Annotated in this window: 100 protein-coding genes and 1 tRNA gene (2 of these 101 cut by a window edge); 32 read left to right on the top strand and 69 right to left on the bottom strand. The window is 73.1% G+C overall.

The features are described 5' to 3' along the window. Positions 1-429 carry the end of an ATP-binding cassette domain-containing protein gene (locus HFV08_RS20515; RefSeq protein WP_168541190.1) on the top strand. Its footprint begins 1,968 nt before the window's first position, so only the last 429 of its 2,397 coding nucleotides appear in the window; its start codon lies off the left edge, out of view; the stop codon is at positions 427-429. Positions 430-613: 184 nt separating this feature from the next. Here HFV08_RS20515 and HFV08_RS20510 read toward each other — a convergent pair whose 3' ends face one another. Then, positions 614-2,413, bottom strand: coding sequence for an MFS transporter (locus HFV08_RS20510; RefSeq protein ID WP_168541189.1), 1,800 nt, complete (start codon positions 2,411-2,413; stop codon positions 614-616). 56 nt (positions 2,414-2,469) lie between these two features. Between HFV08_RS20510 and HFV08_RS20505 the strand changes: the two genes are divergently transcribed. Further along, positions 2,470-3,021, top strand: a complete 552-nt coding sequence (locus tag HFV08_RS20505) for a CGNR zinc finger domain-containing protein (protein ID WP_312885757.1) — start codon at positions 2,470-2,472, stop codon at positions 3,019-3,021. 287 nt (positions 3,022-3,308) lie between these two features. On the opposite strand, the gene HFV08_RS20500 is transcribed toward HFV08_RS20505, so the two are convergent. The 9 genes from HFV08_RS20500 to HFV08_RS20460 all read right to left on the bottom strand — a co-directional run bounded on the left by HFV08_RS20500 (position 3,309) and on the right by HFV08_RS20460 (position 13,645). Then, entirely contained in the window at positions 3,309-4,097 is a 789-nt protein-coding gene (locus tag HFV08_RS20500) for a class I SAM-dependent methyltransferase (RefSeq protein WP_168541188.1), read from the bottom strand. A gap of 64 nt (positions 4,098-4,161) precedes the next feature. After that, positions 4,162-5,907, bottom strand: a complete 1,746-nt coding sequence (locus HFV08_RS20495; protein ID WP_312885756.1) for an ABC transporter ATP-binding protein — start codon at positions 5,905-5,907, stop codon at positions 4,162-4,164. Beyond that, complete coding sequence (locus tag HFV08_RS20490; RefSeq protein ID WP_168541187.1) at positions 5,904-6,776, bottom strand: ABC transporter permease; 873 nt, start codon at positions 6,774-6,776, stop codon at positions 5,904-5,906. Before HFV08_RS20490 ends, HFV08_RS20495 begins: the two co-directional genes overlap by 4 nt. Next, positions 6,773-7,720, bottom strand: coding sequence for an ABC transporter permease (locus HFV08_RS20485; RefSeq protein ID WP_168541186.1), 948 nt, complete (start codon positions 7,718-7,720; stop codon positions 6,773-6,775). Before HFV08_RS20485 ends, HFV08_RS20490 begins: the two co-directional genes overlap by 4 nt. A gap of 72 nt (positions 7,721-7,792) precedes the next feature. Continuing rightward, positions 7,793-9,331 (bottom strand): ABC transporter substrate-binding protein, encoded by a 1,539-nt coding sequence (locus HFV08_RS20480; protein WP_168541185.1) that lies wholly within the window; start codon positions 9,329-9,331, stop codon positions 7,793-7,795. A gap of 146 nt (positions 9,332-9,477) precedes the next feature. Then, positions 9,478-9,987 (bottom strand): MerR family transcriptional regulator, encoded by a 510-nt coding sequence (locus HFV08_RS20475; protein WP_312885755.1) that lies wholly within the window; start codon positions 9,985-9,987, stop codon positions 9,478-9,480. Positions 9,988-10,075: 88 nt separating this feature from the next. Beyond that, on the bottom strand, positions 10,076-11,113 hold the full coding sequence (locus tag HFV08_RS20470) for an MDR family NADP-dependent oxidoreductase (protein ID WP_168541184.1): 1,038 nt from the start codon (positions 11,111-11,113) through the stop codon (positions 10,076-10,078). A gap of 381 nt (positions 11,114-11,494) precedes the next feature. After that, a complete protein-coding gene (locus HFV08_RS20465) occupies positions 11,495-12,079 on the bottom strand; it encodes a histidine phosphatase family protein (RefSeq protein ID WP_168541183.1) in 585 nt (194 codons plus the stop codon). A gap of 123 nt (positions 12,080-12,202) precedes the next feature. Next, positions 12,203-13,645 (bottom strand): aminotransferase-like domain-containing protein, encoded by a 1,443-nt coding sequence (locus HFV08_RS20460; RefSeq protein ID WP_168541182.1) that lies wholly within the window; start codon positions 13,643-13,645, stop codon positions 12,203-12,205. Between HFV08_RS20460 and HFV08_RS20455 the strand changes: the two genes are divergently transcribed. Both HFV08_RS20455 and HFV08_RS20450 read left to right on the top strand, forming a co-directional pair. After that, positions 13,644-14,621 (top strand): DMT family transporter, encoded by a 978-nt coding sequence (locus HFV08_RS20455; protein WP_168541181.1) that lies wholly within the window; start codon positions 13,644-13,646, stop codon positions 14,619-14,621. The genes HFV08_RS20460 and HFV08_RS20455 overlap by 2 nt on opposite strands. Before the next feature lie 93 nt (positions 14,622-14,714). Further along, positions 14,715-14,924 (top strand): DUF1918 domain-containing protein, encoded by a 210-nt coding sequence (locus HFV08_RS20450; protein WP_168541180.1) that lies wholly within the window; start codon positions 14,715-14,717, stop codon positions 14,922-14,924. Positions 14,925-14,977: 53 nt separating this feature from the next. On the opposite strand, the gene HFV08_RS20445 is transcribed toward HFV08_RS20450, so the two are convergent. Then, on the bottom strand, positions 14,978-16,195 hold the full coding sequence (locus HFV08_RS20445) for a glycoside hydrolase family 10-like protein (RefSeq protein WP_168541179.1): 1,218 nt from the start codon (positions 16,193-16,195) through the stop codon (positions 14,978-14,980). A 163-nt stretch (positions 16,196-16,358) separates the two neighbouring features. Between HFV08_RS20445 and HFV08_RS20440 the strand changes: the two genes are divergently transcribed. Both HFV08_RS20440 and HFV08_RS20435 read left to right on the top strand, forming a co-directional pair. Next, complete coding sequence (locus tag HFV08_RS20440) at positions 16,359-17,219, top strand: 3-hydroxybutyryl-CoA dehydrogenase (RefSeq protein WP_040254998.1); 861 nt, start codon at positions 16,359-16,361, stop codon at positions 17,217-17,219. Positions 17,220-17,514: 295 nt separating this feature from the next. Further along, entirely contained in the window at positions 17,515-17,772 is a 258-nt protein-coding gene (locus HFV08_RS20435; RefSeq protein WP_376770675.1) for a hypothetical protein, read from the top strand. A 41-nt stretch (positions 17,773-17,813) separates the two neighbouring features. On the opposite strand, the gene HFV08_RS20430 is transcribed toward HFV08_RS20435, so the two are convergent. The 9 genes from HFV08_RS20430 to infC all read right to left on the bottom strand — a co-directional run bounded on the left by HFV08_RS20430 (position 17,814) and on the right by infC (position 27,664). Beyond that, complete coding sequence (locus tag HFV08_RS20430) at positions 17,814-18,344, bottom strand: NUDIX hydrolase (RefSeq protein WP_168541177.1); 531 nt, start codon at positions 18,342-18,344, stop codon at positions 17,814-17,816. Positions 18,345-18,422: 78 nt separating this feature from the next. Beyond that, the gene (locus tag HFV08_RS20425; RefSeq protein ID WP_168541176.1) at positions 18,423-19,763 is read right to left on the bottom strand and encodes an NsdA family TPR-like regulatory protein; all 1,341 of its coding nucleotides are present in this window, start codon (positions 19,761-19,763) and stop codon (positions 18,423-18,425) included. Positions 19,764-20,203: 440 nt separating this feature from the next. Beyond that, entirely contained in the window at positions 20,204-22,732 is a 2,529-nt protein-coding gene (gene pheT, locus HFV08_RS20420; protein ID WP_168541175.1) for a phenylalanine--tRNA ligase subunit beta, read from the bottom strand. After that, the gene (gene pheS / locus HFV08_RS20415) at positions 22,732-23,871 is read right to left on the bottom strand and encodes a phenylalanine--tRNA ligase subunit alpha (RefSeq protein ID WP_168541174.1); all 1,140 of its coding nucleotides are present in this window, start codon (positions 23,869-23,871) and stop codon (positions 22,732-22,734) included. Before pheS ends, pheT begins: the two co-directional genes overlap by 1 nt. 154 nt (positions 23,872-24,025) lie before the next feature. Then, the gene (locus tag HFV08_RS20410; RefSeq protein ID WP_168541173.1) at positions 24,026-25,225 is read right to left on the bottom strand and encodes a sensor histidine kinase; all 1,200 of its coding nucleotides are present in this window, start codon (positions 25,223-25,225) and stop codon (positions 24,026-24,028) included. Positions 25,226-25,290: 65 nt separating this feature from the next. Further along, complete coding sequence (locus HFV08_RS20405; protein ID WP_168541172.1) at positions 25,291-26,112, bottom strand: TrmH family RNA methyltransferase; 822 nt, start codon at positions 26,110-26,112, stop codon at positions 25,291-25,293. A gap of 122 nt (positions 26,113-26,234) precedes the next feature. Continuing rightward, entirely contained in the window at positions 26,235-26,618 is a 384-nt protein-coding gene (rplT, locus tag HFV08_RS20400) for a 50S ribosomal protein L20 (protein WP_040254990.1), read from the bottom strand. 98 nt (positions 26,619-26,716) lie between these two features. Beyond that, the gene (gene rpmI / locus HFV08_RS20395) at positions 26,717-26,911 is read right to left on the bottom strand and encodes a 50S ribosomal protein L35 (protein WP_040254989.1); all 195 of its coding nucleotides are present in this window, start codon (positions 26,909-26,911) and stop codon (positions 26,717-26,719) included. A gap of 108 nt (positions 26,912-27,019) precedes the next feature. Further along, a complete protein-coding gene (gene infC, locus HFV08_RS20390; RefSeq protein ID WP_168541239.1) occupies positions 27,020-27,664 on the bottom strand; it encodes a translation initiation factor IF-3 in 645 nt (214 codons plus the stop codon). A 455-nt stretch (positions 27,665-28,119) separates the two neighbouring features. On the opposite strand from infC, the gene HFV08_RS20385 reads away from it, so the two are divergent. After that, positions 28,120-28,506 carry a DUF1844 domain-containing protein gene (locus tag HFV08_RS20385; protein WP_168541171.1) on the top strand — a complete coding sequence of 129 codons (387 nt, stop codon included), beginning with the start codon at positions 28,120-28,122 and terminating at the stop codon, positions 28,504-28,506. Positions 28,507-28,669: 163 nt separating this feature from the next. Here HFV08_RS20385 and HFV08_RS20380 read toward each other — a convergent pair whose 3' ends face one another. The 3 genes from HFV08_RS20380 to HFV08_RS20370 all read right to left on the bottom strand — a co-directional run bounded on the left by HFV08_RS20380 (position 28,670) and on the right by HFV08_RS20370 (position 31,593). Further along, entirely contained in the window at positions 28,670-29,401 is a 732-nt protein-coding gene (locus HFV08_RS20380) for an SseB family protein (protein ID WP_168541170.1), read from the bottom strand. A gap of 198 nt (positions 29,402-29,599) precedes the next feature. Further along, complete coding sequence (mycP, locus tag HFV08_RS20375; RefSeq protein ID WP_168541169.1) at positions 29,600-30,766, bottom strand: type VII secretion-associated serine protease mycosin; 1,167 nt, start codon at positions 30,764-30,766, stop codon at positions 29,600-29,602. Continuing rightward, on the bottom strand, positions 30,766-31,593 hold the full coding sequence (locus tag HFV08_RS20370; protein WP_210430548.1) for a hypothetical protein: 828 nt from the start codon (positions 31,591-31,593) through the stop codon (positions 30,766-30,768). Before HFV08_RS20370 ends, mycP begins: the two co-directional genes overlap by 1 nt. Before the next feature lie 1,365 nt (positions 31,594-32,958). On the opposite strand from HFV08_RS20370, the gene HFV08_RS20365 reads away from it, so the two are divergent. Next, positions 32,959-34,161, top strand: coding sequence for an amino acid deaminase/aldolase (locus HFV08_RS20365; RefSeq protein ID WP_168541167.1), 1,203 nt, complete (start codon positions 32,959-32,961; stop codon positions 34,159-34,161). 126 nt (positions 34,162-34,287) lie between these two features. Here the strand turns inward: HFV08_RS20365 and HFV08_RS20360 are convergent, their stop codons facing one another. Both HFV08_RS20360 and HFV08_RS20355 read right to left on the bottom strand, forming a co-directional pair. Then, positions 34,288-35,265, bottom strand: a complete 978-nt coding sequence (locus HFV08_RS20360) for a DUF2510 domain-containing protein (RefSeq protein WP_246341898.1) — start codon at positions 35,263-35,265, stop codon at positions 34,288-34,290. Between the two features lie 86 nt (positions 35,266-35,351). After that, on the bottom strand, positions 35,352-36,083 hold the full coding sequence (locus HFV08_RS20355; protein ID WP_168541166.1) for a helical backbone metal receptor: 732 nt from the start codon (positions 36,081-36,083) through the stop codon (positions 35,352-35,354). Positions 36,084-36,373: 290 nt separating this feature from the next. Between HFV08_RS20355 and HFV08_RS20350 the strand changes: the two genes are divergently transcribed. Further along, positions 36,374-36,886, top strand: a complete 513-nt coding sequence (locus tag HFV08_RS20350) for a potassium channel family protein (RefSeq protein ID WP_168541165.1) — start codon at positions 36,374-36,376, stop codon at positions 36,884-36,886. A gap of 246 nt (positions 36,887-37,132) precedes the next feature. Here HFV08_RS20350 and HFV08_RS20345 read toward each other — a convergent pair whose 3' ends face one another. The 3 genes from HFV08_RS20345 to HFV08_RS20335 all read right to left on the bottom strand — a co-directional run bounded on the left by HFV08_RS20345 (position 37,133) and on the right by HFV08_RS20335 (position 41,802). Next, on the bottom strand, positions 37,133-37,699 hold the full coding sequence (locus HFV08_RS20345) for a helix-turn-helix domain-containing protein (protein WP_168541164.1): 567 nt from the start codon (positions 37,697-37,699) through the stop codon (positions 37,133-37,135). A gap of 352 nt (positions 37,700-38,051) precedes the next feature. After that, the gene (locus tag HFV08_RS20340; protein WP_168541163.1) at positions 38,052-40,658 is read right to left on the bottom strand and encodes an ABC transporter permease/substrate binding protein; all 2,607 of its coding nucleotides are present in this window, start codon (positions 40,656-40,658) and stop codon (positions 38,052-38,054) included. Further along, positions 40,651-41,802, bottom strand: a complete 1,152-nt coding sequence (locus tag HFV08_RS20335; RefSeq protein ID WP_312885754.1) for a quaternary amine ABC transporter ATP-binding protein — start codon at positions 41,800-41,802, stop codon at positions 40,651-40,653. The genes HFV08_RS20340 and HFV08_RS20335 overlap by 8 nt, the downstream gene beginning before the upstream one ends. Positions 41,803-42,079: 277 nt before the next feature. Here HFV08_RS20335 and HFV08_RS20330 point away from each other — a divergent pair, with 277 nt between their 5' ends. From HFV08_RS20330 to HFV08_RS20315, 4 genes are all read left to right on the top strand, one after another. Next, positions 42,080-42,988 carry a 5'-3' exonuclease gene (locus HFV08_RS20330; protein ID WP_168541236.1) on the top strand — a complete coding sequence of 303 codons (909 nt, stop codon included), beginning with the start codon at positions 42,080-42,082 and terminating at the stop codon, positions 42,986-42,988. Positions 42,989-43,104: 116 nt separating this feature from the next. Continuing rightward, complete coding sequence (locus HFV08_RS20325) at positions 43,105-43,941, top strand: siderophore-interacting protein (RefSeq protein ID WP_210430547.1); 837 nt, start codon at positions 43,105-43,107, stop codon at positions 43,939-43,941. A 154-nt stretch (positions 43,942-44,095) separates the two neighbouring features. After that, the gene (locus tag HFV08_RS20320) at positions 44,096-45,073 is read left to right on the top strand and encodes an RluA family pseudouridine synthase (RefSeq protein WP_168541162.1); all 978 of its coding nucleotides are present in this window, start codon (positions 44,096-44,098) and stop codon (positions 45,071-45,073) included. Positions 45,074-45,176: 103 nt separating this feature from the next. Beyond that, on the top strand, positions 45,177-46,046 hold the full coding sequence (locus HFV08_RS20315; RefSeq protein WP_168541161.1) for an oxygenase MpaB family protein: 870 nt from the start codon (positions 45,177-45,179) through the stop codon (positions 46,044-46,046). A gap of 130 nt (positions 46,047-46,176) precedes the next feature. On the opposite strand, the gene HFV08_RS20310 is transcribed toward HFV08_RS20315, so the two are convergent. The 5 genes from HFV08_RS20310 to HFV08_RS20290 form a co-directional block, all read right to left on the bottom strand. After that, entirely contained in the window at positions 46,177-47,712 is a 1,536-nt protein-coding gene (locus HFV08_RS20310) for a cytochrome P450 (RefSeq protein WP_168541160.1), read from the bottom strand. A 122-nt stretch (positions 47,713-47,834) separates the two neighbouring features. Further along, a complete protein-coding gene (locus tag HFV08_RS20305) occupies positions 47,835-48,449 on the bottom strand; it encodes a GTP-binding protein (protein WP_168541159.1) in 615 nt (204 codons plus the stop codon). Beyond that, positions 48,430-48,801, bottom strand: coding sequence for a DUF742 domain-containing protein (locus HFV08_RS20300; RefSeq protein WP_168541158.1), 372 nt, complete (start codon positions 48,799-48,801; stop codon positions 48,430-48,432). Before HFV08_RS20300 ends, HFV08_RS20305 begins: the two co-directional genes overlap by 20 nt. Next, positions 48,798-49,205: a roadblock/LC7 domain-containing protein gene (locus HFV08_RS20295; RefSeq protein WP_168541157.1), complete on the bottom strand. Its 408-nt coding sequence runs from the start codon at positions 49,203-49,205 to the stop codon at positions 48,798-48,800. Before HFV08_RS20295 ends, HFV08_RS20300 begins: the two co-directional genes overlap by 4 nt. Next, a complete protein-coding gene (locus tag HFV08_RS20290) occupies positions 49,202-50,758 on the bottom strand; it encodes a sensor histidine kinase (RefSeq protein WP_168541156.1) in 1,557 nt (518 codons plus the stop codon). Before HFV08_RS20290 ends, HFV08_RS20295 begins: the two co-directional genes overlap by 4 nt. A gap of 417 nt (positions 50,759-51,175) precedes the next feature. Between HFV08_RS20290 and HFV08_RS20285 the strand changes: the two genes are divergently transcribed. Then, positions 51,176-51,466, top strand: a complete 291-nt coding sequence (locus HFV08_RS20285; protein WP_168541155.1) for a hypothetical protein — start codon at positions 51,176-51,178, stop codon at positions 51,464-51,466. 58 nt (positions 51,467-51,524) lie between these two features. On the opposite strand, the gene HFV08_RS20280 is transcribed toward HFV08_RS20285, so the two are convergent. The 12 genes from HFV08_RS20280 to HFV08_RS20225 form a co-directional block, all read right to left on the bottom strand. Beyond that, positions 51,525-54,335 carry a DEAD/DEAH box helicase gene (locus HFV08_RS20280; RefSeq protein ID WP_168541154.1) on the bottom strand — a complete coding sequence of 937 codons (2,811 nt, stop codon included), beginning with the start codon at positions 54,333-54,335 and terminating at the stop codon, positions 51,525-51,527. A gap of 43 nt (positions 54,336-54,378) precedes the next feature. Beyond that, on the bottom strand, positions 54,379-55,431 hold the full coding sequence (locus HFV08_RS20275) for a diacylglycerol kinase family protein (protein ID WP_168541153.1): 1,053 nt from the start codon (positions 55,429-55,431) through the stop codon (positions 54,379-54,381). Between the two features lie 216 nt (positions 55,432-55,647). Then, positions 55,648-56,595, bottom strand: a complete 948-nt coding sequence (gene tatC / locus HFV08_RS20270) for a twin-arginine translocase subunit TatC (RefSeq protein WP_168541152.1) — start codon at positions 56,593-56,595, stop codon at positions 55,648-55,650. Between the two features lie 47 nt (positions 56,596-56,642). Beyond that, positions 56,643-56,927 (bottom strand): Sec-independent protein translocase subunit TatA, encoded by a 285-nt coding sequence (gene tatA, locus HFV08_RS20265; RefSeq protein WP_168541151.1) that lies wholly within the window; start codon positions 56,925-56,927, stop codon positions 56,643-56,645. Between the two features lie 237 nt (positions 56,928-57,164). Continuing rightward, positions 57,165-57,377, bottom strand: coding sequence for a hypothetical protein (locus HFV08_RS20260; protein WP_040254958.1), 213 nt, complete (start codon positions 57,375-57,377; stop codon positions 57,165-57,167). Positions 57,378-57,451: 74 nt separating this feature from the next. After that, positions 57,452-57,826, bottom strand: coding sequence for a hypothetical protein (locus HFV08_RS32575; protein WP_376770674.1), 375 nt, complete (start codon positions 57,824-57,826; stop codon positions 57,452-57,454). Then, complete coding sequence (locus tag HFV08_RS20250) at positions 57,823-58,764, bottom strand: helix-turn-helix transcriptional regulator (protein ID WP_168541233.1); 942 nt, start codon at positions 58,762-58,764, stop codon at positions 57,823-57,825. The genes HFV08_RS32575 and HFV08_RS20250 overlap by 4 nt, the downstream gene beginning before the upstream one ends. A gap of 71 nt (positions 58,765-58,835) precedes the next feature. Then, positions 58,836-59,807 carry a helix-turn-helix transcriptional regulator gene (locus HFV08_RS20245; RefSeq protein WP_168541150.1) on the bottom strand — a complete coding sequence of 324 codons (972 nt, stop codon included), beginning with the start codon at positions 59,805-59,807 and terminating at the stop codon, positions 58,836-58,838. A gap of 148 nt (positions 59,808-59,955) precedes the next feature. Further along, the gene (locus HFV08_RS20240; protein WP_040254955.1) at positions 59,956-60,330 is read right to left on the bottom strand and encodes an FKBP-type peptidyl-prolyl cis-trans isomerase; all 375 of its coding nucleotides are present in this window, start codon (positions 60,328-60,330) and stop codon (positions 59,956-59,958) included. A 55-nt stretch (positions 60,331-60,385) separates the two neighbouring features. Beyond that, entirely contained in the window at positions 60,386-61,381 is a 996-nt protein-coding gene (locus tag HFV08_RS20235) for an FKBP-type peptidyl-prolyl cis-trans isomerase (protein ID WP_168541149.1), read from the bottom strand. Positions 61,382-61,597: 216 nt separating this feature from the next. Further along, positions 61,598-62,959 (bottom strand): Pup--protein ligase, encoded by a 1,362-nt coding sequence (gene pafA / locus HFV08_RS20230; protein WP_040254953.1) that lies wholly within the window; start codon positions 62,957-62,959, stop codon positions 61,598-61,600. 9 nt (positions 62,960-62,968) lie between these two features. Further along, positions 62,969-64,228: an MFS transporter gene (locus HFV08_RS20225; protein ID WP_168541148.1), complete on the bottom strand. Its 1,260-nt coding sequence runs from the start codon at positions 64,226-64,228 to the stop codon at positions 62,969-62,971. A 181-nt stretch (positions 64,229-64,409) separates the two neighbouring features. On the opposite strand from HFV08_RS20225, the gene HFV08_RS20220 reads away from it, so the two are divergent. Then, positions 64,410-65,459, top strand: coding sequence for a LacI family DNA-binding transcriptional regulator (locus tag HFV08_RS20220; protein ID WP_312885752.1), 1,050 nt, complete (start codon positions 64,410-64,412; stop codon positions 65,457-65,459). A gap of 109 nt (positions 65,460-65,568) precedes the next feature. Here the strand turns inward: HFV08_RS20220 and prcA are convergent, their stop codons facing one another. The 5 genes from prcA to arc all read right to left on the bottom strand — a co-directional run bounded on the left by prcA (position 65,569) and on the right by arc (position 71,529). Then, positions 65,569-66,342 (bottom strand): proteasome subunit alpha, encoded by a 774-nt coding sequence (prcA, locus tag HFV08_RS20215; protein ID WP_168541146.1) that lies wholly within the window; start codon positions 66,340-66,342, stop codon positions 65,569-65,571. Positions 66,343-66,404: 62 nt separating this feature from the next. After that, positions 66,405-67,250: a proteasome subunit beta gene (gene prcB, locus HFV08_RS20210; protein ID WP_168541145.1), complete on the bottom strand. Its 846-nt coding sequence runs from the start codon at positions 67,248-67,250 to the stop codon at positions 66,405-66,407. Between the two features lie 359 nt (positions 67,251-67,609). Next, positions 67,610-67,828 carry a ubiquitin-like protein Pup gene (locus HFV08_RS20205; RefSeq protein WP_168541144.1) on the bottom strand — a complete coding sequence of 73 codons (219 nt, stop codon included), beginning with the start codon at positions 67,826-67,828 and terminating at the stop codon, positions 67,610-67,612. Positions 67,829-67,992: 164 nt separating this feature from the next. After that, positions 67,993-69,504, bottom strand: a complete 1,512-nt coding sequence (gene dop, locus HFV08_RS20200) for a depupylase/deamidase Dop (protein WP_168541143.1) — start codon at positions 69,502-69,504, stop codon at positions 67,993-67,995. Between the two features lie 252 nt (positions 69,505-69,756). Next, positions 69,757-71,529, bottom strand: a complete 1,773-nt coding sequence (gene arc / locus HFV08_RS20195; protein ID WP_040254947.1) for a proteasome ATPase — start codon at positions 71,527-71,529, stop codon at positions 69,757-69,759. 261 nt (positions 71,530-71,790) lie between these two features. Here arc and HFV08_RS20190 point away from each other — a divergent pair, with 261 nt between their 5' ends. After that, complete coding sequence (locus HFV08_RS20190; RefSeq protein WP_168541142.1) at positions 71,791-72,099, top strand: ferredoxin; 309 nt, start codon at positions 71,791-71,793, stop codon at positions 72,097-72,099. A 126-nt stretch (positions 72,100-72,225) separates the two neighbouring features. Here HFV08_RS20190 and HFV08_RS20185 read toward each other — a convergent pair whose 3' ends face one another. The 3 genes from HFV08_RS20185 to HFV08_RS20175 form a co-directional block, all read right to left on the bottom strand. Beyond that, a complete protein-coding gene (locus tag HFV08_RS20185; protein ID WP_168541141.1) occupies positions 72,226-72,804 on the bottom strand; it encodes a hypothetical protein in 579 nt (192 codons plus the stop codon). Between the two features lie 205 nt (positions 72,805-73,009). After that, on the bottom strand, positions 73,010-73,912 hold the full coding sequence (locus tag HFV08_RS20180; RefSeq protein WP_040254944.1) for a tRNA (adenine-N1)-methyltransferase: 903 nt from the start codon (positions 73,910-73,912) through the stop codon (positions 73,010-73,012). 120 nt (positions 73,913-74,032) lie between these two features. Then, entirely contained in the window at positions 74,033-75,733 is a 1,701-nt protein-coding gene (locus HFV08_RS20175) for a site-2 protease family protein (RefSeq protein ID WP_168541140.1), read from the bottom strand. A 189-nt stretch (positions 75,734-75,922) separates the two neighbouring features. On the opposite strand from HFV08_RS20175, the gene HFV08_RS20170 reads away from it, so the two are divergent. Next, entirely contained in the window at positions 75,923-76,840 is a 918-nt protein-coding gene (locus tag HFV08_RS20170) for a RecB family exonuclease (RefSeq protein WP_210430540.1), read from the top strand. A 41-nt stretch (positions 76,841-76,881) separates the two neighbouring features. Further along, positions 76,882-77,553: a response regulator gene (locus HFV08_RS20165; protein ID WP_168541139.1), complete on the top strand. Its 672-nt coding sequence runs from the start codon at positions 76,882-76,884 to the stop codon at positions 77,551-77,553. A gap of 104 nt (positions 77,554-77,657) precedes the next feature. Here HFV08_RS20165 and HFV08_RS20160 read toward each other — a convergent pair whose 3' ends face one another. The 3 genes from HFV08_RS20160 to metH all read right to left on the bottom strand — a co-directional run bounded on the left by HFV08_RS20160 (position 77,658) and on the right by metH (position 84,047). Further along, positions 77,658-79,262 (bottom strand): ABC transporter substrate-binding protein, encoded by a 1,605-nt coding sequence (locus HFV08_RS20160; RefSeq protein ID WP_168541138.1) that lies wholly within the window; start codon positions 79,260-79,262, stop codon positions 77,658-77,660. A gap of 409 nt (positions 79,263-79,671) precedes the next feature. After that, entirely contained in the window at positions 79,672-80,367 is a 696-nt protein-coding gene (locus tag HFV08_RS20155) for an HAD family hydrolase (protein WP_168541137.1), read from the bottom strand. A 164-nt stretch (positions 80,368-80,531) separates the two neighbouring features. Then, positions 80,532-84,047 carry a methionine synthase gene (metH, locus tag HFV08_RS20150; RefSeq protein WP_168541136.1) on the bottom strand — a complete coding sequence of 1,172 codons (3,516 nt, stop codon included), beginning with the start codon at positions 84,045-84,047 and terminating at the stop codon, positions 80,532-80,534. Positions 84,048-84,478: 431 nt separating this feature from the next. Between metH and HFV08_RS20145 the strand changes: the two genes are divergently transcribed. From HFV08_RS20145 to HFV08_RS20120, 6 genes are all read left to right on the top strand, one after another. Further along, complete coding sequence (locus tag HFV08_RS20145; RefSeq protein WP_040254940.1) at positions 84,479-85,243, top strand: IclR family transcriptional regulator; 765 nt, start codon at positions 84,479-84,481, stop codon at positions 85,241-85,243. 450 nt (positions 85,244-85,693) lie between these two features. Continuing rightward, entirely contained in the window at positions 85,694-86,482 is a 789-nt protein-coding gene (locus HFV08_RS20140) for an MIP/aquaporin family protein (RefSeq protein ID WP_168541135.1), read from the top strand. Positions 86,483-86,521: 39 nt separating this feature from the next. After that, positions 86,522-88,075, top strand: coding sequence for a glycerol kinase GlpK (glpK, locus tag HFV08_RS20135; RefSeq protein WP_168541134.1), 1,554 nt, complete (start codon positions 86,522-86,524; stop codon positions 88,073-88,075). Positions 88,076-88,118: 43 nt separating this feature from the next. Beyond that, positions 88,119-89,723, top strand: a complete 1,605-nt coding sequence (locus tag HFV08_RS20130; RefSeq protein ID WP_168541133.1) for a glycerol-3-phosphate dehydrogenase/oxidase — start codon at positions 88,119-88,121, stop codon at positions 89,721-89,723. Between the two features lie 258 nt (positions 89,724-89,981). Beyond that, positions 89,982-91,040, top strand: coding sequence for an LLM class flavin-dependent oxidoreductase (locus HFV08_RS20125; protein WP_168541132.1), 1,059 nt, complete (start codon positions 89,982-89,984; stop codon positions 91,038-91,040). A gap of 123 nt (positions 91,041-91,163) precedes the next feature. Further along, a complete protein-coding gene (locus tag HFV08_RS20120; protein WP_168541131.1) occupies positions 91,164-92,198 on the top strand; it encodes a PAC2 family protein in 1,035 nt (344 codons plus the stop codon). A 94-nt stretch (positions 92,199-92,292) separates the two neighbouring features. Here HFV08_RS20120 and HFV08_RS20115 read toward each other — a convergent pair whose 3' ends face one another. From HFV08_RS20115 to HFV08_RS20095, 5 genes are all read right to left on the bottom strand, one after another. Beyond that, positions 92,293-95,349 (bottom strand): NPCBM/NEW2 domain-containing protein, encoded by a 3,057-nt coding sequence (locus HFV08_RS20115; RefSeq protein ID WP_168541130.1) that lies wholly within the window; start codon positions 95,347-95,349, stop codon positions 92,293-92,295. A gap of 184 nt (positions 95,350-95,533) precedes the next feature. Then, complete coding sequence (gene mshC / locus HFV08_RS20110; protein WP_168541129.1) at positions 95,534-96,763, bottom strand: cysteine--1-D-myo-inosityl 2-amino-2-deoxy-alpha-D-glucopyranoside ligase; 1,230 nt, start codon at positions 96,761-96,763, stop codon at positions 95,534-95,536. 221 nt (positions 96,764-96,984) lie between these two features. Beyond that, positions 96,985-97,803 (bottom strand): Rv2133c family protein, encoded by an 819-nt coding sequence (locus HFV08_RS20105; protein ID WP_168541128.1) that lies wholly within the window; start codon positions 97,801-97,803, stop codon positions 96,985-96,987. Then, a complete protein-coding gene (locus HFV08_RS20100; RefSeq protein ID WP_168541127.1) occupies positions 97,767-98,357 on the bottom strand; it encodes an Rv2134c family protein in 591 nt (196 codons plus the stop codon). The genes HFV08_RS20105 and HFV08_RS20100 overlap by 37 nt, the downstream gene beginning before the upstream one ends. A gap of 66 nt (positions 98,358-98,423) precedes the next feature. Further along, complete coding sequence (locus HFV08_RS20095) at positions 98,424-99,125, bottom strand: histidine phosphatase family protein (RefSeq protein ID WP_168541126.1); 702 nt, start codon at positions 99,123-99,125, stop codon at positions 98,424-98,426. A gap of 72 nt (positions 99,126-99,197) precedes the next feature. Here HFV08_RS20095 and corA point away from each other — a divergent pair, with 72 nt between their 5' ends. Further along, complete coding sequence (gene corA / locus HFV08_RS20090) at positions 99,198-100,193, top strand: magnesium/cobalt transporter CorA (RefSeq protein WP_168541125.1); 996 nt, start codon at positions 99,198-99,200, stop codon at positions 100,191-100,193. A 58-nt stretch (positions 100,194-100,251) separates the two neighbouring features. On the opposite strand, the gene HFV08_RS20085 is transcribed toward corA, so the two are convergent. Together HFV08_RS20085 and HFV08_RS20080 are read right to left on the bottom strand one after the other, a co-directional pair. Beyond that, positions 100,252-101,040, bottom strand: coding sequence for a ferritin-like domain-containing protein (locus HFV08_RS20085; RefSeq protein WP_168541124.1), 789 nt, complete (start codon positions 101,038-101,040; stop codon positions 100,252-100,254). A 220-nt stretch (positions 101,041-101,260) separates the two neighbouring features. Beyond that, entirely contained in the window at positions 101,261-102,316 is a 1,056-nt protein-coding gene (locus tag HFV08_RS20080) for an LLM class F420-dependent oxidoreductase (protein WP_168541231.1), read from the bottom strand. A gap of 145 nt (positions 102,317-102,461) precedes the next feature. On the opposite strand from HFV08_RS20080, the gene HFV08_RS20075 reads away from it, so the two are divergent. Further along, a complete protein-coding gene (locus HFV08_RS20075; RefSeq protein WP_168541123.1) occupies positions 102,462-103,445 on the top strand; it encodes an aldo/keto reductase in 984 nt (327 codons plus the stop codon). Further along, a complete protein-coding gene (locus tag HFV08_RS20070) occupies positions 103,442-105,982 on the top strand; it encodes a helix-hairpin-helix domain-containing protein (protein ID WP_376770673.1) in 2,541 nt (846 codons plus the stop codon). The genes HFV08_RS20075 and HFV08_RS20070 overlap by 4 nt, the downstream gene beginning before the upstream one ends. On the opposite strand, the gene HFV08_RS20065 is transcribed toward HFV08_RS20070, so the two are convergent. Continuing rightward, positions 105,979-106,674 (bottom strand): hypothetical protein, encoded by a 696-nt coding sequence (locus HFV08_RS20065; RefSeq protein ID WP_168541122.1) that lies wholly within the window; start codon positions 106,672-106,674, stop codon positions 105,979-105,981. The two genes, HFV08_RS20070 and HFV08_RS20065, sit on opposite strands and share 4 nt — an antisense overlap. Positions 106,675-106,722: 48 nt before the next feature. Here HFV08_RS20065 and HFV08_RS20060 point away from each other — a divergent pair, with 48 nt between their 5' ends. Further along, on the top strand, positions 106,723-106,911 hold the full coding sequence (locus HFV08_RS20060) for a DUF5703 family protein (RefSeq protein WP_040258433.1): 189 nt from the start codon (positions 106,723-106,725) through the stop codon (positions 106,909-106,911). A 112-nt stretch (positions 106,912-107,023) separates the two neighbouring features. Here HFV08_RS20060 and HFV08_RS20055 read toward each other — a convergent pair whose 3' ends face one another. The 3 genes from HFV08_RS20055 to HFV08_RS20045 all read right to left on the bottom strand — a co-directional run bounded on the left by HFV08_RS20055 (position 107,024) and on the right by HFV08_RS20045 (position 109,728). Then, on the bottom strand, positions 107,024-107,770 hold the full coding sequence (locus HFV08_RS20055; protein ID WP_168541121.1) for a chaplin: 747 nt from the start codon (positions 107,768-107,770) through the stop codon (positions 107,024-107,026). Positions 107,771-107,902: 132 nt separating this feature from the next. Beyond that, positions 107,903-108,136: a chaplin gene (locus tag HFV08_RS20050; RefSeq protein ID WP_040254923.1), complete on the bottom strand. Its 234-nt coding sequence runs from the start codon at positions 108,134-108,136 to the stop codon at positions 107,903-107,905. Positions 108,137-108,399: 263 nt separating this feature from the next. Then, positions 108,400-109,728 carry a M20/M25/M40 family metallo-hydrolase gene (locus HFV08_RS20045; RefSeq protein ID WP_168541120.1) on the bottom strand — a complete coding sequence of 443 codons (1,329 nt, stop codon included), beginning with the start codon at positions 109,726-109,728 and terminating at the stop codon, positions 108,400-108,402. 183 nt (positions 109,729-109,911) lie between these two features. On the opposite strand from HFV08_RS20045, the gene HFV08_RS20040 reads away from it, so the two are divergent. Then, positions 109,912-109,999: transfer RNA gene (locus HFV08_RS20040), tRNA-Leu, on the top strand. 398 nt (positions 110,000-110,397) lie between these two features. On the opposite strand, the gene HFV08_RS20035 is transcribed toward HFV08_RS20040, so the two are convergent. After that, the gene (locus HFV08_RS20035) at positions 110,398-110,925 is read right to left on the bottom strand and encodes a glycine-rich domain-containing protein (protein ID WP_246341897.1); all 528 of its coding nucleotides are present in this window, start codon (positions 110,923-110,925) and stop codon (positions 110,398-110,400) included. Positions 110,926-111,113: 188 nt separating this feature from the next. Here HFV08_RS20035 and HFV08_RS20030 point away from each other — a divergent pair, with 188 nt between their 5' ends. Genes HFV08_RS20030 through HFV08_RS20020 form a run of 3 tightly spaced genes read left to right on the top strand, consistent with a single transcriptional unit; the run spans position 111,114 to position 112,715 of the window. Then, positions 111,114-111,368 carry a hypothetical protein gene (locus tag HFV08_RS20030; RefSeq protein ID WP_168541119.1) on the top strand — a complete coding sequence of 85 codons (255 nt, stop codon included), beginning with the start codon at positions 111,114-111,116 and terminating at the stop codon, positions 111,366-111,368. Next, entirely contained in the window at positions 111,340-111,855 is a 516-nt protein-coding gene (locus HFV08_RS20025; protein ID WP_168541118.1) for a DUF6879 family protein, read from the top strand. The genes HFV08_RS20030 and HFV08_RS20025 overlap by 29 nt, the downstream gene beginning before the upstream one ends. 11 nt (positions 111,856-111,866) lie before the next feature. Beyond that, positions 111,867-112,715: a helix-turn-helix domain-containing protein gene (locus HFV08_RS20020; RefSeq protein ID WP_168541117.1), complete on the top strand. Its 849-nt coding sequence runs from the start codon at positions 111,867-111,869 to the stop codon at positions 112,713-112,715. A 58-nt stretch (positions 112,716-112,773) separates the two neighbouring features. Here the strand turns inward: HFV08_RS20020 and HFV08_RS20015 are convergent, their stop codons facing one another. Further along, positions 112,774-113,005, bottom strand: the final stretch of a protein-coding gene (locus HFV08_RS20015; RefSeq protein WP_168541116.1) for an NCS1 family nucleobase:cation symporter-1. 1,265 nt of this gene lie beyond the right edge of the window; the window shows 232 of its 1,497 coding nt (coding positions 1,266-1,497); the start codon falls outside the window, past its right edge; it ends in the stop codon at positions 112,774-112,776.

The raw sequence follows: 113,005 nt of genomic DNA, 5'->3' as shown, positions 1-113,005 counted from the left end.
TCCGGCGAGGCGCACACCCCGGCCGCCCACCGGATCCTGGAGCGGCTCGCGGACGTCGGGCTCGGCTACCTCACCCTCGGCCAGCCGCTCACCACCCTCTCCGGCGGCGAACGGCAGCGGCTGAAGCTGGCGACCCATATGGCCGAGAAGGGCGGCGTCTACGTCCTCGACGAGCCGACCACCGGACTGCACCTCGCCGATGTCGAGCAACTGCTGGGCCTGCTCGACCGGTTGGTGGACTCCGGCAAGTCGGTCATCGTCGTCGAGCACCACCAGGCGGTGATGGCCCACGCCGACTGGATCATCGACCTCGGCCCCGGCGCGGGCCACGACGGCGGCAAGATCGTCTTCGAGGGCACTCCGGCGGACCTGGTCGCGGCCCGGTCCACCCTCACCGGTGAGCATCTGGCGGAGTACGTGGGCGGGTGAGGCCGAGCGCCGGGGCGGTCGCCCGGGCGGGCCGGCGACGGGTTCGGTCACCCGGGCGGACCGACCGCGGGTTCGGGCGCCCGGGCGGACCGACGGCAGGTTCGGTCGCTCGGGCAAGTTGAGGTCCGATCCCCTCAACTGCCGTGCGCGGGGCCGGACTCGGGGGCGCGGGCGGCTCGCTTGGTTACGTCGGGGGTACGCCCGCTCCCCCCAGGAGCGGCAGGCACACCAGCGCGCCGAGAGCGTGGAGCGCGGCGGCGGCGCACAGTGCCGCGGGGACCGAGAACGTGGCGAGCAGCCCGGCGAGTCCGGTGCCTGCGGCGAAGCCGGTGATCTTCAGGCTGGCCCCGGTGGTGAAGACCTGCGCGTGCAGGGAGCCGGGCGCGTCCCGGTGGCGTACCGCGAACAGGGCGGTGAGCTGTGGACCCCCGGCCGCCCCGAGCGGCAGGACGGCCGCCAGGAGCAGCAGCGGCACCCCCGTGGCCGCGAGCAGGCAGGCCGCGGCCAGTGCCAAAGCCGTCCAGAACAGCAGGAGTTCGGGCCGGACGAGGTGTGCGCGGCGGGCGAGCAGCGCATTGCTCAGCAGGGAGACGAGCGCCGCGGCGGTCAGCAGATAGGCGCCCCGCCCCGGCGCGCCGAAGGCCGCCGCGCCCAGCAGGGGGACACAGGCGAGAAACGCGCCCTCGCCCGCACACCCGCATACCGAGGCGGCGGTGGCCCGTGCCAGGGCGCGCGTTGCCCCCAAGGCGCGGACACCCGCGCGGAGTTCGGCCACCAGATCGCGCAGCGCCCAGGCGGACGACTTCGCGCGGGCGCTTGCGCGGAAGCGGGCGACCAGATGCGGCAGCCTGCGGAGCGCCACCAAGGCGCGCACATACAGGGAGAGTTGAGCCACGGGGCCCGGCTGCCTACGGATGGGCGCCAAGAGGCGGAAGACGGCGCGGAGTTGAGCCGCGCGGCTGGGCGGCATACTGCTGGCCGCCAAGACACCTACGTCTTCGGGAAGTTGGGACCCAAGGCCCGGCAACGCACGGCTGGGCGCCATGTCGCCTACGTCTTCGGGGAGTTGGGGCCCACGGTTCGGCAACGCGGGGCGGGGCGTCAAGTCGTCGGAGTCTTCGGGAAGTTGGAGTCCAAGGCCCGGCAAGGCAGGGCTGGGCGCCAAGTCTTGTGATGCGGCCGGGAGTCGGGCGGCGGTGCCCGGCGAGCAGACGGCCGTCCCGTCCGGGGTGCGGCCCTCGGTGGTGGTCCGGCTCCGATCCCCTGGACGACCGCCCGGCGCCCCGCCTCGCGGGGGCAGGCGCAGGGCCACCGGTGCGGCCGCCCCGATGAGCAGGGCGGCGAGGAGGACGCCGTACGGTGCCCCGGCGAGTGCCGCCGCGGTACCGGCGAGGGCGGGGCCCGCGAGCGCGGCGAACTGGAAGGTCATGGCATCCCTGGCGTTGGCGCGCGCCAGGTCCTCGGGGCTTACCAGGCGCGGCAGTTGGGAGGTCCAGCCGCCGGAGAGGGCGGGGCCGAGCAGTCCCGCGCAGCCCGCCAGCCCGGCGCTCAGCGCGAAGGGGGCGCGGCCGAGGCTCGCGAGCAGCAGGAGCAGTGCCGCCGCGTGGCCGCCGAGCGCGAGGGCGAGCAGTCGGCCCGGCCGCGCCGAGCGGTCGAGAAGGGCGCCGAGCAGCGGCCCGCCGAGCGCCGACGCCGCGGTCAGGGCGGCGAGCAGCCCCGAGGCCCGCGCGGCGGAGCCGGTGACGGCGAGCACGGTCAACAGCAGCGCGGGGCCGCAGAGTTCGTCTCCGGTACGGGCGCTGGCGGCACCGCCGAGGTAGGCGCGCGGGGTGCGCCCGGGCGGGACGCCCGCAGCGCGCCCGGGTCTGGTGCCCGAATTGCGCTCACGCCGCGTGCCCGCAGCGCGCCCGGGCCGGGCGCGGGGAAGGCGGTGGGACCGGGTGCGGGGTGGGTGCCCGGGGCCGCCGGGGGGACGGATTCGCATGGGCGGCACGGTAGGGAGGTAACGCAAAAGTTGACCAGGGGCGTTACATTGGGCGGGTGACGTCCTCCGCGTACGAGTGGTCCACGCGCCACTCGGTCCTGACCAACGCCCGCCGGACCGCGGCTCTGGTGAACGTCCTCTCCGAGGAGGACACCGGCCCCGAGGCGGTGGCCGAGGTGCTGCGCGCCTACGGGGAGCGCGGCCCGCTCACGCTCACCGAAGCCGAGGTGAGCGCCCTGCGCGAGGTGGCGCGAGAGCTGCGTACCGTCTTCGCGGCGGACGGCACCGACGCCGCGGCCGAGGCGCTGAACCAGCTGCTCGCGCGGACTCCGGGCGCGCTGCGGCTCAGCGCCCACCAGGGCGGCACGCCCTGGCACCCGCACCTGGACAGCAGCGACGAGGCCCCCTGGGGCGAGTGGTTCCTCGCCTCCTCCTGCCTCGCCCTGATGGTGCTGGTCTGGGACCAGCAGCGGCCCCCGGGCGGAGTCTGCGCCGCGGACCGCTGTACGCGCGTCTACCTCGCCCAGGGCAGCGGAATGGCCCGCCGGTACTGCTCACGCCGGTGCGCGACACGGTCCAGAGTGGCGGCGCACCGGGCACGTTCCTGAGCGGGGGCGGACAGAGCCAGGCGGATGCGGATAGGGCCAAGCGGACGGGGCCGGGCGGGCGGGGCCGGGCGGGCGGGGAGCCAGGCGCGAGCGAACCGGACGGACGCGGGGGTCGAGTGAGCCCGGACAAGGCAGACGCGGACCCGGCGAACGCGGGCTAGACGAACGCGGGCCAGGCGGACGGGGGCCGGGCGAGCGCGGACAGGCGAATGCGAGCCACCCGAACCCGGACCCGGCGAACGGGGCCGAATGAACGCGGCAGAGCCACGCTCACCCCAGCGCCGCCCTCACCGCACCGCCACCATCACCGCGTCCGTGGTCGAGCACCAGGCCTGGCGGGCCTCGGCGAAGCCCTGGGCGCGGAGGGTGTCGGCGTGCCACTGGACCGTGGTGGGCCGGTCGGGGCGGGGTGCCGCGTGGTCGGCCGGGGTGCGGGGATCGCCGAGCAGGGCGAAGCGGCGGGCGGCGGGTTCGGCGAGGGTCTCGTCCTCGGCGAGGCGGCGCCACCAGTGGGACCAGTCCACGGCGCCCTCGGCCAGGGCGCGTTCCTTGCGCGCGGTGTGGAAGGCGGCGACGGCGGCGTTGATGCGCGGGGCGGACTCGTCGGTCATGTGGTCGGCGTTGAGGAAGGCGCCGCCCTCCCGGACCACCTCGGCCAGCTCCCCGTACAGCCTCCGCAGCGGGGCCTCGTCCAGCCAGTGCAGGGCGGTCGCGGTGAGGACGACGTCGTAGGTGCGGTGCGGCAGGGCGGACCGCCAGTCGGGGGCGGTGAGGTCGGCGGTGACGAATGCGGCGCGGGGCTCGTCCGCGAAGTGGCCGCGGGCGATGGTCAGCAGGGCCGGGTCGAGGTCGACGCCGGTGCTGCGCGCGCCGGGGAAGCGGCGGAGCAGCCGGTCGGTGATGCTGCCGGTGCCGCAGGCCAGGTCGAGGACGCGCGGTTCGGTGCCCACCAGGGCCTCGACCAGGTCCAGCATGACCCGGAACCGCTCCTCGCGGTCGGGCAGGTACCACTCCTGCTGGCGGTCCCAACTCTCCTGCCAGGCATCCCAGTTCGTACCGCTCGCGGTCACGGTCATGCGTCCTGCCTCCTTGCTCCGGCCCCGGTGGCGGGTCCGCGGCGCTCCTCGTCACGGGCCCCCGTCAGCGCGGGACGGCCTTTCCTGATCCCTGGCTTGATCCCCGGTGCGGTCTCTGGCTTGGTCTCTGGCTTGATTCCTGTGCTGATCCCCGTCCTGCTCCCTGCTCCCGCGGTCGCGGGCCCGGTCCGGGGACCGCCGCCGGGCCCCGGTCTTCCGCCGGTTCCTGTCCGCCCGGCGCCGCCTCGACCAGCTCCCGGCCGACCGCCGAGCGGGGTGCCGCGAGCAGCGCCGCGCACTCCCCCGCCTCGGCCACCCGGCCCGCGTCGAGGATCATCAGATGCTCGGCCAACTCCCGTACGAGGCCCAGCTCATGGCTGATCCAGAGCAGGGCGGTGCCCTCGGAGCGCAGCCGGTCGGCCACCGCGAGCAGCCGGGCGGTGGCCACCGGGTCCAGGGCACTGGTCACCTCGTCGCAGATCAGCACCCGGGGCCGGGCCAGGGCGGCGCGCGCGAAGGCGGCCCGCTGGAGTTCGCCGCCGGAGAGCCCGCCGGGGCCGCGCCGGGCCGTCTCCTCGGGCACGCCCAGCTCGTCGAGCAGGGCGGCGGCCTCCGCGCGGGCGGCGGCGGGGCTCAGCGCCCGCAGTCGTACGGCGGTGCGGGCCACCTGGTCGAGCACCGGGCGGCGCGGGTCGAAGGAGCCCTTCGCCTCCTGCCAGACGTACTGGAGCCGGCGGATCTGTGCCGTGCTCCGGCGGCGCAGGACGTCCAACTCGACGCCGTCCAGGCGGACTCGGCCGCTGCGGCGCTCGTGGAGTCCGGCCAGGCAGCGGGCCAGGGTGGTCTTGCCGCTGCCGGAGCGCCCGGCGACCGCCAGGCAGCCGCCCGGGGCGAGCCGCAGGCCGATGTCGTGCAGCACCCGGCCGCGGCCCCCGGGGCGCAGCCAGGCGTGCAGCCCGCTGACCTCCAGGCCTTCGGCGGCGGCGACCGGCGGTGGGGATTGCGGGCGTGGGCGCGGCGCGGTCGGGGCGGTGCGGGGCAGCACCTCGGCGGGGCTGCCCTCGGCGGCCACCCTGCCCGCTTCGAGGCGGACGGCGCGGTCGGCCAGCGCGCGGACCAGGCCGTGGTCGTGGCTGAGCAGGAGGAGGGCGAGGCCCTGCCCGGCGAGGGCGGTGAGTTCGCGGGTCAGGTGGAGCCGGGTGACGGCGTCGAGACCGGTGCCCGGTTCGTCGAGGACCAGGACCCGCGGCCCGCAGGCCAGGACCTGCGCCAGCGCGACCCGCTGCCGCTGCCCGCCGGAGAACTGATGCGGGAAGCGGCGCAAGGTCCCCCGGTCGTACGGGAGTTGGGCCCCGGCGAGCGCGGCGGCGGCCGACTCGGCGGGGGTGCGTCCCGGCTCCGGGCGGTGCAGTCGGGCGAGTTCGGTGAGCACGGCGCCGGTGCGCCGGGCCGGGTTGAGCGCGCTGCCGGGGTGCTGCGGCATATAGGCGAGGGTGCCGCCGCGCACCTCGGCGGCGCGGTCCGTGACGCCGCCGGAGCCGAGGACGGGGACGCCCGCGACGGTGATCTCACCGCTCAGGCGCACCCCCGGCTCGTACTCGCCGAGCAGGGCGAGCGCGGTGGTGGTCTTGCCGCTGCCGGAGGGCCCGACCAGTGCGGTGACCCGGCCGGCCGCCAGCCGCAGGTCGACCCCGTCGAGGAGGAGCCGGTCCCCGGCGCGCGCGGTGAGCCCGCGGACCTCGACCAGCGGGTCCCGGCCGGCCGGCTCCCCGGTCGGCTCCCCGGGCAACTCCTCGGTCGGCGCGCTCACTTGGGTGCCTTCTGCGTCCGTACCGCGAGTGCCCTGCCCGCGCGGGCGGCCGTACCCGCCTCGGCGGCGGGGGCGAGGAGGCGGTCGGCGAGGAGGTTGAGGCCGACGGTGAACATCACCAGCATCGCGGCCGGGGCGCAGACCGCCCAGGGCTGGACGAGCAGGGCCTCGCGGCTGCCGGCGACGGTGACACCCCAGTCGGCGGAGGTGGGCTCCATGCCGAGGCCGAGGAAGTTCGCGGCGGCGACGGTGAAGACGGCGGTGGCGATCCGGGTGCCGATGTCGGCGGCGGCCACCGGCAGCACCGCCCTGCCGAGGAGGCCGAAGAGCACCCGGGAGCGGGACTCGCCCTGCATCCGCATCGCCTCGGCCACCGGGCTCCCGGCGGCGTCCAGGGCGGCGGCGCGAACCAGGCGGGCCACGGCGGGGGCGTTGAGCGCCGCCACGGTCAGCGCGATGGCGAGCGGCTGCCCGCGCCAGCCCACTCCGACCACGCTGATGACGAGGAGCGAGGGCAGCGGCAGCAGGATCTCCACCGGCCGCATCAGGATCTCGTCGACCGCCTTGTGCCTGCTCGCCGCGGCGGCGAGGCCGAGGCTGCCGCCGAGGAGGTAGGCGAGGGCGACCGCGCCGGTGGCCACCCCGAGGGCGCTGGGCCCGCCGCGCAGCAGCAGGCCCAGCACATCGCGTCCCATGCCGTCGGTGCCGAGCGGATGTCCGCCGCCCCGGGCGTAGGGGGCGCCGTCCGCGGGGGTGACGAGCGGCGCGAGCAGGGGCCCGAACAGGGCGGCCGTGAGCGGCAGGGCGAGCAGCAGGGCCGCTCCGGTGGCGAGCAGGCGCCGGGGGCGGCGCGGGGCGGGGGCCGTCATCGCAGCACCTCCGTGCGCGGGGCGAGCCGGTGGCAGACCAGGTCGGCGGCGAGGTTGACGAGCAGGGCGAGGGCGGCGAGCAGCAGGGTCAGCGCCTGCACGGTCGGTACGTCGCGGTTCTGCACCGCGTCGACGAGCGCTGTCGCGGTGCCGGGGATCGCGAAGACCGCCTCGACCACCAGGACGCCGCCGAGCAACTGGTCGCCGGTGCGGGCGAGTTCCTGCACCCCGGGCACCGCCGCGCCCGGTAGTACATGCCGCAGCACGAGCCGCCCGCGCGGCACCCCGAGGCGGCGGGCCTGCACCACGTAGCCCGCGGAGAGCGCGGCGAGGGTGCCCGCGCGGATCTGCCGGGAGAGCAGGCAGACGGTACGGGCGAGGAGCACGGCCACCGGCAGCACGAACAGGGCGGGGTGGCGCAGCAGATCGCCGCTGTCCGCGCCCACCCAGGTCGAGGGCAGCCAGCCGAGGCGCAGCGAGAAGACCGCCACCAGGGCGAGGGCGAGTACGAAGTCGGGCAGTGAGGTGAGGGCGAGCAGCACGGCGGACAGGGCCCGGTCCAGGCGGGTGCCGGCGCGCAGCCCCATCAGGAGGCCGAGCACCACGGCGAGCGGCACCACCAGGGCGGCGGTGACCGCGGCGAGCAGCAGGGTGGCCGCCAGGGAGTCCGCGAGGATCCCGGTGACGGGCCGGTGCCCGGCGAGCGAGGTGCCGAGGTCGCCGTGGAGGAGGGCGCCGGACCAGTCGGCGAAGCGCTCCACCAGGGGCCGGTCCAGGCCGAGCCGGGCCCGCAGCTCGTCGACCTGGACGGCCCCGGCCTGCTCGTTGAAGGCGACCTCGGCGGCGTCCCCGGGCAGCATCGAGGTGAGCAGGAAGACGACGACGGCGAGCACGGCGAGCTGGACGAGGGTGAGCAGGCCGCGGCGCAGCGCGTAGCGCAGCATGCTCAGCGGTCCCCTCGCCCGGTCCGGCGCGCGGCCCGGTCCCCGGCGGGCGGGGCTTCGTACGCGCTCATCTCAGGTGAGCCAGACCTTGTCGAAGCGGGCCCAGTCCACGGTGTTGGGCGGGGCGGCGCGGACGCCGTGCAGCCGGTGCGAGACCGCGTTCAGCCAGTCCGGGTGGCCCCACAGGAGCAGTCCGCCGCGCTCGCGCACGGTGCGCTGGAGGCGGCCGTAGCGCGCTCCGCGGTCCCGCTCGTCCACCACGGCCTGGGCGGCGGCGAAGTCCGCGTCGAAGTCCTTGTGCCGCCAGGCGGTGGCGTTCTGCGGGGAGTCGCGCAGCAGCCGCTGGCTGAGGTAGGTGGGGATGGGCATGGCGCCGCAGCGGTGGCTGCCGAGGGTGCCCTTGGTCAGCATGTCGGTGAAGTAGCTCTCCGGCGGGCCGCTGCGCACCTCGACGCGCAGCCCGGCCTCCCCGGCCTGCTCGGCGAAGAGATGGGCCGCGTCCACGAATCCGTCCGCGGCGGTCGAGGTGTAGAAGTCGATCTTCTTGTTGAGCAGTCCGGTACGGCGCAGCAGCCGCCGCGCCTCGTCCACGTCCCGCTCGCGCTGCGGCACGCCCTGCGGGTAGTACGTGAACCCCTTGCCGTACATGTCGTTGCCGAGTCCGCCGCGCCCGCCGAGGACCACCTCGACGAGGCGTTCGCGGTCGGCGAGGAGCTTGAGCGCCATGGCGGCGTCCGGGTCGTCGAAGGGCGGCCGGTCGGTCTTGAGCGCGATGCCCTCGGCGCCGCTGCTGGGCGCGGAGACGATCCGCACCCGCGGGTTGCCGTCGACCACGCGCGCGAAGGTCGGCGTCATCTCGTGCGCGTAGTCGACCTCGCCCGCCTGGACGGCGCTGCCGCGGGCCTCGGTGGCGGCGGAGTGGATGCGGATCTCGTCGAGGTAGGGCGCCCCGTCCCAGTGGTCGTCGAAGCGGACGGCGGTGAAGGAGCGGCCCGTGGTGAAGGAGCGGAAGCGGAAGGGGCCGGTGCCGACGGGCTCGCGGGGGTCGCGGTAGCCGCGGCGCACGACGGGGGTGCCGGTGGTGGCGAGCAGCGAGGGGAGTTCGGCGCCGGGGGCCTTCAGGACGAGTTCGACGGTGCGGGTGCCGATCGCGCGCGAGCGCCGCAGGTCGATCAGGGCGAGCGAGGGCCGGGCGAGGTGGTCGGGGGCCTTCGGGTCGAGGATCCGGGCGAGGCTGTACAGGACGTCCTCGGCCTCCAGCCGGTGCCCGTCGTGGAAGACCGCCTCGCGCAGGGTGAAGCGCCAGACGCGGGCCTCGGCGTCCGGCTCCCACCTGCGGGCGAGCCGGGGCACCGGGCGCAGGTCGGCGTCGAGGTCGACCAACTTGTCGAAGACCGCCTTGTGCCGCGCCATGTCCACGAACTGCCGCTGGGCGTGCGGGTCCATGGTCTCCTTGGCCCCGAAGCCGGGGAAGGCCGCGCGCAGGATGCCGCCGCGACGCGGGGGCCCGCCGCCCTCGCCGCCGCCGTCCGCGGAGCAGGAGGTGAGCAGCGCGGCCCCGGTGACGGTGGCGAGCCGGAGGAAGCCTCGACGGGTGCTGTCGGCCTGCACGCTGTTCCTTTTCGCCGTGATGTGCTCGCGGGGCCGGGGACGCGGAACTCCGCGTGGACCCGTTATTGCGAAGCACTCGCAATAACTTGCCTTCGCCAAGAGGGCATCACGACAGGCCGGGCACCGTCAAGAAGGCGCTCGTCACATCACCGGGCGCCGCCAACTGCCCCTGCGCGCCGCCCCATACGCCCCCTGGGCCCGCCGACGACCGGGCCGACGCGGCTCCCGCCACCACGTACACCGGCCGGAGTCGGCTCGGCGGCGGGCGTGAACTGCCCTGCCACGGCGGCCAGTTGATCGCGGAGCCGGGTGAGCCGGTCGATCTCCGCGTCGAGTGCGGCCACCCGGCCCGCCACCACATGCGCGGTGCCCGGGTGGGGCGTGCCCCCGCAGCGGCGCGGGGCCGGGTCGCCCGCCAGCTCGTCGAGGCGGTCCGCGCAGCGCCGTACGTCCCGGACCGTGAGCCCGAGGCCGAGGAGTTCCCGGACGACCCGGATCCGGGCCAGGTCCGCGGGCCCGTAGACCCGCTGGCCGGAGGCCGAACGGGCGGGCGCGGGCAGCAGCCCGTTCTGCTCGTAGAACCGCAGCGCCCTCGGTGTGGTGCCCGCGGCCGCCGCCGCGTCGCCGATCCGCATGGCCTCCTCGCCGCTCCGCATGACCGCGCCCTTCCTTCCGTACGGGTCGCGCCGGACCCGGTGCCTGCCGTCCCCGGGGCCGGTGCCGCCGCCGGGCTCGCCGGGCGGCTCACCCCTCGCCGGTGAGGTCCACGAGTACGGTGCCGAAATGGGCGCCGCCCAGCATGTCCTGCAACGCCCGCGGCGCCCTTTCCATGCCCGGGATCCGCACATGCGGGAAGCTGATCTCCCCCGCCCGCAGCCAGTCGCCGAACCGGGCCAGCCACTCGGGCCCGGCCTCGGGGTGGTCGCCGCCGTTGAGCCCGTACAGCGTGATGCCCTTGGTGATCACCCGGAAGACGTCGACGGCGGTGGGCGCGCTGCCGCCGCCCCGCGCGGGGTCCAACTGCCCGGAGAGCGCGCCCACCAGGGCGAAACGCGCGCCCTGCCGGGCCGCGAGCACGGCCGCGGCCAGCTGCTCGCCGCCCACGTTGTCCAGGAGGACGTCGATGCCCTCGGGCGCGGCGCGGCGCAGCTGCTCCTCGAAGGACCCGGCACCGCGCACCAGCACCGCGTCGTAGCCGAGTTCCGCCCGCAGCCGCTCGGCCTTCGCCGGGGACCCTGTGGTGCCGATCACCCGGGCGGCGCCGAGCCTGCGCGCGATCTGCCCGGCCAGCGAGCCGACCCCGCCCGCGGCCCCGGTCACCAGGACGGTCTCGCCCTCCCGCAGCCCCGCCAGGCGCACCAGGCCCGCCCAGGCGGCCGAGCCCGAGGACAACCGGGCCGCCGGATCGGGCAGTTCGGCCCCCACCGGCGTGCACCCCTCGACCGGGACGCTCGCGTACGTACGCCAGCCCGCCAGGTGCTCCACCAGCGCGCCCTCGGCAAGTCCGCTGCCCGGCGGCGCGCTGACGACCTCGCCGAGGGCCGGCCCGAAGAGCGTGTCACCGACGCCCAGCGGGGGCAGCGGCAGGCCCTCGGTCTCCCCGCCGAGGAGGGTGCGCAGACCGGCGAAGAGCTGGAAGTACCGGTTGCGTACGAGGACTTCGCCCGGGGCGGGCCGCGGCAGGGGCCGCTCGACCAGCTCGAAGTCGCCCGCGCGGGGCAGCCCTTCGGGCAGGCGCCGCAGACGCACCTCGGTGGCGGAAGCGGGCAGGGCGGGGCTCATGGTTCCTCCTGGCGGGACGGCGGGTGGCGATCGAGCGATCGGTGATCGGTGATCGGTGATCGGGCGGCGAAGCTAACTGCTGACCCGCACGTCAGGGGCAAGGGGGAATTTCGGTTCGGTCGTGATCGCGGTCGCGGTCGCGGTCGCGGTCGCGGTCGCGGTCGCGGCTACGGAACCGGTTTCGGCACCCGTCGCGGCCCACGGTCGCGGTCTCGACCTCAACCCCGGGCCCGGGCCCGCTTCCAGCCCCGGCAGCCCGCCCGCACCCCGGTTCGGGGGGGGAGGCGGCGGCACCCCACCAGGCCTCCTCAAGGAGGCGGCACCCTCGCTCACTTCACAGTTGGGCGCGCCCCCAGCCTCCTGACCGGCGCCCCGGCCCCCTCACCAGGCGGCGCCCCCGCCCTCCAGGCACAGGCTCCACCGGCCCTGGTGCCCGTCGAGGACCACCGTGGAGAGCGGGCGGGCGTCGATGTTCCAGTACGTGCCGGGCGGGGCCTTGAGCGCGTAGACGACGGCGGCGCGTACCACCGAGGCGTCCGCGACGGCGAGGACGCGGCCGTCGGCGGTGACCGGCCGGGTGTCCAGCCAGCGGCCGATGCGGCTGATGAAGCCGAGCAGCGACTCCCCGCCGTGCGGGGCCGAGCGGGGTTCGCCGAGCCAGTGGTCGACCGCGCCCGCCTCGTGGGCGGCGACCTCGGCCAGGGTGTGCCCGCGCCAGCGGCCCATGTCGCAGTCGCTCAGGGCGGGTTGGGGCAGGGCGGCGTAGCCGAGCGCGTGGGAGGTGTCGCGGCAGCGCGGGGAGGGTCCGCAGTAGCGCAGTTCGGCCACGCCCAGGGGCACCAACACCGGTGCGGCGAGCTGTACTTGGTCCCAGCCCAACCGGTCGAGGGGACGGTCGTCACCGAAGCGTTCGGAGAGCAGTGAGGTGCTGCGCGCGGCTGCGAGAAGCGTGACCCGAACAGGCATGCGGCGATCGTGGAGGCGCGCGCCCGGGCGGTCAAGGGCGCATGCCGGGCGCTCGGCCACGCGTGCGCGCCGGTTCGTGCCCGGGGGCCCCGCCGCCCGGGCGGCCGTCCGGGCGGCCGCGCCTCAGCCCCGCACCTCCGACCAGGCCTCACCGAGCCGCTTCACCCCTTCCGCGACCTCCGCGGTGCTCGCCACGGCCGCGTAGGTGAGCCGCAGATGCGGGGCCGGGGGTTCGGCGCTGAAGTAGGGGCGGCCGGGCGCCACGGCGACACCCCGGCGCAGCGCGGCGGCGGCGAGCGCGCCCTCGTCCGCGCCGTCCGGCAGCCGCAGCCACAGGTGGTAGCCGCCCAACGGGAGGTGGGTGAGGGCGAGTTCGGGCAGCACGGCGCGCAGTGCGGTGGCCATGGCCGTCCGCCGCTCGGTCAACTCGGCGGCCACGGCGCGCAGATGGCGCGGCCAGGCGGGGGCGCCGACCAGTTCGAGGGTGGCCTCCTGGAGCGGGCGGGGCACGAAGAAGTGGTCCACCACCTGGATGGCGCGCAGCCGCTCCAGGACCGGGCCGCGGGCGGCGAGGCAGCCGATCCGCAGGCTCGGCGAGGTGGCCTTGGTCAGCGAGCAGACGTGCACCACCACGCCCTCGGTGTCCTCGGCGGCGAGCGGCCCCGGCAGCGGTCCGCTGTCCTGGTGGGCGAGGCGGCGGATGTAGTCGTCCTCGACGACGAAGGCCCCGGCCTCCCGGGCGAGGGCGAGCACCTCCCGGCGGCGCCCGGCGGCGAGCACCGCCCCGGTCGGGTTCTGGAAGAGCGGCTGGCAGACGAAGACCCGGGCCCCGGTCGCGCGGAAGGCCTCCGCGAGGAGTTCGGGCCGCACCCCCTCGGTGTCCACCGGCACCGGCACCGGGCGCAGGCCCGAGGCGCGGGCGATGGCCAGCATGCCGGGGTAGGTCGGCGACTCGACGAGGACGGGGGCGCCGGGGCCCGCCAGCGCCCGCAGTGCGGTGGTCAGGGCGTTCTGGCCGCCGGAGCAGACCAGGACCTCGGCCGCGGTGACCGCGCCGCCGATGCCCCGGGCGAACCAGTCCCGCAGCTCGGCGAGCCCCTCGACCGGCGGCCTGCCCCAGGCGCCGGGCCGCCGTCCGGCCCGGGCGAGGGCGCCGGACATCGCCCGCTCCGGCTGGAGCGAGGGGTGCAGATAGCCGCCGTTGAACTCGATCACCCCGGCGGGCGGCGCGGCGAGGGTGGCGAGCACCCCGGAGGCGTCGACCGTCCGGGGCACCGCCTCCGCCGTCGACTCGGCGCTGAGCGCGACCTCCTGCCAGGAGGTGTCGCCCACCACCGGCCGGGCCCGGCCCCCGGCTCCCGGGGCGCGGAAGGCGCCGGCGCCGGGGCGGGTCACCACCAGCCCCTCGGCGACCAGGACTCCGAGCGCGCGGGAGACGGTCACCGGACTGACCCGGTAGCGCTCGACGAGCTGTCGACTCGACGGCAGCTTCTCACCGTCCGAGTAGCGGTTCAGTTCACCGCGCAGCCTTTCGGCCAGCTCACCCACGCTGCTACGCTCGTTCATGAGGACAGAGAATAGCGCTACCGACGCAAGCCCGGTAGCAGTCGCCCCACCGCCGGCCACCCCGGGACCCACCGGTACGAGGGCCGGGAGCACCCCCTCGAACACCACCGGCACCACCGGCCCCGCCGCCGGAACCGCCCTCGCCGCGCTCGGGGTCCTCGCCTTCTCGCTGACCTTCCCGGCCACCGCCTGGGGCCTGGAGGGCTTCGGCCCCTGGTCGCTGGTGACGGTGCGCTCCGTCCTCGCCGCGCTGCTCGCCGGGGGCTGCCTGCTCGCCCTGCGGGTGCGGCCGCCCGCCCGCCGCCACCGGTGGCCGCTGGCCGTGGTCGCCGCCGGGGTGGTGCTCGGCTTCCCGCTGCTCACCACCCTCGCCCTGGAGACCTCCACCACCTCGCACGCCGCCGTGGTCGTCGGACTGCTGCCGCTGACCACGGCCCTGTGCTCGGCGCTGCGCACCGGGGCCCGGCCCTCGCGGACCTTCTGGACGGCCGCCTGCGCGGGCGCCGCCGCCGTACTCGCCTTCACCCTGACCCAGAGCGGCGGCGCCCTGAGCCGGGCGGACCTCTACCTCTTCGGGGCGCTGCTGATCTGCGCCGCCGGGTACACCGAGGGCGGCCGCCTCGCCCGGGAGATGCCCGGCTGGCAGGTCATCGGCTGGGCACTGGTCCTCGCGCTGCCGCTCACGCTGCCCGGGGCGGCCCTCGCGCTGACCGCCGAGCCCGCGGCGCTGACCGCGCACAGTGTCACCGGGCTGCTCTGGGTGGCCGCCGGTTCGCAGTTCCTCGGCCTGGTGGTCTGGTACCGGGGCATGGCCGTGATCGGCATCCCCAAGGCGAGCCAGCTGCAGCTCGCGCAACCGCTGCTCACCCTCGGCTGGTCGGTGTGGCTGCTCGGCGAACCGCTCGGCTGGGCGGCCCCGGTGACCGCCCTCGCCGTCCTCTTGTGCATCGCGGCCACCCAGCGGGCCCGCGGCTGAGAGTCGCGCGCGGCCCCGCGGTCGTAAACTGGCCGGGCGGACAGGACCGGGCCGGTGAGCGGCTGTCCTGGCAGTACGAGGAGGTGACTCCCGATGCGCGCGACCAAGGGTGACGAGCTGCGGGTGCACGGCAGGGTCGTGGGCCAGCAGGACAAGGTCGCCGAGATCGTCGAGGTGCTGGGCCCGGGCGGGAATCCGCCCTATCGCGTCCAGTTCGAGGACGGGCACCGGGCCATCATGTCGCCGGGGCCGGACAGCGTCGTCCAGCACCGCGGCGAGAGCGGCCGGACCGGGCAGGAGTAGCGACTCCCCGAGGCAGCCCGGCCCGGGGCCGATCCCGCGGGGGCGCCCCGCTCTCAGGCGGGCGGCACGGCCCGGTCGCGGTAGTGGCCGGTGACGATGCGGCGCAGCGCCCCCGAGGGGTCGCGCACCACGTCCTTCGCGGCGAAGTACACATGGCCCCGCACCTCGGGCGTCTTCCCGGCGAGCGCGAGGTGCCGGGAGAGTTCGGCCGGATCCCGCCAGGCCCTTGGCTGCGCCGGGTCGCCCGCCTTGTAGAGCGCCTCGCCGGTGTAGAGCCGGACCCCGGTGCCGCGTACCACCCCCGCCCACCAGGGCAGCAGTTCCGCGTAGTCGGCGCCCTTGTTGCCCAGGTGCCAGTAGAGCTGCGGGCAGACGTAGTCGATCAGACCCTCGCGCACCCAGCCGCGGGTGTCCGCGTACAGCTCGTCGTAGGACTGGAGTCCCGCGCTCTTCGAGCCCCGCGGGTCGGTGGAGGCGTTGCGCCAGATCCCGAAGGGGCTGATGCCGAAGGCGGTGCCCGGGCGGAGCTTCTTCAGGGCGGCACCGGTCTCGCGCACCAGGCGGGTCACGTTGTCCCGCCGCCAGTCGGCCAGGCTCCGCCCGCCGCCGTGCGCCTTGAAGGCCGCGGCGTCGTCGAAGCGCTGTCCGGCCACCGGGTACGGGTAGAAGTAGTCGTCCCAGTGCACCGCGTCCAGCGGGTAGCGGCGGACCGCGTCGAGCATGGCCTCCCGTACGAAGCCGCGGACCTCGGGCAGGCCCGGGTTGTAGTAGAGGGAGCCGCCGTAGCGGACCGTCCAGCCGGGGTGCTTGCGCGCGGGGTGGCTCGCGGCGAGCCGGGCGGGGTCGTCGTGCTGGGCGATGCGGTACGGGTTGAACCAGGCGTGCAGCTGGAGCCCCCGGCTGTGCGCCTCCTTCACCGCGGTGCCCAGCGGGTCCCAGCCGGGGGCCTTGCCCTGGGTGCCGGTGAGCACGGCCGACCAGGGCTCGTGCGGCGAGGGCCACAGGGCGTCGGCGGCGGGGCGGACCTGGAGGACGACGGTGTTGAGGCGGCGGCGGACCGCGGTGTCGAGCAGGGCGAGGAGTTCGTCACGCTGGGCAGTGGCGCTCAGCCCGGGCCGCGAGGGCCAGTCGCGGTTGGCGATGCTCGCCACCCACATCCCCCGCAACTCCCCCTGTTTCGCGGGTGCGGGGCGGGCGGCGCCGGTTGCCGTCAGACCGGCGAGGGTCAGTGCCGCGGCCGTGCTGAAACCGCGTCGGCTCATGCGTTCCATGCGTCGGACCTCACATCAGATACTCGTAGATTTCGGGCATTTCGCCGCTAAGCATGCCCGACCCGGCCCGTGGACCCGTGGATGATCCGGAGTAACGTGCAGGGGCGAGGCGGACGCCGAGACCCGGACGGCCGCCGGCTTGAGGATCAGCGAAAGGTGCCTTGTGACCGACATCGAACGCGTCGGAGTAGTGGGCTGCGGCCAGATGGGAGCGGGCATCGCAGAGGTCTGCGCCCGCGCCGGACTGGACGTCATGGTCGCCGAGACCACCGGCGAAGCCCTGGAGATAGGCCGCACCCGGCTTTACAACTCCCTCTCCCGGGCCGCCCAGCGGGGCAAGATCAGCCAGGAGGAGTTCGACTCCACCCAGGCGCGGCTCAGCTTCACCACCGACCTCGGCGAATTCGCCGACCGCGACCTGGTCATCGAGGCGGTCGTGGAGAACGAGCAGGTGAAGACGGAGATCTTCCAGGTCCTCGACCAGGTGGTGACCCGCCAGGACGCGATCCTCGCCTCCAACACCTCCTCCATCCCGCTGGTCAAGCTCGCGGTGGCGACCTCCCGCCCCGACCACGTCATCGGCATCCACTTCTTCAACCCGGCGCCGGTGCAGAAGCTGGTCGAGCTGATCCCGGCCCTGACCACCTCCGAGGGGACCGTCGCCCGGACGCAGTCCATGGTGGAGAAGGTGCTCGGCAAGCACGCCATCCACGCCCAGGACCGCTCGGGCTTCGTGGTGAACGCCCTGCTCATCCCCTATCTGCTCTCCGCGATACGGATGTTCGAGTCCGGCATCGCGAGCCGCGAGGACATCGACAACGGCATGGAGCTGGGCTGCGCCCACCCGATGGGCCCGCTCAAGCTGAGCGACCTGATCGGCCTGGACACGGTGGCCTCGGTCGCCGACTCGATGTACGCGGAGTACAAGGAGCCGCTCTACGCCGCTCCCCCGCTCCTGCAGCGGATGGTCGACGCGGGCCGCCTCGGCCGCAAGACGGGCTCCGGCTTCTACGCCTACGCCTGAGCCCCCCGCCCGCTCCTTTTCGGACGGACCCGGCACCTCCTTCTGAGCCCTCCACCCGAGCCCCGCGCCTCCGGGTGGAGGGCTCCGGTGCGGGCACCTCCACCCCAGGGCGTCACTTTCCGTAGGCGATTACGCGCCATATCCGGCCCGGAACTGCCCCCTCCGCCTTTCACACGGTGTGTGCGGAGCGCTCACGCATATGCCCCGTCCACACCCTCCCGCCGCGCCCACCAGCGGAGTTGACTCGTATTCGCACACACGAGCGACAGTTTCGAGAGAAATGGGAGGCCGGTACGTGACCGCCGAACACGAGCGTCTCTTCGACCAGGACGAATGCAGGGAGTTACGAAGGGACCTGGACGTGGGGCTCGCGCGGGTGGAGGGCAGGCTCGCCCTGCTCACCCAGCGCGATGAACAGAGCGCCAAGGAGCAGGACGAGCTGAACGCCCGCCTCTCCGCCCTCGAACACACCCGGTGGCCGCTGCCCGCGATCACCGCGCTCACCGCGGCGGGCGCCCTCGCCGTCACCCTGTGGGCGACCTTCGGGCGCTGAACCGGTGAACGCGCGCCGGGGCGGCGGCCGTCGGGCGCGGCTCAGCCCAGGCGCAGATGGTGCAGCAGGAGCAGCGCCGCCGCCATGTTGGCGGCCGGTACCTCACCGCGGGCGATCAGGTCGGGGACCAGCTTGAGCGGGACCCACTCGCGGCGGTCCGACTCGAAGGCGTCCTCGGGCTCGCCGGTGCACCGGGCCTCGTCGGCCCAGTAGATGTGGTGCCGGGCGTCGGTGATGCCGTTGGAGGGCTCGACGCTCATCAGGTGCCTGAGCGGTCCGGGCCGCCAGCCGGTCTCCTCGTGGAGCTCCCTGGCCGCGGCCGCGGCGAGGTCCTCGCCGTCCTCGACCACGCCCGCGGCCAGCTCCCAGCCCCAGCTGTCGGTGATGAACCGGTGCCGCCACAGCAGCAGCACCTCGTTGGCGGCGTTGACCACGGTCGCCGCGGCCACCGGGCGCATCCGTATCAGGAAGTGGTCCAGGTGCCGGCCGTCGGGGAGTTCGACGTCCGCGAGGTTCACCTGGAACCAGGGGTTGCCGTACACGGTCTCTTCGCTCTGCTTCGCCCACTGCACGTGGAGCCACCTCCGGGGGTACGGGGAGTAGTGGCTCCATGGCAGCAGGCTGCGGTGCGCCGGGGCAGGCACCGGACCTCACAAGGGCACGCGCAGCGCCTTCTCGATCACCTCGGCCGCACCCGCCGCCTCGGGCGAACTGCTGCCGAGCAGCGAGGCCCGTACGGTGCGCATCCGGTCCCGCAGCCGCTGCGACTCCATGCCGCGCGCCTCCTCGGCCATCCTGGTCGCGGTCGCGGCGGCCGAGTCGTCGGCGCCCAGGCGCAGTTCGACCTTGCTGAGCATCGCGAGCCGGTGCACCCGGCCCCGGTCGTGGGCGGGCGCGGCCACCGCGGCGACGGCGTTCTCGCGCGCGGCCCGCAGCTCCCCGAGGCCGAGCAGCGCCTCCGCCACCTGGACGTTGACCAGGCCCGGCTGCACATACCCGGTCTCGTCGGGCTCCGTACCGCGGTGGATGCGGCCCGCGGCGGACTCGGCGCGGGAGATGCAGCGGTAGGCGCTCGCGGTGTCGCCGAGCCGGGCGTAGGCCTTGGCCTGCATCGCGTACAGATCGCAGGCGAGGGCCGGGGTGATCTCCCGCCCCGCGGCCCGCAGCGCCGCCTCCGCGAAGGCGACCGACTGCCGGAACTCCCCCATGAACAGGGACTGGTTGACGAGCAGGGCGATGACATAGGCGCCCAGGCCCCGGTCTCCGCTGGCCTTGGCCAGGCGCAGGGCCTGGTGGAAGTAGCGCTGGGCGAGTCCGTGCGCGTTGGAGTCGTAGGCGCAGATCCCGGCGACGGCGACCAGGCCGCCGGTGGCGCGGTGCAGCTGGCGCCCGGTGGCGTCCGGGTAGCTGCCGCGCAGCAGGGCGGCGGTCTCGGAGTTGAGGAAGCCGACGATGCGGGCGCGGGTCGCCACCCCGCCCGCCTTGCGGTACATCTGCTCGTAGTGGGTACGGGCCGCGCGCAGCATCTCGATGTCGGCGCGGTCCACCCGGCGGGCCCCGCCCCGCGAGACGTCGATGTCCTCGGGCGGGTTCTCCCACTCCCAGACCGGCATCACCGCGGGGGTGCCGGTGACCGCCGGGGCGCCGAGCAGATGGGGGCGCTGCTGCTCGTCGCTGCGCCACAGGGCGGTCGCCCGCTCCACGAAGCCGGAGAGCGAGGAGGTCGGCGCGGCGCCCGGCTCCCCCGGCACCCCGAGCCCGATGTCGTCCAGGGTGACCGGGCGGCGCAGCCGGGCCGCGAGCACCTCGCAGATCAGGTCGGGGACCTGGCCCCGGGGGCGCTGGCCCTTCAACCAGCGGGCGACCGCGGTGTGTTCGTAGCGCAGGCCGAGCCCGCGGGCCCGCCCGGCGAGGTTCACATGGGCGGCCAGGCCCGAGTGCGAGATGCCCGCCTCGTCGAGTATCGCGTCGAGCAGTGTGTTGGGCTGCATGGTGCCCTCCGGTGGCTCAGAGCGGAAAGCGTAGACCAGCGGGCGGGAAGTTTCGCCGGTGCGGCGGGAGTTGGCCGGGGCCGGTCCGCCCGCTCCCGGCCGGTCCCGGCGGGGAGCCGGGGGCCCGGTCCGCGAAGGCCCGCCGCCGCGCACACGGGGTGTGAACGCAGTGCCCGCTCCTGCTCGGAACGTGCCCTGTCGCAGACGGTTTCACGCCGCTTGACTGAAATCCCTCGTAAGAGGCCGGAACGGCCACCAGCACTCCCGCATCCGCACGGTGGCCACCGCCGCGCCGTCCGCCCCGCCGAGGCCCGCCCGAACATCCCGGCCGGGCGGGCGGCGCCCTTCCGCCTCCCCGAGCACGGACCCCCGAGAGCACGAAGGGGCGCGCCATCCCGGCGCGCCCCTTCGTGTGCTGTCCGCGTGTGCCGCCCGGTGGCTCAGGCCCCGCGCAGCACCGCCCCGGTGCGCTCGCCCGCGAGCGCGACGGCCGCCTCGCGCGCGGTCGAGGCCTCCTCCACGGTCAGCGTGCGGTCCGGGGCCCGGAAGCGCAGCGCGTACGCCAGGGACTTCTTGCCCGCGCCGATCTGCTCCCCGGTGAAGACGTCGAACAGCCGGATGGACTCCAGAAGTTCGCCCGCGCCCTCGCGCAGCACCCGCTCCACGTCCCCGGCCGGTACCGAGTCGTCCACCACGAGCGCCACGTCCTGGGTCGCCACCGGGAAGGTGGAGATCCGCGGACCCGGCACCACGGGCTCGCCCGCGGCCTCCACCCGGTCCAGGTCGATCTCCATGGCGCTGGTACGGGCGGGCAGGCCGAGGGCCTTGACCACCCGCGGGTGCAGCTCGCCCGCGTGCCCGACGAGGTGCTCGGTGCCGTCGACGACGACCGCGAGCTCCGCGCAGCGGCCGGGGTGCCAGGGTCCGTAGGCGCCCTGGCGGACCAGGAGTTCGGCGCCCGCCTCGCGGGCCACGGTACGGGCGGCCTCGACGGCGTCGGCCCAGTCGGCCGGGCGGCCCCTGCCCCACCAGCCGGACTGCTCGCGGGCGCCCGCGAGGACGACCGCGGCGCGGCGGGGCTGCTCGGGCAGCGCGGCGCCGAGCGCGGCGATCTCCTCCTCGGTGGGGCGCCGGTCCACCGGCAGCCGGGCGGCGAGCCGCCGCTCCTCGCGCGCCAGGAAGACCAGGCCGGTCTCGAAGAGGGCGAGGTCGTGGCTGCCGCGGCCGTCGTTGCGCCGGAGCGCGCCGAGCAGCCCGGGCAGCAGGGTGGTGCGCAGCGCCGGTTCCTCGTCGGAGAGCGGGTTGACCAGCGTGACCAGCCGCCGGTGCGGGTCGTCGGCGGCCAGGCCGAGCTGGTCCAGCGCGTGCGCGGACAGGAAGGGGTAGTTGAGCACCTCGACATAGCCCGCCCCGGCAAGGGCCCGGCCGATGCGGCGGTGCAGCCGCTGCCGCCCGGTGAGCCCGCGGCCCGCGGGGGGCTTGGGCAGCGTGGAAGGCAGGTTCTCGTACCCCTCCAGCCGGATGACCTCTTCGGCGAGGTCGTTCGGGTCGGTCAGGTCGGGGCGCCAGGACGGCACGGTGACGGTCAGCTCGTCCGCTCCCGCGACGTCGCAGCCGATCTCCTGGAGCCGCCGTACGACGGTCTCGCGGCCGTAGGCCACGCCCGCGACCCGGTCCGGGTGGTCGGCCGGGACGGTGACGGTGCGGGGCTCGCCGGGGGCGACGATCTCGGTGACGCCCGCCTCGGCGGTGCCGCCCGCGAGCAGCACCAGCAGGTCGACGGTGCGCTGCGCGGCGGCGGCCGCGGCGAGCGGGTCCACGCCGCGCTCGAAGCGGCGGGAGGCCTCCGAGCCGAGCTTGTGGCGGCGGGCGGTGCGGGCGACGGAGAGCGCGTCGAAGTGCGCCGCCTCGATCACCACGTCCGTGGTGCCGCCGATCCGGCCCGTCTCCGGGTCGGGCACGGCGTCGGCGATCTCGGTGTTGGCGCCGCCCATCACCCCGGCCAGGCCGATCGGACCGCGGTCGTCGGTGATGACCAGGTCCTGGGCGTCGAGCACCCGGGCCGCCCCGTCCAGGGTGGTGAACTTCTCGCCCTGCTCGGCCCGGCGCACCCCGATGGTGCCCTCGATGCGCGCGCGGTCGTAGGCGTGCAGGGGCTGGCCCAGCTCCAGCATCACGTAGTTGGTGACGTCGACGGCGAGCGAGATCGGCCGCATCCCGGCCTTCTGCAGCCTGCGCTGGAGCCAGATCGGGGAGCGGGCCTCGGGGTCGAGGCCGGTGACGGTGCGCGCGGTGAAGCGGTCGCAGCCCTGCGGGTCGTCGATCCGGACCGGGTAGCCGTGGGTGTTCGCCGCCGGGACGTCGAGCAGCGCCGGGTCGCGCAGCGGCAGCCCGTAGGCGGTGGCGGTCTCGCGGGCGACGCCGCGCAGCGAGAGGCAGTAGCCGCGGTCGGGGGTGACCGCGATGTCCAGTACCTCGTCGACGAGTTCGAGCAGCTCGACCGCGTCGGTGCCCGGCTCGTACTCGGGCGGCAGCACGACGATGCCGCCCGAGCCGTCCTCGCCCATGCCCAGCTCGCCGCTGGAGCAGATCATGCCGCGGGAGACCTTGCCGTAGGTCTTGCGCTCGGAGATCGCGAAGCCGCCGGGCAGCACGGCGCCGGGCAGGACCACGACGACCTTGTCGCCGACCGCGAAGTTGCGGGCACCGCAGACGATCTCCTGCGGCTCGCCGGTGCCGTTGGCCTCGCCGACGTCGACGGTGCAGAAGCGGATGGGCTTCTTGAACTCGGTCAGCTCCTCGATGGTCAGCACCCTGCCGACCACCAGCGGACCGGCCAGACCGGCGCCGAGCCGCTCCACGGTCTCCACTTCGAGACCGGCCGAAATGAGCTTGGCCTGTACGTCGCGACCGGTGGCCGTCTCCGGCAGGTCGACGTACTCCCGCAGCCAGGAAAGCGGGACCCGCATCAGATCTCCATCCCGAACGGCCGGGTGAACCGGACGTCGCCCTCGAACATGTCACGCATGTCTTCGACGTTGTGGCGGAACATCAGCATCCGCTCGATGCCGAAGCCGAACGCGAAGCCGCTGTACTTCTCCGGGTCCACCCCGCAGGCCACCAGCACCCGCGGGTTGACCATCCCGCAGCCGCCCAGCTCGATCCAGCCCTCGCTGGAGCAGGTGCGGCAGGGGCGGTCCGGATCGCCCACCGAGGCGCCCTTGCACACGTAGCAGAGCATGTCCATCTCGGCGGACGGCTCGGTGAAGGGGAAGTAGTTGGGGCGCAGCCGGGTCTTCATGTCCGGGCCGAAGAGCGACTGGACCATGTGGTCCAGGGTGCCCTTGAGGTCGGCCATGGTCAGGCCCTCGTCCACGGCGAGCAGTTCGATCTGGTGGAAGACCGGGGAGTGCGTCGCGTCCAGCTCGTCGGTGCGGTAGACCCGGCCGGGGCAGACGATGTAGACCGGCGCCTCGCGCTCCAGGAGGGCGCGCGCCTGCACCGGGGAGGTGTGGGTGCGCAGCACGACCCCGGACTCGTCGCCCTCGGTGGGCTTGCCCTCGGGGGTGGTGCCCTCGACGAAGAAGGTGTCCTGCATCTGCCGGGCCGGGTGGTCGGGCAGGAAGTTCAGGGCGTCGAAGTTGAACCACTCGGCCTCGGCCTCGGGCCCCTCCGCGACCTCGTAGCCCATCGCGACGAAGACGTCCGCGACGCGCTCCATGAAGGTCGTCAGCGGATGGCGGGCGCCCGCGGGCTCGCGGTCGTAGGGCAGCGTGACGTCCACCGCCTCCTCGACGAGGACGCGGGCGTCGCGCTCCTCCTCCAGGGCGCTCTGGCGGGCCGCGAGCGCCTTGTTGACGGCGCCGCGGGCCTGGCCCACGCGCTTGCCCGCCTCGGCCTTGGCCTGCGGCGGCAGGGCGCCGATCTCGCGGTTGGCCAGCGCGAGGGGGGAGCCGCCGCCGGTGTGGGCGACCTTCGCCTCCTGGAGCGCCTCGAGGTCGCCGGCGGCCTCGAAGGCGGCGAGCGCCTCGTCCCGCATGCGCTCGATCTGTTCCGGTTTCAGTGCCTCGACCTCGACAGGGTCGTACGACTTGTTCGGTGCCGACATCTCTTCCCGTGCTTCCGGTTGGGTGGCGGTGGTCCCCGTCGCGGACTCGTCTGCGGATACGTGCGATGAGCGGCCGATACCGCGCTCACAAGGACGCAAAGGTGCCAAAGGCCGAGTCTAGCGGGGTGGAGCGGGGCGAAGGCGCCCGTGGTGGCTAGGCGAGATACGCCGGGGCCGCCACGGGCAGGGTAAATCGGAACTGGGCGCCGCCCCCGGGGCCCCGCCCGACGGTGATGGTCCCGCCGTGCGCCTCGACGATGCCCTTGACGATGTAGAGCCCGAGACCGGTGCCGCCCCGTTTGCTGCCCCGCCAGAAGCGGGTGAAGACGCGGCCCATCGACTCCTCGGGGATGCCGGGGCCTTCGTCGCTCACGGTGACGGCCGTTCCTTCCTCGGCGCCGTCCGCGGACGGGGACGGCTGGGCGGGACTCTCCAGGCGCGCGGGCGCCACCTCGATGGTGACGGTTCCCTCGCCGTGGCGCACCGCGTTTTCCAGCAGGTTGCTCAGCACCTGGTCGATCTTGTCGGGGTCGGCCCACAGGGCGGGCAGCGGCTGCTCCACCCGTACCAGGAAGCGGTCCGGGAGCCGGCCCGCGGCGACCTGCGCCTGGATGTGCCGGCCGACGGCGGCCCCGATGTCGACGGGCTGGCGGCGCACCTCCAGGCGCCCGGAGTCGATCCGGGAGATGTCGAGCAGCTCGGTGATCAGCCGGGTGACGCGGTTGGCGTCGGCGTCCACGGTCTCCAGCATGAGCCGCTTCTGGTCGTCGGTGAACCGCTCCCACTTGGCGAGCAGGGTGGCCGTGAACCCCTTCACGGAGGTGAGCGGGGAGCGCAGTTCGTGGGCGACGGTGGCGATCAGCTCGGCGTGGCTGCGCTCGGTGCGGCGGCGGGCCTCGGTGTCCCGCAGGGCCACCACCACCTTGCGCACCGGCCCGGTCGGGCGGCTGCGGACGTAGCGCGCCGAGACCAGCACCTCCCGCCCGCCGGGCAGCAGCAGATTGCGCTCCGGCTGCGCTACGCGCGTGGAGAGGCCGCCGTACGGATCGGTCAGCTGCCACCAGCGGCGGCCCTTCAGGTCCTCCAGGGGCAGCACGGTCTCCAGCGGGGCGCCGAGCGCCTGCTCGGGGGAGGTGGCGGTGATCCGGGCGGCGGCGGCGTTGAAGCAGACCACCCGCCCGTCCGCGTCGGCGACGACGAGTCCGTCCGGGAGTTCGTCGGGGTCGAGCCCCGGTGCCTCCGGTGCCGCGGGGGCCCGGTCCGCGGGGCAGGCCGCCGGGGAGGCCTCGCCCGGCCCGGGGGCGGCGGCCCGGCGCGGCCCGGGTGTCCTCGGTCCGCCAGCGGCGAGACTCATGCGCCTACCCCGCCCTTCGCCCTCGTTCGGTCCTCGGGCGGGTCACCTTACCCAATGGAGGTCGCTCAGCGGCATCCGCCGGGTGCGCGCTGTGCACGGGCGGAGGCGTACAGGCAGACCGCGGCGGCCGTCGCGAGGTTCAGGCTCTCGGCGCGGCCGTGGATCGGGACGCGCACCACGGCGTCCGCGAGGGCCCGGGTCTCCTCCGGCAGGCCCCAGGCCTCGTTGCCGAAGACCCAGGCGGTCGGCCCGCCCATGGCACCGCGGTCCAGCTCGGCGTCCAGGTCCTCCGCCCCCGCCCCGTCCGCGGCGAGGATCCGCACCCCGGCCTCCCGCAGCCCCGCCACGGCCCGCTCCACCGGGACCCCGACGGCGACCGGCAGATGGAAGAGCGAACCGACCGAGGCCCGTACGCACTTGGGGTTGTACAGGTCCACCGAGGCGTCGGTCAGCACCACCGCCTCGGCCCCGGCGGCGTCCGCGCAGCGCAGCACGGTGCCGGCGTTGCCGGGGTCGCGTACGTGGGCGAGGACGGCGACCAGGCGCGGCCGGGCGGCGAGCACCTCCTCGAAGCGGGTGTCGAGGAAGCGGCAGAGGCCGACGACGCCCTGCGGGGTGACCGTGTCGGACATCTCCGCGACCACCTCGCCGGAGGCGGTCAGTACCGGGATCCCGGCCGCCCGGCAGGCGTCGAGGATGTCCGCGTGCCGTTCGGCGGCCTCGGGCGTGACATAGACCTCGACGAGGTGCGCGAGGGCTTCCCGTACGGCCTGCGGGCCCTCGGCGAGGAAGCGCCGCTCCTTGCCGCGGAAGCTGCGCTTGGCGAGGCGGCGGGCGGCGACCACGCGCGGGGAGCGCAGGGACGTCAGCTCGGGGAGTGCGGCCATCAGGTGGGGGCTGCCTTCGTGTCGGTCGCGTCAGGGTGGTGCGCCTCCCGGGCCGGGACGCGCGCGGACCCGCAGGCCAGGGGCCTGCGGGTCCGGCGTGGGCGGTGGTGTGCGCCCGGGTGTCAGGCGGCCTTCGGCGCGTTGACGTCGCTCGGCAGCGCCTTCTGCGCGACCTCGACGAGCGCCGCGAAGGCGTTCTGGTCGTTGACCGCGAGCTCGGCGAGGATCTTGCGGTCGACCTCGACGTTGGCGGCCTTCAGACCCTGGATGAAGCGGTTGTAGGTCATGCCGTTGGCGCGGGCCGCGGCGTTGATCCGCTGGATCCACAGCTGACGGAAGTCGCCCTTGCGCTTCTTGCGGTCGTTGTAGTTGTAGACGAGGGAGTGGGTGACCTGCTCCTTCGCCTTGCGGTACAGGCGCGAACGCTGACCGCGGTAGCCGCTGGCCTGCTCGAGGATTGCCCGGCGCTTCTTGTGGGCGTTCACTGCCCGCTTGACGCGTGCCACTTGTTGACTCCTTGTAGCGGGGCCGCGGTCATCCTCACGCGGCCCGGTTTCGAATAGGTCCCGGTCCAGTCGTCAGGCCCCCGAGCGGGGGCCTGAGATCACTTGCCGAGAAGCTTCTTGATCTTCGCGGCGTCGCCCGGGGCCATCTCGGCGTTGCCGGTGAGGCGACGCGTCACGCGGGACGACTTGTGCTCAAGCAGGTGGCGCTTGCCGGCGCGCTCGCGGAGCACCTTGCCGGAGCCGGTGATCTTGAAGCGCTTCTTGGAACCGCTGTGCGTCTTGTTCTTCGGCATAGCGCCGTTCTCTCCTCGTCATTGGCGCCCCCTGCCGGGCCGGTGTTCAGCGGACCGGCGCTACGGGAGCGTCAGCTGTTTCGGTGTCGTCCGGGACCGCGCCCCGGATCAGGCCTCGACGTGCTCTTCGGCAGCTTCCTCGGCGGGCTGCTCCGCGGGCTGCTCGGCCGTACGGGCCTGGCCCTGGCGCTCGGCCTTGCGGGCGGCCTGGGCCTCCCGGGCCTCGGCCATGGCCTCGGTCTTCTTCTTGTGCGGGCCGAGAACCATGATCATGTTGCGGCCGTCCTGCTTCGGATTCGACTCCACGAAGCCGAGGTCCTGGACGTCGTCCGCGAGGCGCTGCAGCAGCCGGTAGCCGAGCTCCGGCCGGGACTGCTCGCGACCACGGAACATGATCGTGATCTTGACCTTGTCACCCTGCTTGAGGAACCGGACGACGTGACCCTTTTTGGTGTCGTAATCGTGCGGGTCGATCTTCGGCCGGAGCTTCATCTCCTTGATGACCGTGTGCGCCTGGTTCTTGCGCGCCTCACGGGCCTTCATGGCCGACTCGTACTTGAACTTGCCGTAGTCCATGAGCTTGCAGACGGGCGGACGGGCGTTCGCCGCCACCTCGACCAGGTCGAGGTCGTACTCCTGGGCAAGCTCCAGGGCCTTGGCAAGCGGAACGATCCCGACCTGCTCGCCGCTGGGACCGACAAGACGCACTTCGGGAACGCGAATCCGGTCGTTGATGCGGGGCTCGGCGCTGATGGATCCTCCTAGGTAGCACCACGCGACGGTCTGGCGGACAGCCGCGCAAGTCTGTAGTTCGTGAGACCTAACCGCGCCGGTGCATGAAAAATGCCCCGGACGATCACAGACGGGGCTCCTGTACTACCGGAACACCGCCGCGGATCGCGGGGCTATCGGACGGAGAACACCCCAGGGGCGCTTTCCGTCTGACCGGTGACCCGCCGCCCGGAGGGCGAGAGGGTGGGAGTGCGGAGCCTCCACTTGTGGGCCGGACACATGGATGTCCAGCCGGTCGTCACACAAGGTTAGCAGCTTTCAGGAGTACCGCCAAAGCGGCGGAAGCCCGCCTCCGCCACGGCCGCCGTCCTCCCCCGGGTCGACGGCCGCGCTCCCCCGCGGGCCCTGCGACCCGGCTCGCTCGCGGGCTCCGCCACGGACCGGCCCCGCCCCGGACCCGAACTATCGTGTCCGGCATGAGCGACGCCAGCCAGGACCACCCGGCCGCCGAGGGCAGCGCCCCGGGCGCCCCCGACTTCGACACCATGACCCGCGACATCGCGGACGTCCCCGCGGTCGAGGTGATCACCACCGTCGCGGTGCATCTGCTGAGTGCCGCCGCGGTCGACCTGGGCCTCGCCGAGGGCGGCGAGGCCCACAAGGACCTGGACGAGGCCCGCAAGCTGATCCACTCCCTGGCCGGTCTCCTGGACGCGAGCGCCACCGAGATCAGCTCCTTCCACGCCGCCCCGCTGCGCGACGGGCTCAAGTCCCTCCAACTGGCCTTCCGCGAGGCCTCCGCGGTCCCGGACGAGCCCGGCCAAGGCCCCGGCGAGAAGTACACCGGCCCCGTCTTCGGCTGAGCGGCGGATCCGCGCGGGCGGGCTTCCGCACGCGGACCGGTGCGTCCCTCCGTACCCGGACTGTCGCGCATGTGGATGTGGATCCGTACGCGCGCCCGTGCACGGAACCGCGGGTACACACGTACACATGCCCGTGCGCGGACTCGCGGGAAGCACGCGCCGATCAGGGGCGTACGTACAGGGGCTCGCCCGGAGGTGTCGCCTCGGGCGGCAGCAGGGCGAGGTCGAGGCCGCGGACCAGCCGGGCGCGCAGCGTCTCCTCGGCGGCCAGGCGGGCGGCGAGCGAGCGGAGGGCAGCCGCCGGGTCCGCGCCGCCGTCCAGGACCACGGCGAGGGTGCCGTCCGCCCGACCCGCGCCGAGGTGGGCCCGCAGCACCGCGGGCTCCGCGGCGACCACGCGCCGGACCGCCTCGGCCACCGCGGGGTCGGCCAGCGGATCGGTGCTGGTGCGGCCCTCGGCGAGGGCGAGCAGCGCCGCCCCGGTGAGCGGGTAGGCCACCGGGCCCGCCACGTCGAGCAGGACGGTGTCGGCCTGCTCGTGGGCGGCGGCCTGGAGCGCCTGGTGCAGCGGTACGGCGACGGGGCGCGCCGCCGGGTCCCAGCGGGCGAGGGTCTCGGTGGAGGTGAAGGCGGGCAGGGCGGTGCGCGCCCCGGCCTTCAGGGTGGGCACCGCCATGTCGCTGGTCTTCTCATGGCGCAGCCCCCGCTCGTCGGTCTCCACCTCGCCGAGGACCGCGACGACGGGCACCAGCAGACGGGCTCCCGCGAGGGCGCTCAGCACCTGCCCCTCGGCCGCGGGGTCGGCCGCCCAGGCCGCGAGGGCGGCGGCCAGCCGGGGGTCGGCGGTGCCGTCGTCGTCACCGAAGGCGGAGTCGGGGATGTTCTTGTTCGCCACAGCCGAGGAGCCTACCGAGCGCGGCGGGCCGACCGGGGCGGCGGGGCCCGCGGGGCTCCGGCGGTCGCGGGGCTCAGGGTGGACGGGGCTCAGCCCCTCGCCGATCGCCCGACGTGGAGCAAGTACCCGCCGTGGACGGGGGGTTCGAGCCCGGTCGGCCGCGTGACGTGACCGAAGTGCCGGGTACGGCCCGGGAGTTCAGCGTGCGCCCGGCCGCCGTCCGCGCCACAGGTACACCGCGGCGCCGACCAGGAGCACCCCGGAGCCCGCGGCCAGCGGGCCCGCCCAGCGGGCGATCGGATGGGTGTCGGGGCCGCCGTCGGGGCCCGGGCCGAAGTGCGGCTCCGCGTACCCCTTGGCGGACATGGCCGCAGGCTCCGCCTTGCCGCCCTCGCGCAGCGCGGCCACCGGGTCGAGGAAGCCGAAGCCGCGGGAGTCGTCGTGGCCGCCCTCGGGCGCCGGGTCCGCGGTGCGTTCCAGAAGGCGCTTGACCTGGGCGGGATCCAGGTCCGGGTGGGCGGCGCGGACCAGGGCGACCGCGGCGGAGACGAAGGCCGAGGCGGCGCTGGTGCCCCAGCCCCGGTAGTACTTGTGGTCCGGGTCGGCCATCACGATCTCGTCGCCGGGCGCGCTGACGGTGGCATACCAGCGGCGGGTGGAGAACTTCGAGCGGTTGCCGTAGCGGTCCACGGCGGTGGCCACGATCACCCCGGGATAGGCCGCCGGGTACGAGATGTGGTCGCCCTTCTCGCCGCCGTTGCCCGCGGAGGCGACCAGGACGGCGCCCTTCTTCAGCGCGTACTGCACCGCCGCGTCCTCGCCCGCGTCCGGGTGGGCGGAGGCCGAGTCGTCGCCGAGCGAGAGGTTGATGACGTCGGCGCCCTGGTCGGCGGCCCAGCGGATGCCCTGGGCGAGGGCGCTGCCCCGGCTCTGGCGGGCCTTGCGGCGGGCCGGGTCGCCCTCCTCCAGGATCACCCGTACCGGCAGGATCTTGGCCGCGGGGGCGAGCCCGAGGACGCCGTCGCCGCGGTCGGCGCCGTGGCCGTGCCCGGCGATGATGCTCGCCATGGCGGTGCCGTGCCGGGCCCAGGCGCGGTCGCCGCGGCCCGCGCCGAAACCGACGATGTCCTTGCCGGGCAGGACGTTGCCCTTGAGGTCGGGGTGCTCGGCGTCGACTCCGGTGTCGAGGACGGCGACGGTGATCCCGGCGCCCTTGCCGCTGCGCCAGGCCTCCTCGGCGTCCAGGGCCTCCAGGCCCCACTGGCGGGCGCGTACGGAGTCGGCGTGGGCGGCGGCCGGTGGCAGCAGGGCGAGCAGGGCGGCGGTCGACAGGGCTGCCCCGGCGCGGTACTTGGCGGTGCTCATCAGTCGTCCTCCGGTCCCGAACCGGCCTCGGTCCGCAGGCTGCGCTCCAGGCGGTCGGCGAGCCCCTTCGCGTCGTGGCCGAGACCGGCCTGGGCGGGTGTCGTCTCGGCGCCCTCGGCGACCGCCTCGGCCGCGGACTGCGGGGCGAAGACCTTGCGCCCGTCGGCGAATCCGGAGACCGCGTACACCACCACCGGCGCGTCGGTCAGCACCGACACCGTCCACGAGGCGCGCTGCGCGCTGCCGAACTCCCCCGCCACGGTGCCCTCGACGGGGTAGGTACGCGGCATCAAGTCGGCCCGCCGCCCGAGCCCCTCCTCGGTGAACCGGCCGCGCAGCGCCCGCATCGCCTCGGCGTCGCCCTTGGTGAACAGCAGCCCCACGGTGGTGACCTGACTGCGGGTGGCGTCGGTGTACGTGGCGCGCAGCAGCCGCAGGCAGCCGACCGGGGCCAGCGCCTTGGCGAGCAGCGGGTCGAAGGCCTCCGCGCAGCCGGAGTCCGGGGCCACTCCGATCCGGGTCCAGGTCCGGTCGGCGCCGCCCGGCCCGGCGCCGCCGCCCTTGACCGTGGTGGGGAACAGCTCGTCCACCGGCAGGTTGTGCCACAGCCCGGCGGCGTCCTCGTACCGCTGCGCCGCCGTGACCGCGCCGTCCTCCCCGCTGAGCGCGATGCCCGCGGCGCCGCCGCCGATCAGCCCGATGCCGAGCACCAGGCAGCCGAGGGCGGCCGCGAGGCGCGGCACCCGGCGCTCCCGGACCGGCCGCAGCCGCGCGGTCGGCTCGTCCGCCGGGGGGAAGGGGTACGTGTCCGCCGGGGCGAAGCTCACAAAGGGCCGCCCGGCACCGGGGCCCGGCGTCAGATCGACGGCACCGGTGGAGCGCAGGGCCGCTTTGCCACGGGGGGAGACCGCGGGCGGGACGGGCGGAGGCGGGGGGATCGAAGCCGCCGGAGGGGGCGCCGGAGGGGTGGAGGGCGCGGGCGGGGCGGGGGGCGTCGAAGCCGCGGTGGGCGTCGCGGGGGCGGCCGGGGCGGCGGGCGTCGAAGGCGCCGGGGGCGTGGGCGGGGCCGGGGGCACAGGCGGGTAGGTCCCTGTCTCCGTACGGGGTGAGCGGGGTGAGGGGATCGCGGCCGGGGGCGGACTCTGCCGGGGCGGGGCCGGGACCGGGGCGGTCGGGTAAGGGGGCGGGGCCTTGGCCGGCGGAGCGCCGGTCCCCACGGTGGGCGGCGTCTCCGGCGGGGCCGGGAGGGGCGGGCGCGGGGGTGCGTCCGACGAGGCCGGTGCGGTCGGCGGAACCGGAGGGGCCGGTGCGACCGGCGGAGCCGAGGAGATCGGCGGAGCTGGCGGGGCCGGCGGAGCCGGAGGCCGCGACAGCCGCGACGGCTGCGGCTGCGGCTGCGGCTGCGGCTGCGGCTGCGGCTGCGGCTGCGGCTGGGCAACGTCCGTGCCGGGGGCGGGAGTTGAGCCGGACTCCGCCGAAGTCGCGGGAGCGGGCGGGGTGTCGGGGAAGCGCGCGGAGGCCACCGGAGGCGGCGGGGCCGGTATCGCCCCCGTGTCGGAGGGGGTGAGCCGGGGGAAGACCCGCGATCCACCACGGGCGCCCGACTCGTCGGCGGGCCCGGAGGACGCGGAGGCACCGGCACCGGCACCGGCACCGGCACCGGCATCAGAAGGCCGGGAGACACTGGCAGTATCCGCCGCCGCCCCACCCGGGCCCCGCTGCTCCACCGCACCCGAGGGCGTCCTCGTACCCGAAGATGCCCCCGTACCTGAAGATGACTCCGTACCCGAAGCTGTCCCTGCCTCCGTCCCCGACGCGGCGTCCGCGTCCGAAGCGCTTTCCGCGGCCGCCGTGTCCCCGCCCGGCGGAGGCGTCGGCGGGACGGGCTCCGGAGGGGGTGCGGACCGGGGCGGCGCCGCGGGGGCCTGTCGTGCGTCGGTGTCCATGCGTCCGCACCCCCTCCACGACTGCACCCGCCCGGCGCTTCGCCTGCCGCTCACTGTCACCCACGCGGAGACGGCCGAGACGCACCGGCCGGTTCCGTCACGCCCTTGTGCGGAGGCCGTCACTCCACGCGTGCGCGTCACTCTACGGGCTGAACGAGGCGTACCGTCAGTCAGTCCCCGGCTACCGGGGGATTGGCCCGTATCATCCCCCTACCCTGCGATAATTCGATCTGACAGGCTGCCAGCATGACTGCCCGCTCCACCGACCGAGCCCGCTACGACCGTGCCACCGCCCACCTCGACGCCCCGCTCGCCGTGGTGGATCTGGAGGCCTTCGACGCCAACGCGGCGGACCTCGTCCGCCGGGCGGCCGGGAAACCGATCCGGGTCGCGAGCAAGTCCGTCCGCTGCCGGGCGCTGCTCGAACGGGCCCTGGCGCACGAGGGCTTCGCGGGGGTCATGTCGTTCACCCTGGCCGAGTCGCTGTGGCTGGTCCGCTCCGGCGTCGAGGACGTACTGCTCGCCTACCCGACCGCCGACCGCGCGGGCCTGGCCGAACTCGCCGCCGACCCGAAGCTCGCCGCCGCGGTGACCGTCATGGTCGACGATCCCGCCCAGCTGGACCTCTTCGACGGGGCCCGGGCCGGGGGCCGCGAGGAGATCCGGATCTGCCTCGAACTGGACACCTCCTACCGCCTGTTGGGCGGCCGGGTCCGGATAGGCGCCCGCCGCTCCCCGCTCCACTCCCCCGCCGCGCTCGCCGAACTGGCCCGCGCCGTGGACCGGCGGCCCGGCTTCCGGCTGGCCGGGGTGATGGGCTACGAGGGCCATGTGGCCGGTGTCGGCGACACGGTGCGCGGCAAGCCGCTGCGCTCCCGCGCCGTCCGGGCCATGCAGGCGGCGGCGCGGCGGGAACTGGCGGTGCGGCGGGCGGCCGCCGTGCGGGCGGTGCGCGCGGTGGTGCCGGAGCTGGAATTCGTCAACGGCGGCGGCACCGGCAGTGTGCAGCACACCGCCGCCGAGGAGGCGGTGACCGAGGTGACCGCCGGTTCCGGACTGTACGTACCGCGGCTCTTCGACGACTACTCCTCCTTCCGCGGCAGGCCGGCCGCCCTGTTCGCGCAGCCCGTGGTGCGCAGGCCGGGGCCCGGTGTGGTCACGGTGCTCGGCGGCGGCTACCCGGCCTCGGGCGCGGCGGGCACCGACCGGCTGCCGGAGCCCTGGCTGCCGGAGGGGCTGCGCTACGACCCGCTGGAGGGCGCGGGCGAGGTGCAGACCCCGCTGCTGGGCAGCGCCGCCGACGACCTCCTCCTGGGCGACAGGGTCTGGTTCCGGCACGCGAAGGCCGGGGAGCTGTGCGAGCGCTTCGAGAACCTGCACCTGGTGGAGGGCGAACGGATCACCGCCACCGTCCCCACCTACCGCGGCGAGGGCCACACCTTCCTCTAGGCCGTGTCCGGACAACACACCTAGGCCGCGTCCGGACACGGCCTAGGAGGCCCGAAGCAGGGCGAGTTGAGCCCCCAACGGGCGGGGCCGGGCGGTCCGTGGTGCCGTCCGGAGCGCCGCGGGCGCCTACTCCCCGGGGTCGACGGAGCTGCCGACGCCGCCGTCCCCGGACTCCTCGCCGAGCCCGCGGATCCCCTCGACGAACTTGTCGATGTCGCCGACCGGGGGCGCGTCCTTGCCCGCGTCCACCACGATCCGCACCAGGACCATCGACTGGGACCCGGTGCTGGAGGGGAAGGCCACCGACTGCACGTAACCGCCGGGCCCGGCACCGGTCTTCACCTTCCAGCGGACCAGATAGCCCTCGCGCCCGGCCACGGTGACCCGCTCCGACTTGACCTGCTTGTGCGAGGTGATGCCGTCGAAGGGCTCGCGGTCGAGGGCGTCGGTGCCGTAGGCCTTCTCGGCGGCGTCGGAGATGTCCTTGGTGGCGAGGGCCTTCGCGGAGGTCTCGCTGCTGCCGGTCGCGGTCCGGCTGCTGACCGTGCCGTGGTGGCAGAATCCGGCGTCGCCCGGGCAGTCGTAGGTGTGCGGGGTGGTGACCAGGACGCTGACGTCGCTGGCGTAGTCGTCGGGCTTCTCCCAGCCGTCGAGTACGGGCACGCTGATGCCGTTGAGCTGGTCGGTCGCCCGGGAGGGGTCGGGGTCCTCGGACTCCTGCGACTCGCTCGGCGAGGGGGACGGCGTGGGCGTCGGCGAGGCGGAGGCGGTGGCCGTCGGGCCCGGGTCCGGCTCGGGGTCCTCGTCGTCCTCGCCGAGCAGCAGGGCACCGGCGGCGATCGCGGCGACCAGGACCACCCCGGCCACGGTCAGGGCGATGACCTTGCTGCGGCTGCCGTTGGTGTCGGTGCGCGGGGCCATCGCGGCCGTGGGGTAGTCGCCCTGCGCGGGGCCGAAGCCGCCCTGGGCCGGGCCGAAGCCGCCGGGTGCGGTCTCCGGCGCGGGGGTGCGCCGGTGCTCGGTCCAGGTGGTGCCGTCCCACCAGCGCTCTGCGCCCGGTGCGTCGGGATCCGGATACCAGCCGGGCGGGGTCGACATGCTCATGGCGGCACTGTAGAACGCCCGGTCAGCGGTCGTACACGCGCCCCCGGCGGGTTCCGGCCGGGGGCCCGTTTCGCGGGCGCGGAAGCTCAGGCCGGGCGGAGCGGCGCCCCCAGCTGGGCGGCGAGGACCGCGGGCGCCTCGGCGAGCGAGGGCCCGTACCAGGTGAGGTGGCGCCCGCTGACCAGGGCCGCGGGCACCGGGAAGGACTCGGGCCCGTCCTCGGCGGTGAAGCGGTACGGCTCGTCCGGCAGCACCACCAGTTCGGCCCCGCCGGAGGTCAACTCCCCCAGCGGCACCCGGGGGTAGCGCTCCTCGTGCCCGGCGTAGAAGTTGCGCACGCCGAGGCGGGCGAGCAGGTCCCCGGCGAAGGTGTCGCGGCCGAGCACCATCCAGGGCCGCCGCCAGACGGGGACCACGGCCGTACGCCCGGGCTCCTGGACGGGCGGCGCGGACCAGGCCTCCTCGGCGGCGTCGAGCCAGCGCGGGCGGGACGGGACCCCGCAGGCGGTGAGCACCCGGGCCAGCTCGCGGAAGGCCTGGGGCAGGGTGCGGATCTCGGTGAGGAGGACCTCGATGCCCGCGGCGCGCAGCTCCGCCAGGTCCGGGGCGCGGTTCTCCTCCTCGTTGGCGAGCACCAGCTCGGGGGCGAGCGCGAGGATCTCCCCGACCCGCGGATTCTTGGTGCCGCCGATCCGCGGGACGCCGAGCCCGGCCGGGTGCGTGCACCAGTCGGTCGCGGCGACCAGGGCACCCGGCGCGCTCACCGCGAGCGTCTCGGTCAGCGAGGGCACGAGCGAGACGACTCGGGGAGGCGGCATCGGTGCGCTCCTTCGGACGGCGGCCGGGATGCCGAGCCTAGGGGGTGTCCGGGGCGTGGGCGGACGGGTCGGGATCTCTGCGGGGCCGTGGGCCGGGACGGATGCGTCGGTGGCCGGATCCGGACGGTCCCGTACAGGGATACGGACGGTCCGGTACGGAGAGCCGGACGGTGCCGTACGGGGATACGGGCGCCTGCGGAGGAGAATCCGGGCGGCCCGGTGGGCGGGGCCGGGGTGGGGCGGGCGCGTCGGAGCCGGGTCCGGGGGCCGCCGCGTTGCAGGCTGTCGCCATGCAGCCGGGGATCTTCAACCGCATGCTCGGGCTCTTCCTGGGCGGCGAGCACCGCTCCTTGCACCTCAAGGCCGCCGGGACCGCGACGCTCTCGCTGCTCGTCACGGTCTTCGTCTCCTCCTGGGCGGTGGTCGCCGCCGAGGAGGGCGCGTCCGGCGCCAACATCACCGACTATCCCAAGGCGCTGTGGTGGGCGGTGGAGACGGCCACCACCGTGGGCTACGGCGACCTCTACCCGGTCACCCTCTGGGGCCGGATCGTCGCCCTGGTGGTGATGGGCGTCGGCATCACCACCTTCGGGATGGTGACCGCGGCCCTCGCGACCTGGTTCGTCGGCCACGAGCAGCGCCGGGCCCGGCTGCTGCACAAGGCGGAGCACGAGGCGCGGCGACTCGCCCAGGACGCCGCCGGGGACGCGGAGGACACGGTGCGCTCCCTGCACCGGCGCTTCGACCGGCTGGAGGAGGCGCTCGCCGGGGGTCAGGGCGGCGGCGGTCCGCAGGACGGGTGAGCGGTGCTTCGCGGGCGGATCGGTACTACGGAGCGTAGGGACCGGCCCGCGCGGTGGCGGGAGGCGGACGCCGGACGGCGGCGAGAGGCGAAGGCCGGACGGCGGCGGGAGGCGAAGGCCGCGCGGTGGCGGGAGGCGGAGACCGGACGGCGGCGTGCGGGGCCGCGCGGAGCGGGACACGGATGCGGGCGGGCGCGGCCCGGACCTCACGCACCGACCTGGGGCACCCCGGCGGCGGAGAGCGCCTCAGCTCCGCCCGCGCTCCTCGATCGCGTCGATGTGCCCGGCCACCGCGACCACCAGGACCCGGGTGTCCGGCACGGTGGCCCGCCAGCGGTGGCGGACGCCGCCGGTCAGGTAGAGGGTGTCGCCGCGCACCAGGCGGTAGGCGCGGCCCTCGGCCTCCACCTCGACGGCGCCGTCCGCGACATAGAGCAACTCGTCGTTGCGGTGCTGGAATTCGCGGCGGCCGTCGTGGTCGCCGGTGAACTCCAGGGCGTGCAGCTGGTGGCGGCCGCGGACCAGGGCGCGGACCCGGGATCCGGCCGCCGGTTCCGGTTCGGCCTCGGCGCGCAGCAGGTCCACCTCGCGGGCCGGGTCGGCGGCGTCGAGGAGTTCCACGGCGGTGGTGCCGAGGGCGTCGGCGACCTTCTGCAGGGACTGGGCGCTCGGGCGGGCCCGGTCGTTCTCGACCTGGCTGAGGAAGGGCACGGACAGCCCGCTGCGCTCGGCGACGGTGGCCAGGGTGAGGTGCAGCGAACGGCGGCGCCTGCGGACGGCCGCTCCCACCCGGCGGTTCTCCTTGTCGTCCATCGCCCCCACTCCCTCCCGTGCCTCGCCCCGCGGCCGTGCTGCGAACGGGCCGCGATCCGGTGTGTCTCTCTGCACCTTACGCACCATCCGCAAGCGGAACCCGGGCTCCGTCCTCTTGGCGTGCACACAGTCTCGTGAAATCCGGGCCGCGGCGATGGTTTTCCCCGATTTCCGCCCAACCGGTACCGGTCGGCCGCCAAGCTGTGTCCCTACGGCATCCTGGCGGGCCCCCCGGCCACGGCCGGTACCCGGCCGCTCACGCCGAAGGGCGGGCCCCGCCACACAGCGGTGCCCGCCCTTCACCCGGAGTGCTCCGGTCCCCGCCTCGCGGGGGGACCGGCCCCTCGCGCCGCTACATCGGCGCCATCCGGTCGACGATGCCCGGGTGCTGCTTCATCCAGGCGGCGACGGCCTCCTCTTCCTTGCCCTTGCCGCGGTCCTTGATCTCGTTCTCCAGACCGGCGAGTTCCTTCTCGCTCATCTTGAAGTCCTTGATCCACTTGGTGAGCCGCGGGTACTGCTCGGGGAACTTCTTGCTGGAGATGGTCCGGATCGTATTGCCCGTCCCGAAGTGCCCCTTGGGGTCGGCCAGCTTGGTCAGCTTGTACTCGTTGTAGGCCCAGTGCGGGGTCCACAGCACGACCGCGACCGGCTCCTTCTTGGCGTAGGCGCGCTTCAGCTCGGTGAGCATGCCGGGCGTGGAGCCGTCCACGACCTCGTACTCCTTGTCCAGGCCGTAGCCGGGCAGCACCTTCTGCTTGAGCAGGTTCATCTCGCCGGTGCCCGGCTCGATGCCGATGATCCTGCCCTTGAAGGTGTCGCCCTTGCCCTTGAGATCGGCGAGCGACTTCACGCCCTTGACGTACGAGGGCACCGCCACCTCCAGCGAGGTGGGCGAGTACCAGCTGCCGAGATCCTTGAGGTTCTCCTTGTTCTTGTCCCAGTACGACTTCTGCGCGTACGGCAGCCAGCCGTCGAACTGGAGGTCCAGATCACCCCGCGCCAGCGCCGTGTAGACCGGGCCGACGGCGAACTGCTTGAGGTTCATCCGGTAGCCGCGCTCCGCGAGGACGGCCTTCCACAGGTAGGTGACGGCGATGTCCTCCTCCCACGGGAACCAGCCGACGTTCAGGGCGCGGGCGGCCTCGCCCTCGCCCTTCTGGGCGACGGGCGCCCACTTGTCGACGAGCGAGGGGTTCTTCTTCAGCCACGAGCGGACGGCCTCCTGCTCCTTGCCCTTGCCGCCCTTCTTCTGGATCTCGGCCTCCAGGCCGGTGAGCTGCTTCTCGCTCATCTTGAAGTTCTTGATCCACTTGGCGACCTGCGGGTTCTCCTCACTGAAGCCCTTGCGGGCCGTCATGTGGATGCCGTCGCCCTTGCCCCAGGCGTTCTCGGGGTCCTTGAGCTTCTTGAGGTCGTAGTCGCTGTAGGCCCAGTGCGGGGACCAGAGCACGACCGCGACCGGCTGCTTCTTGGCGTAGGCGCGCTTCAGCTCGGTGAGCATCGCGGGCGTGGAGCCGTCCACGACCTCGTACTCCTTGTCCAGGCCGTACGCGCCGAGCACCTTCTTCTTCAGCAGGCCCATCTCGCCCGCACTGGGCTCGATGCCGATGATCTTGCCCTTGAAGGTGCTGCCCTTGCCCTTGAGGTCGGCGAGCGAGTCCACACCCTTGACGTAGGAGGGCACCGAGATTTCGAGCGAGGTGGGGCCGTACCAGCTGCCGAGGTCCTCCAGCTTCTTGCCGTACTTCTTCCAGTACTCGGCGTGGGTGACCGGCAGCCAGGAGTCGGTCTGGAAGTCGATCTGGCCCTGGGCGAGTCCGGTGTACAGCGGGCCCGCGGTGTACTCGGTGGGCTTCACCTTGTAGCCGCGCTGTTCGAGGATCTCCTTCCACAGGTAGGTGGAGGCAATGGCGTCGTCCCAGGGGACGTAGCCCATGCTGAGTTCCTTGCCCTGGCCGACGTCGGTCGAGGCCTCGGTGCTCCCGGAGTCGCTCGTGCCGAAGACGCCCATGCCGCCCGCGACCAGCGCGAGGACGACGACACCGACGACCGCGACCGCGGGGCGCGGGCGGTAGTCCCAGAACTTCAGGCCACCGGTGGTACGGGCCTTCTGGGCGGCGCGGCGGCCGAGCGGGGAGAGCTGGGTGCCGAGGGCGCTGGTGAGGCGGTCCAGGTAGATGGCGATGATGACGATGCCGAGGCCGGCCTCGAAGCCGAGACCGACGTCGAGGTTGCCGATCGCCTCGTTGACCGCGCCGCCGAGCCCGCCGGTGCCGACCATGCCCGCGATGACCACCATCGACAGGCCCAGCATGATCACCTGGTTGACGCCCGCCATGATCGTGGGCAGCGCCAGCGGCAGCTGCACCCGCAGCAGGGTGTTGCGCGGCGAGGTGCCGAAGGCCTCGGCGGCCTCGACGAGTTCCTTGTCGACCTGGCGGATGCCGAGTTCGGTCATCCGCACCCCGGGCGGCAGGGCGAAGATCAGGGTGGCGACGATGCCCGCCGGGACGCCGAGGCCCACGAAGAGCATGGCCGGGATGAGGTAGACCATGGCCGGCATGGTCTGCATCAGGTCCAGGACGGGCCGTACGACCGCGCTGACCGTGTTCGAGCGCGCGGCCCAGATCCCGAGCGGTACCGAGATCAGCAGCGCGATGATCGTCGCGACCAGGACGAGTGAGAGGGTGCCCATCGCGTCCTCCCACAGTTCGAGGGAGTCGATGAGCAGGAAGCCCGCGAAGGCGAGCACGCCGCCGGTCAGGCCGCGCAGCCAGAAGGCGAGAACCGCGAGGATGCCCGCGAGCAGCATCGGCTCGGGCGCGGTGAGCACCCCGTCGATGGCGTCGTACATCCCGTTGCAGACCGACTTCACGAAGTCGAAGAGCCAGGCCATGTGGTCGACGAGCCAGTCGACCCCGCTGTCGACCCAGTCGCCGAGAGGAATCCTAGGCACCCGCGCTCACCTTGCCCGTGTCGCTGTCGTCCTTGCCGATGGCCACCGGGGGCGCCGCTGCCGCGGGCTCCTCCGGCGGCATCGGGTCCCCGAGCACGGCGAGCAGCCGCTGCCGGGTGACCACACCCGTGAGGCGGCCCTCGGCGTCGGTGACGGCGACCGGGGTCTCGCTGCCCGCACAGGGGGTGAACAGCTCCAGTACGGGGGTGTGCTCGCGCACCGTGGCGGGGGCCGCGGCGAGGACGTCCTCGGCGGTCCGCAGCTCCTTGCCGCCCGCAGTCCTGGTCCCGAAGGCCTCCTCGGGGTCGGCCATCACCGCGCCCGCGGTGAGCACCCGGGAGCGGTCGACGTCCTGGGTGAAGGCGGCGACATAGTCGTTGGCGGGGGTGACAAGGATGTCTTCCGCGGTGCCGGTCTGCACGATGCGGCCGTCGCGCATGACCGCGATGCGGTCGCCGAGGCGCATCGCCTCGTTGAGGTCGTGGGTGATGAAGACGATGGTCTTCTTCAGCCGCCGCTGGAGTTCCAGGAGCTGGTCCTGCATGTCCCGGCGGATCAGCGGGTCGAGCGCGCTGAAGGACTCGTCCATGAGCAGCAGGTCGGCGTCGGTGGCCAGCGCCCGGGCCAGGCCCACGCGCTGCTGCATGCCGCCGGACAGCTCGTCGGGCCAGGACTTCTCCCAGCCCTTGAGCCCGGCCAGCTCCAGGGCCTCGGTGGCCCGCCGCTCCCGCTCGGACCGCGCCACGCCCTGGACCTCCAGGCCGTAGGCGGCGTTCTCCAGGACGCTGCGGTGCGGGAAGAGCGCGAAGTGCTGGAAGACCATGCTGATCCGGGTGGCCCGTACGCGGCGCAGCTCCCGGGCGCCGAGTGCGGTCAGGTCCTGCCCGTCGAAGAGGACCTGGCCCGATGTCGGTTCGAGCAGCCCGTTCAGCATCCGCAGCAGCGTGGACTTGCCGGAGCCGGAGAGGCCCATGACCACGAATATCTGCCCTGGCTCGACGGTGAAGGACGCGTCGATGACGGCGGCGGTGGTCCCCTCGGCCCGCATTTCCTCGCGGTCCGCACCGCCCTTCAGTTTCTCCACCGCGTCAGCGGCTCGTCTGCCGAACACCTTGTACAGATGCTCTGCTTGCAGTCTGGACACATGCACCTCTCGGGTCGAGCGAAGCGGGCCCGCGTCTCCCCGGTCGCAGGCCGGGGTGTGGAACGGGTTCTGCCCGCATCAGCCGGCCGCAACTGGGCGGGGCCGGTCCACACCGCGTGCGCGCCTGCCCCGGTTTACACGCGTCAAACCAGCCAGTGCCGCAGGTCACAGCTTCCCCTTCTGGCTTGATTTGCACCAATCGCGAGGTACGGACGCGGAGCGTGAGGGCGCTGTCGGTGGGGTGCGGCATGATGCCCGGGTGACTCAGCGACGGCTCATGCTCCTCGACACCGCCTCCCTCTACTTCCGCGCGTACTTCGGCATGCCCGAGTCGGTGCGGGCGCCCGACGGCACCCCGGTGAACGCCGTGCGCGGGCTGCTCGACTTCATCGACCGCCTGGTGCGCGACCACCGCCCCGACGAGCTGGTGGCCTGCATGGACGCCGACTGGCGGCCCGAGTGGCGGGTCGAGCTGATCCCCTCGTACAAGGCGCACCGGGTCGCCGAGGAGCACGCCGCGGGGCCGGACGAGGAGGAGGTGCCGGACACCCTCGCCCCGCAGGTCCCGGTGATCGAGGCGGTGCTCGACGCCCTCGGCATCGCGCGGATCGGCGTCGCGGGGTACGAGGCGGACGATGTGATCGGCACCCTGGCCACCCGGGCGAAGGGCCCGGTGGACATCGTCACCGGCGACCGCGACCTCTACCAGCTGGTCGACGACGCCCGGGGCGTGCGGGTGCTCTATCCGCTCAAGGGCGTCGGCTCGCTCCAGCTGACCGACGAGTCCTGGCTGCGCGAGAAGTACGGCGTGGACGGCGGCGGGTACGCGGATCTGGCACTGCTGCGCGGCGACCCGAGCGACGGCCTGCCGGGGGTGCCGGGCATCGGCGAGAAGACCGCCGCCAAACTGCTGGCCGAGTTCGGCGACCTGGCCGGGATCCTCGCGGCCGTCGGCGACCGCACCGCCAGGCTCACCCCGACCCAGCGCAGGCGCCTCGACGAGTCGCGGCCCTATCTCGCGGTCGCCCCGAAGGTCGTCCGGGTGGCCACCGACGTCCCGGTGCCGGAGCACGACCCGGCCCTGCCCACGGGGCCGCGCGATGCCGCCGCCCTGGACGAGCTGGCCGCGCGCTGGAATCTCGGCGGCTCCCTGGAGCGGCTGCTCACCACCCTCGGGGGCGCCTGAGGACGCGTACCGCCCCGGGCCGGAGTGGCGGGAGCCGACCGGGGGACCGTTCACCGGAAGCTGCTAACTTAGGACACCCTAAGTACAAATGCCGAGCAGTTGACGGGGAGTCCTCCATGGCCAAGCGTTCCGCACCCCAGGTACATCTCGCCGAGGTGGTCCGCACCGAGCGGCTCACCCCGCACATGCAGCGCGTGGTGCTCGGCGGCGAGGGCCTCGCGCAGTTCACGGCCGGGGACTGCACGGACCACTACGTCAAGATCCTCTTCCCGCCCGCCGGGGTCGGTTACCCCGAGCCCTTCGACATCCAGCAGATCCGCGCCGAGCTGCCCCGGGACCAGTGGCCGGTGACCCGTACCTACACGGTGCGCGCCTGGGAGCCGGAGAGCCGCGAGCTGACCGTCGACTTCGTGGTGCACGGCGCGGAGGGCCTGGCCGGTCCCTGGGCCGCCGCGGCCCGGCCCGGCGACCGCATCCGGCTGCTCGGCCCCGGCGGCGGCTACGCCCCGGACCCGGCGGCCGACTGGCATCTGCTCGCCGGTGACGAGAGCGCCCTGCCCGCCGTCGCGGCCGCCCTGGAGGCGCTGCCCCGGGGCGCCGACGCCCGGGCGTTCGTCGAGGTCGCCGGGCCCGAGGAGGAGCAGAAGATCACCACCGACGCGGAGATCGTCTGGCTGCACCGGGGCGGGCGGCCGGTCGGCGCCGCGCTGGTGGAGGCGGTCCGCGCCCTGGAGTTCCCCGCCGGGAAGGTGCACGCCTTCGTCCACGGCGAGGCGGGCTTCGTCAAGGAGCTGCGCCGCCTGCTCCGCGTCGAGCGGGCGATCCCCCGCGAGCAGCTCTCGATCTCCGGATACTGGCGCCTCGGCCACAACGAGGACGGCTGGCAGGCCTCCAAGCGCGACTGGAACGCGGAGGTCGAGGCCGAGCAGGAGAGCGGCACCGGGACGGCCTGAGCGGTCCGGGCCGGCCGAGGGGGCGGCCCGGCCGAGGGGACGACGGGCGGGGCCGAGCGGGCGAGCGGTGCGGAGGCAGGCGCCCATGGACCGGACCCGGCTGGGGCGTCCAAGGCCGGACCCGCCCGCGCCCGCCCCCGTACGCTGGACCGTGATGAGACGCAGACCGCAGGTTCCCGGCTGCCCGCTCCCCCAGCGTGAGGGAGTGGATCCGGTACGGCTGCGGCTGCCGGGCGAGGGGTCCTGGGCCACCGTCCGGGACCACCTGGCCGAGCGCCTCGCCCCGGGGGCCGCGGTCGTCGACGCCATGCTGGACCGGGGTGAGTTCGTCCTCGCGGACGGCGCCGCCGTGACCCGGGCGACCCCGTACGAACCGGGGCTCTTCGTCTGGTTCCACCGGGAGCCGGCGCCCGAGGAGCCGGTGCCCTTCGGGATCGAGGTGGTCTACCGGGACGCGCACATCCTGGTCGCCGACAAGCCGCACTTCCTCGCCACCACCCCGCGCGGCTCGCACATCACCGACACCGCGCTGGCCCGGCTGCGCCGCGAGCTGGACCTGCCGCAGCTCGGCGCCGCCCACCGGCTCGACCGGCTGACCGCCGGTCTGGTCCTGTTCACCCTGCGTCCCGAGGAGCGCGGCCGGTACCAGACCCTCTTCCGGGACCGCCGGATCCACAAGGAGTACGAGGGGGTGGCGCCGTACCGGCCCGAGCTGGCGCTGCCGCGCACCGTGCAGAGCCGGATCGAGAAGGAGCCCGGGCGGCTCACCGCCGAGGAGGTGCCCGGCGAGCCCAACGCCGTGAGCCACATCGAACTCCTCGCGCACCGCGCCGGGCTCGGCCGCTACCGCCTGCTCCCCACCACGGGCCGCACCCACCAGCTCCGGGTGCACATGAACGCCCTCGGCATCCCCCTCCTCGGCGACCCGCTCTACCCGGAGGTGGCCCCGGCCGACACCCCGGAGGACCTGGGCAGCCCGCTCCAACTCCTCGCCCGCACCCTGGAGTTCACCGACCCGGTGACCGGCGGCCGGCACCGCTTCGACAGCCGCCGCCGGCTCTCGGCCTGGTCCGGCGCGGAGTACGGGACGGCGGACGGCGGGACAGCGGACGGCACGGAGCAGCCGTGCTGAGCGGCGCCCCCGCGCCGGGCCGCCCCGCCCGGTGGAGCCGCCCGGGCCCGCCCCGCGCCGTGAACCACTCCCCCGTACCGGCCGGGCGGCGGATACTGGACTTATGAGCATCCCGGACACCGGAATCGCGGAGCTGCGCCGGCGGCTCGGCCGGAGCCTGTTCGCGCGGGTGGCCGGGCCCGAGGGTGAACGGCACCGCGCGCGTATCCACGACACCCCGGGGCCGCGTTGGTTCGCCCCGGAGCGGCCCATCCGCACCGTGCACGCCGACGCCGCCATGTACACCGGCGGACTGAGCGCGCTGCTGCTGCAGTCCCTGCATCCGCGGGCCATGGCCGCTGTCGCGGCGCACTCGGGCTACCGCGGCGACCCCTGGGGCCGCCTCCAGCGGACCAGCTACTTCCTCGCGGTCACCACCTACGGCACCGCCGAGGACGCCGAGCACGCCGTGGACCGGGTGCGTTCGGTTCACGAGCGGGTGCGCGGGGTGACCGCGGAGGGCCTCGACTACCACGCCGGGGACCCGCACCTCCTGGAGTGGGTGCACACCGCCGAGGCCTACTGCTTCCTGCGCGCCCACCGGCTCTACGGGGCGGCGCCGCTCTCGGACGCCGACTACGACGCGTACGTGGCCGACACCGCCGAGGTGGCCGGCGCCCTCGGCGCGCTCGACCCGCCCCGGGACGTGGCCGCGCTGCGCGCCCGGCTGAAGGCCTACCGCCCCGAGCTGCGTGCGACCCCCGAGGCCCGGGAGGCCGCCCGCTTCCTGCTGCTGCGGCCCCCGCTGCCCCTCGCGGTACGCGGCCCGTACGCGATCCTCGCCGCCAACGCGGTGGCGCTGCTCCCGTCCTGGGCCCGGGCCATGCTCTGGCTGCCGCGGCTGCCCCTGGTCGAGACGGCGGGCGTACGTCCCGCGGGCCGGATCCTGACCCGGGCCATCCGCTGGGCCAGCAGCCCGCCCTCCGAGGACTGAACGGCCGTGCGGACCAGCCCACTTGACCCGCCCGACTGCGCTCAGATCCTGCCCGCGCGCCCCGTCTCGACGTCCAACTCCTCAGCCGCTCAAGGACCTTGACCCGACCGGGAGGCAACTCCCCTCTCGCTCACCGCCCTTGGCCCCGCCACCACCGCAGGAGGCGCCGGCCGAGGCCGCCGCGGCGCTCGCTCTGGGCGTGGCGGGCGGCACCGGGGGCGGTCGCCGGTGCGGTGGCGGCCGGTTCCGGCGCGGGCTCCGAGGCGGGCACGGGTGCCGAAGTCGCCGCCGTCGGGGCCGAGTTCGCGGCCGAGTTCGCGGTCAGGGAGGAGACCTCCCAGTTGCCGCGCGGCGCCGGTACGGTGACGGCCTGCCCGGCGGGTTCCTGCGGAGGCCGGGGCGCGAACTGCACCGGCAGCTCCACCAGGTGCCGCGAGAGCACCGAGGACCGCCAGCGCAACTCTCCCTCGGGCACGGCGAGTTCGACATCCGGCAGTCGCATGAAGAGGGCGTCCACGCCGGTGTCGGCGATGGCGCGGCCGAGGTCCTGGCCGGGGCACTCGTGCGGCCCGCCGCTGAAGGCCAGGTGCGCCCGGTTGCCCTGCATGGGGGCCTCGGGGTCGGGGCGTACCGCCGGGTCGACATTGCCCGGGGCGATGCCGAGGATGAGTCCGTCGCCCGCCCGGATGTGCTTGCCGCCCAACTCGGTGTCCTGGGTGGCGAAGTAGCCGACCATGGCGCTGAACGGCGGCTCGTCCCAGAGCGACTGCTCGACCGCCTCCGGCACCGTCATCCGGCCGCCGTTGAGCTGGGCGCGGAAGCGCGGGTCGGTGAGCACCATGCGCAGCACATTGGCGATGAGGTTGGCGGTGGCCTCGTAGGAGGCGATGAGGACCAGGCGCAGGTGCTGGGCCACCTCCTCGTCGGAGAGCCGGGACTCGTGGGTGATCAGGGCGCTGGTGAAGTCCTCGACCGGCCGCTCCCGGCGGCGGCGCACCAGCCGGGTGAGCGCCGCCATCACATGGGCGTTGCTGGCGATGGCGGTCTCGGTGCCCTGGATCATGTCGCGGGCGGCCTGCACCATCCGCTCGTCGTACTCCTCGGGCATGCCGATGACCTGGCACATCACCATCATCGGCAGGTGCTCGGCGAAGCGGGAGACGAGGTCGGCGCGGCCGTCCTCGCAGAACTCGTTGACCAGGCGCTGGCTGAAGCGGTTGATGTGGCGGCGCACCCCGCGGTGGTCGATGGTGGCCATCGCGCCGGTCACCGCCCCGCGGAGCCTGCGGTGCTCGGCGCCCTCGACGAAGCTGCACATCGGCTGCCAGGTGAAGACCGGGGCGAGCGGGTGGTCGGGGCCCGCGGAGCCGTCCTGGACGGCTCGCCAGTGGCGTGAATCGCGGGTGAAGTGCGAGGAGTTGCGCACCATCCGGAGGTTCTCGGCGTGCCCGAGGACCGCCCAGACCGGCAGGTCGTCGTGGAGCAGGGCGGGGGCGACCGCCCCGTGCTCGGCGCGCATCCGCTCGTAGACGGCGGCCAGGTCCTCCGCCTCGGGTCCGTACAGGCGGTGCGCACCGCCGGGCCCGCGGCCGTGCGCGGGGCAGCCCGGCGGGGGCGCGGGGGCGGTGTCGTCGGTGCCGGGTCGGTAGGGCGAAGGGGTCGTCACGGTGTCGCTCCGAGGTTCCGGTTCCGGGTGAGGGCGTACGTGCGGTGGGGCCGTCTGATCGGTCAACTGGGGTGCGCGGCAGTGGAGTCGGGGACCCGGCGGGCTCCCGCGAGGGGCCGTGCTCAGGACGGGGCGGTGCTCAGGGAGTGCAGGAAGCGCATCAGGCTGAGCAGGACGTCCCGGCTGGAGGCGCGGCGGCGGGCGTCGCAGTGCAGGATCGGGATCTCCTCGGGCAGGTCGAGGGCGGCGCGGAGTTCGGCGACCGGGTAACGGGGCGCACCCGGAAAGGAGTTGACCGCCACCACGAAGGGCACCCCGCGTTCCTCCAGGCGCCCGATGACGTCGAAGCTGACCTCCAGGCGCCGGGTGTCCACCAGGACGACGGCCCCGAGGGCGCCCTCGAAGAGCCCGTTCCACAGGAACCAGAAGCGCTCCTGGCCGGGGGTGCCGAAGAGGTAGAGGACCAGCTGCTCGGTGATGCTGATCCGGCCGAAGTCCATGGCGACGGTGGTGGCGGTCTTCGTGGCGGAGCCGTAGTCGTCGTCGATGCCGATCCCGGCCTGGGTCATCGTCTCCTCGGTGGTCAGCGGTCTGATCTCGCTGACCGAGCCGACCATGGTGGTCTTGCCGACCCCGAAACCGCCGACGATCACGACCTTCACCGCGGAGGCGGCCGTCGCCGGGAGCACGTCCTCGCGGCGGGGACCGGCGAGGGTGTCAGAGCTGTTGAAGTCCATGCATCACCGCTTCGAGAAGGGTCCGGTCCGGGAGCGCCGAGCGGACGACCGGGGCACGCGCCTCGACGAGCCGGGCCGCCAGCAGCTCGGTCAGCAGTACGGTCACCACGCTGAACGGCAGGTTCAGATAGGCGGAGAGTTCGGCCACCGACAGCGGGGTGGCGCACATCCGCAGCAGGGCGGCCTGTTCGGGCGGCGCGGTGGGCGGCGCCTCGCCCCGCGCCACGATCAGGGTGACCAGGTCGAGAGCGGCCCGCTCGGCCGCCTCGGTGCCCCCGGTCAGGACGTACAGGCGCTCCGGGTTGGCGGCCGACCCGGTCGGGGCCCGCCGTTCGCGCCGCGCACCGGTCATACGGGCTGCCCGTCGCGGCGGGGCGGGCTGGTCAGATGGGCGCCGATGCGGACCACCAGGTCGCGCATCCGGTTGCCGATCAGCCCGGCGTCGACGGTCTCGTCGGCGAGTACGGCGAGGTAGGCGCCGGCGCCCGCGGCCATCAGATAGAAGAAGCCGCCGCTGACCTCGATGATGACCATCCGCATCCGGCCGTCGCTCTCGGGGATCTCGGTGGCCACGGCCGCGGCCAGGCTCTGGAGTCCCGCGCAGGCGGCCGCGATCCGGTCGGCGGCGTCCGGATCGCCCCCGTACCGGGCGATGCGCAGTCCGTCGGCGGAGAGCACCACGATCTGGCGGGTCTGGGGGACGCCGTCGGCGAGTTCCTTGAGCATCCAGTCGAAGTTGGCGCGCTGGTGGATCACTGGTGGTTTCCCTCCTCCTCGGACGCCGGGTGGCGGCGTCCCTCGGCGCTGGTCTCGTCCGAGCCGCTCGCGCCGGTCATGAACGCCTCGATCCACAGGCCCGGTTCGGGTTCGCCGTCGCCGCCGCGCGCCTCGCGGGCGGGCGCGGCCTGGGCGCGTTCCGCGAGGCGGCGGGTGTACGAGGAGCGGACCCGGCTGCGGCGCTGCGGGAGGCCGTTCGGGGTCCACTCCTCGATCTGGGGCGGGTCGAAGGACTCGGCGACCACGGCGGGGACCAGCGGCGGCGAGGCGATGGGCCCGGTCGGCTGCCGGTGCCGCTTGGCCGGGCGGGCGGGCTCCTCGATGAGCCGCCCCTCCTCGTTGACCCGGGGCACCGCGGCGGCGCCGATGCCGTGCGCGAGCGCGGGTGCCGGGGCGGTGGTGAGCATCTCGCGGGGCACGACCAGCACGGCGCGTACGCCGCCGTACGCGGACTGCCGCAGCGAGACCTGCATCCCGTACATCTGCGCGAGCCGCCCGACCACGGCCATGCCGAGGCGGGGGGTCTCGCCGAGGTCGTTGAGGTCGATGCCCACCTGGGCCTGGGCCAGCATCCGCTCGGCGCGGGCCCGGGCCTCCTCGCTGAGGCTGACGCCGCCGTCCTCGATCTCGACGGCGACACCGGTCTGCACCTCGACGGCGGTGACATGCACCCGGGTCTGCGGCGGCGAGTAGCGGGTGGCGTTGTCGAGGAGTTCCGCGCAGGCGTGGATGAGCGGTTCGACGGAGGTGCCGAGGACGGCCACGTCCACCAGGGAGTGCAGATCGACGCGCTGGTAGTCGAGGATCCGGGACATCGCCCCGCGCAGCACGCTGAACAGCGGTACGGGGCCGGGCCATTGGCGGCCGGGCCGGGCGCCGCCGAGCACCGTGACGGAGTCGGCGAGGCGGCCGATCAGGGCGGTGCCGTGGTCGATGCGCAGCAGGTCGTCGAAGACCTCGGGGTTGCGGCCGTGGTCCTCCTCCATCTCGCGCAGTTCGGCGGCCTGGCGGTGGACGATCGCCTGCACCCGGCGGGCGATGTTGACGAAGGCGAGCTGCGCGGACTCGCGCATCGCCCGCTCGTTGTCCACGATCTCCAGGACATCGCGCAGCAGCGCCCGACCGGCCATCGGCAGATCGCGGTGGACCGGGTCGGCGTCCACCAGCGCCCCCACCACCTCGGCGGGCGACTCGCCCCGGCCGAGCCGCAGCAGCGCCTCGGGCAGCAGATCGCGCCCGAGGCGGACGCTCTGCTCCTCGTGGGCGTCGGTGCGGCGCTTGAGGAAGGCGATCTGGTGGGCGTGCCGGGCGCGCAGCCGCCGCGCCGTACGGAAGCCGCGTACCGCCTGGGCCGCGACGGCGAGGACGAGGAGCAGGCACACCGCCCCGCACACCGCGACGGCCGGCCGCGCCTCTTCGTCCACCAGGGCCGCGGCGGCCGCGGCCACCGCGGCCATCAGCACGGCGGGCAGCAGCAGTACGCGCACATAGGGGACTTCGCGGCCGGTGGGAGGCGGTTCAACACTCACCATGTCTGCCCTCTGAAGACTTCCTGACGGGGGACCTAGGTCGTCGCGCGCCGCCGGGAGCAGCCGGATCCGGGCACACATAGGGTGCATAGGGAACCAAGGCCCGAATACGTCTCAACTCGGTGCGCTGCGGGCGAGCTTAGTCCCGCCGCAGCCACCGCATGTCATATTCCGCAAGGCCCTGAAATCGCCCGCCAGGAGTCCTAGACTCGACTCCATTTGCACGCAGCGAAGTCGCCCGCTCGCAGAAGGTGATCACGTATGGACGCGTGCGCACCGCGGCCGGAAGGCGCATCCGGAATACCTCGACCCCGCTCACCCCCGGCCGCCGGGGGCGGGCACCCGGTCTCTGACCAGCCAGTTCGATACCGCTTCGAACGGGTAGCGTTTCACCGAGACGCAAAGGGCAAGGCGCTGTACATGACAACACTTTCGCGCAACGCCTCGACCGCCAGCAGAGTCATCGCGCTCGCCGCGGACATCCTCGCCTTCATCATCGGGCTGTGGATCGTGCTCTACCTGCTGGACGCCAACCCGGGCAACGACCTGGTGCAGGTCACCCATGACACGGCCCGCTGGCTCGCCACCTGGTCCCACGACCTGTTCACCTTCGACAAGGAGTGGGCGCGCGTGGTCTGCGGCTACGGTCTGGCCGCCGTCGTCTACCTCTTCGTCGGCCACGCGATCGCGGGCCGCCTGCGCAAGCACTGAGCCCCGGCCGGTCCGGCGCCGCCCCCGGGCGGCGCCCCGCGCCGACGGCCGCCGAGGGTCAGCCCACCGAGGAGTACGCCACCACTCCGCGCAGCACCGCCTCGACCGCGCGCCGGGCGTTCTTGGCGACCGTCGACTGCTCGGCGGGCGCGGCGGCGGCAATCTGGCCGAGCACGTCGATGACCTGCTTGCACCAGCGCACGAAGTCGCCGGCGGGCATCTCCGCCTCGCGCAGCACCTCGTCGAGCCCCTTGCCGGAGGCCCACATGTACACCGCCCAGGCGAAGCCGAGGTCGGGCTCGCGCTGCCCGACGCCCTCGGTCTGGCTGATCCCGAACTCCTCCTCGACCGCGTCGAGCCGGCCCCAGATCCGCACCATCTCCCCGAGCGCGGCCTTCGCCTTCCCGGACGGCACCTTCGGCGCGACCGCGTCGTCCCCGATCCGCGACTCGTACACCAAGGCCGAGACGCAGGCGGCGAGTTCGGCGGGCCCGAGGCCCTCCCAGACCCCGTCCCGCAGGCACTCGCTGGCCAGCAGGTCGAGTTCGCCGTAGAGGCGGGCGAGGCGCCTGCCGTGCTCGGTGACCTCGTTCCCCCGGAGGTAGTCGAGCTCGGTCAGCAGGGCGACGATCCGGTCGAAGGTACGGGCGATGGTGTTGGTGCGCCCCTCGATACGGCGCTCCAGCTGGCCGGTGTCGCGCAGCAGCCGGTGGTAGCGCTCGGCCCAGCGGGCGTGGTCCTCGCGCTCGCCGCAGCCGTGGCAGGGGTGCGCCCGCAGCTCCGCCCGCAGCCGGGCGATCTCCTGGTCGTCGGCGGCCGCCGCGCGCTGCTTGCGGTGCCGCTCCGGGGCGATGTGCCCGGCCTTGGTCCGCAGTGCCGAGGCCAGATCGCGCCGGGACTGCGGGCTGCGCGGGTTGAAGGACTTGGGGATGCGCATCCGCTCCAGCGGCTCCACCGGCACCGGGAAGTCCATCGCGGCCAGCCGCTTGACCTGGCGCTCGGCGGTCAGCACCAGCGGGCGCGGCCCGTCGTGCTGCTCGAAGCCCCGGTGGCCGTTGGAGCGGCCGGCGGCGAGGCCCGGGTCGAGCACCAGGGCGAGCCCGGCGAACTTGCCGGTGGGCACGTGGATCACATCACCCGGCTTCAGCTTCTCCAGCGCCGAGGCGGCCGCGGCGCGGCGCTGCAGGGCGCCCTGCCTGGCGAGTTCGTTCTCCCGGTCCTTGAGCTGGCGGCGCAGCGCCGCGTACTCCTCGAAGTCGCCGAGGTGGCAGGTCATCGAGGCCTTGTAGCCCTCCAACCCCTCCTCGTTGCGCTGCACTTGGCGGGAGATGCCGACCACCGCGCGGTCCGCCTGGAACTGCGCGAAGGAGGTCTCGAGCAGCTCCCGCGAGCGGTGCCGCCCGAACTGCTGGACCAGATTGACGGCCATGTTGTACGAGGGCCGGAAGCTGGACCGCAGGGGATACGTACGCGTACCGGCGAGTCCGGCGAGGTGCTCGGGGCTCATCCCGCGGTGCCAGAGCACGACGGCGTGGCCCTCGATGTCGATGCCGCGGCGGCCCGCGCGCCCGGTCAACTGGGTGTACTCGCCGGGGGTGATGTCGGCGTGCTGCTCGCCGTTCCACTTGACGAGCTTCTCCAGGACCACGGACCTGGCGGGCATGTTGATGCCGAGCGCGAGGGTCTCGGTGGCGAAGACCGCCTTGACCAGACCGCGGACGAACAGCTCCTCCACGACCTCCTTGAAGGTGGGCAGCATGCCCGCGTGGTGGGCGGCGATCCCGCGCTCCAGGCCCTCCAGCCACTCGTAGTAGCCGAGGACGTGCAGGTCCTCGCGGGGGATGGACTCGGTGCGCCTCTCCACGATCTCGCGGACGGTGGCGCGCCCCTCCTCGTCGTTGAGCCGCAGCCCCGCGTACAGGCACTGCTGCACCGCGGACTCGCAGCCGGCCCGGCTGAAGATGAAGGTGATGGCGGGCAACAGGCCCTCGGCGTCGAGGCGTTCGATGACCTCGGGGCGGCCCGGTGTCCAGATCCGGGTGCGCTGGCGGCGCTCGCGCTCCCGGTCGGCCTCGCGCATCGCCCGGCCGCGGCGGCGGTCCTTGCCGAAGGCGGGGCGGCTGGCGTCCATCCTCGCCATCCGCGTCAGATCGGGGTTGACCGCTCTCTTGCGGCCCTCGCCCTCCTCGAAGAGGTCGTACATCCGCCGCCCGGCCAGCACGTGCTGGAAGAGCGGGACCGGGCGGTGCTCGGAGACGATCACCTCGGTACGGCCGCGGACGGTGTCCAGCCAGTCACCGAACTCCTCGGCGTTGGAGACCGTCGCCGAGAGGGAGACCAGGGTGACCGACTCCGGCAGGTGGATGATCACTTCCTCCCAGACGGCGCCGCGGAAGCGGTCCGAGAGGTAGTGCACCTCGTCCATGACCACATAGCCGAGGCCGAGCAGGGCCTGGGAGCCCGCGTAGAGCATGTTCCGCAGCACCTCGGTGGTCATCACGACCACCGGGGCGTCGGAGTTGACGCTGTTGTCGCCGGTGAGCAGGCCGACCTTGTCGGCGCCGTAGCGCGCGGCGAGATCGCTGTACTTCTGGTTGGAGAGCGCCTTGATCGGCGTGGTGTAGAAGCACTTCTTGCCCTGGCCGAGCGCCAGGTGGACGGCGAACTCGCCGACGATCGTCTTGCCGGAGCCGGTGGGCGCGGCGACCAGCACCCCCATGCCCTCTTCGAGCGCCTGGCAGGCCTCGGTCTGGAAGGGGTCGAGCCCGAAGTCGTACATCTCGCGGAAGGAGGCGAGTGCGGTCGCCTGCTCTGCGGCACGCCTGCGTGCTGCCGCATATCGCTCGGCCGGTGAGAGATCCTCTGTCATCGTGCTTTCGAGACTACCGGCCACCTCTGACAGTGCACGATCTTTATGAGGATCGTCCTACCGGCCCCGCTCGGAGCCCGAGAAACCGCACCGCCCCCGGCACGCACTCGGCGGTCAGCGGCAGCGCCCCCACCGGGTCCCCGTCCGCGTACGCGGTGACCCCCGGCGCAGCCAGCTCGACCCGGGCGGCCCGGTGCACGGTGACCGAGGGGTGGTCGAGGTGGGTGCCCTGGTAGACCCGCGGGAAGACCCGCAGCAGATCGGTACGGCTCGCCTCGCCGACGACGGTGACCTGGAAGAGCCCGTCGTGCATGTCGGCCCCGGCGCAGATCCGCATCCCGCCGCCGTAGGAGGGCCCGTTGCCCACCGCGACGAGGGTCGCCTCGATCTCCCGCACCTCTCCCCCGTCGAGCCGTATCCGGTACGGGATCGGCCGGAAGGCGGCCAGCTCGGCCAGGATGGCGAGGTCGTACTTGAACCGGCCGAGCGGCAGCCGGATCCGGTTGCCGCGGTCGTTCACCCGCGAGTCGAAGCCGGAGGCGAGCACGGTCCCGAACCAGGTGCCGGTGCCTGCGGCGGCGCTTCCGGGGCTCGCGCCCGCGCTGCCGGGGGCCGCACCGCCGGGGTCCGTGGCCTCGGGGCCTTCCGCGCCCGGGCCGGGGCCGCCGATCCCCGCGGTCCCGGCGGCGACCCGGCCGAGGTCCACCGGGGTCGCCCGCAGCGGCTCCGCGGCGGGCACCGCGAGTACCCGGGTGAGCTCCAGGGCGGCGGCCCGGGGGTCCCGCAGCGGAAGTCCGAGCGAGCGGGCCAGGTCGTTGCCGGTGCCGACGGCGACCAGGCCGAGCGGCACCTCGGTACCGCCCACCACCTGCAGGGCGAGCCCCGCCATGCCGTCACCGCCCACGGCGATCAGGGCGTCGGTGCCCTCGGCGACGGCCGCCCGCGCCTTGCCCACGGCCTCGGCCGCGTCCTTGCCGACGACCGTGCGGACCCGGTGGCCCGCCGTCCGCAGCAGGTCGGCCACCGGTCGGGCGGCCCGGGCACCGCGGCCGCGGCCGGCGGTGGGATTGACGAAGAGGATGATCTCGCGGGTCACGGCTGGACGATATAAACCGCCGCCCGCCAGGGCAACAGCTCCGGCAGAGCCCGCGGACTCCGTTGCCGCGGGCCGCCGCTGACGCTCCGTCGGCTGGGCGGCGGCGGACGCCCCGGGAACCGCTCGGGTCACGTCCCGGGAACCGCTCAGGGCACATCCCGGGTACGGCTCGGGTCACGTCTCCGGGACCCCTCGATAGCTAGGGCCCGGGACGGCTCAGGTCACATCGTCGTAGCCGTTGACCCGGTGCGGGTCCGAACCGGCCTGCTCCGGCAGGGCGGGCGCGGAGGCCACCGCCTCCACCTCCTCGATCTCCTCCGGGGAGTCGAGCTCCGAGGCCTCGTCCTCGGAGGGGCCGAGCGCGGCGATACGGGCCTTGCGGCGGTCGTTGACCAGGGAGAACCCGGCGGCGACGAAGTACAGGAAGCAGATCGGCCCGGCCAGCGCCAGCATGGTCAGCGGGTCGGTGCTGGGCGTGACGAGCGCGGAGAACACGGTGATGCCCATGATCATGCCGCGCCACCAGCCGATCATCCGGCGGCCGGTGATCATGCCGGTGAGGTTGAGCATCACGAGCAGCAGCGGCAGTTCGAAGGAGAGCCCGAAGACGATCACCATGCGGGTGATCAGGTCGAGCAGTTCGTCCAGGGGCAACTGGTTGTCGAGGTTCTCCGGCGAGAGGTCGAGGAGCACCGTCGCCATGGTGGGCAGCGTGAGGTAGGCGAAGAGGGCGCCGCCGAGGAAGAGCGGGAAGCCCGCGCCGACGAAGGCGAGCGCGTACTTCTTCTCGTGGCGGTGCAGCCCGGGAGCGATGAAGGCCCACAGCTGGTAGAGCCAGATCGGCGAGGCGAGCACCACACCGGCCGTCAGGGAGACCTTGAGCGCCAGGGTGAAGGGCGTCAGGAGTCCGTTGAGGACGATCCGGGCACAGGTGCCGCTCTCCTGCTTCGCGAGCTCGGAGAAGCTGGCCTCGCAGCCGACGGCGTCGAGGATCGGTTCGGTGAAGAACTCGATCATGTCCTTGTAGAAGAAGGCAGCGACCACCGTGACCACGACGATCGCCAGGACGGCCTTCGCGAGCCGGTTGCGGAGCTCACGAAGATGATCGCCGAGAGACATCCGTCCCTCGGGATCCTTCTCCTTCTTGCGGGCAGACTTGAGCAACCCACGTCCTCATCTCGTACCGCGAGCCGGTCGGTTCCGGCCCTGAGTCAGCGCTTGGTGGAGTCCGTCGGCTCGCTGACGGGACGCGAGCTGTCGACGTCGCCGGGAGCGGCCTGGATGGTGCGCTGCTGCTCCGAGACGGGCGGGTCGGCCGGGGTCTGGTCCTGGTCCTTCCCACCGTCGTTCTTCATCGCCTTGGCCTCGCTCTTGAGGATCCGGGCGGACTTGCCCAGCGAGCGCGCCATGTCCGGGAGCTTCTTCGCGCCGAACAGCAGGATGATGACGACAAGGATGAGAATGATCTCGGGAGCGCCGAGCTTTCCAGAAAACATGTCTACCTTCTCACCGAGGCGGCGTGGGCGATGCTGCCCGTCGACCGGATGCGTCCCGGCCACCGTGCTGTCCGAGATCGTAACGCTCAGGGGTGAACGTGCGGCAATACCTGCGCGTACTCCCGGTCACGGCCCGCGCCCCATTCCTCGGGCCGTGCGCAAAAGCCTACCTGGCGGGTGGCCGGGCCCGACAGACACGATCCGTTCAAGCCCGCCGCCCGGTGCCGGGCCGGGTGCTCAGCGCAGATCCGTGGGCAGGCTCTCGCCGTGCGCGCGGGCCGCGGTCATCGCGGCCCGCTCCAGTTCCTCGGAGGCCCGGCCGATCTCCTCGGTGGCCCGCGCCACCTGCTGCCCGAGCCGCTGCGCCTCCGTGAAGACCCGGACCGCCAGTACACCGAGGACCGCGATCCCGGCGAAGCCGAGTCCGATCGCGAGCATTGCCCAGAACATGCTGCGAGCTTAGGGGAGGGTGCCCGAAGTCCCGGCATCCGCCCGGCAGAACGGGCTCGGGGCCCGGGCACCCGTCAGGACTTCGGCTGGAGCCGCAGGGTGCTGACCCCGCCGCCGCTGAGCAGTTCGACGATGCGCTCCCCGGCGGGCTTGCGGACGGCCGCGCCGCACTCGGGGCAGGTGAAGGAGTAGAAGGTGGTCCGGCTGGACCCGCCGACGGCCAGCCGCAGGGCGCCCGCGGGGAGTTCGAAGCGCGCCCGGCAGTCGGGGCAGCCGGCCCGGAACCGCACGGGCTCACCCGCTCCGGGGGCGGCGGTGACGGACTCCTCGGCGGGCCCGGTGGTCTCCCGGACGGCGGAGGGCGCCGGTTCCCGGGCGACGGTGAGCGCGGGGGCGCCGCCGTCCGGCCCGCCGGTGGCGCCCGGTCCGCCCGGCCCCCGGCCGCTCACAGCCGCTCCCGGTCCGCGTCGAGCCCGTCGTAGGCGGCGAGGGCCCGGCGGGCGGCGTCCCGGGCGCTGTCGGCCAGCTCCCGGGGCGCGACGATCCGGCCGTCCTGGCCGAGCCGCAGGGCGAGGCGGCGCAGCGAGCCCGGGTCGGGGGCGCGCAGGCTGATCCGCAGCCCGCCGTCGGGCAGTTCCTCGGCGCTGTCGTGCGGGTAGTACTCGGCGACCCAGCGGCCGCCGGGGCCCACCTCGACCACCACCTCCGGGTCCTCGGCGGCGGGCTGCACCAGGCCCTCGGAGAGGTCGCGCAGCTCCACCTCGGGCGGCTCGGAGGGCTCGTCGAGGACCTTGATCTCGGCCACCCGGTCGAGGCGGAAGGTCCGCCGCGCCTCGGAGCGGCGGCACCAGGCCTCCACATAGGTGTGCCCGATGCTGACCAGGCGGATCGGGTCGATCTCGCGGTCGGAGAGCTCGTCGCGGGCGGGCGAGTAGTAGCGGATCCACAGCCGCCGCCGCTCGGAGATGGCCCGGTCGACATCGGCGAAGACGCCGCCCTCGGACTCGAAGGTCACCGAGAGCCGGGCGCTGGCCCCGGCCGCCTCCCCGGCCGCGGCCTCCAGCTTCGCGGTGGCCCGCAGCAGGGCCCCGCGGTCGCTCTCGCGCAGCCCGGGCAGGGTGGCCACGGCGCGTGCGGCGACCAGCAGCGCGGTCGCCTCGTCGGCGGCCAGGCGCAGCGGCTCGGCCACGTCGTCGACGTTGTGCCACCAGATGTGTTCGCCGTCGGTGTCGATGTCGAGCAGATCGCCGCCGCGGAAGCTGGTCCCGCACAGGGGCAGTACGTCGAGGTCGCTGATCAGCTCGTCCTCGCTGACCCCGAAGGCGCGGGCCACGTCGGCCACCCGGGCCCCCGGGCGCTCCTTGAGGTAGGTCACCAGGGAGAGCATCCGGCGGGTCTGGTCGATGGCGTTCGCGGGGCGGGCGATACGCGCGGGTCCGGCAGTCACTTCGCTCCCCCTCAGCCCTTGGCCACGGCACGCAGCCGGTCCACCACATCGGCCCGCAGCTCCGCGGGACCGAGCACCACCGCGTCCGGCCCGAACTCCACCAGCCAGGCGTCCAGACCGCGGCCGTACGGGATCTCCAACTCGTCCCAGCCGTCGCCGAGTTCGCGCACCGACAGGGCCCTGGCCCGCAGCGGGTAGCCGGAGCCGGTGCGCAGCCGGATCCTGGCGGTGCCCTCGCCGCCCTCCCCGGCCCAGCTCGCGACGGTCTCGCGCACCGTGACCACATCGGGCACCTCGGCGGTGAACCGGCCCGCCCTGCTGCGCACCTTGCCGGTGATCCGGGAGAGCCGGAAGACCCGCTCGGCGCCGCGGTCCCGGTCGAATCCGGCCAGATACCAGTGGCCGCGCCAGCACTCCAGGGCCCAGGGCTCGACCTGGCGGGGCTCGGGGCGCACCGCGTTGGACTTGCGGTAGTCGAAGGCGACCGGCCTGCGGTCGCGGCAGGCCAGCATCAGCGGTTCGAAGGCGCTCTCGTGCACGGGGATCCGGGGTTCGAGGGCGCCGTGGGTGGACTCGGGTCCGGTCTCCTCGGGCAGACCCGCGGCGCGCAGCTTCTGCAGGGCGCCGCTCGCGGCACCGGCGAGGCGCGCCTGCTGCCAGACCTTGGCGGCGAGGCCGAGGGCCGCCGCCTCCTCGGGGTCGAAGGCGACGGGCGGCAGGCGGTTGCTGTCCCGGCGGGCCAGATAGCCGACGTCGCCGTCGAGGTTCTCCACCGTCTCGATGACCAGGCCGAGTTCGCGCAGATCGTCCTTGTCCCGCTCGAACATCCGGTTGAAGGACTCCTCGGAGCCGGCGGAACCCCGCTGGAAGGCCTCGACGTAGGCCTCGATGGAGTCACGCAGCTCGCGCTTGCTCAGCGCCCGGCGTGTGCCGAGGAGGCACAGCGCGAGGTTCATGAGCCGCTCGGCCTTGGCAATGGCCATCTACGCCCTTCCTCACGGTCCTTCGGCTCCGACCGTATCGCTCCGGTGTTGATCGGCAAAAGCCGAGGGCCCCTGCCCTCGGGCACGGGTCCTCGGCTCTGCGGCTGCCCGGGTCCGCCGCTCGGGCGGGCCCCGGGGCCGGGATCTCTCAGACGGCGACCAGGTCGCAGACGAAGATCAGGGTCTCGCCCGGCTTGATGCGGCCGCCACCGGCGCCGCGGTCACCGTAGGCGAGGTGGGCCGGGATGGTCAGCTGCCGGCGGCCGCCGACCTTCATGCCCTGCACCCCCTGGTCCCAGCCGCTGATGACCTGGCCCGCGCCCAGCTGGAACTGGAGCGGGGTACCGCGGTTCCAGCTGGCGTCGAACTCCTCGCCGCTGGAGAAGGCCACGCCCACGTAGTGGACGGAGACGGTGTCCCCCGCCTTGGCCTCGGGGCCGTCGCCGACCGTGATGTCCTTGATCTCGAGGTCGGCCGGGGGCTCGCCGCCCGGGAAGTCGACCTCGGGCTTGTCGATGCTCACGTCACTTGCTCCTGTTGGTGCGGATGACAACCGGGACAGTCTCGCATCCCGGGACTCACATCTTGGCCAGGATGTCCACGCAGAAGACCATCGTGGAGTCCTTCTTGATGGGGCTGCCCTGCGGCGGCTTGTCCCCGTAACCCAGCTTCGGCGGGACGACGACCAGCACCCGGCTGCCGACCTTCTTGCCCGTGAGCCCCTGCGCCCAGCCCTTGACGACCTGGTTGAGGCCGAACTGGGTGAGCTGCTTGCGGCTGTACGAGGAGTCGAACTCCTTGCCGTTGTCCCACAGGACGCCCTTGTACTGGACGAGGACGGTGTCGGTGGCCTTCAGCTCCTCACCGTCGCCCTCGATGACGTACTGGTCGATCAGCTTGGTCGGCGCCTTCGCCTTCGGCACCTCGATGGTGGGGGCCTTGCCGTCGGTGTTGGTGGAGACCTTGGGCACGTCGATGTTGTCCTGCGCGACCTTCTTGCCCTTGGCGGAGCTCTTGGCGTTGAAGGTGTCCACGACGTCCACGACGAAGACGAGGGTGCTGTCGCCCTTGATGCCGGCCTTCGGGTTGCCCTGCTTGCCGTATCCCAGCTCCGGCGGGATGGCCAGCTCGACCCGGCTGCCGACCTTCTTGCCGACCAGGCTCTGGTCCCAGCCGGGGATGACCTGGCCGACGCCGATCTGGAAGATGGCGGGCGCGCCGCGGTCGAAGGAGTTGTCGAAGACCTTCGCGCTGTCCCAGATCTGGCCCAGGTAGTCGGCCTGGAGGTAGTCGCCCTTGGCCACCTCGGTGCCCTTGCCGGGGATGAGGGTCTTGACCGCGAGGTCGGAGCTGGGCTTGCCGGGCCCCTTGGCCACGGTCGGCTTGTCGCGGAACCCCTTGCCGCCGGTGACCGCGGGCAGCGGGCCGTCCACGATCTTCGCCTTCGGCGGCGAGGAGGACGAGGGGGACGAACTGCTGCTGGGCTTCTTGCTCTTGTCGGACTTGTCGTCGCCGCACCCGGCGAGAGTCAGCAGTCCGGCCGGGACGGCGAGGAGTAGGGAGCGTCGGCGCACGGTGGGGGCCTCGTATCGATCGATCTTGTGGTGGGCGTGCGCGCCACCTTACTGACGAAAGCGGCGTCTTGGGCCCGGGAGAGCCCGGATGTCCCGGCCCGCTCCCCTGCGGGGTCCGCCGTGCCGCACGGCAGAGGCGACGCGAGGCGTCGTACGCACACAACGTACGACGCCTCGCGTGACGTTCCCGGCCCACCCTCACCGGATGGGGTGAACTCACATGCCGGCGATGAGCTTTTCCACCCTGTCGTCGACCGAACGGAAGGGGTCCTTGCACAGCACGGTGCGCTGCGCCTGGTCGTTGAGCTTCAGGTGGACCCAGTCGACCGTGAAGTCCCGGCGCTGCTCCTGCGCCCGGCGGATGAAGTCGCCGCGCAGCCGGGCCCGAGTGGTCTGCGGGGGCACCGACTTGCCCTCGAAGATCTTCAAGTCGCTGCAGATACGGGTGGCCTGGCCCTTCTTCTCCAGGAGGTAGTAGAGGCCGCGGCGGCGGTGGATGTCGTGGTAGGCGAGGTCTATCTGCGCGACCCGCGGGTGCGACATGGTCATGTTGTGCTTCTCGCGGTACCGCTCGATGAGCTTGTACTTCATGACCCAGTCGATCTCGGTGCCGATGCGGTCGAGGTCCTCCTGCTCGATCGCGTCGAGGGTGCGCTCCCAGAGTTCGAGGACCTGCGCCACGGTGCCGGTGCGGATGCCGCGCCGGTCGACGAAGTCGGCGGCCTTCTCGAAGTACTCGCGCTGTATCTCCAGGGCGGAGGCCTCGCGGCCGCTCGCCAGGCGCACCTTGCGGCGTCCGGTGGTGTCGTGGCTGACCTCGCGGATGGCCCGGATCGGGTTCTCCAGGGTGAGGTCACGCATGACGGTGCCCGCCTCGATCATGCGCAGTACGAGGTCGGTGGCGCCGACCTTCAGGAGCATGGTCGTCTCGGACATGTTGGAGTCGCCCACGATGACGTGGAGCCTGCGGTAGCGCTCGGCGTCCGCGTGCGGCTCGTCGCGGGTGTTGATGATCGGACGGGAGCGGGTCGTCGCGGAGCTGACGCCCTCCCAGATGTGCTCGGCCCGCTGGCTCACGCAGTACACCGCACCGCGCGGCGTCTGCAGCACCTTGCCCGCGCCGCAGATGAGCTGGCGCGTCACCAGGAACGGAATGAGGATGTCCGCGAGCCGCGAGAACTCACCGTGCCGCGCGACGAGATAGTTCTCGTGGCAGCCGTAGGAGTTTCCCGCCGAGTCTGTGTTGTTCTTGAAGAGATAGACGTCGCCCGCGATTCCCTCCTCGTGCAGGCGGCGTTCGGCATCGACCAGCAGGCCTTCCAGAATGCGCTCGCCGGCCTTGTCGTGGGTGACGAGTTCCGTCACGTTGTCGCATTCGGGAGTTGCGTATTCCGGGTGCGATCCCACGTCGAGGTAGAGGCGGGCGCCGTTGCGCAGAAAGACATTGCTGCTGCGGCCCCATGACACGACACGGCGGAAGAGGTACCGCGCCACCTCGTCAGGAGACAGGCGGCGCTGTCCCCTGAACGTGCATGTGACGCCGTACTCGTTCTCCAGCCCGAAAATGCGGCGGTCCATGACTGAACATTACGCCTGACGGCGTGTACCCAAACCGGGTTCGGCGGCACCGTTTCGATCATTTTCCGAACCGCGGGCCACCAGAGCGCTCTTCGAGGGCGCCGCGAGCACCCGCGCGGTGGCCGCCACGACCAGCAGGGCCAGGGCTCCGACGATCGCCGGGACCGCGAATCCCGGGCGGATCCCGCCCCATTCGACCACCGGCCCGGCGGCGGCGGTGCCCACCGCCGTGCCCACCGTGAAGGTGGTCACCAGCCAGGAGAAGGCCTCGGTGACGGTGCCGCGCGGGGCGTGCCGGTCGACCAGGACAAAGGCGCAGGCGATGCACGGCGCCAGGAAGACGCCCGCGAGCACCGAGAGCAGGGTCATCGCCACCGGACCCGGGGTCAGCACCAGGGGGAGGTAGCAGACCGTCAGAAGGGCGACCAGGACGGCCAGCCGCCGGTGCGGCTCCCCGCTCCACTGCCGCGCCCCGTAGACCGATCCGCCGAGCAGCGCGCCGAAGCCGATGCCCGCCATGATCCAGCCGTAGACGGAGTCGCCGCCGTTCTCGTCGGCGTAGGCGACCCCGGCGACCGCGATGGAGCCGAGCGCCATGCCCACGAAGAGCAGGGCGCCGAGCAGCGCGAGCAGCCCCGGTGAGCGCAGCGCGCCCAGCCAGTGGGCCTCGCGGGGCGCGCTGCGCCAGCGCCGGGAGGGCTCCGAGACGACCACCGAGAGCGCCCCGAGCACCCCGATGAGGCTGAGCAGCAGCAGGGCGCCCTGGGCCGACCAGAGCGAGACGAAGAGGGTGATGAGCAGGGGGCCCACGGTGAACATGACCTCCTGCGCCACGGCGTCCATCGCGTAGGCGGTGTGCACCTGTTCCTCGCGGTCCAGGACGTCGGACCACAGGGCGCGCAGTCCGCCTTCGAGGGGCGGGGTGAGCAGCCCGGCGAGGGCGACCGTCGGGTAGGCGGCGCCGAGGGCCGAGGGCCCGGTGAAGGCGAAGGCGGACATGGCGAGCGCCGAGGCGAGCGCGGCGGGCAGTTGCACCCGGGGCTGTCCGTACAGGTCGACGAGGCGGCCGAGGAGGGGCTGCCCGACCGCGTTGGCCACCCCGTACACCGCGGCCAGCGCCCCGGCGAGGCTGTAGCTGCCGCCCTCCGCGCGGAGGAAGAGCACGATCGCGATCGCGGCCGTGGCATTGGGCAGCCTTCCGACCAGGGTGCCCGTGAGCAGCCTGGCCGCGTGCCGTGCCCTGAGGATCTCCAGATACCCCGCCGCCATCCCCGGCCCTCTCCCCCACCCTCACGGCGGATGATCAGTAATACGTATAACGTCGCCACCCATACGTACCATGAGGCCCACCCGGAGTCCACTCGGCCGCCCGCCCCGCGCACCCGCCGGGCGGGCGTGCCGAGCCCCGGAACACCGGACCCGACACCGACGACCTACGACGGAGGCACCCGTGAGGCACGCCGCACCGGAGGGGGGAGCCGGCCGTCCCGCCGCCGCCCGACCCACCAGCCGGGACGTCGCCCGCGCCGCCGGGGTCTCGCAGGCCGCCGTCTCGCTGGTGCTCGGCGAGAAGTGGCGCGGGCGGGTGTCCGAGGCCACCGCCGATCGGGTCCGGGAGAGCGCCCGGACGCTCGGCTACCGGCCGAACCTCGCCGCCCGCAATCTCCGCCTCGGCCGCACCCGCACCGCGCTGCTCGTCGTCCCCGCGCTCACCAACGAGTTCTTCGCCCGGGTCTACACCGGCGCGGCCGAGGTCGCCGCCGACCACGGCTTCGGCGTCGTCCTGTACCCCTCCCCCGGCGGCGTCGGCCCGGCCCGGGACCCCTTCGACTCCGCCCGCGCCCTCCTGGACGGCGTGATCGCCTCCTCGATGGCCGCCGAGGCGCTGGCCGCCATCCGCGGCGACGAGCTGCCGCTGGTGATGCTCGACAGCGACCCCGCCGACAGCCGGGGCGCCGCCCTGGTCAACCTCGGCATCGCGGAGGGCATGCGCCAGGTCGCGGACCATCTGCTCGCGCTCGGGCACCGGCGCTTTCTGCATCTGGCCGCGGACATCGACAGCTGGACCTTCCGGGTACGCGCCCGGATGCTCGCCGAGCGGCTCGCCGAGGCGGGCGCCGAGCTGCGCACCGCGCCCACCCCGCTCTCCGTCGCGGGCGCCCGGGAGGCCGCCGGGTCCGCACTCGGCGCCCCGGGCCCCCCGCCCACGGCGCTGGTCTGCGACGACGACCTGCTCGCGGCCGGGGCGCTGAAGGCCGCCCGGCGGCTCGGGCTGCGGGTCCCCGAGGATCTGTCGGTCACCGGCTTCGACGACGTCATGCTCGCGGGCGCGCTGGATCCCGAGCTGACCACCGTGCATCTGCCCGCCGAGGAGTTCGGCCGCCAGGGCATGCGCACCCTGCTCACCGTCCTCGACGGCGAACGCCCCGCGCCGCTCACCCTCCCGGCCCGCCTGGTGGTACGGGGCTCTACCGCGCCGCCCGGAGCACGCGGGGACTGACCGACCGGTCGGCGCGCTCCCGGTCGTACGAGCCGGCTGACGGCGCGGGACGCCGCATGCCCCGGCCGGTGCGGCCGGGGCATGCGGATATGTACTGCTGCGGGGCGGGCTACTTCGCGGAGTCGCCGTCCTTGCCCTCGCCCTTGCCGCCGTCCTCGTCCTCCTCCTCGGAGGCAGCCGAGGAGTCGCCGCCGAGCAGCCGGACCAGCTGGCCGCCGACGATCCGCTTGAACTTCCGCTGCTGGGGCCGGGTCCGGTCCAGCACCGCGACCTCCAGACGCTCGGCGGGGATCTCCCGCTCCCCGCCGTTGGTGTCCCGGGAGAGCGCCTGCACGGCGAGCCGCAGCGCCTCGGCGAGCGTCATGCCGTCCCGGTGCTGCTGGTCGAGATAGGTGCTGATCTGCTCGGAGTTGCCGCCGACCGCGACCGAGCCGTGCTCGTCCACGATCGAGCCGTCGTGCGGCAGCCGGTAGATCTGGTCGCCCTCGGGGCTCTCCCCCACCTCGGCGACCACCAGCTCCACCTCGTACGGCTTCTCGGCCGCGCTGGAGAAGATGGTGCCCAGCGTCTGGGCGTAGACGTTGGCGAGGCCGCGGGCGGTCACGTCGTCGCGGTCGTAGGTGTACCCGCGCAGGTCGGCGTAGCGGACACCGCCGATGCGGAGGTTCTCGTACTCGTTGTACTTGCCGGCGGCCGCGAAGCCGATCCGGTCGTAGATCTCGCTGAACTTGTGCAGCGCACGGGACGGGTTCTCACCGACGAAGACAATGCCGTCGGCGTACTGCAGCACGACCAGGCTGCGACCGCGTGCGATGCCCTTGCGGGCGTACTCCGCCCGGTCGGCCATGGCCTGCTGGGGTGAGACATAGAACGGCGTCGACACCGGCTGTCCGTCCCTTTCTGTCGGTGGAGCTGGGGAGTCGGGGGATCAGTGACCGCGGCGCGTCACAGCAGTTCCGCGCGCGGGCCGTCCGGCTGCTCCTGGCGCCGCTCCACGATCGAGCGGGCGACCGCGGAGGACTCCTCCTCGGTGAGCTTTCGGAAACCGTCCTCGGTGATCACGGTGACGATCGGGAAGATCCGCCGGGGCAGATCGGGGCCGCCGGTCGCCGAGTCGTCGTCGGCCGCGTCGTAGAGCGCCTGGACGACCAGGGTGACGGCCTGGTCCTCGGTGAGGTCCTCGCGGAAGAGCTTCTTCATGGCGCCGCGGGCGAAGACCGAGCCGGAGCCGGTGGCCGCGAAGCCCCGCTCCTCGGAACGGCCGCCGGTCACGTCGTACGAGAAGATCCGGCCCTTGCCGCGGTCGACGTCGAAGCCCGCGAAGAGCGGCACCACGGCGAGGCCCTGCATGGCCATGCCGAGGTTGGAGCGGATCATGGTGGAGAGCCGGTTGGCCTTGCCCTCCAGGGAGAGCTGGGCGCCCTCGACCTTCTCGAAGTGCTCCAGCTCCAGCTGGAAGAGCTTCACCATCTCCACGGCCAGGCCCGCGGTGCCGGCGATGCCGACCGCGGAGTACTCGTCCGCCGGGAAGACCTTCTCGATGTCGCGCTGGGCGATCACATTGCCCATGGTGGCCCTGCGGTCACCGGCGAGGACGACCCCGCCGGGGAAGCTGGCAGCCACGATGGTGGTGCCGTGCGGGGCCTCGACGGTGCCCTGCACGGGCGGCAGCTGCCGGTTGCCCGGCAGGACCTCCGGCTGGTGCTCGGTCAGGAAGTCCATGAAGGAGGAGGACCCAGGCGTCAGGAAGGCAGCCGGCAGACGCCCGGTGCTTCGGGGATTGGCTTCCACACGATTCCTTCCAAGTAGGCGACAGCCCGGCTCACATGCTGGGACGCGGTTCCCAACTCGCCGATGGCCGAATTGCAGTTGAGTACGCCCCGACCCTACCCGCGTTGAGGCGGTGATCCACATGTTCGGCCGAAGGACTCTTCTCGCGCTGCGGGACTCGTTCTTCGCGGCGGGCGGGCCGTCCCGCGGCCCGCGGGCACGCCGCTCAGGGGGCGGGCCCGCCGCGGCACCGGTCGCGGCGGCCGCCTCGGCCCCGCGCCGGTGCCGCGAGGGCACCGCCTTGCCGGGTGGGTGTCACGGCGTACCGGACACCGGTCCGCTCCGGTCGGCGGTCCGCGCCGTCCGGAGCCGGGCGGACCCTACTGGCCGCCCTTCTGCACGAACGACCGCACGAAGTCCTCGGCGTTCTCCTCCAGGACGTCGTCGATCTCGTCCAGGACCGAGTCGACGTCGTCGCTCAGCTTCTCCTGGCGCTCCTTGAGGTCCTCGGAGCCCTGTGCTTCCTCGGTCTGCTCCTCGACGTCCTCGGTGGGACGCGTGGCCTTCTGCTGTCCGCCGCCGGTGTCCTTGGTCGCCATACACCTCACCCCGCTCGGTTCGACGTACTGCGCGCTGCGCAGTCGTACAAGATCAGACCCTACAAGCAGGGACTGACATCGGCCCCGCTGTTCTTGCAACGTCCGGGAGCCATCCCGATGATTCCCGGCAGCCGCACCTTTCAGACCGGATCCCGGCCACCGGATCACCTGCCGGACAGCACCCGGACCAGCTCCTCCGCCGTACGGCAGCGGTCCAGGAGCTCCTTGACGTGGTCCCTGGTGCCGCGCAGCGGTTCCAGGGTGGGCACGCGCTGCAAGGAGTCGTGACCCGGCAGGTCGAAGATGACCGAGTCCCAGGAGGCGGCGGCCACGTCGTCCGCGTACTGCTCCAGGCAGCGGCCGCGGAAGTAGGCCCTGGTGTCCTCCGGCGGCTGGCTCTCGGCGCGCTCGACCCGGCCCTCGTCCAGCAGCCGCTTGATCTTGCCGCGCTCCACCAGTCGGTTGTAGAGGCCCTTGTCGGGGCGTACGTCGGCGTACTGGAGGTCGATCAGATGCAGCCGGGCCGCGTCCCAGTCGAGGCCGTCGCGGCGCCGGTAGCCCTCCATCAGCTCGCGCTTGGCGACCCAGTCGAGCTCCCCGGACAGGCTCATCGGGTCGCTCTCCAGGCGGCCGAGCACGTCCTCCCAGCGGGCCAGGACGTCCTTGGTCTGCTCGTCGGCGTCCGCGCCCCAGCGCTCCTCCACGTACTTCCTGGCCAGCTCGTAGTACTCCATCTGGAGCTGGACCGCAGTGAGTGTGCGGCCGCTGCGGAGCGTGACCAGGTGGCTCAGGGTGGGGTCGTGGGAGACCTGGTGCAGGGTGCGGACGGGCTGGTCCACGGCGAGGTCCACGGCGATGAAGCCGTCCTCGATCATGGACAGGACCAGCGCGGTGGTGCCGAGCTTGAGGTACGTCGAGATCTCGGAGAGGTTGGCGTCCCCGATGATCACGTGCAGCCGGCGGTACTTCTCCGCGTCGGCGTGCGGCTCGTCGCGGGTGTTGATGATGGGCCGCTTCAGCGTGGTCTCCAGGCCGACCTCGACCTCGAAGTAGTCGGCGCGCTGGCTGAGCTGGAAGCCGTGCTCGTGGCCGTCCTGGCCGAGTCCCACGCGTCCGGCGCCGGTGACGACCTGGCGGGAGACGAAGAAGGGGGTCAGGTGGCGCACGATGTCCGAGAAGGCGGTCTCCCGCTTCATCAGGTAGTTCTCGTGGGTGCCGTAGGAGGCGCCCTTGTTGTCCGTGTTGTTCTTGTACAGGTGGATGGGCTGGGCGCCCGGGAGCGCCCCGGCCCGCTCCGCGGCCTCGGCCATGATGCGCTCGCCCGCCTTGTCCCAGAGGACGGCGTCGAGCGGGTTGGTGACCTCGGGCGCGCTGTACTCGGGGTGGGCGTGGTCGACGTAGAGCCGGGCACCGTTGGTCAGGATCACATTGGCGAGGCCGATGTCCTCGTCGGTGAGCTGACTGGAGTCCGCGGCCTCCCTGGCGAGGTCGAAGCCTCGCGCGTCGCGCAGCGGGTTCTCCTCCTCGAAGTCCCAGCGGGCCCGCCTGGCCCGGTGCATCGCCGCCGCGTAGGCGTTGACGATCTGGGACGAGGTGAGCATGGCATTGGCGTTGGGGTGACCGGGGACGGAGATCCCGTACTCCGTCTCGATGCCCATTACTCGCCGTACGGTCATGCGGCCCTCCTTGCCCGGCGGCGCTCCCGTGCGGGAACGACGCTCACGTACCGCTCCTGCTGTGCGGTGCCCGACCCCGCACCGCGCGGCTCAGCGGTACCGTCGAGCCTAGAACGCCATGGCTCCGGTGGGGAGATCATTTGCGTCATTGCTTCTCCTCGGCCAGCCGGAATTCGCCCTGACCGGATCCGGGGAGAAAAACAGGCGGCTGCGGATGCCCCACCGCGGGGCATCCGCAGCCGACCCGTTCTTTTACAGGTACTGACCGGTGTTCGCCACCGTGTCGATGGAACGTCCCGTGTCCGCGCCCTGCTTTCCGGTGACGAGCGTACGGATGTAGACGATCCGCTCGCCCTTCTTTCCGGAGATACGGGCCCAGTCGTCGGGGTTGGTGGTGTTCGGCAGGTCCTCGTTCTCCTTGAACTCGTCCACGCAGGCCTGCAGGAGATGGGCGACCCGCAGACCTTTCTGGTTCTGTTCCAGGAAGGCCTTGATCGCCATCTTCTTGGCCCGGCCGACGATGTTCTCGATCATGGCGCCGGAATTGAAGTCCTTGAAGTACAGGACTTCCTTGTCGCCATTGGCGTACGTGACTTCGAGGAAGCGGTTCTCCTCGGACTCGGCGTACATCGCCTCGACCGTGGACTGGATCATCGCGTCCACCGTGGCGGCCTTGTCGGTGCCGTGCTCCGCGAGGTCGTCCGCGTGCAGCGGGAGCCGCTCGGTGAGGTACTTGCCGAAGATGTCCTTGGCCGCCTCGGCGTCGGGCCGCTCGATCTTGATCTTCACGTCGAGGCGCCCGGGGCGCAGGATCGCCGGGTCGATCATGTCCTCGCGGTTGGAGGCGCCGATGACGATGACGTTCTCCAGGCCCTCGACACCGTCGATCTCCGCGAGCAGCTGCGGGACGATGGTGTTCTCGACGTCGGAGCTGACGCCGGAGCCGCGGGTGCGGAAGAGGGACTCCATCTCGTCGAAGAAGACGATGACGGGGGTGCCCTCGCTGGCCTTCTCCCGGGCCCGCTGGAAGACCAGGCGGATGTGCCGCTCGGTCTCGCCGACGTACTTGTTGAGCAGCTCCGGGCCCTTGATATTGAGGAAGTAGCTCTTCCCGGCGGGCTGCCCGGTGACTTCGGCGACCTTCTTGGCAAGGGAGTTGGCGACCGCCTTGGCGATCAGCGTCTTTCCGCAGCCGGGAGGGCCGTAGAGCAGGACGCCCTTGGGCGGGCGCAGCTCGTGCTCCTTGAAGAGGTCCGGGTACAGGTACGGGAGCTCCACGGCGTCGCGGATGCTCTCGATCTGGCCGCCGAGGCCGCCGATCTTGTCGTAGCTGATGTCGGGGACCTCTTCGAGGACCAGCTCCTCGACCTCGCTCTTGGGCACGACCTCGTAGACATAGCCCGAACGGGGTTCGAGGAGGAGCGCGTCACCGGGGCGGATGGTGACGTCCTCGGCGAGCAGCGGCTCGGCGAGCCGGACCACCCGCTCCTCGTCGGTGTGCCCGAGGACGAGGGCGCGCTCGCCGTCCTCCAGGATCTCCTTGAGCGTGACGATGTCGCCGACCCGCTCGAACTCCATGGCCTCGACCACGTTGAGCGCTTCGTTGAGCATCAGCTCCTGGCCGCGCCGCAGCTCGTCCAGGGGCACGCTCGGGCTGACGTTCACCCGGAGCTTGCGGCCCCCGGTGAAGATGTCGGCGGTGCCGTCCTCGTTCGCCAGGAGGAAGACACCGAAACCGGCGGGGGGCTGTGCGAGCCGGTCGACCTCTTCCTTGAGGGCCACGATCTGGTCGCGGGCCTCACGGAGCGTATTGGCGAGCCGTTCGTTCTGGGTGGAGACGCCGGCCAGATTGTTCTGCAGCTCGACGATCCGCTCTTCGAGAATCCTCGTGTGCCGCGGAGAGTCGGCGAGCTTACGTCGCAGGACGGCGATTTCCTGCTCGAGATAGGCGATCTGACCGGAAGGGTCCTCGGACCCTCGTCCCGGGCGGATGCCGCGGTTGATGTCGTCGTCGTGGGCTGCCACGGTCCTCACCTCCTCCAAGGGGAGCTGGACGCTTCCAGACCCTACCTGCGTGGGTGCCGATTGAAACCCCTAGATCACAAAGACCGACGGGGTGTGTCCGATCTTCACCCTTGCGCTCTCCCTCACGCCAGGGGGATACCCACCTGAGGGCCGCGGAAAGCGGGCGGTTGTATCGTCGAAGCGTTCAACACCCGTCGGAGCTGGCCCGACTTGCACCCTTTTCCGGGCCGCCCGGCACCGCGAACGGCAGGGAGACAGACCGTGCAGGACCCAGGCGGTGCGCCCGCACCAGGCGGCGCCGACCTCGAAGTGTGGATCGACCAGGACCTGTGCACGGGCGACGGGATCTGCGCGGAGTACGCGCCCGAGGTCTTCGAGCTGGACATCGACGGCCTCGCCTACGTCAAGGGCGCGGACGAGGAGCTGCTGCAGGCCCCGGGGGCCGCAACACCCGTACCGCTGACCCTCCTCAGGGATGTCAGCGACTCCGCCAAGGAGTGTCCGGGCGACTGCATCCACGTACGCCGGGTTTCGGACAAGGTGGAGGTCTACGGGCCCGACGCGGAGTGATTCCGCGAGCGCGCCAGGTGAAGACGAGGCGGGGCCCGGGACGCCGTCGACGGCGTCCCGGGCCCCTTCTCGTGCTCGTCTTCTGGTCGGATTCCCGCCACGGACGGTGACCGGCCGTGGCGTGCCTCACACGGTGCGGGCCTGGTCCCCGGTGCTGCGCGCGAAGGCGCCGTCCTGCCAGTGCCAGCTCACCTTCTGCTTCTGGTCGGGGCAGCAACTGGGCACCTCCGGCGAGGAGTAGCCGAGGAGGGTGGCCGCGACGCGTCCGTCGCGGACGGTCAAGTCGGTGGCGTTCTCGCGGTCCTTGGGGTCGAGCAGGGTCGCCACCACGCGCGGCTTCCCGCCCTTACCGGAGGGCTGGGTGAGCACATAGACCCCGTCCGGCGGGCTGCCCGAACCGGCGTCGCAGCGCACCGCCGCCACCGTCTCCGGTCTGCCGTCGCCGTCCAGGTCCCCACTGGCCCGCTGCTGCACCTTCGCCGCCACCGGACCGCAGTCCAGCGGGAAGCGCACCCCGTCCGGATCCGGTGCGGCGACCGGCGTGCTGCGCGCGGCGCCGCCCTTGTCCGGCTGGGCGGCCGTGGCGTGATCGGGCTGGAGGAAGGAGGACCCGGCGAGCACGGCGGCCACGGCCGCGGCGGTGGCCACCCAGTGGATGGGCCGGGTGGTGGCGTGCGCGAGTTCCGGGACGGCGGATTGCTGCACTAGGAGCGTCTCCTGGGGGCTGTACCGGCGGGGGATGGCCAGCATCGTGCCATACGTCACACTCGGCCGGAACGCCGGGGGCGCATTCTTCGGCACGCACCCGCGCGCGAAGGGGCGCACACGCCAACGCGCGGGCCCCGTGGCCGAGTTCACCGGAGCGGCGGGAACTCGGGCACGGGGCCCGGGAGTTGCAGGGGCAGGGTGGTCAGCGCGGGGTGCCGCCGTCGGCGTTGGGACCGGCGTAGTCCTCGCCGTAGGCGCCCTTGGCCGGCCGCCTGCGGCGCATCGGCGGCTCCACGCCGTCGGCGAGCCGCCGGGCGGTGAGCAGGAAGCCGGTGTGGCCGATCATCCGGTGATCGGGGCGCACGGCGAGTCCTTCGATGTGCCAGTTGCGGATCATGGACTCCCAGGCGGTCGGCTCGTTGAAGCAGCCGATCTCGCGCAGGGATTCGACGGTACGGGCGAGCTGGGTGGTGGTGGCGACGTAGCAGCAGACGATCCCGCCGGGGACGAGCGCCTTGGAGACGACGTCCAGGCACTCCCAGGGGGCGAGCATGTCCAGGATGACCCGGTCGACCTCGCTGTCGGAGAGGTTGTCCTGGAGGTCGCCGACGGTGAGCTGCCAGGCCGGGTGCGGACCGCCGAAGTAGCGCTCGACGTTCTGCTGGGCGATCTCCGCGAAGTCCGCGCGCCGCTCGTAGCTGTGCAGCATTCCGTGGTCGCCGATGGCGCGCAGCAGGAAGCTGCTCAGCGAGCCGGAGCCGACCCCCGCCTCCACGACGCGGGCGCCGGGGAAGATGTCCGCGAAGGCCAGGATCTGCCCCGCGTCCTTGGGGTAGACCACGGCGGCACCGCGGGGCATGGACAAGACGTAGTCGGGGAGCAGGGGGCGCAGCGCCAGATAGGCGACGTTCCCCGTGGTGCGGACGACGCTGCCCTCGGGAGCACCGATCAACTCGTCGTGCGGGAAGGAACCCTTGTGGGTGTGGAAATTCTTCCCGGCTTCGAGCGTGAAGGTGTAGTGGCGTCCCTTGGGATCGGTCAGCTGTACCTGGTCCCCGACCTTGAAGGGCCCGCGACGGCGGGCGGCACCGGTCGGTTCGGACATGGGGCCCAGCCTACCTTTCGGCCGGCGGGCCCCCGACCAGGTGTACGGGCGGTGACCCGCGCGGGCCCCGGCCGGGCACTCCGGTCGGGCCCGGCGCCGGGGGCCGGCGGGCGGCAGGGCTCAGTTCGGGCGGGCCATCGCCTTGACGAAGGCGCGCTCCACATCGGCGGCGGAGAGCACCCCGTAGATCTCGCCGGACTCCTCGACCACCAGGTACTCGGAGGCCGGGGTGGCGCGCAGCACGTCGAGCAGCTCCTCGCCGGACAGCTCGGCGGAGACCAGCATGCCCGGGCTCAGCTCCTGGGAGAGGCTGCCCGCGGCGACCCAGGGGCGCCGGTGCTGCGGCACGCCGACGATGGCGGCCTCCCGCACCAGGGCGCGGGGTTCGCCGTCCGGGTCGACCACCACCAGGGCGCGTGCCCCGGCGTCGTTGGCGCGGCGCAGCGACTCCGAGAGCGGGGTGTCGTACGCGACCGGGACGGCACGCCGGGTCAGGGTGCGGGCGCGGAGTTCGGGCAGGTGCTCGCGCAGCCGGGCCATCCGCAAGCTGTTCCCGGCGCCGGTCCAGATGATCCCGGCGAGGATCGCGGCGAGCAGGGCGTCGGTGAGGGTGTCCCAGCCACCGAACTCCTGGGCGTCGTCGCCGAGCGCGCCGGACTGGGTGAGCAGCGGCAGCCCGACCAGTACGGACAGGGCGAGGCCGCGGCCGACCCAGGCCGCGGCGACGGTGCCGCTCATCGGCTTGCCGGTGATCTTCCAGACCACGGCGCGCAGCATCCGGCCGCCGTCCAGCGGCAGCCCGGGCAGCAGGTTGAAGGCGGCGACGAGGAGGTTGGAGATCATCAGTCCGGCGAGCAGCACCCCGGGGACCGTGCCCGGCTCGACGGCGAGCATGCCGAGGTAGAAGACCCCGGCGAGCACCAGGGAGAGCAGCGGTCCGACGAAGGCGAGGACGAACTCCCGGCCGGGGGTCTCCGACTCCTTCTCGATCTCCGAGACGCCGCCGAAGAACTGGAGCTGGATCCGGCGCACCGGCAGCTCGAAGCGGAGCGCGGCGACGGTGTGGGCCAGCTCGTGGACGAGCACCGAGGCGTAGAAGGCGACGGCGAAGAAGAGCGAGACCAGATAGCGGGCGCCGCCGAGTTCGGGCAGCACGCGTTCGAGCTGCTCGCCGAAGACCCAGGTGATGAGCACGGCGACCAGGAACCAGCTGGGGGCCACGTAGACCGGGACGCCGAAGGGACGGCCCATCAGGATGCCGCCGCCGGGCTCGGGTCGGCGGGACGGCGGCTTGGCGCCCCGCGGATTGCCCCGGGCGTGGCTGCGGTCGTGGTCGTCCTGCGGGGCGGACCCGAAGGGCGAGGGGGCCGGGGAGGACGGCGGCGCGGGCTCGGGGGGCGGGGCCGGTGCGGGCGGCGGGGGTGTGCCGCCGTCGCCGTTGCGGGGGGTGCCGCTGTCGCCTTGGCGGGGGCCGCTGTCGCCCTGGCGGGTGGCGCTGTCGCCCTGGCCGGTGCCGCGGTCGCCCTTCTCCGCCGGGTCCTCGGCAGGCGGGGGTGCCGGGGCCTGCGCCGACCGGGGTGCCGGGCCCTCCGCGGGCGGGGTCGCCGAGCCCTCGGCAGGCGGTGGTTCCGAGCCCTCCGCAGCCGGGGGGACCGGCCTTTCCGCGCGCGGCGGTGCCGGGTCCCCGGCGGGTGGTGGTCCCCCCTGTCCGCCCGCTTCGGGAGACGCGGAGCCGGTGTCGGCGCCGTCCGAACCCGCCGGCCGGTCGCGGTGGTCGTCCGCGCCGTGGCCGCCGGGGTGCGGCTGCCCGCTCTCGTCCACGCTGTCCCCTCGTCGAAGCAACTCTTCGTACTCTTCGCGCTCTTCGTGTTCTTCGTCTTCTTGGTGCTCTTGGTGCTGCTCTTGGTGCTCTTGGTCCGGAAGCCGGTCTCGCTCCGATCATGCAGGGCGAGAGGGGCTGCCGTCGATGGTATGCGGCCGTTGTCGGTGCGGGGCCTTAGGGTCTGGCGCATGGAAACCAGTGCCGAGGGGACGGCCGCACGGGTGGCGACCGCTGTGCCCGCCGCGCCCGCCTCCCTCTCGCCCTCCCGCGCGAGCGACTTCATGCAGTGCCCGCTGCTGTACCGCTTCCGGGTGATCGACCGGCTGCCGGAGAAGCCGAGCGAGGCGGCGACCAGAGGCACGCTGGTGCACGCCGTCCTGGAGCGGCTGTTCGACACCCCGGCCGTGGACCGCACCGCGCCGCGCGCCCGATCGCTGGTGCCCGGCCAGTGGGACCGGCTGCGGGAGTCCAAGCCGGAGCTGGTGGAGCTCTTCGCGGGGGACGAGGACGGAGCCCGGCTCACCCGCTGGCTCGGCGAGGCGGAGCAGCTGGTGGAGCGCTGGTTCACGCTGGAGGACCCGACGCGTCTGGAGCCCGCCGAGCGGGAGCTGTTCGTGGAGGCGGAGCTGGAGTCGGGGCTGCGGCTGCGCGGCATCATCGACCGGGTCGACGTCGCGCCCACCGGCGAGGTGCGCATCGTCGACTACAAGACCGGCAAGGCGCCCCGCCCCCAGTACGCGGAGGGCGCGCTCTTCCAGATGAAGTTCTACGCGCTCGTGGTCTGGCGCCTGAAGAAGGTGGTGCCCCGGCGCCTCCAGCTGGTCTACCTCGGCAGCGGGGACGTCCTCACCTACGACCCGGTCCTCGCCGACCTCGAACGCGTGGAGCGCAAGCTGCACGCGCTGTGGGAGGCGATCCGCGAGGCCACCGAGACGGGCGACTGGCGGCCGCGGCCCACCAAGCTGTGCGGCTGGTGCGACCACCAGGCGCACTGCCCGGAGTTCGGGGGCACTCCCCCGCCGTATCCGCTGCCGGTGAGGGCGGCCACGGCGGACGGCACGGTACAGGGCAGAATGGCCCAGGGCCTTCCCTCGGATCCCGCCTGATCCGAACGGACGGCCCCTGGGCTAGCAAGAGGGAGACTCACGTGGCCATCCGTGTCCTACTGGTCGACGACCAGCCGCTGCTGCGCACCGGTTTCCGGATGATCCTGGAGGCCGAACAGGACATCGCGGTCGTCGGCGAGGCGGGCGACGGGCTCCAGGCGCTCGACCAGGTCCGCGCCCTGCAGCCCGATGTCGTCCTGATGGACATCCGGATGCCCCGTATGGACGGCGTGGAGGCCACCCGCCAGATCACCGGGCCCGGCCGCGACGGACCGGCGAAGGTCCTGGTGCTCACCACCTTCGACCTCGACGAGTACGTGGTGGAGGCGCTGCGCGCCGGGGCCAGCGGCTTCCTGCTCAAGGACGCCCCGGCGGGTGAACTCGTCCAGGCCATCCGGGTGGTGGCGGACGGCGAGGCGATGCTCGCGCCCAGCATCACGCGCCGCCTCCTGGACAAGTACGCGGGCCACCTCCCCTCCGGCGACGAGCCGGTGCCGGACGCCCTGGGCACGCTGACCGAGCGCGAGGTCGAGGTGCTGAAGCTGGTGGCGCGCGGGCTGTCCAACGCGGAGATCGCCGCGGACCTCTTCGTCAGCGAGACCACCGTGAAGACCCATGTCGGCCATGTGCTCACCAAGCTCGGCCTGCGCGACCGGGTGCAGGCCGCGGTGTACGCGTACGAGAGCGGGCTGGTGCGCCCCGGGGCCCAGTAGGGCGTCGACGCCCGCAGGCGTCAGGAAGCGGAGAAGAGGCGGCGGGCCCGCGGCACCGGAGTGCCGCGGGCCCGCCGTCGTCATGGAGCGGCTGCCGCCGGGGCTCAGTCGCTGACGCCGCGGCTCAGCTCCCACAGCTGGAGCACGGAGGAGGAGTTCAGCGCCCACTCCACGCCCTGGATGTCGTCGCGGGCGGCGACGTACTGCTTGCCCTGCCACAGCGGGAGCACCGGGACGTCCTCGGCGACGATGTCCTGGATCTCCTCCAGGCTCTCGGCGGCGCCGAGCCGGTCGGCCTCGCGGCGGGAGGCGGGGATCAGCTCCTCGCGGATCCGGCTGTCGGCGTAGGAGGAGCCGAGGAAGTTGTCCTTGTCGAGGAAGGGCGCGAGGAAGTTGTCGGCGTCGGGGAAGTCGGGGAACCAGCCGAGTCCGTAGACCGCGTACTCGCCCTTGAGCTGCTGGGGGCGGTACTTGCTCCACTCGGTGCCCTTGATGCGCGCGCGGAAGAGGCCGCTGTCGTTGAGCTGGTCGCGCAGCAGGGCGAACTCCTTCTTCATCGCCGGGCCGTAGTGGTCGGTGGTGTAGTGCAGGGTGAGCTTGACGGGGGTGGAGATGCCCGCCTTCCTCAGGGTGGCGCGGGCCTGGGAGTCGCTCGGCCTGCCGTAGGTGTTGAAGAAGGAGTTGGCGTGCCCGGTGATGTTGGTGGGCACCAGGGAGTACAGCGGCTCCGCGGTGGCGCCGTAGACCTTGGCGGCCAGCGCGCCGCGGTCGACGAGCTGGGCCATCGCCTTGCGGACGGCCTTCTCGCGGACCGAGGGCGCCTCGGTGTTGAAGCCGAGGTAGCGGATCTCCAGGCCGGGCAGCTCCACCAGGTTGATGTGCCGCCCGGTGGCGGTGGACAGCTCGCGGATCTGCTCCGGTGACATGGTGCGCGTCATCAGGTCGATGTCGCCCTTGTCGAGGGCCTTGCCCATGGCGTCGGCACCGGCGAAGGAGCGCAGCTCCACCTTGTCGTTCTTCGGCTTCAACTGGCCCTGGTAGTGCGGATTGCGGGTGAAGACGGCCTTGACGAGCGCGCCGCCCTCGGTCTCCGCCTTCATCCGGTACGGGCCCGAGCCGCTGATCTCGAAGCCGTCGCGCAGCCGCCCGGCCCGGTAGTCCGCCGGGTTGACGATGCCCGCGGCGGGGGTGGCGAGCTTGTACGGGAAGGTGGCGTCGGCGGTGTCGAGGTGGAAGACCACCGTGTCCGCGCCGCGGGTCTCGATGGTGTCGATGCTCGACAGGAGGGCGACCGGGCCGCTCTCGCTCTTGATGGCGCGGACCCGGTCGAGCGAGAACTTCACGTCCTTCGCGGTGACGGGGGTGCCGTCGGAGAACTTCAGGTCCTCGCGCAGGGTGCACTCGTAGCGCTCGTTGCCGGTGTCGGTGAAGCGGCACCGGCGGGCGGCCTCGGGCTCCGGCTCCCCGTCGCCGCGGGGCACCGCGGTGAGGGTCTGCACGGTCTGCCGCAGGACGTTCCAGGTGCCGGCGTCGTAGGCGAAGGCCGGGTCGAACGGGGCGGGGGCGTCCTTCGAGGTGGTGAACCGGTCGGTGGTGCCCACGACGATGGCCCCGCCGTCCCGGCCGCCGCCACCGGAGCCCCCGCAGGCCGCGAGCGCGGAGGCCAGCAGACCGACGACGGCCGGCAGCACCAAGGTCTTACGGTTCATGCGCGAAGTTCTCCCGGACTGGGTTCCCGGACTCCGGGCGCGGCGGGGGTGGGCCGCGCGGCGTACGGGGGTCGAGGCGTGGTTCTCACGGCCCGACACTAACCCCCGTATCCGAGCGCCTCGGGCGTCAGCGGGCGAGAGCGCGGTTACGCAGCGAAACCGTACGCGGACTGTGCGAAACCCCGACACGGGCCGCTTTCGCGCACGGAATGACAAATCGGTGCACAAGAGGCACGGCAGCGCCCGGATCCGCCCACTCGCGACGGGACGGGGCCCGCCGCGGCCGGCCCGCTGGTGGCGGATTTCACACGATCCGTCCGGGCGGAAAACAGCCGCTTCCGGCCATTTCCCACCCGGCACCGCGAGGCCGCGCGCACCGGTCCGGCGGGCGGCACCGCCCCGGCTCCGATCAGCCCTTCACCAGGCTGCGCAGGAAGCGCAGATCGACCTTCTCCAGGGAGGGCACCACGGTCCGCCCGGGCGCCGGGGAGATCGGCGCGACCGAGGGCACGGCGACGACGGTGCAGCCCGCGGCCTCGGCGGCGGCGACTCCGGTGGTGGTGTCCTCGATCACCGCACATCTGACCGGATCCGCACCGAGGCCCGCCGCGGCGAGCAGATACGGATCGGGGTGCGGCTTGGTCCGCTCGACCTCGTCGCCCGCCACGGTGAGGGCGAAGTGCCCGGCGCCGAGCGAGGGCAGCACCCGGTCGATGATCCGCCGGTGGGAGGCGGAGACCAGGGCAGTGGGCACCCGGTTCGCGGTCAGCTCGGCGAGCAGCCGCGCGGCGCCCGGCATCAGCGGCAGGGCCCGGCTGATGCGCTCCTCGAAGCCGTCGTTGAGCAGGACGACCAGCTCGTCCAGGGAGACCTCGGCGCCGGTGGCCTCGATCAGGAAGCCCGCGCTGCGGCTCATCGGGCCGCCGACCACGACATCGCGCCATGCCTCGTCGAGGCGGTGGCCGAGCCGGGCGAAGACCTCCACCTCGGCCTCCCACCAGAAGCCCTCGGTGTCCACCAGGGTGCCGTCCATGTCGAGCAGGACGGCTTCGAGCACGGAGCTCTCCGCCTGCTGGGTACCGAGCGCCGGGACCGTACTGGTCATCTGGCCGCTCACCGCCTTCCGTGGGGGACGGGCAGGCCGGTCGCCCCCAACCGCGGGCGACCGGCCTGTACTGGACCGACCAGTGTACGGCGGACCGGGCCCGCCCGCCCTGTGCGGCGGCGCACACCTCGGGCCTTTCGCGTACGGCGGGCCGGACCGGGCCGTCAGCGGGCGTTGAAGTACTTGGCCTCGGGGTGGTGGATCACCAGGGCGTCGGTGGACTGCTCGGGGTGGAGCTGGAACTCCTCGGACAACTCGACGCCGATCCGCTCCGGCTCCAGGAGCTCGGCGATCTTCGCGCGGTCCTCCAGGTCGGGGCAGGCGCCGTAGCCGAGCGAGAAGCGGGCGCCGCGGTACTTCAGCGCGAACATGTCCTCCATGGCCTCCGGGTCCTCCCCCGCGAAGCCGAGCTCGGAGCGGACCCGGGCGTGCCAGTACTCGGCCAGTGCCTCCGCCAACTGCACGGAGAGGCCGTGGAGTTCGAGGTAGTCCCGGTAGGCGTCGGCGGCGAACAGCTCGGCGGTGGACTCGCCGATCCGGGAGCCGACGGTGACCACCTGGAGCCCGATGACATCCGTCTCGCCGCTCTCCTCCGGGCGGAAGAAGTCGGCGAGGCACAGCCGGCGGCCGCGGCGCTGACGCGGGAAGGTGAAGCGGGTCCGCTCGGCGCCGTCCTCACCGAGGATGATCAGGTCGTCGCCCTTGGACACACAGGGGAAGTAGCCGTAGACGACGGCGGCCTCCAGGAGGTTCTCCCGCTGGAGCTTGTCCAGCCAGCCGCGCAGCCGGGGGCGGCCCTCGCTCTCCACGAGCTCCTCGTAGCTCGGCCCCTCGCCGGTGCGGGCCTGCTTCAGACCCCACTGCCCCTTGAAGAGGGCGCCCTCGTCCAGCCAGGAGGCGTAGTCGGCGAGCTGGATGCCCTTGACCACCCGGGTGCCCCGGAAGGGCGGGGCGGGCACCGGGTTGTCGGTGGCCACGTCGGAGCGGACGGCGCCCTCCTCCGGGCGCTCCTCGACCGCGGTGGCCGCGGCTGCCCGCACGCGGCGCTGCTTCAGCTCGGGCAGCTGGGCGCCCGGCACTCCCCGCTTGACCGCGATCAGGGCGTCCATCAGGCGCAGGCCCTCGAAGGCGTCCCGGGCGTAGCGGACCTCGCCCTGGTAGATCTCGTGCAGGTCCTGCTCGACGTAGGCGCGGGTGAGGGCGGCGCCGCCGAGGATCACCGGGAAGTCGGCGGCCATGCCGCGCTGGTTCAGCTCCTCCAGGTTCTCCTTCATGATCACCGTGGACTTCACCAGGAGACCGGACATGCCGATGACGTCGGCGCCGTGCTCCTCGGCGGCGTCCAGGATGGCGGCGACCGGCTGCTTGATGCCGAGGTTGACGACGTTGTAGCCGTTGTTGGACAGGATGATGTCCACCAGGTTCTTGCCGATGTCGTGGACGTCGCCGCGCACCGTGGCGAGCACGATGGTGCCCTTGCCCTGGGAGTCGGACTTCTCCATGTGCGGCTCCAGATGGGCCACCGCGCTCTTCATGACCTCGGCGGACTGGAGCACGAAGGGCAGCTGCATCTGCCCGGAGCCGAAGAGCTCGCCGACGACCTTCATGCCGTTCAGGAGGGTCTCGTTGACGATGTCCAGGGCGGGCCGGGTCTCCAGCGCCTCGTCGAGGTCGGCCTCCAGGCCGTTGCGCTCGCCGTCGATGATGCGCCGCTCCAGGCGCTCGCCGAGCGGGAGCGCCGCGAGTTCCTCGGCCTTGCCCGCCTTCATCGACTTGGTGTCGACGCCCTCGAAGAGTTCGAGCAGCCGCTGCAGCGGGTCGTAGCCCTCCGCGCGGCGGTCGTAGATCAGGTCCCGGGCGACCTGGACCTGCTCCTCCTCCAGGCGGGCGATCGGCAGGATCTTGCTGGCGTGCACGATCGCCGAGTCGAGCCCGGCCTTCACGCACTCGTCCAGGAAGACCGAGTTGAGGACGATACGGGCGGCCGGGTTCAGGCCGAAGGAGATGTTGGACAGGCCCAGCGTGGTCTGCACGTCCGGGTGGCGGCGCTTGAGCTCGCGGATGGCCTCGATGGTGTGGACGCCGTCCTTGCGGGACTCCTCCTGGCCGGTGCAGATGGTGAAGGTCAGGGTGTCGATGAGGATGTCCGACTCGTGGATGCCCCAGGTACCGGTCAGGTCCTCGATGATCCGCTCGGCGATGGCGACCTTGTGCTCGACCGTTCGGGCCTGGCCCTCCTCGTCGATGGTCAGCGCCATCAGCGCGGCGCCGTGCTCCCGGGCCAGCGCGGTGACCTTGGCGAACCGGGACTCGGGGCCGTCCCCGTCCTCGTAGTTGACCGAGTTGATCACCGCGCGGCCGCCGAGCTTTTCCAGTCCGGCCCTGATCACCTCGATCTCGGTGGAGTCGAGCACGATCGGCAGGGTGGAGGCGGTGGCGAAGCGCCCGGCGAGTTCGGCCATGTCCGCGGCGCCGTCCCGGCCCACGTAGTCGACGCACAGGTCGAGCATGTGCGCCCCCTCGCGGATCTGGTCGCGCGCCATCTCCACGCAGTCGTCCCAGCGGCCCTCCAGCATGGCCGTACGGAACTTCTTGGAGCCGTTGGCGTTGGTCCGCTCGCCGATCGCGAGGTAGGCGGTGTCCTGGCGGAAGGGCACCGTCTGGTAGAGCGAGGCGGCGCCGGGCTCCGGGCGGGGCGTCCGCTCGGCGGGCACCTCGCCGCGCACCCGCTCCACCACCTGGCGCAGATGCTCGGGCGTGGTGCCGCAGCAGCCGCCGACCAGGGAGAGCCCGTACTCCCGGACGAAGGTCTCCTGGGCGTCCGCCAGCTCCGGCGCGGTCAGCGGGTAGTGCGCGCCGTTCTTGCCGAGCACGGGCAGGCCGGCGTTGGGCATACAGGCCAGCGGGATCCGGGAGTGGCGGGCGAGGTAGCGCAGGTGCTCGCTCATCTCGGCCGGCCCGGTGGCGCAGTTCAGGCCGATCATGTCGATGCCGAGCGGTTCCAGGGCGGTCAGCGCGGCGCCGATCTCCGAGCCGAGCAGCATGGTGCCGGTGGTCTCGACGGTGACCGAGCAGATCAGCGGCAGGTCGGTGCCGGTGGCCTCCAGGGCGCGCCGGGCGCCGAGGACGGCGGCCTTGGTCTGCAGCAGGTCCTGGGTGGTCTCCACCAGGAGCGCGTCCGCGCCGCCCGCGATCATGCCCTCGGCGTTCTGCTGGTAGGCGTCGCGCAGCGTGGTGTACGGGGCGTGGCCGAGGGTCGGCAGCTTGGTGCCCGGGCCCATCGAACCGAGGACCCAGCGCTGCTGCCCGGTGGAGAGGGTGAACTCGTCGGCGACCTCGCGGGCGATGCGCACCCCCGCCTCGGAGAGCTCGTGGACCCGCTCCGGGATGTCGTACTCGCCGAGCGCCGCGTGGTTGGCGCCGAAGGTGTTGGTCTCCACGCAGTCGACGCCCACCGCGAAGTACTCCTCGTGCACCGTGCGCACGATGTCGGGGCGGGTGACGTTCAGGATCTCGTTGCAGCCCTCGAGGTTCTGGAAGTCGTCCAGGCTGGGGTCCTGCGCCTGCAGCATGGTGCCCATCGCGCCGTCGGCGACCACCACCCGGGTGGCGAGGGCCTCGCGGAAGGCGGCGATACGGGTGCGGCTGTCGGCGAGGTCGGGGGTCGGCAACGAGGCCATGAGAATGCTCCCTGGAGTGCGACGGCTGTCGGCTTTGCGGCTTCCCTGCGGAAGGCGCACCGGGCCAGCCTAACCGTGCCCCGGCCCGGCCGTCAGGGCGTCCAGCACGCGGACTCCCGTGCCACGGTCCGGACCCCGGTGCCGAACGGGCCCGTCAGGGGCGCCTGCCGGGTCCCGCGGCGGCCCGGCAGGGGCGCGGATCACGGGGCGGCGGATACGCGGCACGCGGTGTGGCGTGTATTGGCGGCAGGTCGGTAAAGACCGATAGTGTTCAGCATTGCCGAACACCACGGTGTTGCACCCTACTTGCCGACCTCCTCCGCTGCCGCCCCCGGGCGCAGCGCCCCGGGTGGCTCGCCGAGCCGCCGCCCCCTGCCCGTCCTCACCGGCCCCGCCGCTCTCGCCCAGGCCGTTCGAAGGGAGCCCCGCGCATGGCACGCAACATCCAGTCCCTGGAACGCGCGGCCGCCGTACTGCGCCTGCTCGCGGGCGGCGAGCGCAGGCTGGGCCTCTCCGACATCGCCACCGCCCTGGGCCTCGCCAAGGGCACCGCGCACGGCATCCTGCGCACCCTCCAGCAGGAGGGCTTCGTCGAGCAGGACCCCGCCTCCGGGCGCTACCAGCTCGGGGCGGAGCTGCTGCGCCTCGGCAACAGCTACCTCGACGTGCACGAGCTGCGCGCCCGTGCCCTGGTGTGGACCGACGACCTGGCCCGGGCCAGCGGCGAGAGCGCCTACCTCGGCGTACTGCACCAGCAGGGCGTGCTGATCGTGCACCACGTCTTCCGGCCCGACGACAGCCGCCAGGTCCTGGAGGTCGGCGCGATGCAGCCGCTGCACTCCACCGCCCTCGGCAAGGTCCTCGCCGCCTACGACCCGGTGGCCCACAGCGAGCTGGTCGAGTCCGAGCGGGGCAGCTTCACCGTGCACACCGTGACCGGCCTCGGCCGCATCGAGACCACCCTCGACCTGATCCGGGCCCGCGGCTACGCCACCGACATCGAGGAGACCTGGGAGGGCGTCGCCTCGGTCGCCGCCCCCATCCACGACCGCCGCCGGATGCCGGTGGGCGCCGTCGGGGTGACGGGGGCCGTCGAGCGGGTCTGCAAGGAGTCCGAGCCGCTGCCCGGTCTGATCGCCTCGGTGCGCGACTGCGCCCGGGCCGTCTCCCGGGATCTGGGCGCCAGCCGCTTCTGAGCCGGTGCGCGCGCCTCCGCGCGGGGCGCCTTCCCGGCCGGGCGCACCGGCGCCGCCGGGGGCGTCCGACGCCCCGCCCGCCACCTTCCCGTACCGCTCCCCACACGGGCCGGGACGGCCTCCTCGCCCCGTTCCCGAGCGGCCGCCGGCGCCCGGCCCGCGGGCACCCCGGGGGGCCCTTCCGGTCCGTTCGACATGCGGATGGCGGCCGGAGCGCGGACGATCGATAACGATCGGAAATCCAAGTCAATCCGATAGCCGCACCGTCTTGACGAGTTGGTGACCCCGCCGCGAGACTCGCGCCCACCGGTCGGCATTGTCGAACACCTTGCGGCAATACGCGCTAGGGTGTGACAAGGCCACGGGCCGGTACGCCCTCACCCGAGGGCACGAACCACCGGTGGGACCCGGGGTTCGCCTTCCCCTGGACGAAGGACAAAGGAGTCGCGGGTGTCCAGCTCCGACATCTTCACCGGCGAGGTCATCGGGACCGCCGTACTCATCCTGCTCGGCGCCGGCGTCTGCGCCGCCGTCACGCTCAAGCGCTCGAAGGCACAGAACGCGGGCTGGCTCGCCATCACCTTCGGGTGGGGCTTCGCGGTGCTCACCGGCGCCTACATATCGGCCGGTGTCTCCGGCGCCCACCTCAACCCCGCGGTCACCCTCGGGCTCGCCATCCAGGGCGGCACCGAGTGGTCCGACGTACCGCTCTACCTGGCCTCGCAGCTGCTCGGCGCGATGATCGGCGCCGCCCTGGTCTGGGTCGCCTACTACGGGCAGTTCCGCGCCCACCTCTCGGACCCCGAGATCATCAGCACCCCGGGCCCCGAGGGCATGGTCGACGAGCGCCTCGAACCCCAGGCCGGCCCCGTGCTCGGCATCTTCTCCACCGGTCCGGAGATCCGGAACGCGGTGCAGAACCTCCTCACCGAGATCATCGCGACCGTGGTCCTGGTCCTGGCCATCCTCACCCAGGGCCTCAACGACGAGGGCAAGGGCCTCGGCGTCCTCGGCGTGCTCATCACCGCCCTCGTGGTGGTCGGCATCGGCCTCTCGCTCGGTGGCCCGACCGGGTACGCCATCAACCCGGTCCGCGACCTCGGCCCGCGCATCGTGCACGCCCTGGTCCCCATGGCCAACAAGGGCGGCTCGGACTGGGGCTACGCCTGGATCCCGGTCGTCGGCCCGCTCATCGGCGGTGCCCTGGCGGGCGGACTCTACGAGCTCGCCTTCGCCTGATCCCGCCCCGCGACCGCACCACGACCCGAGGAGCACACCGTGACCGACCAGACCGCCAGCAACTCGCACGGCACCGGCCCCTTCATCGCGGCCATCGACCAGGGCACGACGTCGAGCCGCTGCATCGTCTTCGACCGCGACGGGCGCATCGTCTCCGTCGACCAGAAAGAACACGAGCAGATCCTCCCCAAGCCGGGCTGGGTCGAACACAACGCGGCCGAGATCTGGACCAATGTCCAGGAAGTCGTGGCCGGAGCCATCCAGAAGGCCGGGATCGGCCGGGACGACATCAAGGCGATCGGCATCACCAACCAGCGCGAGACGACGCTGCTCTGGGACAAGAACACCGGTGAGCCGGTGCACAACGCCCTCGTCTGGCAGGACACCCGCACCGACGCCCTGTGCAAGGAACTCGGCCGCAACGTCGGCCAGGACCGCTTCCGCCGCGAGACCGGGCTGCCGCTCGCGAGCTACTTCGCGGGACCGAAGATCCGCTGGCTGCTCGACAACGTCGAGGGGCTGCGCGAGCGCGCCGAGGCCGGGGACATCCTCTTCGGCACCATGGACTCCTGGGTCATCTGGAACCTCACCGGCGGCGCCCAGGGCGGCGTGCACGTCACCGACGTCACCAACGCCTCGCGCACGATGCTGATGAACCTCCACACCATGAAGTGGGACGACAAGATCCTCACCTCGATGGAGGTCCCGGCCGCGGTCCTGCCCGAGATCCGCTCCTCCGCCGAGGTCTACGGCGAGGTCACCGGGGGCCCGCTCGGCGAACTCCTCGGCGGGGTACCGGTCGCCTCCGCGCTCGGCGACCAGCAGGCGGCCCTCTTCGGCCAGACCTGTTTCGCCGAGGGCGAGGCCAAGTCCACGTACGGCACCGGCACCTTCATGCTGATCAACACCGGCGGGAAGGCGATCAACTCCTACTCGGGGCTGCTGACCACGGTCGGCTACCAGATCGGCGACAACAAGCCGGTGTACGCCCTGGAGGGCTCCATCGCGGTCACCGGCTCCCTGGTGCAGTGGATGCGCGACCAGATGGGCCTGATCAACTCGGCCGCCGAGATCGAGACGCTCGCCTCCTCCGTCGAGGACAACGGCGGCGCCTACTTCGTCCCGGCCTTCTCCGGCCTCTTCGCCCCGTACTGGCGCTCGGACGCCCGCGGGGTGATCGCCGGACTGACCCGGTACGTCACCAAGGCGCACATCGCGCGCGCCGTGCTGGAGGCCACCGCCTGGCAGACCCGCGAGATCTCCGACGCCATGACCAAGGACTCCGGCGTCGAGCTGACCACGCTCAAGGTCGACGGCGGCATGACCTCCAACAACCTGCTGATGCAGACCCTCTCGGACGTCCTGGACGCGCCCGTGGTGCGCCCGATGGTCGCCGAGACCACCTGCCTCGGAGCGGCCTACGCCGCCGGCCTCGCCGTCGGCTTCTGGCCGGACACCGAGGCGCTGCGCGCCAACTGGCGCCGCGCCGCCGAGTGGACCCCCCGCATGGACGCGGAGACCCGCGAGCGCGAGTACAAGAGCTGGCTCAAGGCCGTGGAGCGGACCATGGGCTGGCTCGACGACGAGAGCTGACCGCAGGTCGGCAACTCTCAGTAGCACTAGAGGAGTTGGACACATGACCACCCTGCAGAGCGTTCCCGCACCCGGAACGCGCCCGACTGCGGGTTCCCGGCCGGAACGGGCCGAGACCCGGGAGCGCCTGTCCGCGGCGACCTTCGACCTCCTGGTGATCGGCGGCGGCATCCTGGGCATCTCCACCGCCTGGCACGCCGCACAGTCGGGTCTGCGGGTGGCCCTGGTGGACGCCGGCGACTTCGCCGGCGCCACCTCGTCCGCCTCCTCCAAACTGCTCCACGGCGGTCTGCGCTACCTGCAGACCGGCGCGGTCAGGCTGGTCGCCGAGAACCACTTCGAGCGGCGGGCCGTCTCCCGCCAGGTCGCCCCGCACCTGGCCAACCCGCTCACCTTCTACCTGCCCGTCTACAAGGGCGGCCCGCACGGCGCCGCCAAGCTCGGCGCCGGGGTCTTCGCCTACTCCGCGCTCTCCGCCTTCGGTGACGGCGTCGGCCATCTGCTGAGCCCCGCGAAGGCCCAGCAGGACGTCCCCGAGCTGCGCACCGAGGGCCTCAAGGCCGTGGCGGTCTACGGCGACGACCAGATGAACGACGCGCGGATGGCCCTGATGACGGTGCGCGCCGCCGCCGAGGCGGGCGCCGTCGTCCTCAACCACGCCGAGGTCACCGGGCTGCGCTTCACCCGCGGCCGGGTCAGCGGCGCCGAGCTGCGGGACCGCGTGGACGGCGCCGAGTTCGGGGTGCAGGCGCGCCTGGTGCTCAACGCCACCGGGCCCTGGGTGGACCACCTGCGCCGGATGGAGAACCCGGACGCGGCCCCCTCGATCCGGCTCTCCAAGGGCGCCCACCTGGTCCTCAAGCGGACCGCCCCCTGGCGTGCCGCGCTCGCCACCCCGATCGACAAGTACCGCATCACCTTCGCCCTGCCCTGGGAGGACATGCTCCTGCTCGGCACCACCGACGAGGAGTTCGAGGGCGACCCCGGCGAGGTGGCGGTGACCGAGGGCGACATCGACCAGATACTCGACGAGGCCGCCTTCTCGGTCCGCGACAACCAGCTCAAGCGCGAGCTGATGACGTACGCCTTCGCCGGACTGCGGGTGCTGCCCGGCGGGCCCGGCGACACCTCCAAGGCCAAGCGGGAGACCGTGGTCACCGAGGGTCCCGGCGGGATGCTCTCGGTGGCGGGCGGCAAGTGGACCACCTTCCGGCACATCGGCCGCACCGTGATGAACAAGCTCGCCACGCTGCCCGGGCGGCCGCTCGGCGAGGACATGGAACCGCAGTCCCAGCTGCCCAAGCGGCTGCCGCTGCCGGGCATCGCCAACCCGCGCGCCGTCACCCACCGGCTGCTCGTGGACGGCCCCGCCCCGGGCCCGCGGATGGCCGCCGACACCGCCAAGCACCTGGCCACCCACTACGGTTCGCTGGCCCTGGACATCGCGCGCCTGGCAGAGGAGCGCCCCGAACTGGCCGAGCGCATCCACCCGGACGCCCCGGAGATCTGGGCCCAGGTCGCCTACGCCCGCGACCACGAGTGGGCCGAGACCGCGGAGGACGTCCTGCGCCGCCGCACCACCCTGACCATCCGCGGCCTCGACACCGAGGACATCCGCGGCAAGGTGGAGAACCTGCTGCGCCGCTGAGCGGCAGGCTCTCGGCAACAGGGCCCGAGGGGCGGCCACTTCGGTGGCGGCCCCTCGGGCCTTTTCCGGCTCGGGCCGGGCCCGCGATCCGGAGGAAGTCCCTGGCGGTGCTGTCCGGGCGATTCGGTGCGGTCGGGCAGTGCGTCCGGCGGCCGGGCCCCGCCATACGCCGTACATCCGCCCGCAACGGGCCGGAGTGAGGGTGGAGGCGTCCCGTCCGCCGCCCCCGGCGGGGGCCGCCCGGCGGAAGGAAACCCGGTGAAGTTCCAGCTGCTCTCGCTCGTCAGCCACGCCCCGCACCCGCTGACCGGCGAACTCCCCTCCCCCGCCGACCGCCTGGCCGAGGTGGTGGCGCTCGGCGAGGAGGCCGAGCGGCTCGGCTTCGAGGCCTTCGCGGTCGGCGAGCGGCACGCCGGGCCCTTCCTCTCCTCCAGCCCCACCGTGGTGCTCGGCGCGCTCGCCGCGCGCACCACCCGCATCCGCCTGCTGACCGGCGTCACGGTGCTCGCCGTCCTCGACCCGGTCCGGGTCGCCGAGGACTACGCCACCGTGGACCAGCTCTCCCGCGGCCGGGTCGAACTCGTCGTCGGCAAGGGTGCGGAGGCGGGCCACTTCGCGCTCTTCGGGCTCGACGAGGAGCGCCAGTGGGACCTCCAGCGCGAGAAGTACGCACTCCTGCGCAGGCTCTGGCGCGAGGAAGGCGTCGACTGGACCGGCGAGTTCCGGCCACCGCTGAAGGGGGCGACCACCCTGCCGCGGCCCTACGGGGACCCGCCGCGGATCTGGCACGGCTCGGCGACCAGCCTGCACTCCACCGAACTCGCCGCCCGCCACGGCGATCCGCTCTTCACCGCCAACGCCGTCCAGCCCCGGGCGGCCTACGCCAAGCTCATCGCGCACTACCGGGAGCGCTTCGCGGAGTACGGCCACGACCCGGCGCGGGCCCGGGTCGCCGCGGGCTCCGGCGGACTGCTGATCGCGGACAGCTCGCAGCAGGCCGTCTCCCGCTACAAGGAGCTGTACGAGGCGGGCGTGCGGCGGGCCTTCAAGCCCGAACTCGCCGGGAAGGCGGGCTACAACACCCCGTACCGCACCATCGAGGAGGCCATCGGGGAAGGGCCGCAGCTCATCGGCTCGCCGCAGCAGATCATCGACAAGATCCTCGGCTACCACGCGCTCTACGGGCACGACCTCCAGTCGGTCGCCGTGGACGGCTTCGGCCTCGGCGGGCCTGAGCAGCGGGAGACCCTGCGGCGCTTCGCCGAGGAGATCGCGCCGGTGGTGCGGCGGGAGGCCCCGAGCACCCTGTGGGAGTGAGCGCCGGGCCCCCGGCGCGTGTGCCCGGGTACCCGCCCCCTGTCCAGGCGGAGCTGCGGAGCGAGTGCCGCGGAGCCCGTAAGGTTGGCTCGTACACGAGGGCACGTCGGAAGGAGGCGCTGGGTGATCGAGCTCGAGGGGGTTCCCGAGCTGGTCGACCCGGTCATGGTGGCCGCGTTCGAGGGCTGGAACGATGCCGGTGACGCTGCCTCCACCGCGGTCGCGCATCTGGAGAAGGAGTTCAAGGGCGAGGTCTTCGCGGCGCTGGACGCCGAGGACTACTACGACTTCCAGGTCAACCGCCCCACGGTCTTCCTGGAGAACGGCGCCCGCAAGATCACCTGGCCGACGACCCGGCTGTCCGTGGTCCGCGTCGGTGGCGACAAGCCCCGTGACCTGGTCCTGGTGCGCGGTATCGAACCGTCCATGCGCTGGCGTTCGTTCTGCAACGAACTCCTCGGCTTCGCCCATGAGTTGGGCGTGGAGCTGGTGGTCGTCCTCGGCGCGCTGCTCGGCGACACCCCGCACACCCGGCCGGTGCCGGTCAGCGGGGTGACCTCCGACACCGACCTGGCCCGCACCATGAACCTGGAGGAGACCCGCTACGAGGGCCCCACCGGGATCGTCGGCATCCTCCAGGAGGCCTGCACGCACGCCGGGGTCCCCGCCGTGAGCCTGTGGGCGGCGGTCCCGCACTACGTCTCCCAGCCGCCGAACCCGAAGGCGACCCTGGCGCTCCTGAACCGCCTGGAGGACCTGATCGACCTGCGAATCCCGCTGGGCGAGCTGGCCGAGGACGCCCGCGCCTGGCAGCTCGGCGTCGACCAGCTGGCGGCCGAGGACAGCGAGGTCGCCGAGTACGTGCAGTCCCTGGAGGAGGCCCGGGACACCGCGGAGCTGCCGGAGGCCTCCGGGGAGGCCATCGCCCGCGAGTTCGAGCGCTATCTGCGCCGCAGGGACGGCGGTCCGGCGGCGGGCGGCCACGCCACCGAGAGCGGCGAGACCTCCCCGTATCTGCGGGACACCGGCCCGGGCGGCCGGGCCAGGCCGCCGCGCTCGCCGAAGCCGTCCGCGGAGGACGAGGGCGGGTCCGGGCCGGGTTCCGGGTCCGGCGGGTCCGGTTCGGGCCCGGGCCCGGAGGAACCGCCGGAGGACTGAGCCCCGGGGAGGGCCGAGCCGGGACGACGACACGGCGGCGGGGGGGGGGGGGGGGGCCCCCCCCCCCCCCCCGCCGCTCTGTGCGCGAACTCCCTTATGCGCAGTGGAACTTGGCCGCCGCCCAGTCGCCGTGGTCGCCGGTCTTCTTCTTGTCGGTGTCGGTGACCTTCAGGCGGACGTGCCGGGCGCCGGTCACGTCCAGGTCGACCGGGACGGTGTCCGAGGTCCCGGTGAGCTTCGGCGAGGTCCACAGCACCTTGCCGTCGGCCTCCACGGAGAAGGCCACCTCGCCGTAGTCCTTGATCTCGTCGTCGATGCCCACGTCCGCGGTGAAGCGGGAGCACCGGCCGCCGAGGTGGACCTCGATGTCGGAGTTCGCGTGGGTGCCGATCCCCTTCTCGTAGCTCTTGCCCGCGAGGCTGAGGGTCCTGCCGTCACCGGCCGCGGACTCGCCGTTGCTCTGGTCGCGCTCGGCGGGCCCGTAGCCGTTGGTGTCGGTCAGCCACTCCAGGTCGCCGGCCCAGGTGTCGCCCTTCGGCGGCTTCGGCACCGCGGCGACCCCGAAGGCGCCGGAGACCGCGCGGTCCTGGCCGGCGGCCGTGTAGCGGGCGCGGACCTTGAGGGTGCGCTCGCCGGACTCGGCGTCGGCGGGCGGGGTGACCTTCACGTCCACCGTGGCGGTGGTGCCCGCGGGGATCCGCCGGAGGTCCTTCAGCGGCTCGGCCCGCCAGCCCTCCGGGAGGTCGAGGGCGAGCCGCACCCCGGTGGCGTCCCGGGTGCCCGCCGTCACGCCGAAGCGGACGGTGGAGGCGGTGCCCACCGGGATCTCCTGGCCGGAGGGGGCGCTGACGCCCGCACCGGCGCCCGGCACCTTGCCGCCGACCGCGCTGGTGTCCTCGGCGTACAGGGTGAAGGGGCGGCCGGTGGAGCGGGGCGCGGTCTTGACGCGGATCACCCCGGCCCGGTCGTCCCGGTCGTAGTACCAGCCCTCCTCGGCCTTCTCGTACGCCGCCGCGGAACCGAGGTCGCGCAGCCGGTGCCCGCCGATCCGCACCGCGCTCGGCGCGTCGGAGGTGTGCAGGCTGAAGGAGTACGGCCGCTGCTCCGCCTTGCCGTCGAAAGAGCCCTCGGCGGCGCCCACGTCGAGGCGGATGTCGCCGCCGCCCTGCCGCGGGGCGCGCACCTGGACCCGCTGGGTGGAGGACTTGCCGTCCCGGTGCTCGCGGGTGACGCCGTCGTCCTCGTAGAGCGTGAAGGAGGACCTGCCCTGCGGGTAGACGTCCCAGGCGACCTGGTCCTCGGGGCCGCGGTCCCGGTAGGACCTGATGCCGGGCCACATCGGCACCGTCGCACCGGCCTTGACGAACATCGGCAGGGTGTCGAGCGGGGCGTTGTAGCCGTTCAGCGTGGTCGGGCCCTGGTAGGTCCGGCCGGTCCAGTAGTCGGTCCAGGTGCCCTTCGGCAGATAGATCCCGTCGCGTACGTCGGTGTCCTCGTAGACCGGGGCGACGAGCAGGTCCTCGCCGGTCAGGAACTCGTACTTGGCGGCGTCGGTCGCGGCCTTCGGGTCCTCGGGGTATTCGAGGGCGAGCGGGCGGACCGCGCCCACGCCGGTCTCGGTGGCCTCATGGGCGTAGGAGTACAGATACGGCAGCAGCGCCTCGTGCAGCTTCTGGTACTTGCGGTTGATGGCGGTGTAGGGCTCCCCGTGGACGTAGGGCTGCTTGTCGCTGGGCGCCCAGCCGTCCATGGTCATCGTCATCGGCAGCAGCGACTTCCACTGCAGATCGCGGACGTACGTCTTGGGGCTGCCGCCGAAGATCCCGTCCACGTCGCCGGTGGTGTAGGCGAGCCCGGACATGGTGGCGCCCGCGTAGGTCGGGATCTGGAAGCGGATGTTCTCCCAGCTGCCGGACTGGTCGCCGGACCACTGCACCCCGCAGCGCTGGGCGCCGGCCCAGGCCTCGGGTGCCCAGGTGAAGCCGCGGGCGTCGCTGTTGTCCTCGATGCCCTTGTAGGCGTCCTTGCAGCCGTCGAGGGCGAACTTGTAGCCGTCGCCGACCCAGGCGACGTCCAGCTTGGCGACCCGCTGGCCCGCCTTGACCTGGTCGGCGAGCTTGTCGAGGCCGTCCTCGGTCCACATCCCGAGTTCCGCCTTGCGCTCCTTCATGCCCGCACCGGTCTCGGCGAGGTTCTCGTAGCCGCAGCCGTAGCCGTCGTTGACCAGCATCCAGCCGAGCGGGAGGTCGTTCTCCAGGTACTTGTCGGCGACCTTCAGCGAGTCCAGGGTGTGCCGCTCGCCCCGGTTGGCGTTGTGCAGGTAGCAGTCCGAGTCGCCGATCTCCAGTCCGTAGATCGGCGGCAGGAACGGCTTCCCGGTGAGCTGGGTGTAGTCGCCGATGACGTCCTTGGCGGTGTCGCCCGCGAAGTAGTAGGCGTCGAAGCGCTTCTCCTTCGCGGCCGCGGTGACCGGTTCGTCGAAGGTGTACGTGTTCGGCGCGTAGGTGTTGCGGAAGACGCCGTACCCGGCCGAGGAGAGGTAGAAGGGCACCGAGTTGGGGTGCCCGCCGTCGTCCCAGTTGTAGTCGACGCCGACCTCGACCCGCTGGCCCCGGTGCGAGGTGTTGCCGCGGCCGTTCTGCATTCCGGCGCCGTAGAACTGCTCCCTGGCCCCGCGGTCGAGGGTCTGGGTGGTGCTGTCCTCGGTCCAGGTGAGGCCCTTGGTCTCCTCCCAGACCTTGCTGCCGTCGGCCCGGTGGAGCGCGAAGCGCAGCGGGGACTTGTAGGCCCGCAGGGTGACCGCGCCGGTGCTCAGCTCGTAGCGGTCGCCCTTCTCCTTCCACCGGGTCGCCGGGGGCTTGCCCTGCGGCTGCACGATGTCCTTGCCGGTCGGATCGGTGAAGGTGCCGTCCGGGGCGAGTTCGATCCGGAAGGTCTCCTTGTCGACGAAGCTGACGCGGGCCTTCGCCGCGCCCGCCGACAGCTGGTAGACGGAGCCCTTCGCCTCGAAGCCCGTCACCTTGCCGACGGTCGTGCCCTCCTCGGCCGCGGGGTCCTCGGCCTGGGCCGAACCCGCCGTTCCCACAAATGTCGCGAGAAGTCCCGCGAGGGCTCCCGCAAGGGCCACTCTCTTGCGTATTCGTGATTGCATGTTGAGCTTTTAGCGCAGATTCGAGCAGCAAGGCAAGGGTTCCGGGTAAAGGAAAGCCCCCGGACTTCGCGGGGAAGTCCGGGGGCCTGTACGGAATATGAGGTTTTGCCCGGCACCGGGCCGGGTCCGGGAGCGCCGCTTCCCGAGCCACGGGGCGACGCCCCCCGTGGTCGGAAGACGTGCCCTAGAGGGCCACTCCGAGGAGGGCGTCCACGGCGCGGGAGACCACTCCGGGCGCCCGTTCGTCGGTGCCGCCGTTCTCCGCCTGGCGGGCGGCCCAGCGGTCCACCGCGGCGAGCGCGGCCGGGGCGTCGAGGTCCTCGGCGAGGGCCGCGCGCACCTCCTCCACCAGGGGCTCCGCCTCGGGTCCGTCGGGCCGGGAGACGGCGGCGCGCCAGCGGGCGAGCCGGTCCACCGCCTCGTCGAGCACGGCGTCCGTCCACTCCCAGTCGGCGCGGTAGTGGTGGGCGAGGAGCGCCAGCCGGATCGCGGCCGGGTCGACGCCCGCGCGGCGCAGCGCGGAGACGAAGACCAGATTGCCCTTCGACTTGGACATCTTCTGCCCGTCGAGGGCGACCATGCCCGCGTGCACATAGGCCTTGGCGAAGGGGAACTCCCCGGTCAGCGCCTGGGCGTGGGAGGCGCCCATCTCGTGGTGCGGGAAGGCGAGGTCGCTGCCGCCGCCCTGGATGTCGAAGCCCATGCCGAGGTGGTCGAGCGCGATGGCCACACACTCGATGTGCCAGCCGGGTCTGCCCGCGCCGAGCGAGCCGCCGTCCCAGCGGGGCTCGCCCTCCCGGGCCGCCATCCACAGCATCGGGTCGAGCGGGTTCTTCTTGCCCGGGCGGTCCGGGTCCCCGCCGCGCTCCGCGGAGAGCAGCCGCATCGCCGCGGCGTCCAGGCCGGAGACCTGCCCGAAGTGCGGGTCGGCCTCGACGGAGAAGTAGACGTCGCCCTCGAGCTCGTAGGCGGCGCCGAGGTCCCGCAGCCGCTCCACCAGGGGCACGATGCCCGGGATGGCCTCGACGGCGCCGATGTACTGCCGCGGGGGCAGCATCCTCAGGGCCGTCATGTCCTCGCGGAAGAGGGCGGTCTCCTTCTCGGCGAGCCCGGCCCAGTCGATCCCGTCCCGCTCGGCGCGCTCCAGGAGGGGATCGTCGATGTCCGTGACGTTCTGCACGTAGTGGACCTGCCGCTTGGTGTCGAGCCACACGCGCTGCACGAGGTCGAACGCGTTGTAGGTCGCCGCGTGACCCAGGTGGGTCGCGTCGTACGGGGTGATGCCGCAGACGTAGATACGGGCGACGGGACCGGGGTCGAGGGTGACGAGGCCGCCGGTCGCGGTGTCGTGGATCCGGAGGTCGCGACCCGTGCCGGGCAGGGCGGGGACCTCAGAAGCGGGCCAGGCATACATGCCTTGAGCCTAACCGGACACATGTTCCGGGTACGAACCGGACGCCCGCGGATGGCCTGTTGGGCACCCTTGCCCGGAACGCCCCGATGTGCTGCGGCGCTCGACCGGACCGCGCGCGGCGGGCACCGGCGAGAACCGGCCCGGTCCACCCCGGACCACCCCGATCCACCCCGGACCACCCGATCCGCCCCGGTCCGCGCGAAGCCTCCCCAGCGCGCACCTCAGATCGGCGGCCAGGGGATCGCGGGCCACTCCCCGCTCGGCTCCGGATGGCGCCCGGTGGTGAGCAGCACGGAGATCCGGCCACGCAGCGCCGCCACCTCGGCGCCGGTCAGCAGCTCACAGAGCCGCGCGGCCAGCGGCTGCCCCTCGGTGAGCCGCTTCTCCAGGGCGCCGAGGGCGGTGCGCGCCTCCTCGGTGAGCGGCTCGCCGGCCCAGCCCCAGAGCAGGGTGCGCAGCTTGTCGTCCACATGGAAGGTGACGCCGTGGTCGATCCCGTAGAGCCGCTCACCGGCGCCGGGCAGCAGATGGCCGCCCTTGCGGTCGGAGTTGTTGATCACCGCGTCGAAGACGGCGAGGCGGCGCAGGCGGGCGTCGTCGGCGTGCACGAGCAGGGCCGTGCGCCCCGCGCCGACCTCGGCGAAACCGACCGCCTTCCAGCCCTCGGCGGGCTCCTCGGCGTCCACCAGGGCGAGCAGCTCGGCCTCCGGCACCGCCTCCACCCACAGCTGGCACATCCCCCGCCCGTGCGGCCCCTCGCGCAGCACGGTCGGCGGCACCAGACCCCAGCCGAGCGCCTCGGAGATCTCGTAGGCGGCGACCTCGCGCTCGGCGAGGGTGCCGTCGGGGAAGTCCCACAGCGGCCGCTCCCCCGCCACCGGCTTGTAGACGCAGGTGAGGCTCTCGCCCTCGTACGTCACCTCGCACTGCAGGACGGCGTTGGAGGCCTCGGGGATCCGGCCGCGCACCACCAGCTCGCCCCGGCGGAGCAGCTCGGCGGCGCTCACTCCCCGCGCCGGTATCCGTTCTGGCGCGGACATACGTGTCCCTCCGGGTCGAGCGGCAGGCTGCACAGCGGGCAGGGCGGGCGTCCGGCGTTCACCACGTCGAGGGCGCGCTTGGCGAAGGCGCGGGCCTGGGTGCCGGTGAGGCGGACCCGGAGCATGGGCGGGCCGTTCTCGTCGTCCTGGAGGAGCGCCTCCTCGGCCTCGGCGAGGTCGTCCTCGCTCTCGGCCTCCAGCTCGACCAGGGCCTGCGCCTCGACGACCATGCGCTGCTCGTCGCCGTCCCAGGCGAGCGCCATGGTGCCGACCCGGAACTCCTCCTCGACCGGGGCGTCCAGCGGCGCGGTGTCGGAGATCTCGGCGGGGGAGACGGCGGGCACCGAGGCGCTGCCGCCACTGCGCCGCACCACCTCGTCGAGCAGCTCGTCCATCCGCTCGGCGAGCGCGGCGACCTGCGTCTTCTCCAGGGCGACGCTGGTCACCCGGCCCCCGGCCGAGGCTTGCAGGAAGAAGGAGCGGCGCCCGGGCAGCCCGACCGTACCGGCGACAAACCGCTCCGGCGGGTCGTACAGGAACACCTGACGGGACACGAACTGTCTCCCAGCGAATCGGCGGCAAGGTTTACGGCGACCGGATCACCCTACTGCGGCGGACGATCACGGTGCGCCCGCACCACCCCCGACGGTGGCGTCACCGCCCGCTTCCCCCCGGTCCCCGGACTCCTCGCGCGGGACGAGGGAGGCGAAGTCGCCGGTGTCGCCGAGGCGGAGCAGGAACGGCCGGGTGCGGGTGTAGCGGATCACGGTCACCGAGCAGGGCTCGACGGAGATCCGCTGGAAGAGGTCGAGGTGCAGCCCGAGCGCGTCCGCCACCAGGGACTTGATGATGTCGCCGTGCGAGCACATCAGATAGGTGGCCTCGGCGCCGTGCTCCGCCTCGATCCGCGCGTTCCACTCCCGTACCGCCTCGCCCGCGCGGCTCGCCATGGCGCGCATCGACTCGCCGCCGGGGAAGGCCGCGGCCGAGGGGTGCTGCTGGACGATCTCCATCAGGGGCTCGCCGACCAGCTCGGAGAGCTTGCGTCCGGACCAGTCGCCGTAGTGGCACTCACCGATGCGCTCCTCCTCGTGCAGGGCGAGGCCCGGTCGCTCGGCGAGCAGCGGCGCGAGGGTCTCCTGGCAGCGCTGGAGCGGGCTCGCCACGGCGGCGGCGAGCGGGATCCCGGCCAGCCGGGCGGGCAGCGCGGCGGCCTGGGCGGCGCCGCGTTCGTCGAGGGCCACCCCCGGGGTCCAGCCGGCGAGCAGGCCCGCGGTGTTGGCGGTGGAGCGTCCATGGCGGACAAGCAGCAGCGTCGGCATGCGGGCCAGGGTAGGCGAGGAAGTACGGGGGGTGGGGTGCGGGCCCCAACCGGCCCGGGGAGAATGCGGCTGATGATTGTCGACTGCGCCATCTACCGCGACGGGCGGCGGACCGAGGAGCCCTCGGACCTGCCCCGGGCTCTGCGTACGGCACGCGCCGGTGACCAGGCCTTCGTTTGGATCGGTCTGCTGGAGCCGACCGAGGAGGAGTTCGCGGAGGTCACCCGCGAGTTCGGGCTGCATCCGCTGGCCGTCGAGGACTCCCTGAAGGCGCACCAGCGCCCGAAGCTGGAGGTCTACGACGACTCGCTGTTCGTGGTCCTCAAGCCGGTGACCTACGAGCCGGACAGCGACACCGTCTCCTCCGGCGAGCTGATGATCTTCATCGGCGACTCCTTCGTGGTCACGGTGCGGCACGGCAGGGACACCACCCTCGCCGAGGTGCGCAAGCGCCTGGAGGCCGAGCGCGAGACCCTGCGGCACGGACCGACGGCGGTGCTCTACGCGGTCTCCGACGCGGTGGTCGACCACTATCTGGAGGTCGCCACCGAGTTGCAGAACGACCTGGAGGAGCTGGAGACGGAGGTCTTCTCCCCCACCGGCGGCGGGCGCGAGACGGCCTCGCGGATCTATCTCTTCAAGCGCCAGATCCAGGAGTTCCGGCGGGCGACGGGACCGCTGCTGCCCCCGCTGACCCGGCTCGCCGGACTCGGCCCCGCCGGCTCCGCGCTGCCCTTCCTCGACGACTCGGCGCAGCCCTTCTTCCGCGACGTCAACGACCACCTGACCCGCGTCAACGACTCCACGGAGACCCTGGACCGGCTCGTCTCCGACGTCCTGTCGGCGCACCTGGCGCAGATGAGCGTCCGGCAGAACGACGACATGCGCAAGATCTCCGCCTGGGCGGCGATGGCGGCCGTCCCGACGATGATCGCCGGGATCTACGGGATGAACTTCGAGCACATGCCCGAACTGCGCTGGACCTGGTCGTACCCGGCCGTCGTCCTGGTGATGGCGGTCCTGGAGATCGGCCTGTACCGCCTGTTCAAGCGCCGCGGCTGGATGTGAGCCGGGGCGGGCCGGGGTCCGGGCGGGTCGCGGTCCGGGCGGTGCCGGCCGGTCCGCTTCAGGCGAACTCGGGTGCGGGGGCGGGCGGTCCGCCGAGGGCGTCGCGGCGCTCGGGCATGGCCAGCGAGGCCATCCGCCGCCAGCCCGCGAGGCGCTCCCAGGCGTAGACCGCGTGGACGCCCGCGGCGAGCAGCGCCGCCTTGGGCCGCGACCAGCCGAGCACGCGGCCCATGTGCGCCATCACCGCGAGGCTGACCTCCCGGTAGACGCGGATCTCGGCGAGCGCGCACTCGCGCAGCGCCGCCTGGATGGCGCGGCCGTGCCCGGCCGCCGCGAACCGCAGCAACTCCTCGTGGCAGTACGCGAGATGGTTGTCCTCGTCCGCGGAGATCATCCGCACCGCGCGGCCGACCTCGGGATGGTCGCCGAAGTGGGTGAGCAGCAGCTGCATCTGCTCCGAGGCCCGCTGCTCGGTGACCCTGCTGTGCGCGAGGTAGGTGACGAGGTCCTCCACCGTCAGCGGCTCCTCGCGCCGCAGCTGCGCGTGCGGCAGCCCGATGCCCTGCTTCTCCAGGAGCATCGTGTAGTCGGTCTCGGGCGGCACCTCGACGGGCGCCACCCCCCGCTTCTTCATCAACGCCCGGAAGATCCGGCCGTGTTTGTCCTCGTCGGCCCCGTGCCGGGCGATCTTCGGCGCGAGCGCCCGCTGCTCCTCGGGGACCAGGGCGGCGATCCGCCCGTTCTCCCAGCCGCCCTGCTCCTCACCGCTGGCCGCGACGGAGCAGAACAGCCGGAAGGACTCGTCGTTGTCGAAGATCTCCTCGAACAGGCTCTTGACCGAAAGCATCTGCCTTGCCACCTCCGTGCGACGTCCCGCAGGAGACGAGTACACGGCCGCACCGGCGGCCCGGCAACGCGACAGTCGCACAACTGGGCCGAACGGATGAGAAGCAGGGCGTAACCGGGTGGGACGCGAGCCGTTGAGCAAGGCGACGGCCGTGGCGGGGAGACCCCCCGAGCCCCCACCACGGCCGCGGGGACGCAAGGGGACTCAAGGGGGCGGGTTCTCAGGCGAGACCGGCGAGTTCGAGCGCCTCGACACCGGCCCGCAGCGAGGCGAGCCGCTCCTCGCGCGAGAAGCCCGCGGGGGCGAGCGTCAGCGTGGTGACCCCGGCCTCGGCGTAGGCCGCCATCCCCTCCGCGATCCGCGGCACGGAGCCGAGCAGCGTGGTCGAGTCGATCAGCTCGTGCGGGATCGCGGCGGCGGCGCCCTCCTTGTCCCCGGCGAGGTACTTGTCCTGGATCTCGGCCGCGGCCTGCTCGTACCCCATGCGCTGGGCGAGCTGGTTGTAGAAGTTCTGCTTGCGGCTGCCCATGCCGCCGACGTAGAGCGCGGTGTAGGGCCGGAAGGCGTCGGCGAGGGTGGGCACGTCCTTGTCCTCGCCGAGCGAGAGCGGCACGGTCGGCACCACGTCGAAGCCCTCCAGGGTCTTGCCCGCCTTCTCGCGGCCGGCCCGCAGGTGCCGCAGCGCGGTCTCCTCCAGGTGCGCGGCCGCCGGGAAGATGAGCAGCGCGCCGTCCGCGATCTCGCCGGTCTGCTCCAGGTTCTTCGGGCCGATCGCGGCGATGTAGAGCGGGATGCGCTCGCGCTCGGGGTGGACGGTGAGCTTGAGCGGCTTGCCGGGGCCGTCGGGCAGCGGCAGGGTCCAGTGCTGGCCCTCGTAGGACAGCCGCTCGCGGCTCATCGCCTTGCGGACGATCTCCACGTACTCCCGGGTCCGGGCCAGCGGCCGGTCGAACTTCACGCCGTACCAGCCCTCCGAGACCTGCGGCCCGGAGACGCCGAGGCCGAGGCGGAAGCGGCCGCCGGAGAGGGAGTCGAGGGTGGCGGCGGTCATCGCCGTCATGGCGGGCTGCCGGGCGGGGATCTGGAAGATCGCGGAGCCGACGTCGATCCGCTCGGTCTGCGCCGCCACCCAGGACAGTACGGTCGCGCCGTCCGAGCCGTAGGCCTCGGCGGCCCAGCAGACGTCGTAGCCGAGCCGGTCGGCCTCCTTGGCGACGGCGAGGTTGTCCGCGTCCATTCCGGCGCCCCAGTAGCCGAGGTTGATGCCGAGCTTCATAGCCATCCGCCGTCCCCTTACCGATCAGTAATGTCCCTGTGCCGCCGACCCTAGCGCCCGGTGCGCGCCCGCGTCAGGCCCCGCCGGGCGCGCGTTGTCCACAGGCGCCCCACGAGCCCGCGCGCGGCCAGTAATCTCAGCGCCCATGGAACAGAGGCATCTCGGCCGCACAGGCCTGCGCGTCTCGCGCATCGGACTCGGCACCCTGACCTGGGGCCGGGACACCGACGAGAACGACGCGGCGGACCTGCTCAAGGTCTTCTGGGAGGCGGGCGGCACCCTCGTCGACACCGCCGATGTGTACGGCGACGGCGAGTCGGAGTACCTGCTCGGCAGACTCGTGGACAGCCTCGTCCCCAGACGCGACCTCGTCCTCGCCACCAAGGCGGGCAGCGTGCCCGATCCGGAGCGCCGCTTCGACGGCTCCCGCGGCCATCTGCTCGACGCCCTCGACGCCTCCCTCACCCGCCTCGGCACGGACTACGTGGACCTCTGGCAGATCCACGCCTTCGACCCCTGGACCCCGCTGGAGGAGACCCTCGGGGCGCTCGACCTGGCGGTGAGCAGCGGCCGCGCCCGGTACGCGGGGGTGTCCAACTTCTGCGGCTGGCAGCTCGCCAAGGCCGCCACCTGGCAGCTCGCGGCCCCCGGGACCCGCACCCGGCTCGCCAGTACGCAGATGGAGTACTCCCTGCTCCAGCGCGGCGTCGAACGCGAGGTGCTGCCCGCCGCCCTGGACCTCGGGGTGGGGCTGCTGCCCTCCTCGCCCCTGGGCCGCGGGGTGCTCACGGGCAAGTACCGGCACTCCACCCCGGCCGACTCGCGCGGCGGTTCGGAGCACCTGGCCCCCTTCGTCGCGCCGTATCTGGACGAGACCGCGAACCGGATCGTGGAAGCGGTCGCGACCGCCGCCGACGGCCTCGCCGCCACCCCGCTCCAGGTCGCGCTCGCCTGGGTGCGCGACCGCCCCGGCGTCAGCGCGCCGATCGTCGGGGCACGCAACGCGCAGCAGCTCAGCGCCGCGCTGTCAGTGGAGGCACTTAGTCTTCCCCGAGAGATCTGCCAGGCGCTGGACGACGTCTCCGCGCCCGTGCACCGCTATCCCGACCAGGACTGGAGCACGCTGTGAACGCCGAACCCGCACTCGCCCGGGACACCGAGCCGGGACCGCCGGAGGAACCCGCGACCGACGCGGCGGATACGGATGCGGTGGCGGCGGAGGCAGGAGGCCCGCAGGACCCGGCAGAGTCGGGTGACTTGGGCGGCTCGGGAGACTCGGGCGGCTCAGCGGCTGGCCGGGATGCCGAGGCGGCTGGGGCCGGAGAGACCACCGCGGACGAGACGGCGGAAACGGGCGCGGGAGCCGCCGAGGAAGGGGCGACCGGGGCCGAGGAAGGGGCCGCCGGGGCTGAGGGAACCACCCCCGCCGCGGAGGAACCGGCCTCAGGCACGGAAGGACCGACCTCGGGTACGGAGGAGTCCGCCTCCGGCGCTGAGGCATCCACCCCCGGTGCCGAACTGTCCGAAGCCGAGGCCGAGTTGCAGGCCCAGCGGGAGCTGCGGGCGCGGATCGAGCGGCGCAAGGCGGAGAAGCAGAGCGCCCCGGAGGCGGGCACCAAGCTCAGCGGCAAGGCGGCGGACCTGCTGGCCGCGGTGCGGGCGGTGGAGAGCGGGGAGCGGCCCGCGGATTCCGTCTTCGCCGAGCCCGCGGCGCCCCGGCGCGCGGCCGCCCCGCCGTCCCCCGGCCCCCGCACCCGCCCGGCGCCCCGGACTCTCGAAGGCCCCGCGCCGGAGGTCGTCGAGGCCGTGGCCGCCGTACTCGGCGAGGGCGGCGCCCCCGCGGCACTGGCCGCGCCCACCGCGGTGACCCTCGGCCCCGAGGCCCCGGAGCTGCTGCGCGCCGACCCCTGGCAGCTGCTGCAGGTACCGGGTGTCCGCCCGGACCACGCCGACGGATTCGCCCGCGCCCTGCTCGGCGGGGACTCGTCGCCCGCCGACGAGCGCCGCGGCCGGGCGCTCACCACCTGGCTGCTCGCCCAGGCCGCCGCGGCGGGGCATACGGCCCTGGAGGCGCCCCAGCTCACCGAGGCGCTGGCCCGGCAGTCCGTCCCCGACCCGGAGGCGGCGGTGCAGAGCGCGATCGCCGAGGGGGACATCCTGGTCTTCCAGGACGCCCTCGACCAGGGGCCGTCCGGCTCCCCCGGACCCGCCGGGGGTTCCGCTTCGGCCGCCGGGGGTTCCGCCTCGCCCGCCGAGGCGCCCGAAGGCGAACAGGGGCCTCCCGTACGGGTGTTGCTGGGCCTGGAACGCCACGCCCTCGCGGAGGAGAGCCTCGCCGACGGGGTGGCACGGCTCGCCGCCTCCCCCACCGAAGGGCCCGCGGACGGATCCTGGGAGGACGCCGCCGCCCGGCTGGGCGGTTCGGCCGCCGAGCTGGTGCGGGCGGTGGCCGGTCACTGCCTGGCCCTGCACACCGGCGGCGAGACGGCCCACCGGGAGCCCGCGGCCCTCCTCGCCCTGGCCCGCGCGAGCGGCCTGCGCGTCTGCGCGGCGGCCCACACCCCGTACGGGGCACGCCAGTTCGCCGCCCTGCTGGAGCGGGCGGAGTCAGGCGGCGCGAAGCCGGGCGACGCGGCGGCGGACACCAGTACGGAGAGCGGTTCCGCCGACTTCACCGAGGCGGTCACCACCGTCTCCGCCCTGCTGCGGGGCGCCGCGGGCCCCGCACGCGACGGCGAGGGCGCGCTCGCCGTGGACCTCCTGGTGGTCCTGGACGCTCCCCAACTCGACGTGGAGACCGCCGCCTCGCTGGTCGAGGCGCTGCCCGACGGTGCCCGGCTGGTGCTCTCGGGCGACCCCGCCGTGCTCTGGTCCGCGGGCCCGGGGCGAGTCTTCGCGGATCTGCTCGCGGCCCGCCGCTGCCCGCACATCGCGTCTCGCACCCCCGACCCCGGGCCGCTGGGCGAGCTGACCTCGGGCATCGGTGCCGGGGAGCTGCTCCAGGTCGAGGCGCCGGACAAGGAGGTCGTGATCGTACCGGTGCGCGAACCGGCCGAGGCCGTGCACCGCACCGTGCAACTGGTCGCCGACTCGGTGCCGCGCACCTTCGGGGTCCCGGCCGGGGAGACCCAGGTGATCACCGTCGGGCACGGCGGCCCCGCGGGCACCCAGGCCCTCAACGCGGCCCTCAAGGAACGCCTCAACCCGGGTCCTGGCCGCTTCGGCGGCTTCGACCCGGGCGACCGCGTGGTGCACACCCCCGCGCCGGGCCTCGCTGTACCGGGAGTCGTCGCCGGGGCCGAGGCCGAGGGGCTGCGCCTGGACTGCGAGGGCGGCACGGTCGTGGTGCCGAAGGACCGGGTGGGGCCCGAAGTGGTGCGCCACGGCTGGGCGATCACCGCGCACCAGGCGGTCGGCAGGCGCTGGCCGACGGTGGTCGTGGTGCTGCCGGGCGACGCGGCCGGCGCCCTCACCCGCTCCTGGGTCTACACCGCCTTCGGGCGCGGGGAACGCCACCTCTCCGTGGTGCACGGAGTGGAGGCGGCGCTGCCCCGCGCGGTGGCGGAACGCCCCGTGAAGCCGCGGACCAGCCGCCTGGAGACCCTGCTGCGCGCCCCCCAGGAGGCACCGGCCCCGCCGCCCTCCCGGGACGAGCCGACCTCCTAGCCGCGCACGCCTCCTCGGACCCCTTCGTCCTCTTCCTCCCCGTCGTCCCCGTCGTCCTCTTCCTCGTCCAGGTCGAGTTCCTCGTCCTCGTCGAAGACGGCGCTGACGTCGAAGCGGAAGGCCACATCCGCCGGGTCGACCTCGTCGAAGGGGGCCGCGAGCCACTCCCCCGGATCGGCGGGCCGGGCGGAGGCTGTCACCCAGAGGGTGGAGTCGCCCTCCTCCAGGCCGAACTCCTTGTGGCGGGAGGCGATTTCGTCCGGGTCGAACTCCCCGAACACGATGCCGAGCGAGCCCTGCAGCGTCTCGGCACCGGCGTCCGAGGGCTCGCCCCGGCCGCGTTCGACGGCCTCGATGCGCTGTGCCTGTGCCTTCAGCCGCTGGGGTTCCGTCACGGTGTAGTCGCGTCGGATCAGCACGCTGAGCGCGTTCGGCGCCTCGGGCCCGGCATAGGGCGGCAGTCCGTCCGGGCCGCCGGGGATCTCGAAGGGGGTGACCTCGTCGTAGCGGTCGTAGAGGAGTTCGTCGTACTCCTCCGCCGCCGCGGCCAGCTCGTTGAACGCTTCGTAGACGGCCGGGTCGTCCTCACCCGACCGGCGCTCGACGGCCGCCAGGTGGCGGTCGAGCGCGGCCTTGACCGCCTCGGCGGCGGCGCGTACCTCGGCAGCGGTGGGCTGCGCAGCATCAGACATAGGGCAGACGCTATCCGTACCGGGGGCTTGCCCGCACAATAGATGGCGATGCCGGAATACGAATTTGTCGATGTGTACGTGCCGCGCGGGGTCTCCCGCAAAGAGGCGACACGTCTGCTCACCGACCACGCCGAGTACGGGCACTGGGAGTTGGACCGTCTGAGCCTGCGCACCGACGGCAGCCGCCGGGTGCGCCTGAAGCGACGGATCATCCGTCAGGTGCGCGCCACCTGGTGACACTCCGCGGGCCCCACAACCGCACAGTGACGCCGGAACGGGCCCCGTGAGCACACGGGGCCCGTTCCGGTTCCGCCCTGCCGTCAGGTGAGGTGCCTCACCCTCGCGGGGTTCAGGCGGCCACGCGCGAGCGGCGGTAGAGCACGGCACCGCCGAGGACGGCGCCGGCGGCCAGCGCGGCGGCCGCGCCCACCGGCACCGAGTTGCCGGTGTGGGCCAGCTGCTCCGGCTCCGTCTGCGGGGCGGGCGCGTTCGGCTCGTCCGGCTGCTCGGCGGGCGGCTGCTCGTGCTTGACCGGCGGCTCCTCCGGCTTGACCGGGGGCTTGCTCGGCTCGGTGTTGTTGGCGCAGTCGTTGCCCGCGGCCGGGTTCAGCAGACCGGCGACATTGACGCTGTTGCCGCAGGCGTTGACCGGGATGTCGATCGGGGCCTGGATCTGGTTGCCCGAGAGGACGCCCGGCGAGTCGGTGGCCTCGCCGTCCGCGTGCGCGCCACCGCTGTGGCGGCTTCCGGAGGTGCTCTCCTCGCCGTGCGAGGCGCCCTTCCCGGAAGTCCCGGAAGTCCCGGCGGTCGTCGCCGTCCCGGCGTCCCGCGCCGAGGACTTCCCGTGGTCGCCGCCCCCGTTGACGCAGGTGTTGCCCGCGGCCGGGTTGAGCAGACCGGCGACGTCGATGGTGTTGCCGCAGACGTTCACGGGTACGTTCACCGGCACCTGGACGGTGTTCCCGGACGCCACTCCGGGCGAGTCCGAAGCACCGCCGCTCGCGTGGGAGTCGGCGTGTGCGTAGCCGCCGGCCACGGCGATGACGCCGGTTGCCGCGGCCACGGTGAGCAGGCCTTTGCGCGTGACCTGTCGCATAGGTTTTCCCTCTTGTACTTTCCGGCAGACGCACACGCACCGATTGCGTGGCGTGGAATTCCCGGCGGTCCCGGAGCGCATGGCACGCACTCCGGGACCGCGGGTCAGACCCTCAAGGGGTGAGGCACAACGTCACTTGTTGACGCAGACGTTGCCGACCGCGGGGTTCAGCAGACCGATCACGTCGATCGTGTTGCCGCAGAGGTTCACCGGGATGTGGACGGGCACCTGTACGACGTTGCCCGAGATGACGCCCGGCGAGTGCACGGCAGCGCCCTGAGCGCCGGAACTGGCAGAGGCGACACCCGCACCGGCAAGCGCGAGTCCACCGGTGGCAGCCGCGACAGCGACGACCTTCTTGATCATTATTCCTCCTCGTTGGCAATGCGATCCCAGACCGCGGATCACACCACCAGTAACGAGAACGGAGTAACGCGGGTACGAGCCGACACCCTCATTCACTCTTTCCGGTAAACGGGACCGGTCAACTGGGCGCCGGAATACGCCAGTCGGAGTGTCGTTTCAACTGCCTTTTCCCGCGGCGGATCGGTGGTGGCGGAGCGAGGGAGCAACTCCGCCTCGACGGCGGCGCGTTGACGCCGCCGTCCCGTCGCGGGCCGCGGAGGTACTCAGCTGGCGTCGAGAAAACGGTCGAGCACCCGTACGCCGAACTTCAGGGACTCGGTGGGCACCCGCTCGTCCACGCCGTGGAACATGCCCGCGAAGTCCAGCTCCGGCGGCAGCTTCAGCGGCGCGAAGCCGAAGCCGCGGATACCGAGGTCGTCGAAGGACTTGGCGTCCGTACCGGCGGAGAGCATGTACGGCACCGCCCGGGCGATCGGGTCCTCGGCCACCAGCGCGGTCTGCATGGCGTCGACCAGGGCGCCGTCGAAGGTGGTCTCCAGGGCCTTGTCGGCGTGCACGTCCTCGCGCCTGACCCGCGGGCCGAGGATCCGGTCCAGGTCGGCCAGGAACTCCTCCTCGTACCCCGGCAGGAAGCGCCCGTCGACGTGGGCGGTCGCCTGGCCGGGGATGACGTTCACCTTGTAACCGGCGCCCAGCTGCGTCGGGTTGGCGGTGTTCTGCAGGGAGGCGCCGATCAGCTTGGCGATGCCGCCGAGCTTCGCGAGCGTGTCGTCCATGTTCTCCGGGTCCAGCTCGGTGCCGAGCGCGTCGGAGAGTTCGTCCAGGAAGTGCCGCAGCGTCTTGGTGACCCGTACCGGGAACTTGTGCCGCCCCAGCCGGCCGACGGCCTCGGACAGCTCGGTGATCGCGTTGTCCTTGTGGATCATCGAACCGTGACCGGCGGTGCCGTCCACGGTCAGCTTCATCCAGTGCATGCCCTTCTGCGCCGTCTCGACCAGGTAGAGCCGCAGCTGCTCGTTGACGGTGAAGGAGAAGCCGCCGACCTCGCTGATGGCCTCGGTCACGCCCTCGAAGAGACCCGGGTGGTTGTCGACCAGGAAGCGCGCGCCGTACGTACCGCCCGCCTCCTCGTCGGCGAGGAAGGCGAGCACCACGTCGCGCGGGGGCTTGCGGCCGGAGCGCAGCCGCTCGCGGACCACCGCGAGGGTCATCGCGTCCATGTCCTTCATGTCCACGGCACCCCGGCCCCAGACGCAGCCGTCCGCGATCTCGCCCGCGAAGGGGTCGTGCGTCCAGTCCGCGGCGTTCGCCGGTACGACGTCGGTGTGCCCGTGGATGAGCAGACCCGGCCGCGAACGGTCCTCGCCCTCGATACGCGCGACCACGGAGGTACGGCCCGGATGCGACTCGAAGATCTGCGGCTCGACGCCCACTTCGGCGAGCTTCTCCGCCACGTACTCGGCGGCCTTGCGCTCCCCCGGGCCCGAGTGGTCGCCGTAGTTGCTGGTGTCGATCCGGATGAGGTCGCGACAGAGGTCGACGACCTCGTCCTGTGCGGTCACGCCGGCTCCTGCCGTCCTTGACTCGCTCACGCTGCTTCCTCCCGATGTGGCGTCACTGGTGGTCTCCCCTCATCCTCCCCCGTCACCGCCCCGCGCCCAAGACGGGGCACCGCCCGTCATCCGGCGTTCACACCCGGCACACGGGTGATCAGGCACCCCTCGATGTTTGCTATGGTTTTCCACGTCGCCGCGGGAGACCGCGGAGGCCACCGAGTCCGGGTGGCGGAATGGCAGACGCGCTAGCTTGAGGTGCTAGTGCCCTTTATCGGGCGTGGGGGTTCAAGTCCCCCCTCGGACACCAGCTGAAGCCCCACTTCACGTGGGGTTTTCTGCTTTTCTGGGCAGTGGCGTGAGCAATCACATGACCAACGGCCCGGAATCTCCTCAGGTCAGACCAGAAGAAACCGAAGGAACGCCCCTGCCCTTCACGGCAGGGGCGTTCCCTTGTCGGTCGGATTCGCAGGCGGTCACTCGCCCGAGGGCGGGATCACGAATCCCCGCGTCGGACCTGGCCCCGGTTTCTCCTCCGGGAACTCGGCTGCCACAGAGGCCAGCGCGTCAGCCGTCACGTCCCGCCGTGTGGCGGGGTCGGCCGTGTCGTACACACGCCAGGTCCCCGCCGTGTTCTCCGGATCCTCGGGGGCGACCACACCAGGGATTCCCAACTGCCTCAGTACAGCGGCAACTTGCCGTGCCTGCTCAGCGTCCACGCTTCCGCCTCCGTCTGCTCGCGGTCAGCCCGACTACGCCACCGCCCGAGCAGTGCGAAGCGCACTTGCCCGGATTGATCGGGCCGCAGCCGCCGGGCCTGGGAGTGTGGGAGCAGTTCGCCGCCACCGAAACCAGAGACTTGGTCGGGCCCGTCCACAGTTCGCTGTCCACGGTGTGCCCGGCCTGCTCGATGAGGGCCACCGTACGCGTGAGCGCCTGTTCGTCGTGCCGCTCGGCGTCGGGACGCTCGGGCCAGTGATGCACGAACCGCCCCAGACGCTTGCACAGCTTCTCGTACAGGTCGGTGTGCAGGATCAGCGCGTGCCATCCCTCGTCCACCACGGCGGAAGGCGTGATCTTGACGGTGGGGAACTGCGCGGCGGCGTCCATGAACTTGAGCGCTTCCACCACGATCCGCTCGGCCGTCGCTTCCTCCGTGCCGGGGTTGTTGTCCATGACGGTGGCGACGACACCCGTGAACGCGGTGGAGCTGAGCAATGCACGTACCTCGTCCATACGTGTTCCTCCCTGTTGCCGCGGATGTCGCGGTCGTCACGACCGTAGGAGTCGAAGAGCCTCGGGCTCCATGGACTTGCACGTGTTTGCACGCCAACTCCTCTGTCTCGATGCCGTGTTGACGCTCCCTCAGCAGTTCAAGGAAGCTGATGCAAGTCGGAGCAAGTACCTGGACAAGGAGATCTGCCATGGCTGTGGAATTCCTCGGGATCGATCCGGACACCGATCGGGACCACTGCCCAGCAGTGTGGACGGACACGGAAGCCCAGGAGATCTTGTTGCAGGGGTGGAAGCCGACTCCCGAGACTCAGGCGGAGTGCGAGGGAACCAGCCCCGCGAACGGTCCGGTACCCGACAGCGAGGCCATCGTGAGGATCCCGGCCCGGATGATCCCGATGATCAGGGAGGCATGCGATGCTGTCGAGCGTGCCCGGCTTCGCTGAGTTGCTCGGCCGGTGTGAGCGATCCGCAGTCCACCTGGAACTGCGTGACGCCTACGCCGCTACGGACCGCTTCGAGGCGTGGAGGCGAGGCGAGCGCATCGACTGGACGGATCGCGATTCCTGGTGGCATCCCTATGACCAGTTGATCGCCGACACCGTGGCCAGGGGCGTGGTGGTCCGCAGGGCCCGGGTGGTCTCCGAGCCGGTATCGGAGTACATCCGCTGGGAGCACTACGTCACGCATGCCAATGTCACGGCGGGAGAGCAGGTGCGCTGGCTGCCCCGCCGGCGAGCCACGGCCATTCCCCTCCCCGGAAACGACTTCTGGCTGTTCGATGACGCGCTGCTCCGGGTGCACCACTTCTCGGGCGAGGGCGCGGTGGTGGAGGACGAGATCACGGACGACGCCGAAGCGGTGAAGCTGTGCTCCGCCGCGTTCGCCGTGGTCTGGGAGCGGGCGATCCCTCACCACCTGTACAAGGTCTGACGAGCCGCTTCATGCCTCTGCACCCTTCCTCGCGCCTGCAGGAGGCCCGCCGTGCGCTGGCCGACCGCCTGCGGGATGTCCGGAGGGACGCCGAGATCAGCGGGCGGGAGTTGGCCGCCAGGTGCGGCTGGTCGGAGTCGAAGTCGTCCCGGATCGAGAATGCCAGGACGCCACCCTCCGATGCGGACATCCGAGCCTGGTGCCGGGCCTGTGCCGCGGAGGACCAGACCGCGGACCTGATCGCGGCCAACAGGGAATCCGCTGACGCGCAGGTGGAGTGGAAGAGGCTTCAGCGGACCGGCCTTCGGCGCCTGCAGGAGAGCGTCGGCGGCCTCTACGGGCAGACCAGGACCTTCCGTGTCTACGTCTCCGACGTGATCCCGGGCCTTCTCCAGACCGCCGGATACGCCACGGCTCTGCTCTCGTCGATCGCGGATTTCCGGGGAGCCCCGGACGACGTCAGCGAGGCGGTCACGGCACGCATGAGACGCAACGCGGTGCTGGACGACCCGGGCCACCGCTTCTCCTTCGTGCTCGAGGAGTCGGTGCTGCGGTACCGGCTGTGCGGTCCCGGGACCATGTCGGCACAACTCGGCCACTTGCTCGGGGTGATGGATTCTCAGAACGTCGCTGTCGGCATCGTCCCCTTCTCGGCGCGGCGAACCGTGTGGCCGATGCCCACCTTCACGATCTTCGATGACAGCCGGGTGCACGCGGACACCTTGGATGCTGCCGCCACCCTCACACAGCCCGGTCGGGTCGACCTGTACGCCCGGGCGTTCGAGCGGCTCTCGCAGGGCGCCGTGCGGGGAGCAGCCGCACGGTCCTTGATCGCGGATGCCGTGGCATCACTGGGCTGAAGGCCAGGACAGGTGCGAGCTGCGTCGATCACCCGACGCCTCGACTCACCCCGCCCCTTCACCCCACCCGATCCGGATCTGCTTCCCGGCGCCCCAGCATCAACCCCGTGTACAGCACCAGTGCCGAGCCCAGGCCGACCGCCCAGCCGTAGTCGGCGAGGGGGCGCAGGAAGGGGATCAGGCCGTCTTCGGGGAAGGGGCCCTTGCCGGGGGCGGAGTGGGAGCCGCCTACGGCCAGGAGGCTGCCGGTGAGGAAGGCGGCCACCGCGCGCCAGTTCCAGCCGGAGCGG

Source organism: Streptomyces physcomitrii, from assembly GCF_012273655.1.
In the GTDB taxonomy this organism is placed as follows: Bacteria; Actinomycetota; Actinomycetes; order Streptomycetales; family Streptomycetaceae; genus Streptomyces; species Streptomyces physcomitrii.
The sequence above is the reverse complement of the archived record's forward strand: the minus strand, read 5'-3'. Positions and strand labels throughout refer to the sequence as shown.

What these genes read in the sequence shown, in the direction of transcription:
- HFV08_RS20510 (WP_168541189.1), bottom strand. Translation starts at nt 2,413, where the DNA reads ATGCGAATCCGTCCCCCCGGCGGCCCCGGGCACCCACCCCGCACCCGG.
- HFV08_RS20500 (WP_168541188.1), bottom strand. Translation starts at nt 4,097, where the DNA reads ATGACCGTGACCGCGAGCGGTACGAACTGGGATGCCTGGCAGGAGAGT.
- HFV08_RS20490 (WP_168541187.1), bottom strand. Translation starts at nt 6,776, where the DNA reads ATGACGGCCCCCGCCCCGCGCCGCCCCCGGCGCCTGCTCGCCACCGGA.
- HFV08_RS20485 (WP_168541186.1), bottom strand. Translation starts at nt 7,720, where the DNA reads ATGCTGCGCTACGCGCTGCGCCGCGGCCTGCTCACCCTCGTCCAGCTC.
- HFV08_RS20475 (WP_312885755.1), bottom strand. Translation starts at nt 9,987, where the DNA reads ATGCGGAGCGGCGAGGAGGCCATGCGGATCGGCGACGCGGCGGCGGCC.
- HFV08_RS20470 (WP_168541184.1), bottom strand. Translation starts at nt 11,113, where the DNA reads ATGAGCCCCGCCCTGCCCGCTTCCGCCACCGAGGTGCGTCTGCGGCGC.
- HFV08_RS20465 (WP_168541183.1), bottom strand. Translation starts at nt 12,079, where the DNA reads ATGCCTGTTCGGGTCACGCTTCTCGCAGCCGCGCGCAGCACCTCACTG.
- HFV08_RS20455 (WP_168541181.1), top strand. Translation starts at nt 13,644, where the DNA reads ATGAGGACAGAGAATAGCGCTACCGACGCAAGCCCGGTAGCAGTCGCC.
- HFV08_RS20460 (WP_168541182.1), bottom strand. Translation starts at nt 13,645, where the DNA reads ATGAACGAGCGTAGCAGCGTGGGTGAGCTGGCCGAAAGGCTGCGCGGT.
- HFV08_RS20450 (WP_168541180.1), top strand. Translation starts at nt 14,715, where the DNA reads ATGCGCGCGACCAAGGGTGACGAGCTGCGGGTGCACGGCAGGGTCGTG.
- HFV08_RS20445 (WP_168541179.1), bottom strand. Translation starts at nt 16,195, where the DNA reads ATGGAACGCATGAGCCGACGCGGTTTCAGCACGGCCGCGGCACTGACC.
- HFV08_RS20425 (WP_168541176.1), bottom strand. Translation starts at nt 19,763, where the DNA reads ATGCAGCCCAACACACTGCTCGACGCGATACTCGACGAGGCGGGCATC.
- pheT (WP_168541175.1), bottom strand. Translation starts at nt 22,732, where the DNA reads ATGCGGGTCCCGCTTTCCTGGCTGCGGGAGTACGTCGACCTGCCGGAG.
- pheS (WP_168541174.1), bottom strand. Translation starts at nt 23,871, where the DNA reads ATGTCGGCACCGAACAAGTCGTACGACCCTGTCGAGGTCGAGGCACTG.
- HFV08_RS20410 (WP_168541173.1), bottom strand. Translation starts at nt 25,225, where the DNA reads ATGAGTCTCGCCGCTGGCGGACCGAGGACACCCGGGCCGCGCCGGGCC.
- HFV08_RS20405 (WP_168541172.1), bottom strand. Translation starts at nt 26,112, where the DNA reads ATGGCCGCACTCCCCGAGCTGACGTCCCTGCGCTCCCCGCGCGTGGTC.
- rpmI (WP_040254989.1), bottom strand. Translation starts at nt 26,911, where the DNA reads ATGCCGAAGAACAAGACGCACAGCGGTTCCAAGAAGCGCTTCAAGATC.
- HFV08_RS20385 (WP_168541171.1), top strand. Translation starts at nt 28,120, where the DNA reads ATGAGCGACGCCAGCCAGGACCACCCGGCCGCCGAGGGCAGCGCCCCG.
- mycP (WP_168541169.1), bottom strand. Translation starts at nt 30,766, where the DNA reads ATGAGCACCGCCAAGTACCGCGCCGGGGCAGCCCTGTCGACCGCCGCC.
- HFV08_RS20365 (WP_168541167.1), top strand. Translation starts at nt 32,959, where the DNA reads ATGACTGCCCGCTCCACCGACCGAGCCCGCTACGACCGTGCCACCGCC.
- HFV08_RS20360 (WP_246341898.1), bottom strand. Translation starts at nt 35,265, where the DNA reads ATGAGCATGTCGACCCCGCCCGGCTGGTATCCGGATCCCGACGCACCG.
- HFV08_RS20355 (WP_168541166.1), bottom strand. Translation starts at nt 36,083, where the DNA reads ATGCCGCCTCCCCGAGTCGTCTCGCTCGTGCCCTCGCTGACCGAGACG.
- HFV08_RS20350 (WP_168541165.1), top strand. Translation starts at nt 36,374, where the DNA reads ATGCAGCCGGGGATCTTCAACCGCATGCTCGGGCTCTTCCTGGGCGGC.
- HFV08_RS20345 (WP_168541164.1), bottom strand. Translation starts at nt 37,699, where the DNA reads ATGGACGACAAGGAGAACCGCCGGGTGGGAGCGGCCGTCCGCAGGCGC.
- HFV08_RS20330 (WP_168541236.1), top strand. Translation starts at nt 42,080, where the DNA reads ATGCTCCTCGACACCGCCTCCCTCTACTTCCGCGCGTACTTCGGCATG.
- HFV08_RS20325 (WP_210430547.1), top strand. Translation starts at nt 43,105, where the DNA reads ATGGCCAAGCGTTCCGCACCCCAGGTACATCTCGCCGAGGTGGTCCGC.
- HFV08_RS20320 (WP_168541162.1), top strand. Translation starts at nt 44,096, where the DNA reads ATGAGACGCAGACCGCAGGTTCCCGGCTGCCCGCTCCCCCAGCGTGAG.
- HFV08_RS20315 (WP_168541161.1), top strand. Translation starts at nt 45,177, where the DNA reads ATGAGCATCCCGGACACCGGAATCGCGGAGCTGCGCCGGCGGCTCGGC.
- HFV08_RS20305 (WP_168541159.1), bottom strand. Translation starts at nt 48,449, where the DNA reads ATGGACTTCAACAGCTCTGACACCCTCGCCGGTCCCCGCCGCGAGGAC.
- HFV08_RS20300 (WP_168541158.1), bottom strand. Translation starts at nt 48,801, where the DNA reads ATGACCGGTGCGCGGCGCGAACGGCGGGCCCCGACCGGGTCGGCCGCC.
- HFV08_RS20290 (WP_168541156.1), bottom strand. Translation starts at nt 50,758, where the DNA reads ATGGTGAGTGTTGAACCGCCTCCCACCGGCCGCGAAGTCCCCTATGTG.
- HFV08_RS20285 (WP_168541155.1), top strand. Translation starts at nt 51,176, where the DNA reads ATGACAACACTTTCGCGCAACGCCTCGACCGCCAGCAGAGTCATCGCG.
- HFV08_RS20280 (WP_168541154.1), bottom strand. Translation starts at nt 54,335, where the DNA reads ATGACAGAGGATCTCTCACCGGCCGAGCGATATGCGGCAGCACGCAGG.
- tatA (WP_168541151.1), bottom strand. Translation starts at nt 56,927, where the DNA reads ATGTTTTCTGGAAAGCTCGGCGCTCCCGAGATCATTCTCATCCTTGTC.
- HFV08_RS20260 (WP_040254958.1), bottom strand. Translation starts at nt 57,377, where the DNA reads ATGTTCTGGGCAATGCTCGCGATCGGACTCGGCTTCGCCGGGATCGCG.
- HFV08_RS20250 (WP_168541233.1), bottom strand. Translation starts at nt 58,764, where the DNA reads ATGCTCTCCCTGGTGACCTACCTCAAGGAGCGCCCGGGGGCCCGGGTG.
- HFV08_RS20245 (WP_168541150.1), bottom strand. Translation starts at nt 59,807, where the DNA reads ATGGCCATTGCCAAGGCCGAGCGGCTCATGAACCTCGCGCTGTGCCTC.
- pafA (WP_040254953.1), bottom strand. Translation starts at nt 62,959, where the DNA reads ATGGACCGCCGCATTTTCGGGCTGGAGAACGAGTACGGCGTCACATGC.
- HFV08_RS20225 (WP_168541148.1), bottom strand. Translation starts at nt 64,228, where the DNA reads ATGGCGGCGGGGTATCTGGAGATCCTCAGGGCACGGCACGCGGCCAGG.
- HFV08_RS20205 (WP_168541144.1), bottom strand. Translation starts at nt 67,828, where the DNA reads ATGGCGACCAAGGACACCGGCGGCGGACAGCAGAAGGCCACGCGTCCC.
- dop (WP_168541143.1), bottom strand. Translation starts at nt 69,504, where the DNA reads ATGACCGTACGGCGAGTAATGGGCATCGAGACGGAGTACGGGATCTCC.
- HFV08_RS20180 (WP_040254944.1), bottom strand. Translation starts at nt 73,912, where the DNA reads ATGTCCGAACCGACCGGTGCCGCCCGCCGTCGCGGGCCCTTCAAGGTC.
- HFV08_RS20170 (WP_210430540.1), top strand. Translation starts at nt 75,923, where the DNA reads ATGGAAACCAGTGCCGAGGGGACGGCCGCACGGGTGGCGACCGCTGTG.
- HFV08_RS20160 (WP_168541138.1), bottom strand. Translation starts at nt 79,262, where the DNA reads ATGAACCGTAAGACCTTGGTGCTGCCGGCCGTCGTCGGTCTGCTGGCC.
- HFV08_RS20155 (WP_168541137.1), bottom strand. Translation starts at nt 80,367, where the DNA reads ATGACCAGTACGGTCCCGGCGCTCGGTACCCAGCAGGCGGAGAGCTCC.
- metH (WP_168541136.1), bottom strand. Translation starts at nt 84,047, where the DNA reads ATGGCCTCGTTGCCGACCCCCGACCTCGCCGACAGCCGCACCCGTATC.
- HFV08_RS20145 (WP_040254940.1), top strand. Translation starts at nt 84,479, where the DNA reads ATGGCACGCAACATCCAGTCCCTGGAACGCGCGGCCGCCGTACTGCGC.
- HFV08_RS20130 (WP_168541133.1), top strand. Translation starts at nt 88,119, where the DNA reads ATGACCACCCTGCAGAGCGTTCCCGCACCCGGAACGCGCCCGACTGCG.
- HFV08_RS20115 (WP_168541130.1), bottom strand. Translation starts at nt 95,349, where the DNA reads ATGCAATCACGAATACGCAAGAGAGTGGCCCTTGCGGGAGCCCTCGCG.
- mshC (WP_168541129.1), bottom strand. Translation starts at nt 96,763, where the DNA reads ATGTATGCCTGGCCCGCTTCTGAGGTCCCCGCCCTGCCCGGCACGGGT.
- HFV08_RS20105 (WP_168541128.1), bottom strand. Translation starts at nt 97,803, where the DNA reads ATGTCCGCGCCAGAACGGATACCGGCGCGGGGAGTGAGCGCCGCCGAG.
- HFV08_RS20095 (WP_168541126.1), bottom strand. Translation starts at nt 99,125, where the DNA reads ATGCCGACGCTGCTGCTTGTCCGCCATGGACGCTCCACCGCCAACACC.
- corA (WP_168541125.1), top strand. Translation starts at nt 99,198, where the DNA reads ATGATTGTCGACTGCGCCATCTACCGCGACGGGCGGCGGACCGAGGAG.
- HFV08_RS20085 (WP_168541124.1), bottom strand. Translation starts at nt 101,040, where the DNA reads ATGCTTTCGGTCAAGAGCCTGTTCGAGGAGATCTTCGACAACGACGAG.
- HFV08_RS20080 (WP_168541231.1), bottom strand. Translation starts at nt 102,316, where the DNA reads ATGAAGCTCGGCATCAACCTCGGCTACTGGGGCGCCGGAATGGACGCG.
- HFV08_RS20075 (WP_168541123.1), top strand. Translation starts at nt 102,462, where the DNA reads ATGGAACAGAGGCATCTCGGCCGCACAGGCCTGCGCGTCTCGCGCATC.
- HFV08_RS20065 (WP_168541122.1), bottom strand. Translation starts at nt 106,674, where the DNA reads ATGTCTGATGCTGCGCAGCCCACCGCTGCCGAGGTACGCGCCGCCGCC.
- HFV08_RS20060 (WP_040258433.1), top strand. Translation starts at nt 106,723, where the DNA reads ATGCCGGAATACGAATTTGTCGATGTGTACGTGCCGCGCGGGGTCTCC.
- HFV08_RS20055 (WP_168541121.1), bottom strand. Translation starts at nt 107,770, where the DNA reads ATGCGACAGGTCACGCGCAAAGGCCTGCTCACCGTGGCCGCGGCAACC.
- HFV08_RS20050 (WP_040254923.1), bottom strand. Translation starts at nt 108,136, where the DNA reads ATGATCAAGAAGGTCGTCGCTGTCGCGGCTGCCACCGGTGGACTCGCG.
- HFV08_RS20035 (WP_246341897.1), bottom strand. Translation starts at nt 110,925, where the DNA reads ATGGACGAGGTACGTGCATTGCTCAGCTCCACCGCGTTCACGGGTGTC.
- HFV08_RS20030 (WP_168541119.1), top strand. Translation starts at nt 111,114, where the DNA reads ATGGCTGTGGAATTCCTCGGGATCGATCCGGACACCGATCGGGACCAC.
- HFV08_RS20025 (WP_168541118.1), top strand. Translation starts at nt 111,340, where the DNA reads ATGCTGTCGAGCGTGCCCGGCTTCGCTGAGTTGCTCGGCCGGTGTGAG.
- HFV08_RS20020 (WP_168541117.1), top strand. Translation starts at nt 111,867, where the DNA reads ATGCCTCTGCACCCTTCCTCGCGCCTGCAGGAGGCCCGCCGTGCGCTG.